Raw genomic sequence first — 86,963 nt, forward strand, 5'->3', positions numbered from 1 at the left:
CTGCCCAGAGGCGAGCGATACAGGCTGTCTGCGCCTGCAAAGTCCGGCCCCGCCGCGATCAGCACCGCACCGCCATCGCGGATATAGCGCGCCACATTGTCGAGGTAGAGCGCAGGCAGGATGCCGCGCCGTTTGTAGCGGTCAAAGATGATCAGGTCGAAATCGTCGATCTTTTCCAGAAACAGCTCGCGGGTGGGAAAGGCGATGAGGGACAGCTCGCCCACGGGGACGCCGTCCTGCTTTTCCGGCGGGCGCAGGATGGTAAAGTGCACGAGGTCCACAGAACTGTCTGATTTCAACAGGTTGCGCCATGTGCGCCCGCCTGCATGCGGCTCGCCCGACACCAGCAGCACGCGCAAGCGGTCGCGCACGCCGTTGATCTGGATCAGCGCGGTATTGTTGCGGTCGGTTAGCTCTCCGTCCGCTTCCGGCACGGTGAACTGGATCACATTGCGCCCGCCATGGGGCAGGGTCACGGGCAGGTCGATGTCCTCTCCGATGCGCACGTTGAACCGCTGCGCGGGCGCGCCGTCGACCGAGATGTCGATGGGTGCCAGCCCGGTATCCGTGGGCGCGGCGCCGCTGTCCTCGATCCGCAGGGTCAGGGTCACGGGTTCGCCGATAATGGCAAAGGCGGGCGCGTTCTTGACCAGCAACCGGCGGTCCCAATCCGTCTCGCGCCCCGTCAGCAACAGGTGCAGCGGCGCGGGCAAGTCCAGCGCCAGATCGGGGTCGTGTACCTGTCCGTCGCTGATGGCGATCAGGCCCGCGACGCGCGCGCGCGGTTCTTCGGACAGGGCGTCGGATAGGGCCGTCATCAGGCGTGTGCCTGCGTCTTCTTCGCCGTCGGGGACGGTCACGCGGCGCACTTCGGTGCCCTCGCGGGCCTCAAGCGCTGCGGCCAGCGCCATGGCGGTGTCATCGGTCTGGCCGGGGCGGTCGGTCAACTGTTGGCTGGCGCTCTGGTCTTCGGCAAGGATCACGATATCCGCCAGCGGCGCGCGGTCTTCTTGCTGCAACGCGGGGCCCGACAGCGCGGCAAGCACAATCAAGCCCGCCACACCCCGCAACGCCCAACCACTCAGCCCACGCAGCACGGCCAACACCGTCGCCACAACAACCAGCGCGGCCAGCACAGCCAGCACGGGCCACGGCACCAAAGGTGCAAAAAGTACGGTTCCGGTCATTATTGTCCCAACCGATCCAGCAAGGCAGGCACGTGGACCTGATCGCTTTTGTAATTGCCCGTCAGCACATGCATGATCAGGTTCACGCCGAACCTATAGGCCAGCTCGCGTTGCCGTTCGCCGCCAAACCCGCGCCCGACGGGCAACAGGGCCTGACCCGTCGGTGTCACCGCCCAGGCCGCCGCCCAGTCGTTGCCGCCGATCACCACGGGCGTTACCCCGTCGTTGAGGTTGCGGAACGGCATCCCTTCGATCTGTTCGGCACCGGGGGGTGCCGCCTCGACCCAGACATCGCCGCCGATGTGGCGGCCCGGGAAATCCTGCAACAGGTAGAACGTCCGCGTCAGCACGTGATCGCGCGGGATCTGTTCCAGCGCGGGGATGTCCAGCGGTGCGGCAAGGTCCTGCAACTTGCGCCCATTCGGGCTTGAGGCACCAAAGCCGGTGATGTCGCCATCGCGCGTGTCGAACAGGATCAGACCACCGGACCGAAGGTAGTCGTTCAGCTTGGCATAGGCATCGCTGGACGGGCGCGGCTGGTCGGGCGTGATGGGCCAATAAAGGATCGGAAAAAACGCCAATTCGTCGGTTTCGAGGTTCACCCCGATGGGCGTGGCCGGTTCGACAGACGTGCGGAAAAACAGCGTGTCCGACAACCCACGCAGCCCGGCCTCTGCCACCTCGTCGATCTGGCGATTGCCGGTCAGAACATGGGCCAGAACAACCTCTGCTGCGGCGGCGATCTCGGCATCGGCGGCCTGCTGCGCCTGAACCTGCGGCGCGGGCAGGGCCAGCAATCCGGCCAACAGGATGGCGGCGGTCCTGGTGCCGTGCACAGAGCCGAACAGGCGGCCAGACAGCGCCAGTGATGCGATGACATCCGCCAGCAAAAGGCCAATCGCCAGCGCCAGCAGCATGCCACCCAGCGGTTGTTCGGGCGCTGTGATCAGCCCGGTCACAGGGATCCGCGCGGGCCATTCGGTCGGCGTCAACGTGGCGTCTGGCGTCAGGACATTGCGGGCCAGACTGCGATCACCGGACACGTACACGCCGGGCAACAGGTTCGGCCCCGCGGGGTCAGACACCAGCGTAGGCCCCGCCACACCGGGCCGCGTGCCCGCATCCGACAGGGTGCCAAAGCCGTCCATGACCACCTGCGGCGTCCAGATGGTGCCGTCCAGATCCTCGGCCGAGGGGGTGGCGCTGGCCGAGGACACGGCCAGTCGTTCCAGCATCTCGACAAAGAGGCCGGACAGCGGCAGCGACGACCATTCGGCATTAGCGGTCACGTGGAACAGGACAATCTGGCCCTGCCCGCTGCGCTTGCGCGTGACCAGTGGGGTGCCGTCGCTCAGTTCGGCAATCACGCGTTCGGCCAGTGTCGGATCGGGTTGCGCCATGACCTGCGCGGAAATGGCGACATCCTGCGGCAGGTCCAGTCCAAAGAAGGGTGAGCCTTCGCGGAACGGTGCGAGCGTTTTGGGTGACCCCCAACTCATCGCGCCGCCGACACTGCGCCCGCCGGACCGCAGCCGCACGGGCATCAACGGGTCCTCCTCGACGCGGCTGATGTCGCTGGCGGCGATGCGTGGTCCGGCAAAGCGCAAGAGCAGCCCGCCTTGTTCGACCCAATCGGAAATGGCCTCGGCCTCGCCTTCGGACAGGGTGGCCACATCGGCCAGCACAATGACATCCGGGTTCGCGGGCAGCACATCCATCAACGCCCCGCGCAGCAGGTCGGCGGTGGGGGCCAGCGCCCGTTCGAGATAGTGCAGTGGCGACAACAGCTCGAGCCCTTCGCGGCCTTCCCGGCTGGCGATCAGCGCAACCTCGCGGCGGCGCAGGCTGTCATCAACCAGCGTAACGGCTCCGGCGGATTTGGCCGCTTGCACCTCGAACCGGGTGACACGCGCACGCAGCTCGGCGGGCAGGGCCAGCGCCGTCTGCGCGGTGGTGCCACCGGTGGCAAAGACCGCGTTTGCGCTCGCCAGCGTTGTGGCATTCCCCGCAGGGTCACGCCCCTGCGCCAGCACGGTCACCCCGCGTTCATCGCCGGGCGTGGCGCGGATGGCGGTCAGTTCGATCTGCCCGTCCACGTAAGCCGCGGGCGTCAGGGCCACCACGTCGGTCACCGCCTGCGTCACCCGCACGTCGCCACGCGCCTCAAGTACGTCCAGCAGATCACTGCGCGCGGGATAATCCAGACCATCGCTGAACCACACCGTCTCAAAGGTACCTTCGGGCAGGGCGGCGGTGATGTCAGTCACGTCACCCGGTTGCCACGCCCGTGGCGTGATGCCGGGCAGGCGCGTGGTGATCGCGTTGGCCGCCTGAAACACAGCCGGTTCGGGATCGGACAGGTGCAACAGAGCAACCTCGCGGCCCGAGGCCCCTGCACGGCGCAGCCCGGACCCCAGCGCGTCCATCTGGCGCGACCAGCGCGCGGCACCCGCCCAACTGCCATCCAGCACCACAAGCAACGGGCCATCGCCCGCCTGCGCGTCGTCTTCGGGGTTGAGAACGGGACCCGCCAGCCCGATGATCATCGCCGCCACCGCCAACATGCGCAGCAACAGCAGCCACCACGGCGTGCGGTCCGACACCGCCTCGTCGTCCTGCAATCCCAACAGCAGTGCGACACCGGGGAAATGCCTGCGAATTGGTGCCGGGGGAATGGCGCGCAGGATCAGCCACAGGATCGGCAGGGCCAACAGGGCGGCCAGCAACCAGGGCGCGGCAAAACCGATGGGTCCAAAGATGGTCATGCGCGTCCCGCCCCGCCATCCAACGCACGCCACAGCCACAACAGCCCCGCCTGCGCTGGTGTTTCCGTGTGATGCAGCCCGTATTGCCACCCGGCAACCGAGCACAGGTGTTGCAGCTCTGCCTTGCGCGCGGCCAACCGCTCCAGATAGCGGTCCTTCAGCTCGGACGCCTTGAGTGTCTCATGTTCGATCGTGCCGCCCATGCTCTGAAACACGGTGCGCCCGCGAAAGGGAAACGCCTCTTCGGCGGGGTCCAGCACGTGCAGCAACACGCCGCGTACGCCACGATCTGCCGCCTTGGTCAGCGCGGTGCGCACATCGGCGATATCCCCCATGAAATCCGAGATGAACACCGCGCGGGCATGGGGGATCATGGCCCGGTGTTCGGGCGGGGCATAGTCGTCCTCAGCATCCTCGGAAAACATCTCGGCCAGACGCAGGATCTGCGGGTTGCCCCGCCGGGGCGGCAGCCGTGTGCCTGTCAGCCCAACCCGTTCGCCGCCACGGATCAACAGGATCGCGACGGCCAGTCCCAGAACGCGCGCGCGCTCGGCCTTGGTCGGCAGGGCATCGCCAGAGGCAAAGCGCATCGCAGCCCCCTGATCGACCCAGAGCATCACGGATTGCGCAATCTGCCACTCGCGTTCGCGCACAAACTGGACGTCGCCCATCGCGCTGCGGCGGTGGTCGATCATGCGGCGGCTGTCACCCAGTTGCGCCGGGCGGTACTGCCAGAAATCGTCCCCCATGCCCGCGCGGCGGCGGCCATGATCGCCCAACAGGACAGCCCCCGCCAACTGCTCTGCCCGCGCGAGCAGCGCAGGCAGGCGCGCGGCCTGGGTTTCGGCCTTTTCCCGCAGGGCAAGGGGGGATGTCACGCCGCAGCCTCTTGGCGGCTGATCTGGGCGGCGGTGGTGTCAATCAGGTCGGCAAGGCTGTCACCCCGCGCCCGTGCGGCAAAGTTCAACGCCATCCGGTGGCTCAGAACCGGACGGGCCATGTCGACCACATCCTCGGCAGAGGGGGCCAGACGCCCCTGCAACAGCGCGCGCGCGCGCACGGCCAGCATCAACGCCTGTGCCGCACGTGGACCGGGGCCCCAGGCCACCGTCTCGCGGACCTGTTCGGACGCATCGGGTTCATCCGGGCGGAAGGCGCGCACCAGATCGAGGATCATCTCGACCACGCCATCGCCTACGGGCATCCGCCGCAACAGGGTCTGTGCGGCGAGCAATTCCTCGCCCGTGAACACAGCGGTGGATTGTGCGTCGTCGGTGCCGGTGGTGGCCAGCAGGATGTCCCGCTCGGTCGCGCGGTCAGGATAGAGCACGTCGATCTGCACGAGGAAGCGGTCGAGCTGCGCTTCGGGCAGCGGATACGTGCCTTCTTGTTCAATCGGGTTCTGCGTGGCGAGCACGTGGAACGGCACGCCCAGCGGGCGGTCCTGGCCGGCGACGGTCACCGTCTTTTCCTGCATCGCCTGCAAAAGAGCGGATTGGGTCCGGGGCGAGGCGCGGTTGATCTCGTCCGCCATCAGCAACTGGCAAAACACCGGGCCGGGCAGGAACCGGAACGACCGTGTGCCGTCTTCGGCGGTGTCCAGCACCTCGGAGCCCAGAATATCGGCGGGCATCAGGTCGGGCGTGAACTGGATGCGGCTGCCATCGAGGCCCATCACCGTACTGAGGGTTTCGACAAGCCGTGTCTTGCCCAGACCGGGCAGACCGATCAGCAAGCCGTGGCCGCCACACAAGAGCGCCGTCAGCGTCAGGTCCACGACGCGTTCCTGGCCGATGAAACGCTTGGTGATCGACGCCTTGGCCTCGGCCAGCTTGCCCCCCAGTGCTTCGATTTCGGTTACCAGGTCCTCGGGAGTGGTCATGACATCTCTTTCATTAGGGATATATGCTAGTTCACAACCTATTGCCTCAGGATGGAATGGCAAAACATATGAGTGGACAAAAAACCGTGACACCAGACGCAGAAGGCCTTGTTGCGTCGATCACCGCTGCAAAAACACGCGGTTTACCGCCGGTACATCTGTGGAATCCGCCGTTCTGCGGTGATCTGGATATGCGGATCGCGCGGGACGGGACGTGGTTTTATCAAGGCACACCAATTGGGCGGCCAGGTCTGGTCAAGCTGTTCTCATCGATTCTCAAGCGGGAGGACGGGAAATATTTCCTCGTCACCCCGGTGGAAAAGGTCGGGATCACCGTGGATGACGCGCCGTTTGTGGCGCAGGATTTCGAGGCGGCAGGACAAGGCGATGCGCAGGTGCTGACGTTCAGCACCCACGTGGATGACGTGGCCGTCGCGGGACCGGAGCATCCGATCCGCGTGGTGCGTGATCCCGACACGGGCGAGCCGTCGCCCTATATCCTGATCCGTTCCGATCTGGAGGCGCTGATCGACCGCAAGAGCTTTTACCGGCTGGTGGATCTGGGTGTGCATCACGACGGGTGGTTCGGTGTATGGTCGTCAGGCGCGTTCTTTGGGATCATCCCGTCGGATGAGCTGCCCTGAGCGGTTCGGCGGATCGCTGCCCGAATATGTGGCACTGCGCCGGATCGGCCCGAGCTTTTGATGGCGCCGACGAACGGCACCAGCTAGGTTTCAAACATGCCGCGATTTGCTGCCAATCTCACGCATCTATGGGCCGAACTGCCCTATCTTGACCGGTTCGATGCTGCGGCAGAGGCCGGGTTTGAGGCGGTCGAGGTTCTGTTTCCCTATGACGTGCCCGCGCCCGAGACCCAGAAGGCGCTGCGCCGCAACGGGTTGCAGATGGTGCTGCTGAATGCGCCGGGGCCTAACTATACCGGCGGTGCGCGCGGGTTTGCGGCCCAACCGGGTGGAGAGCGGCGGTTTGACTACGACATGCGGCGCGCCACCCGCTATGCGCAGGCGCTGGGCGCCGGGATCATCCACGTGATGAGCGGGGATGGCAGCGGCCCGGAGGCGCGGGCCACCATGATCGACAACCTCAGACGTGCGACGGATAATTTGCCCGAGGGCCTGTGCCTGACCCTGGAGCCGCTGAACGTAGGCATCAATCCAGGGTATTTCATGTCGGATTTCAACCTGGCCGCAGACATCATCGACGCGGTGGATGCGCCCAATCTGGGCCTGCAATACGACAGCTATCATGCACAGGTGATCACCGGCGACGCGCTGGGCACGTTTCAAGCGATGCGCCCGTTGATCCGCCACATCCAGATCGGCGATGCGCCGGATCGTTGTCCGCCCGGCAAGGGTGAGATCGATTTTCCAGCCCTTTTCGACGCCATCGACGCCAGCGGCTATGACGGCTGGGTAAGTGCCGAGTACACACCCGCAGCCCGCACCGAGAGTGGTCTGGCCTGGATGCGCTGACCCTGTGCGTGGGCGCACTTTGCCCGACGACCGGATGGGCGTAGGACAAGGCAACCAACGCGACAGGAGCCCCGTGATGATCCCCGCACGATACGCGCATATTGTTTTTGGATTTCTGCTAAGCGGGATGATGTCGTTCATCGTTTCCGGCATTTCGACTTTGGTGACCATTGGCATCGTGCCGGGGTTCTTTGGTCAGTGGATGGGCGGCTGGTTGCCCAGTTGGGTGGTGGCGTTTCCCGTGGTGCTGTTCGTGGCCCCGCTGGCGCGTCGCATGGTCGGGGCATTGACCCGCGCGGACTAGCTCTGTCCCCGCGGGGAAACTCTGGTGCTGTCCCCGCGGGGACAAGGTGCGCGCCGGGGTCACGCAATATACAGGTTTTCCAGATTGTGCTGCATTTCCAAAGGCATGGGGCGGCGCACGGTCTGGTAGCGGATGTTAACTGTGCGGGCCGCACCATGGCGCCTGATGGCAGGCGGTCGCTGAAATGGGCAAGCGCGCACTGCGTTTCGTGGTGGTGGCGTCGCTACAAATCCTCAACCAGTTGCAACGCGGCCGGGCCAAGGTCGGGGCCTGAGATCACCGCCCCATGGCACGGGACAATGGTGGTCAGGCGGTCGAGGCTGGGTTGGGACGCGATCCATGCCTGATATACGGCCTGATCCTTGATCCCGAACCTTGGAAATGTTCCCGGCATTTCGGGCGTGTCCACAACTGTTCCGGGCGCGCGTTTTGGACCGCAAAAGGCGTCGGTCACAATCCAGAGCGCGCCGTCGGCGGTTGTCATCTGAACCCAGATCTCTCCCGTTTTCAGCCCGTCCGGTTCGAGAAAGCTGGCCTGCGCCGGCAGCGCGATGTCTGCCGTGTCGAGTGGTTCGAACGACAGGCCCGTTTGCTGCTCAAGCCGTGGCATGGCCGCCAGTGTGCAGCACAGTTTTGCATCGGGAAACGTCGCGCTGCACGCGGCAAGCCCTTTGTTGTGGTAGTGGTTGGGTGCCAGCAGGTGTGTCACCTGTCCGAAGGCGCGCAGGCTTTGCCATGCGGCGGCATCCAGACCCAGAACGGGGCTATAGAGGCACAGCCCGCCAGACGCCAACCGGATGGCCGTGCAGCGCAGCGTACCCTTTTGGGCGGTGAAAACGTCATCAGACGTGCCGAGGGGCAGGAAGGTGGCGGGGGCTTTGGTCATGGCGTGATGGCGGTTGGACGGTTGCAGAACCACCAGACCACAAGTGCGGCCACGGTCATTTCCAGCCACGCCAGCGGCAGTGCGGTCAGAACAATGGTGGGGGTTGCGAGGTTCATGTTGAACAGGCCCAGCCAGAGAATCCCGAAGACACCGACCCAGACACCCGTTCCGGCCAGAACTGCCGTTTTGACCGTCCCGCCAAAGGTGGCGAGCGCAAGCCAGGGAATGATCGTGGCGGTGGCCACCAGGATCGTGTCCCACAGCCCCCAGATCAGAAAGACCGGGAGGTTCATGGGCGCCACATCGGGGATCATGGGAAACGCATCGCGCATCATTGGCATGATCAACGCAAAATAGCGGAAGACCTCGGACAGGTTGATCCAGATGAAATTGACAATCAGGGCGCTGACCAGAGGCGCGCGCAACGTGGATGGGGGTTGGAGTACGGCGTTCATGTGAGGTCGGCCTTTAGCGTGTCGAGAAAGGTTTTTACGGCGGCACGCAGGGCATCGGCGTCCGTGGTTGTGCGTGACATCGACCAAAGGCCGTTTGTGAAGACCACACAGACCTGTGCCAAAGCATCGGTGCGGTCCGACGGGGGTGCCATGCCGGTGTTGCTGAGCGCGTTTTGAAACCCGTTGCGCAGGCGGGCATTGTGCTGTGCCACCTTTGTTTGTGTGATGGCGTCGTGTGGCGCGGTTTCGGTGCTGGCGTTGGCGACGAAACAGCCGGGTCCGGGCAGGCCGGATTCTGCGCCACGCGCGATCTGGGTTTCAAAGTACCGCGCAATGGCGGACAGGTCGGCACCGGGTTCTTCGACGCAGGCAAAGGCGGGCGTTACGACGATGTCCTGATACCTTTCGAAACAGGCGTGAAAGAGCTGTTTCTTGCCACCGAAGGCGGTGTAAATTCCGTGCCTGCTGACATTTGTGGTCTTTACCAGCGTATCCATGGAGGTCGCGTGAAAGCCGTGGTGCCAAAACTGGAGCAGGGCGCGTTCGGTGAGTTCGTCGTTGGTGTGAGCGGTGGTTCTAGGCATAGCGTTGGATTTAACAGAACGATCATTCTGAATCAAGCAGAATGATCGTTCTGCGTGCTATGTGGTGGTAGTGGTTGGTTTCAACCTGGTGTGTGGAGGGTCAGTGCGCCTCGGCCCAGTTCTGGCCCTGGCCTGCGTCTACGGTCAGTTTCACGTCCAGATGCACTACCGGGTCGTTGGCGTTTTCCATGACTTCGCGGGCGACGCCGATCAGGTCGTCCACTGCGCCGTCCTCTACTTCGAACAGGAGTTCGTCGTGGACCTGGAGCAGCATGGCGGCGGGGATGTCCTTGATCGCGGCGGGCATGCGGATCATGGCGCGGCGGATGACGTCGGCGGCGGTGCCCTGAATGGGCGCGTTGATCGCGGCGCGGGCGGCAAAGCCTGCACGGGGGCCTTTGGACGCAATCTCGGGCGTGTGGATCTTGCGGCCGAACAGGGTCTGGACGTAGCCGTGTTCCTTTGCGAACGCCTTGGTGTCGTCCATGTAGGTGCGGATGCCGGGGAAGCGTTCGAAGTAGCGGTCGATAAAGCCCTGCGCCTCGGCCCGCGGGATGCGCAGGTTGCGGGCGAGGCCAAAGCCCGAGATGCCATAGATGACGCCAAAGTTGATCGCCTTGGCCTGGCGGCGGACCTCGGGCGTCATTTCGTCCAGCGGGACGTCGAACATTTCGGACGCCGTCAGCGCGTGGATGTCGATGCCGTCGTCAAAGGCCTGTTTCAGTTCCGGGATTTGCGCGATGTGGGCGAGGATGCGCAATTCGATCTGGGAATAGTCGAGGGCCACGAGGGTTTTGCCCGGCTCGGCCACAAAGGCCTCGCGGATGCGGCGGCCTTCTTCAGTGCGGATCGGGATATTTTGCAGGTTCGGATCGGTGGAGGCGAGCCGCCCGGTGGACGCGCCCGCGATGGAGTAGGACGTGTGCACGCGGCCCGTGTCGGGGTTGATGTGGTCCTGTAGCGCGTCGGTGTAGGTGGATTTGAGTTTCGACAGTTGCCGCCAGTCGAGCACGCGACCGGGCAGTTCGTGTTCGGTGGCGAGGTCTTCGAGCACGTCGGCGCCGGTGGCATAGGCGCCTGTCTTGCCCTTTTTGCCGCCTTCGATGCCCATTTCGTCGAAAAGGATTTCGCCGAGTTGCTTCGGCGAGCCCACGTTGAATTTGCGGCCTGCCAATTCGTAAATCTCATCCTCCAGCCCCGCCATTTTCTGGGCGAAGGCGTTGGACATGCGCGACAGGGTATCGCGGTCGACCTTGATGCCGGATCGTTCCATGGCGGCCAGTGTGTGGACCATGGGCCGTTCGAGGGTTTCGTAGACCTTTGTCACCTGCACGCGGTGCAATTGCGGTTTGAACAGTTGCCAGAGGCGCAGGGTGATGTCGGCGTCCTCGGCGGCGTAGGTCACCGCGTCCTCTATGGGCACCTGATCGAAGGTTTTCGCCGATTTGCCTGACCCCAGCAGCGGTTTGATCGGGATTGGCGTGTGGCCCAGATAGCGGTCGGACAGGGTGTCCATGCCGTGATTGTGCAGCCCGCCGTGCATCGCGTAGCTCATCAGCATGGTGTCGTCGATCGGGGCCACGGTGATGCCGATCTGGGCAAAGATCTTGGCGTCGTATTTCATGTTCTGGCCGATCTTGAGGATGCTGTCATCCTCGAGCACGGGTTTGAGCATCTCGAGCGCCTGTTCGAGCGGCATCTGCCCCGGTGCCAGGTCGTCGGAGCCAAAGAGGTCATCGCCGCCCTGTTTGTGGGTCAGCGGGATGTAGCAGGCGTGGCCCGCATTCACCGCCAGCGAGATGCCAACCAGACTGGCCGTCATGTCATTGAGGCCAGTGGTTTCGGTGTCGACGGCGACGTAGCCGCGTTCATAGATCAGGTCGATCCAGGTTTGCAGCGCATCGGCGGTCTGGACGTGTTCGTAGGTGCTGTTCTCGAAACTTGGCGCTTCGGGGGCGTCGGCGGGCGCGGGGGCCGCGTCCTTGATTTCGGGCGTGTCGACGCCGAGCTTGTCGGCGATGCGTTTGGTGAGGGTGCGGAACTCCATCTCGGCCAGGAACGGCATGAGCTGTTCTGGGATCGGGTCGCGCACCTCGAGGTCATCGAGGGTGAAGTCGAGCGGCGTGTTTTCGTCGAGGCGGACGAGGTCGCGGCTGAGGCGGATCTGGTCGGCGTGGTCGATCAGTGTCTGGCGGCGCTTGGGCTGCTTGATCTCGCCCGCGCGTTCGAGCAGTGCGTCGAGGTCGCCGTATTCGTTAATCAGCAGGGCCGCCGTCTTGATCCCGATACCCGGCGCGCCGGGCACGTTGTCGACGCTGTCGCCGGCCAGCGCCTGCACGTCCACCACGCGATCAGGATAGACGCCGAATTTCTCGAACACGCCGTCGCGGTCGATGGTCTTGTTCTTCATCGCGTCGAGCATTTCGACGCCGTCGCCCACCAGCTGCATCAGGTCCTTGTCGGAGCTGATGATGGTGCAGCGCCCACCGGCGGCGCGGGCCTGTACGGCGAGGGTGGCGATGATGTCGTCGGCCTCGTATCCCTCTTTTTCCTTGCAGGCGATGTTGAACGCCTCGGTCGCCGCCCGTGTCAGGGGGATCTGCGGGCGCAGGTCCTCGGGCATGGCATCGCGGTTGGCCTTGTATTGGTCGTACATGTCGTTGCGGAACGTGTGGCTGCCCTTGTCAAAGATCACCGCCACATGGGTCGGCGCGTCGGGGCCGTGGTTCCCTTCGACATAGCGCTGGAGCATGTTGCAAAAGCCGGACACAGCGCCGATGGGCAAGCCGTCGGACTTGCGCGTCAGCGGCGGCAGGGCGTGGTATGCGCGAAAGATAAATGCCGACCCGTCGATCAGATGCAGGTGATGCCCCTTGCCAAACGCCATGTGAAAAACCCCCTGTACCCGCTGTGTCGGGATGATGTGCCACGAATCCCCAAGGGGGGAAAGCACAAGCATTTGTTAAACTGATTTTGGCACAACAGCGCCATGAACATGCAATCGCGATTGAGTGACGTCACCGACGTTTTGGGCCAGCAAGCCGGTGCCACTGGCATTACCGCCTGTATTGAATTGCTGCGCGCGGTAGAGATGATCCGATCGCATTGCGCGCGCGTGGGCCTGTATTGCGCCGCTGGTATGCTGTTCGAAGGCGAAGAGGATCACGACGCCTGCGTCGCCGGTGTCGATCGTGCGCTGCCGGGGGCGTGGTCCGGCGTGCGGCTGTTGCAGGGTGCCGGCAACGACCTGGGGATCGATCCGCAGGCATTGGCGTGGTTGCACAGTGTTGTGGCCGACATGCCCGACAGCGTGGCCCAGATGGAGCGGTTCGTGACCGTGATCGATGGGCTGGCGCGCAAAAACGCCGAAGGGACCTGTACCCCCGCGGATCTACGGGCAATGACACAGATTGCGGCGGGGGATTTCAATCTGCACTTTGCCCGCCTCGTCAATCGTCTGAGCGCGGACCTGCAAGACGCCCGTGCGACCCGGCGCAGCGCGGTCCAGAAAACTGGCGATGACACCCGGCAGGCCCTGCGCGAGATCAGCGAGATTTCCCAAAACGTCGGGCTGATTGCGATCAATGCATCGATCGAGGCGGCGCATGTTGGGGAACAGGGCCGTGGATTTGCCATCATCGCCGCAGAGATCCGTGAGCTGTCTGAAAAAATCGAGCTGGCGAATGCACAGGTTCAGACGCAGGTCGATGCCATGATCCGCAAGATGATCGACGACTAGGCCGCGCGCCAGAGCGCAGGTTATTTCATGTGTCGGTGATGGCCCTGGTCAACCGGTTGGGTTGTCAGTCTGCCGGGCCGCCCTTGAGCACGTATTTGCAATCGCAATAGGGGCATTCGACCCAGCCGGAGTCCTCGGGGATCTGGAGCCAGACACGCGGATGACCCAGCGCGCCTTCGCCGCCGTCACAGGCCACGCGGGTGCTGTCGACTGTTTTGGTTTCCGGCGCATCTATGGTCATGGCGGCGATCCTTGGCTGTGGCGCAATGCAGGCGCGTTTATGGGCCAAGGGCTGCGGTCAGACAAGGGCCTAGTCGTCCCGATCCACGCGCAATTGATAGCAATTGTTGCGTGCCGACCGCACGTGGATATAGGCGACATCGGGTCGGGCGAATATCTGTTCAAGTTGCGCTGTGATGTGCGGCGTCGGTGTGACGGCGCCGGTGCCATAAACGATCCTGTCGTCTGAGGAGTAGCCCTTGATCAGGTAATCCGGCGAGGTGCCGAGGATCTCGGGCAGGTCGGTGCCGCCACCGCGTGTGCAGTCGCTGGCGCACAGGAATATCGGCCCGACTTCGGCATAGGGGTGTGTGCCGTCAAAGGGTTTGTGCGCGAGGATCAGCATCCCGGCGCCTTTGGGGATGTCGCGCAGGCAGTGACGGCAGGGATTGCCGCCGCCGTCGGACACGGCCTGTTCCGGCGGGTTGCCAAATGCGTCGGGTCCACCCGCGCGCAAGGCGTGAACGGTATCGGTGGGCAGGGCGGTAAATGTGGGCATGGGTTTCTCCTTTGAGGGGACTTTGCCCTGTGGCGGGCATGTCCGGCGACCCGGATGATGCGCAACCGTGCCCAAAGGGTCTGGGGTTGTGCAAAATCTGGCCGTTCAAATGAGAACAAAAAGTGAATATAATGGGTGCCTGCCATCACCGAATCTGCGTGTCCCATGTTCACCGAACTGTCGATCACATCGAATTTTACCTTTCTGACGGGGGCGTCGCACCCTGAGGACTATGTGAACAGGGCCGCGCTTTTGGGCATGGAGGCGCTGGCGATTGCGGATGACAATTCTGTTGCGGGGATTGTGCGGGCGCACACGCAGGCCCGCGTCATCGCCCGCGCGGTCAAGGAACGGGCCGCGTTCGACGCGCTTCATGGTCTGATTGGGCCGCCACGCCCTGATCATATTTCTGCCCCGCCGCGTGCATCGGTGACTGTGACACCGCGGCTGATCCCCGCTGCGCGTCTGGTGTTTACGGATGCGCCGCCGATCACGGTGCTGCCGGAAAACCGCGCGGGCTGGCGCAGCCTGTGCCGCATCCTCTCGGCGGGGCGGTTGCGGGCGGACAAGGGCCACTGCGATATCCAGCTGCGCGACCTTGAGGCGTTTTCCGACGGGCTTCACCTGCTCCTCTGGCCACATGCGCAAACGGTGCAGGGCGGCGCGGGCGATTGGGTGCAAACGGCGGGACGGCTGACGCGCCGCTTTGCGGGAAACATCCATGTGCTGATGGTGCCGCACTATGATGGCCGTGACACCGCGCGCTTTGACCGGATCACCGACCAGGCGCAGCGCCTTGGCTTGCCCACGCTGGCCTCGGCCGGGCCGCGGATGCACCACGGTTCGCGCCGCAAGCTGGCCGATGTGGTCACCGCCATCCGCATGAAATGCCGGGTCGACGCGCTGGGCCGTGCCGCGCTGAGCAATGGCGAGGGGCGGCTGCGCGGAGAGGCCGAGATGCTGCGCCTGTTTGCCGGGCACGAGGCGGCGGTGCACCGGGCGGGCGCGCTGGCTCAACGTCTGACGTTCTCTCTGGACCAGCTGCGCTATGAATACCCATCCGAGATCACCGACAACGAGACCCCCGGCCAACGGCTTGAGCGGTTGGCCTATGCCGGGCTCAAATGGCGCTATCCCTCCGGCGCGCCCGAAAAGGCGCAGACGCTGCTACGCCACGAACTCACCCTGATCGCCAAGCTGAAATACGAGCCCTATTTCCTGACCGTCCGCGACATCGTCCATTTCGCGCGCAGCCGGGGCATCCTGTGTCAGGGGCGCGGGTCGGCGGCCAATTCGGTGGTGTGCTACTGCCTCGGCGTCACGTCCGTTTCGCCCGAGATGGGCACCATGGTGTTCGAGCGTTTCGTGTCCGAGGCGCGGGACGAACCGCCCGACATCGACGTGGATTTCGAACATGAACGCCGTGAGGAAGTGATCCAGCACATCTATCAGACCTATGGCCGCCACCGCGCGGGCCTGTGTGCGACCGTGGTGCATTACCGGGGCAAGCGTGCGATCCGCGAGGTGGGCCGCGCCATGGGCCTGACCGAAGACACGATTTCGGCCCTCAGTTCGCAACTCTGGGGTTTCTTTTCCACCAAGGGGCTGGAGGCCGAGCGCATGGCTGAGATCGGCCTCGATTTCCGCGACCGCCGCCTGCGCCAAACCATCGAACTGGTGCATGAGATCAACGGCTTTCCCCGACACCTCAGCCAACATGTGGGCGGGTTCATCATCACCGAGGGGCGTCTGGACGAGTTGGTGCCCATCGAAAACGCCACGATGGAGGACCGCACCGTCATCTGCTGGGACAAGGACGACATCGACAGTCTGGGCATCCTCAAGGTCGATGTGCTGTCCCTTGGGATGCTGACTTGTATCCGCAAGGCGTTTGACCTGCTGCGGATGCACCACCAGCAGGACTATACCCTCGCCACCCTGCCGCCCGAGGACCCGCGCGTGTACGATATGCTGTGCGCCGCCGACAGTATCGGGGTGTTTCAGGTGGAAAGCCGGGCGCAGATGAATTTCCTGCCCCGGATGCGGCCGCGCAACTTTTATGATCTGGTGATCGAGGTCGCCATCATCCGCCCCGGCCCCATTCAGGGCGATATGGTCCACCCCTATATCCGCCGCCGGAACGGAGAGGAGGAGGTGAGCTTTCCCTCGGACGAGTTGGGTCAGGTGCTGGGCAAGACGCTGGGCGTGCCGCTGTTTCAGGAACAGGCGATGCAGATCGCCATTGTGGGCGCTGGGTTCACGCCGGACCAAGCGGACCGGCTGCGCAGGTCGCTGGCCACGTTCAAAAAGCATGGCAGCGTCAGCGAATTTCGCGCGCTGTTCCTCAGGGGGATGCGCAGGAACGGGTATGCGGATGATTTTGCCGAGCGGTGTTTCAGCCAGATCGAGGGCTTTGGCAGCTATGGATTTCCCGAAAGCCACGCGGCGAGCTTTGCGCTGCTGGTCTATGCGTCAAGCTGGATCAAGTGTCACTATCCGGGCATCTTTGCCTGTGCGCTGCTCAATTCGCAGCCCATGGGGTTTTACGCCCCCGCCCAGATCGTGCGGGATGCGCGTGAACATGGGGTCGAGGTGCGGCCCATCTGTGTGAACGCGAGCTTTTGGGACAATGCGATGGAACCCGATGGGCGGGGCGGTCTGGCCCTGCGGCTGGGGTTCCGGCAGATCAAGGGGTTGAGCGAGGAGGACGCCAGTTGGCTGACCGCCGCGCGGGGCAACGGGTATCAATCCGTGCAGGACATCTGGCGACGCGCGGGTCTGGCCCCTGGCATCATCGTGCGGCTGGCAGAGGCGGATGCCTTTGCCAGCGCGGGCATCACCCGCCGCGAAGCGCTCTGGGAGGCCAAGGCGATTGCGCCCGGTCCCGTGCTGCCCCTGTTTGCGACCGATCTGGATGGTGAGGTCGTGGATGAGCCCACCGCGTTGTTGCCCGAGATGACCCTGGGCGAGCAGGTGGTGGAGGATTACGTGTCGACCCGCCTGACGTTGCGGGCGCATCCCGTGGGCCTGTTGCGTCACATCCTGACCCCCGGCGCCGCCCCGGTCGAGGTCATGCCCACATCGGAACAGGCCCCCGACCTGTCCAAGATCAGTTTCACCCGCGGCAACCCCGATTGAGAGGCGCAGACCATGACCACACTTGCCAATTACAAGGCCAGATCGGGGCGGTTCGTCCCGGTCTGGACGCTGGAGATCCAGACCCTGCCCGAGGACACCGATCGCATTCTGGATGCGGTGATGGCGGTGCATCCGCTGGGCTACGGCCGCTATCAGCGCAATGCCAGCATTTCCGCCGTGGGGTGCGAAACGACACAGCCAGAGGCCGGGTCGACCACCACCACCCATGTGCCGGGGTTCGCGGCGGGCAGCACCGAGACCTATCCCATGGTGGAGCTGAAGATTTCGGTCGAGCGGGACGTGGATGTGCTGGGCCGGGTGATGGACGCCATTCTGGCGGTGCACCACTATGAGGAACCGGTGATTTTCCTGCGCGAGGATTGGGCGAGCCGCGCGGCCTATGATCCGAACCGCGACAACCCGCATCGGTGGTGGAACAATGGGCGCGGTCTGCCGGACCGGATCGCGTGATCAGCCCGGTGGGTCGAACCGCTGTTGCAGGGTAAAGGCGTCAGGCCCCGGCCCGTCCCTGCGCAGCATCTGCATTTTGTCCCACGCCGCCTCGAGCGACACGCGGGTGCCGCGCGGGGCCCACCACATCACCATGGTCGGCCCCTCGGACCTGTCGACCCAGTCGCGCAGCGTCTTCATCCCGTCGCGGTGCAGCGGTTCGCGGTAGGTAAAGCGGTGCATCGCCGCCAGATCGCGCCAGCCCGCCATGGTGAGAATGTGGATGTTGTCCTCGGTCCGGTCGGATCTGTGGCCGATGATCCCGTTTGTGTCGGTATAGCTGCCATCGGGCATCCGCGCGCCGTGGTTGTGCCACAGCAGGTCGTCATCGGCGCGGGCCTGCGCAAAGACCAGCGGCAGCTGGGCAAAGAAGTACTGTGCATTCGGGTGGTCGATGCTGAACGCACCCACGGGGCGGACGACGTTCAGGTGCACCAGCATGTGTTCGCTCATTCCGTGACCCCTTTTGCTGCGGATCAGAGTAAACCGTTGCGCGCATGGGGCAAGGCTGCTTCCCATGGTGGCGGCTGCGGGTTAGAACGCAGGACCACTGCGCATTCCAAAGGTATTCGTTCCATGTCACCTCCGCCCAAACCCGTTGTTCTGTGTATCCTTGACGGCTGGGGTTTGCGCGAAGAGAGCGAAGGCAACGCGCCTGCACTGGCGCGGACGCCCAATGTGGACCGGATCATGGAGACGTGCCCGAACGCCACCCTGATCACCCATGGGCCGGATGTGGGTCTGCCGCGCGGGCAGATGGGCAATTCCGAGGTGGGGCATACGAATATTGGCGCGGGCCGCGTGGTGGCGATGGATCTGGGACAGATTGATCTGGCCATCGAGGACGGCAGTTTCTTTCACAACGCGCAGTTGGTTGCATGGATTGCAGCGATCAAAGAGGCTGGGGGCCGCGCGCATCTGATGGGTGTGGTGTCGGATGGTGGGGTGCATGGCCACATCAGCCACATGATCGCAGCGGCCAAGGCCTGTGTGGATGCGGGCCTGGAGGTGTTGATCCATGCCGTGACGGACGGGCGGGACGTGGCGCCGAAATCGGCGCTGGGATATCTTGAGACGCTGAATGCCGCGCTGCCTGTGGGCGCGCGGATCGTGACGCTGACGGGGCGGTATTTCGCGCTGGACCGGGACAACCGGTGGGACCGGGTGGAAACGGCGTTTCGCGCCATGGTGCAGGCGGACGGGCCGGTGGCGGAAACGGCCAAGGCCGCCGTCGACGCCGCCTATGCCGCGGACAAGACGGACGAGTTCATCCCGGCCACGGTCATGGACGGCTATAAGGGGGCCAAGGATGGCGACGGGGTGTTCTGTCTGAACTTCCGGGCCGACCGCGCGCGCGAGATCATGGCGGCGCTGGGCGATCCGGGCTTTGACGGGTTTGAAGCTGGCAAGCGGCCCGATTGGGCGGGGGTCATGGGCATGGCCGACTATTCGGAGGCGCACAAAGCCTACATGACCACCGTGTACCCCAAACCCGAGATCGTGAACACGTTGGGGGCCTGGGTGGCACAGGCCGGGTTGCGGCAGTTCCGGCTGGCCGAGACTGAGAAGTACCCGCATGTGACATTCTTTCTGAACGGTGGCGAGGAAACGCCCGAGGCGGGCGAGGACCGCGCCATGCCCAAATCGCCGAGCGTGGCCACCTATGACCTGCAACCCGAGATGTCGTCGGTCGAGGTCACGGACCGGTTTATCGCGGCGATCGAGGATGGCTATGACCTGATCGTGGTGAATTATGCGAACCCGGATATGGTGGGCCATACCGGCGATCTGGACGCCGCGATTGCCGCCTGCGAGGCGGTGGATACGGGCCTTGGCCGGGTGCTGCCCGCGCTGGAGGCGGCGGGGGGTGCCATGATCCTGACGGCGGATCACGGCAATTGCGAAGTGATGATCGACCCCGACACCGGCGCGCCCCACACCGCGCATACGACGAACCTTGTCCCCGTCGCGCTGATCGGCGCGGGGGGTGAGATCAACAGCGGGCGCTTGGCTGATCTGGCGCCCACAGTGTTGCAGTTGATGGGTTTGGACCAACCCGAAGAGATGACAGGGCAGAGCCTGATTGCATGAGGTATCTCGCGGCCCTTGCCCTTTTCTGCCTGTGGACGCTGCAAGCCACAGCCCAAGAGGATGCAGGCGCGCTGGCACGTGATGCGGGCGCTCAGTTGGGTGCGGCGGCGATCCAGTTGCAAGAGGCCGACAGCGCGCGGGACAGGGTGCGCGCACTGACCAGAACGGTGCAGGCCTATGAGGCCGGGCTGTCCGCGATGCGCGCCGGGTTGCGCCGTGCGGCGATCCGCGAGGCGCAGTTGCGGGGGCAATTGTCGGCGCGCGATGCCGAGATTGCGCAACTGCTGGCCGTGCTTCAGACCATTGCGCCGGGTCAGACGCCCACGGCGTTCCTGCACCCTGATGGGCCAAACGGGACGGCACGTGCGGGCATGTTGCTGGCCGAATTGACCCCGGCCCTGAACCAGCGGGCGGACCGGTTGCGCCGTGATCTGGCCGACGTCGAGACACTGCGCCAGCTTCAGGAACAGGCCGCACAGCAGTTGCAGACCGGACTGGCCGAGGTGCAGACCGCACGGTCAGCCCTGAACCAGGCCATGGCGGAACGCACGGACCTGCCCCGGCGGTTCACCGAGGACCCGGTGCGCACCGCGATCCTGATTGCATCGTCCGAAACGCTGGATGCCTTTTCCAGCGGTCTGTCCAGCATCACATCTGACGACGTCGGGTGGGCACCGCCAAGCCTGGATGAACAGATTGGTGCCCTGCCCATGCCCGCCCGTGGTCTGATCCTGCGTCAGGCGGGTGAGCCGGACGCAGCGGGCATCACCCGTCCCGGCATCCTGCTGGCGACGCGCCCCGGTGCGCTTGTCACCGCGCCCACGGCGGCGACGTTGCGTTATGTGGGGCCGCTGCTCGATTTCGGCACCGTCACGATTCTGGAGCCGCGACCCGGGACGCTGTTTGTGCTGGCGGGCATGGGCGTGACCTATGGACAGGCGGGTCAGATCATCGCTGCGGGCACGCCTTTGGGCCTGATGGGTGGGCTGCCGGGTCAAAGTAACGAGAGCGCCCTTTCAACAGGTGGTGAAGGGGGTGGCGCTGGGGCTTCGGAAACGCTCTATATAGAAGTAAGACAGGATAACGTGCCATTGGACCCGCTTACGTGGTTCAGCACCGAACAGGATGGATAGACAGAAATGAAAAAATTCGTCATGGCCGCGGTTGGCGGTACCGTTGCGGGTGTCATTGCGACCACCCAGATTGCGGGGCCGCTGCTGGCACAGGAAAGCGCCAACAACGCGAGCGTCTACGAGCAGCTTGATCTGTTTGGCGATATCTTTGAGCGGATCCGCAACCAGTACGTCGAAGAAGTCGAGGCCGGAGAGCTGATTGAGGCAGCCATCGACGGGATGCTGACATCGCTTGACCCGCATTCCAGCTATTTGTCGCCTGACGACGCGGCAGCGATGCAGGTGCAGACGCGCGGCGAATTTGGCGGTCTGGGTATCGAGGTCACGCAGGAAGAAGGCTTTATCAAAGTGGTGTCGCCGATCGACAGCACACCTGCCGCAGAGGCGGGGATCGAGGCGGGCGACTTCATCACCCATGTGGATGGCGAGTCGATGCTGGGATACACGCTGGATGCGGCGGTTGAGCGGATGCGCGGGCCGGTTGGGTCCGAGATCATCATCACCGTGGTGCGCGAAGGCGAGACGGAGCCCTTCGATGTGTCGATCATCCGTGACACCATTGAATTGCAGGCCGTGCGCAGCCGCAGCGAAGGTGAGACGGTTGTGTTGCGGGTGACGACATTCAACGACAAGACCACGCCCAACCTTGTGTCCAAGCTGGAAGAAGAGGTGGAGAAGCTGGGCGGCATGGACAATGTCGACGGCTTTGTTCTTGATCTGCGCAACAACCCCGGCGGTTTGCTGACACAGGCGATCCGGGTGTCGGATGCGTTCCTGGAAGAGGGCGAGATCGTGTCCACCCGTGGCCGCAATCCCGAAGACGGCGACCGGTTCAACGCGAAGCCCGGCGATCTGGCGCAGGGCAAACCGATTGTCGTTTTGATCAACGGTGGGTCTGCCTCGGCCTCAGAGATTGTGGCGGGTGCGTTGCAGGACCATCGCCGCGCCATCGTTGTGGGCACCAAGAGTTTCGGCAAGGGGTCGGTCCAGACGGTCATGCCGCTGCGCGGTGAGGGGGCTATGCGCCTGACCACTGCGCGGTATTACACGCCGTCGGGTCGGTCGATCCAGGCGCTGGGCGTGAGCCCGGACATCGTGGTGGAACAGCCGCGTCGCCGTCCTGATGCCGAAGAGGACGAGCCTGCAAGCGCCGTGGGCCAGCGGTCCGAAGCGGATCTGCGCGGCAGCCTGAACAACGACTCGCTGAGCGAAGACGAAATCCGTCAGATCGAGGAAGACCGTGCCAAGGCCGAAGCCGCAGCCGAGCTGCGCGAAGAGGATTACCAGTTGGCCTATGCCATCGACATCCTCAAGGGTCTGAACGCGCTGGGTCCAACCGAGTAAGCATCTAAGGTAGCGGTGCGCCGTGAAGGCGCACCCTAAGAGTTTCAAGGCCAGCCGTCGCGAGACGCGCTGGCCTTGATGTTTGTGGGGCTTTAGCTGCCGTTCAGGTGCGCGGTTTCCGGCACGGGTGTCAGCGTTTTGCCGGTGTCGAGGTGGCTCAGCACATTGTCCACCACCAGCGCGCCCATGGCGGCACGGGTTTCGACCGTCGCACTGCCCACATGGGGCAGAAGGACCACGTTAGACATGGTTTTCAGCGCGTCGGGGATCTTGGGCTCTTCCTCGAACACGTCTAGGGCGGCATAGCCCAGCTTGCCCGATTGCAGCGCCGCGACCATGGCCGCCTCGTCGATCACCGACCCGCGCGAGACGTTGATCAGCGTGCCTTGTGGCCCGAGCGCTTCCATCACCTCGGCGTTGACGATCTTGTTCGTCGAGGGACCGCCGGGGGTGATGCAGATGATCACCTCGACCGCCTTGGCCATCCCCACGAGCGTGTCGTGATAGGTGTACGGCACGTCCTTTTGGCTGCGGGTGTGATAGTGGATGTCGGCGTCGAACGCCTTGAGCTTGTCCGCGATGGCCTGACCGATGCGGCCCAGCCCGAGGATGCCCACGCGGCGGTTGTCGGCACTGCGCGACAGCGGCGCGTTGCCGTCCGTTTCCCACGCGCCGGAGCGGGCGTGCGCCTCGTCCGCCAGCAGATTGCGGAAGCTGGCGAGCATCAGCATGATCGTGGTGCTCGCGACCTCGGCGTTCAGGACGTCGGGCGTGTGGGTGACGATGATGCCGCGTTCCACACAGGCGTCAGTGTCGATGGCGTCGTATCCCACGCCATAGCTCGCGGCCATTTTGGCGTTGGTACACTTGGCCAGCACGTCCGCCGGCACCCCGTCATGGCCGTTGGTCACGATGTGGGTGATCGCCTCGGCCGGATAGTCGCCCGTGGCCTGGTGGATGGTGAACCGTTCGGACAGGCGGTCGCGCATGGCGTCGGTGATGCCACCGATTTGCAGCAGATCAGGCATCCTGTTTGACCTCCTGGCGCTGGGTGCCCAGGCCTTCGATGGTCAGTTCCATGACGTCGCCCACCTTGAGGAAGGTCTGCGGTTTCATGCCCATGCCCACGCCGGGGGGTGTGCCTGTGGTGATCACGTCACCGGGGTGCAGCGTCATCAACTGGCTGAGGTGTTCGATGATTTCGGCCACTGTAAAGATCATGGTGGACGTGTTGCCCGTCTGCATCCGCTTGCCGTTCACATCGAGCGACATGGCAAGGTTCTGCGGGTCCGGCACGTCATCGCGCGTCACGAGGTAGGGGCCGGTCGGCCCGAACGTGTCGCAGGATTTGCCCTTGGTCCACTGACCGGTCAGCTGGGTCTGGAAATGCCGTTCGGACACGTCGTTGACCACGCAATAGCCCGCCACGTGATCCAGCGCGTTCTCCTTGCTGACGTATTTGGCGGTGGTGCCGATGACGACGCCCAGCTCGACCTCCCAATCGGTTTTCTCGGACCCGCGCGGCATGACCACGTCGTCATTGGGGCCAACGATTGCCGAGTTCGCCTTGAAGAACAGGATGGGGTGTTCGGGGATGTCCGCGCCGGTTTCGGCGGCGTGGTCCGAATAGTTCAGGCCGATGCACAGGAACTTGCCGATGTTGCCGACACAAGCGCCGATGCGGGGGTTGCCACCCACGGCAGGCAGGCTGGCGGGGTCGATGCCGCGCAGTTTGGCGAGGCTGTCATCGCCCAGCGTCGTGCCGTCGATGTCGTCGATCACACCCGACAGATCACGCAGCGTATCGCCATCCATCAGGCCGGGTTTTTCGGCGCCCATATCGCCGAAGCGTACAAGTTTCATTGCAAAAGTCCTTTGTTCGTCTCGAAATTCAGTGGTTGTCGCGTGGCATGTGACGACGCGAAATATCCTGGTAGGCGTCCGCCCCGCGCAGGGTCATGCCCTCGTCAAAGCGGCCGACGCGGTCGCGGAAGATCTCTTGCCACGGGCTTTGGCTGTCTGGCGTGCCAAAGCCACCGGCATCGGCCAGCGCGACAGAGCGTGCCGCCAGTTCCGATGCGTCGATCAGCATGTCGGCCGTGCATTTCTTGAGGTCGATCCGCACGCGGTCGCCGTTTTGCAACAGGGCCAGACCGCCGCCATCCGCCGCCTCGGGCGAGGCGTTGAGGATGGAGGGCGAGCCGGAGGTGCCCGATTGCCGCCCGTCACCGACGCAGGGCAGCGCGTCGATGCCCTTTTTCAGCAGGTAGGAGGGCGCGCGCATGTTCACGACCTCTGCCCCGCCGGGATAGCCCTTGGGGCCTGCGCCGCGCATGAACAGGATACAGTTTTCGTCGATGTTCTCCGCCGGATCGTCGATGCGGTGGTGGAAATCCTCTGGCCCGTCGAACACCACGGCGCGACCCTCGAACGCTTCGGGGTCGTCGGGGTTCGACAGATAACGCGCGCGGAAATCGGGCGAGATCACGGATGTCTTCATGATCGCGCTGTCAAAGAGGTTGCCCTTGAGGTTGATGAACCCGGCATGTTCCTTGAGCGGATCAGAGGCGGAGCGGATCACGCGGGTGTCCTCGGACCGGACGTGGCCGCAGTTCTCGCGCATGGTCTTGCCGTTTGCGGTGACGATATCGGGGTGCGGCAGCAGGTCGGCGGCGATCAATTCGCCAATGACTGCAGGCACACCGCCCGCATGTTGGTAATCCTCGCCCAGATATTCGCCCGCAGGCTGCATGTTCACGATCAGCGGGACCTCGTGACCGACGCTTTGCCAGTCGTCATTGTTCAGCGGCACGTCGAGATGCTTGGCGATGCCGTTCAGGTGGATCGGCGCGTTGGTTGACCCGCCGATGGCGGAGTTGATGACAATCGTGTTCTCGAACGCCTCGCGCGTCATGATGTCGGAGGGGCGCAGGTCTTCCCACACCATGTCGACGATGCGGCGGCCGGTCTCGTAACTGATCTGGCCACGCTCGCGGTAAGGGGCGGGGATGGCGGCAGCGCCGGGCAGTTGCATGCCCAGGGCTTCGGCAAGCGAGTTCATCGTCGTGGCCGTGCCCATCGTGTTGCAATAGCCGACGGAGGGCGCGGAGGACGCGACGAGTTCCATGAACCCATCGTCGTCAATCTCGCCCGCGGCCAGCATTTCGCGGGCCTTCCAGACGATTGTGCCGGACCCGGTACGCTCACCCCGGAACCAGCCGTTCAGCATGGGACCAACCGACAGGGCGATGGCGGGGATGTTCACGGTGGCGGCGGCCATCAGCAGGGCGGGTGTGGTCTTGTCACAGCCGATGTTCAGCACAACGCCGTCGAGCGGATAGCCAAAGAGCGTTTCGACAAGGCTGAGGTAGGCGAGGTTGCGGTCCAGCATGGCCGTGGGGCGTTTGCCGGTCTCCTGAATGGGGTGCACGGGCACCTCAATGCAGGTGCCGCCCGCCGCGATGATGCCGTCGCGCACCCGCTTGGTCAGCTCAAGGTGGTGGCGGTTGCAGGGCGACAGGTCGCTGCCGGTCTGTGCGATCCCGATGATCGGCTTGCCGGATTGCAGTTCCTCACGTGTGAGGCCGTAGTTCAGGTAGCGTTCCAGGTAGAGCGCGGTCATCTCCGGGTTGTCCGGGTTCATGAACCATTTGCGCGAGCGTAGATCTTCTATTCCGATGCGTTTGGTCATTGTCCTGACCAGCCTCCGTCGATGATGTGGGGATGTCCTGTGGTGAAACCGCTGTCGTCGCTGGCGAGATAGACAACGAGGTTGGCGATTTCCTGTGCGGTGGCCACGCGGCCCATGGGCTGGCGTGACACGAATTGTTTGAGGGCTTCTTCGTAGCTGCCGACCTGTTCGCCAAGTGCTTTGACGCGGTCATGCCAGCTTGGGCTTTCGACTGTGCCGGGGCAGATGCAGTTGCAGCGGATGCCCTTGGTCACATAGTCGACGGCCACGGATTTGGTCATGCCGATCACGGCGGCCTTGGTGGTGCCGTAGATGAAGCGGTTGGGCGCGCCGATCACGGACGAGCAGGCGGACGACATGTTGATGATCGATCCGGTGCCGCGCTCGACCATGCCGGGCAGGGCCGCGCGCATTGTGCGGAACATGGACCGCACGTTGAGGTCAAAGGCGAAATCCCATTCGTCATCCGTCGCCGTCATCACATCACCGTGGTGCACAAACCCGGCGCAGTTGAACAGCACGTCAGGTGCCGCGCGTTCGACGCCTGCGATGATGCTGTCCGGGTCCATCGCATTGAGTGCAAAGGTTTCGATGCCGTCGGACATGCCCGCCAGCAAGTCAGCGTTGACGTCGGTGGCAAAGACCTGTGCGCCCTCTGCGGCCATTGCTTCGGCGCTGGCGCGGCCAATCCCTTGGCCTGCCGCGGTCACAAGCGCGCGCTTTCCGTCTAAACGGCCCATGTGGTCCCCCCATCCTGATCAGGTGTTGCGCTGGCCCGTGACCTGCGTTCGGTGTTAGCGTAGGACATGGCGGAACTGTTGACCAGACGTCACGGCAAATTGGAGGACACGCGATGGCGTTTGAGAAGGTGGCCCTGCTGGGCACGGGTTTGATGGGGTTCCCTATGGCGCGCAATCTGGCGCAGGCCGGGGTCGTTGTGACCGCCTGGAACCGGACGCAGGCCAAGGCCGATCCCCTGACGGCCAATGGGGCAAAGGTTGTCGCCAAGGCGTCAGATGCCGTGACCGACGCCGACATCATCATCACCATGATGAGCGACGGCCCCACCGTTCTTGCGATGATCAAAGAGGTGTCCTGGGCCTTGGGCGCCGGGGCGCTTTGGATCGATATGTCATCCACCAAACCCGCTGAGGCGCGCGATGCCCGCGCCTTGCTCGAGGCCGAGGGCGTCGCCTTTCTTGATGCGCCTGTGTCCGGTGGCACAAAGGGCGCAGAGGCCGCGTCGCTGGCGATCATGGCGGGCGGTGAGGCGGCGGACTTCGACCGTGCCGCACCCGTGCTGGGGGTGATGGGCCGCCCCGTGCATGTGGGTCCAACCGGCACCGGGCAGCTGTCGAAATTGTGCAACCAGACCATCGTGGCCGTGACCATCGGCGCGGTGGCCGAGGCGATGTTGCTGGCCGAAGAAGGCGGTGCAGATCCCGCTGCCCTGCGCGCAGCACTCAAGGGAGGATTCGCCGATTCGGTGATCCTGCAACAGCACGGCGAACGCATGACGACCGGAAATTTCGAACCTGGCGGACTCTCGAAATTCCAGCTCAAGGATTTGGACAACGTGCTGGGCGAAGCCGAATCAGTGGGCCTGAGCCTGCCGATGACCCAGGGCGTCCGGGACCGATTTGCGCATTTCGTGGATCACATGGACGGGGCGGACCGGGATCACTCGGGCCTCTACCTTGAACTCAAGGCCCAGCAGGAGGGCGGCGCATGACCCGTGTTCTGATCCTGGGTGGCGGCGGCATGGTCGGCCAGAAACTGGCGCAGAAGCTGGAGGCCGAAGGGCTGGACGGCACGCCCGTCACGCTGACCCTGCACGACATCGCATTCCCCGACGGCGGCGTCGGCACGGACCGGCGTGTGGGCAACCTGTCGGTGCAGGCCGAGGGGGCCGCGCTGGCCGCCGAACGGTTCGACGTGATCTATTTCCTCGCGTCTATCGTGTCGGGCGAGGCCGAGACCAATTTCGATCTGGGTTGGCAGGTGAACATGCTGCCCATGTGGCATTTCCTCGAGGCCCTGCGCGCTCAGCACCGCGCCACCGGCGGGGCCTATGTGCCGCGCGTGGTGTTCACCTCTTCCATCGCCGTGTTTGGCGGGCCTTACCCGGACAAGATCGGGGACGAATTCCTGACCTCGCCGCAGACCAGCTATGGCGCGCAAAAGGCCGCGTGCGAGCTGATGGTGCAGGATTTCAGCCGCAAGGGGTTCATCGACGGACTGTCGTTGCGCCTGCCGACGATCTGCGTGCGACCGGGTAAGGCGAACCTCGCCGCGTCGTCGTTCTTTTCCGGCATCATCCGCGAGCCGCTGAACGGGCAAGAGGCGATTTTGCCGGTGGCCGACACCGTTCGACACTGGCATGCCTCGCCCCGGTCGGCGGCGGGGTTCCTGACCCATGCGGGCACGCTGGATACCGAACGCCTTGAGGGACGGCGGGCGCTGAACCTGCCGGGGCTGTCCTGCACGGTTGCCGAACAGATCGAAGCGCTGCGCGACGTTGCGGGAAACAATGTGGTGGCGTTGATCAAGCCCGAACCGAACCCTGCCATTGCCAAGATCGTAGATGGATGGCCGCGTAATTTCGCACCGGACCGCGCGACGGCGTTGGGGTTCAAGGCGGAAGCGTCGTTCCGCGATATTATCGATGTCTACATCGAAGAGGACCTGAACGACCGGTAGTCAGGTGCGCTATGTTGGTGCGCCTTAATCTAGACGCTTTCGAGGTCCGCGGGCATGATCAAATGGCGCGCCAGGTGGTCGTGGATTTTCCGGCGCGTCAACGCTTCATCACCTGACATGGCGGCATCCAGGATCTGCTGGTGGTGTTTGATGTTGTTCGAGATAAAGTCGAATTGCCGGTCCTCGACCATCAATTGCTGCCGGAAACGACAGTAGATTTGGTGGTGCGCCGCACGCAGCGCATCCGAACCACAGGCGGAAATCAGTGTTTCGTGAAAATGCCGTTCCGCGTCGAACCATAGATCGACAAACGGGTCGGTATCCGGTGCGGATTGCAGACGCATCTCGAGGTGGCTGAGTTGGTGATGTGCGGCGGTCAGGCGGGCCTCCCAGGCGACGCCGCCCAGCCGGATGGACATCGCCGTACCTTCCGCTTCCAGCAGGACGCGCATGTGGGTCAGTTCATGCACAACCTTGCGCGACCGCTCCGGCACACGGAACCCGCGCTGTTCGCGAAACTCGACCAGACCCAGGGTCGAAAGGCGGAACAACACTTCGCGAATCGTGCTGGCGGAACAGCCGAATTCCAGCCGCAAATGCTCTGCCCGCACCTTTTGCCCATGCTCGAATCCATTCGTCATCAGCCTGTGGCGCAAGGTCTCGAAAATGTCGGCATCATAGGACATGGCAGTGCAACTTGGTCAGCGTGATGCAGAAACGGTAAGTTACAAAATTTCGAAATTCCATCAAAATCTCGAAATTACCTCGAATTTCATTTTTTTGTTGTCGAACGGGGGCCTCTGCGCATAGCCTTTCTTTACCGAGCGTCAAACGGGGCAACCAAGACCTCTGTTCGTGCGCACACAAGTTTGTCTGGGAGGAAAACATGACATTCATGAAGAAGGCGGCCAGTGTCGCCGCCGCCGCTACGCTTGCGGCAACAGGAGCGATGGCCGACGGCCACGCCGAAACCAAGCTGCGGATCCAAACGCACTATGCCCCTGAAACTGTGTCGGGCAAGCTGGCCGCACAGTATGTCGAAGACATCCAGACGATGTCCGGTGGCGGTATCCAGGTCGAGATGTTCTACAGCTCGTCCGTTGTGAAATCGGTCGAGACGTTTGACGCGGCTGCGACAGGTATCCTGGACTGCGACATGACCGGTGGCGGTTATCAGACCGGCAAGAACTCCGCGTTCCAATTCGTGGGCGACATCATGGGTGGCTATGAAACACCCTACCAACAGCTGAGCTGGCTGTATTTCGGTGGCGGTCGTGAAGCGGCGGCACCTCTGTACAACAAGTACGGCATGGAGCTGATCGGCTGGTGGGTCTACGGCCAGGAATCCTTCGCCTCGTCCAAGCCAATCGAAAAGGTTGCCGACTTCAAAGACTGGAAATTCCGGTCGCCCCCCGGCATGGAAACCAAGATCTTTGAAAAGCTGGGCGCCTCGCCCATCGTGATGGACTTCACCGAGATCTTTACCGCTCTGGAAACAGGCATCATCGACGGTGCGGACGCATCGGGCCTCGCCAACAACGTTGGCCTGGGTCTCTATGACATCGTCAAGTACGCCAACTTCCCCGGCTTCCACTCGATGCCTTCGGATCACCTCGCGTGCAACAAGGCCGTGTTCGACGCGATGCCCGAAGCGCACCAGACCATCATGAAGGTCGCCATGGAAGCACTCGCACTGCGCACCGCCCTGACGTTCGAGAAGAAGAACGCCGAAGCGGCTGCTCAACTGCGCGCCGATGGTGTGACGCTGTCCCAGTGGGCACCTGATGAGCTGCAGAAGTTCCGCAACGCGGCACAGGCCACATGGCCCGAGTTCGCCGACACACCAGAAGCCAAGGCTCTGGTTGAAGCGCACCTGAGCTATCTGACTCAGCTGGGCCTCGTGTCCGAGTAAGCGATCTTGGGGTCCTGCCTTGCGCGGGGCCCCAACCATCCCGAAGGCGACGGCAAGACCGGCTCGGGATTTTCAAGAAACAGGGGGATATGACGATGCAGGTGCGCTCCGGCACTCCGGTCGAATGGCTTGTGCCACTGGCTTTCATTCTATGTGCGGGCTGGGTGATCTGGCATATGCCTGCCTTTACCCTCACATTCTATCCACCCACAGATGCGTCCCAGTTCGACAAGCTGTTGGCCCTGTTCAACCGCGTGGACGTCAGTGGCGGCCTCGGCGGTCTGTTTGGTGGCTACGCTGACATTGTTGACTGGCTTGCCCTGATCGGTATCCCCATCACCGCCTATTTCGGCGTCCGCACCGTGCAACGCGCGGGCATGGAGTTCGAAAGCTGGAAGCCCGCCGACCGTCTGGCCGTGTTCATCGGCCGCGTCACCATGATGCTGATCGTGTTGTTGACCGGTGTGATGCTGTTCGAGGTGCTGCTGCGCTACGTGTTCGAGGCGCCGACGCTCTGGGCCAACGAGATGTCGCTGTGGCTCGCCGGGTTCGTGTTCCTGTGTGCGGGCCTCTATGCCATGCAACAGCGCAGCCACATCCGCATTGTCCTGCTGTACGATGTCGTGCCGCGTTGGGTGCAGCGGATCTTTGACGTGATCTCGACCACATGCATCCTGACCTTTGCCTTTTTCCTCTGCTACGGCGGCTATGGCGAGGCGTTCGACAAATTCTACCGCTGGGAAACCTTCGGCACCGCCTTTGACCCGCCGATCCCTGCCACGATGAAACCGATGGTTCTGCTGATCGTGTCGCTGGTCGCGGTGCAGGCCGTGGTCAACCTGATCTCGGACTGGAACAAGGACGAGGTGCATTACGGCGGCGAAGACCTCGACGAAGAAGAAATTGAGCGCATCAAAGCGCAAGTGGCAGGGGACTAAGTCATGGACGTCGGTACAATTTCACTGGTCCTGATGCTGGGCCTGATCCTGCTGCTCGCCATCGGTATGCCGCTTGGCTTTGCCTCGGCCTTTATGGCTGTCGCGGTTCTGTTCATGAAGTTCGAGCCCGCCCTGCTGATGAACCCCAGCCTCTGGGGTGAGGGACTGCTGACCGGGCGACCCGGTTCGGGGCCGCTCAACATCTTACCCCAGCGCATATACGGGGACGTCTTAACCAGTTACGTCCTCATATCCATTCCGCTCTTCATCTTCATGGCGGCCCTGCTGGAACGGTCCGGCATCGCCAAAGAGATGTATTCATCCCTGAACGTCTGGCTGAACCGCACCCGTGGTGGCATCGCCATCGTGACGTCGATCATGGCTGTGATCATGGCCGCGATGTCGGGCATCATCGGGGGCGAGGTTGTCCTCTTGGGCCTGATCGCGCTGCCGCAGATGTTGCGGCTGGGCTATAATCAGAACCTCGCCATCGGGGTGATCTGTGCCTCTGGTAGCTTGGGGACAATGATCCCGCCGTCCATCGTTCTCATCATTTACGGTTTGATCACAGAAACTTCGATCAAGGCGCTGTTCACCGCCGCCTTTATCCCCGGTTTCATGCTGGCGTCGTTCATCATCATCTACATCATCATCCGCACAACCCTGAAACCCGAGGACGCGCCTCTGCCCGAGGAAACCATCGCCCGGAAACTCGCCGTCTTTGATGCGCGCAGTGGCCTGAGCCCTTCGGAAATCCAGGAGCGGGACGAGCTGCTGGCCGAACAGGCGGACCTCGAATCGCAACCGCGCGGGGGCGAAAAGTGGGCGCTGTTCGGGGCCTTTATGAACGTGGTTTTTGCCGGGTTCACAGCGGCCTTGTTCCTGCGCGCGTCGTTCTTTGAATTCTCAGGCTCGAATGCGGCCAACACAGGCGACGCGGCCTTTTGGGGTACGGCGGAGTATATCGGCTATTTCGCAGTGATGTTTGGCATCTCGATGGCGCTGATGTTCTTTGTCTTTGGCCGGGCGCGCACTGCGCTGGGCTGGTCGATGGGCAAGGGGCTTGTGCCGCCCATCGTCGTGATCGGCGTTGTCATGGGGTCGATCTATGGTGGCATCACCGGCATCACCGAGGCGGCTGGCATGGGTGCCATGGCTGTGTTCGTGATCGCGGTGCTGCGCGGCGAAGCGTCGCCCGAATTGGTCTGGGATTCGCTGATGCGGACGCTGAAATCCACCGGCACAATTGTGTGGGTGACCATCGGTGCCACCGCCTTGGCCGGGGCCTACACCATTGCGGGCGGTCCGACCTATGTGGCGGATTTCATCGTGGGGTCTGAACTGCCCACCATGGTTGTGATCCTGTTCATGATGCTGATCCTGCTGTTCATGGGTGCGTTCATGGATTGGGTTGGCATCGTGTTGCTGATCATTCCGGTCTTCCTGCCCATCGTGCTGAAACTGCCGCTGGACGAGATTGGCCTCTTTGGAGAGTTGAACCCGCGCCACGTGGCGATCTGGTTCGGGGTGGTGTTCTGTATGAACATGCAGGTGTCATTCCTCAGCCCGCCTTTTGGTCCTGCGGCGTTCTATCTGAAATCGGTGGCACCGCCGCACATCACGCTGACGGACATCTTTAAAGGGTTCCTGCCGTTCATTGCGATCCAGTTGATTGCGCTGTCCGTGTTGCTGATCTGGCCGCCGATCATTTCGATCCTGCTCTAGGATGGGATCATGCTGAGCGAGGTCCAAGTCACGCAGTTCAACACCCAAGGGTATCTGGTGATCGAAGACGTCATTCCGTCTTTGGTCATCGATGCTGTGAGGGGGGAATATTCGGAGCTACTGGATGGTCTTTATGCCGATTGGCACGCGCAGGGGCGTGTCCCCGCGGGGACAGGTCTGGATTTCTGGGGCAAGCTGAGCGCGTCCTATGCCACCGGGTGCGATTGGTTTCAGCCAATGGACATCAGCCTGCCGGGGGACGAGATTGCGCCCGATTGCCCGATGCACTTTGGTCCTGCGATTTTTGATCTGGTGGTGCAGGACCGGCTGCTTGACGCGGTCCAGAGCCTGATCGGACCCGAGATCACGTCGAACCCGATCCAGCATGTGCGGATCAAACCGCCTGCGCCTCAACTGGCCGAGGACGAGGTGCGCGCGCATATCACGCGCACCGACTGGCATCAGGATCGGGGCGTGGGTCACGAGACGGCGGACACGACGGACATGGTCACCGCCTGGGTCGCGATCACCGATGCCACGGTCGAAAATGGTTGTTTGCAAGTTGTACCGGGCATCGATGACGGGCTGCTGCCGCATTGTCCGCAGGTGCAGACGGCGATTGCGCCCCAGCATCTGGATACGGGCCGCGCGGTGCCGCTGCCGGTGCGGTCGGGCGGCGTGGTTCTGTTTCACCCGCTGGTGCCACATGCGTCCCTGCCCAACCTGTCGGATGGGTTCCGATGGTCGTTTGACCTGCGGTTCAACGTGACGGGGCAACCCACGGGCCGTGACCATTTCCCCAGCTTTGTCGCCCGCAGCCGTGCCGCGCCCGAGACCGAATTGCGCGACTGGCGCGTCTGGCGCGATGCGTGGTTTGCCGCGCGCGACCGGCTGGCCATGACCCCTCACATTCCTATTCACCGTTGGGACGCAGACAGCCCTGTCTGCGCGTAAGCCATGGATTTCATTCGACTAGACCCCAGTGACACCGTGGTGACCGCCACCCGCGCCCTTGAGGTGGGCGTGATGGTGGACGGCGTGGCGACGCGCGCGCTGATCCCGTCGGGCCACAAGATCGCGACGCGCGCCATGGCAACGGGTGAGGCGATCCGCAAATACGCGCAGGTGATCGGATATGCGGCGACTGACATCGCGGCGGGTGACCATGTGCACACGCACAATGTGGCGTTCCGTGGGACCGACGTGGCCTATGAATTTGCCACCAACCTGCGCCCTGTCCCCGCGGGGACACCCGACACGTTCATGGGCTACCGGCGCGAAAACGGGTCCGTGGGCACGCGGAACTACATCGCGATTGTCACCTCGGTGAACTGTTCGGCGACGGCGGCGCGCATGATTGCCGCACATTTCACGCCCGAGTTGTTGGCCGACTATCCGAACGTCGACGGGGTTGTGGCGTTCGTCCACGGCACCGGCTGCGGCATGGCTGACAGCGGTGACGGCTTCGAGGCGTTGCAGCGCGTCATGTGGGGCTATGCCGCGCATCCCAACCACGCGGCGGTGCTGATGGTTGGGCTGGGCTGCGAGATGAACCAAATCGACTGGCTGCTCGAGGCGTGGGGCCTGAAACAAGGGCCAACGTTCCAAACAATGAACATCCAGTCGGTCGCGGGGCTGCGCCGCACGGTCGAGAAGGGGATCGAGAAGGTTGCCGCGATGCTGCCCATCGCAAACCAGGCGCAGCGCACGCCGTGTCCGGCGTCGGAGTTGAAGGTCGCGCTGCAATGCGGCGGGTCGGATGCGTGGTCGGGGATCACGGCGAACCCCGCCTTGGGATATGCGACGGACCTGTTGGTCGCGCAGGGCGGCACCGGTGTGCTGGCCGAAACGCCCGAGATCTACGGGGCCGAGCACCTGCTGACCGCCCGCGCGGTGGATCAGGCAACGGGTGAGCGGCTGATCGGTCTGATCAAATGGTGGGAGGATTACACAGCGCGCAACAAGGGCAGCATGGACAACAACCCAAGCCCCGGCAACAAGGCCGGCGGGCTGACCACGATCCTTGAAAAGTCGTTGGGCGCTGCGGCCAAGGGGGGGACCACCCCGCTGACCGGTGTCTACAAATACGCCGAGATCGTGCGGGCGCGCGGTTTCACCTTTATGGACTCGCCCGGATATGACCCGGCGTCCGTCACCGGGCAGATCGCGGGGGGCTGCAACCTTGTGTGCTTTACCACCGGGCGGGGGTCGGCCTTTGGCTCAAAACCCGCCCCCACGATCAAGGTCGCGACCAATACGGAGATGTATGGCCGCATGATCGAGGATATGGACGTCAACGCGGGCGCGATGCTGTCGGACGGTGTCAGCCTCGAGGAAAAGGGTCGCGAGATTTACGAGCTGTTCCTGCGCGTGGCCTCGGGCGAGATGTCGAAATCCGAGGCGCAGGGGCTGGGCGACTACGAGTTCGTGCCCTGGCAGATCGGGGCGGTGATGTGATGGAGTGTCTGACTCCCGCACAAAAGGCGCAGTTCGAGGAACACGGCTTTCTTCTGGTCGAAAACCAGATCCCGCCCGACTGGTTGCAAAAGATAAGGGACGAGATCACCCGGTTCGAGGCCGAAGCGGCGACGATGACCACAAGCAATGAGCGTCTGGATCTGGAGGACAGCCATACCGCCGACGACCCGCGCCTGCGGCGGATCAAGCTGCCGCATATGATTTCTGATGTGGTGCGGGAGCTGATGTATTCGGATCATGTGTTGGACCCTGCGCGTGACCTGATCGGGCCGGACCTGCGGCTGCACACCACAAAGCTGAACATGAAATCAGCGGGTTACGGCGCGGCGGTGGAATGGCATCAGGACTATGCGTTCTATCCTCACACCAATGACGACATTCTGGCCATTGGCATTTGCATCGACGACATGGCCGAGGAAAACGGGCCGCTGATGGTGTATCCGGGATCGCACAAAGGGCCGGTGTTCGATCACCATGTGGACGGCGTGTTTGCCGGTGCGATGCTGCCCGAGGAGAACGGGCTGAACCCGGCGGATGCGGTGGCCCTGACGGGGCCTGCGGGGTCGGTCAGCATCCATCACGGGCGGATCGTGCATGGGTCCGCTCTGAACACCAGCGACCGAGCGCGGCGCATTCTGTTTTATGAGATGATGGCGGCGGATGCGTTTCCGATCATGGGCAGCATGACGAAATGGGACGGTATCGAAGACTACAACACCCGCATGCTGTGCGGTGAGCCGACGCTGACGCCGCGCCTCAAGGACATTCCGATCCGCATTCCGCAACCACAGCCGGATGTGCCGATCTCGATCTATGAAATCCAGAAGGGGCTGAAAACACGCGCCTTTGATACCATTCCCGGAAAAGGAAACGACAGATGAGCAAGCCAACAATCGGATTTATCGGCCTGGGCCTGATGGGCGGCGCCATGGTGGGGCGGTTGCAGGATCAGGGCTATGGCCTGACGGTGGTCGCGAACCGGACGCGCACCTATGTGGACCGCGCTGTGGAACGCGGGGCGGCAGAGGTCACGACTGCCAAGGCCTTGGCCGAGGCGAGCGATATCGTGATGCTGTGCATGGACACCTCTGCCAATGTCGAGGCGCGGATGCGGGGCGATGATGGTGTGATCGCGGGCCTGAAACCCGGTGCGGTGGTGATTGATTTCGGCACGTCCCTGCCGGGGTCCACACGGACGCTGGGTGAAGAGGTCGCTGCAGCGGGCGGGCATTACCTGGATGCGCCCTTGGGGCGGACCCCGTCCCATGCGGTCGATGGGCTGCTGAATATCATGTGTTCGGGAGACGAGGGTGCCTTTGCCACTGTGCGCCCGGTGCTGGATGATCTGGGCGAGAACGTGTTCCATCTGGGCGCGCTGGGGTCCGGGCATACGATCAAGCTGATCAACAACTTTTTCGGCATGACTGTCGCCAATGCCATGGCCGAAGCCTTTGCCATGGCGGATGTCATGGGCGTCGACCGGCAGCAGGCCTATGACGTGATGGCGGCGGGGCCGCTCAAGTCCGGGATGATGGATTTCGTCAAAGGCTACGGTGTGGACGGTGACCCGAACCAACTGGCCTTTGCCATCAAGAACGCAGCCAAGGATGTCGGATACTACGCACAAATGGCGTCGGATGCGGGCGCAGAGTCTGTCATGTCGAAATGTGCGCTGGGCGCGCTGAGCGATGCGCGCGACAACGGGCGCGCCGACGACATGGTGTCGCAAATGGTCGACTACTACGCCGACCGCTTCAAAAAATAGCTGGGGTCAAATTGATGGCCATCGCGGCACATCCACAACAGGACCGCGCCGCGCTGGGCATCGTTATGACGCTGGCGGCCTATGCCTTTTTCAGCGTCATCGACACGTCGGTGAAGTGGCTGGTGCTGGCCGGGCTGCCTGCGTTTCAGTTGGCGTTCATGCGCTATGCGCCGCATTTCGTCATCTCAACCCTTTTGGTGCTGCGGCAGGGGGTCAGTTGGTCGAGTTTTCAGACCGATCACCTGGGCCTCGTTTTGGCGCGGGGGTTCCTGCTGGCTTCGGCCACATTGTTCAACTTTATCACGTTGAACTACCTGTCGCTGACGGTGACCGGGTCGATCATGTTCTCGGCCCCGATCATCGTTTGCGCGCTGAGCTGGCCGCTTTTGGGCGAACGGGTGGGGCCGTGGCGGTGGTTTGCGATCATTCTGGGGTTCATGGGCGTGCTGGTGGTGATCCGGCCCTTTGATGCGGCGTTTCACTGGATTGCGCTGCTCAACGTCTACAATGCGTTTTCGCTGGCGCTGTACTCGATCATCACGCGCAAGATTGCGGGCGTGGTCGCCGCCGAGACGATGCAGTTCTACATGGGCGCCTTTGGTGCGCTGACGCTGGCGCCGTTTGCGGTTTGGGTCTGGGTGCCTCCGGCCAGCGGGCTGGAATGGGGGCTGTTGATTGGGTTGGGGATTGCCGGGTGGGCCGGGCACGAGATTTTCTCGCGGGCGCATACCTACGCGCCGGCCAACACGCTGATGCCTTACACCTATAGTTTCCTGTTGTATCTCGCGGTTGCGAGTTATGTGGTTTTCAATGATGTACCGGACCAGTGGACGCTGCTTGGGGCGTCGATCATTGTGGTGTCCGGACTGATCATCTGGCGGCGCACGGCGCGAAAGGAATTGCCATGAAAGTTGGAGCGATCGGCGAGGCGATGGTCGAGCTGTCGATGGACGGTGCGACCGCGGCCAAGGTGGGCGTGGCGGGGGATACTCTGAACACGGCGATCTATCTGAAACGGTCCGCGCCGGAGATCGAGGTGGATTACATCACGCGGTTGGGCACGGACCAGTTTTCCGATCAGATCGAAAAGTTCATTCGGTCGGAGTGGATTGGGACAGGCAATATCGAGCGCGATCCGGAGCGGATGCCGGGCCTTTATGCCATCACCACCGACGACGCGGGGGAGCGGTCGTTCAGCTATTGGCGCGACAGTTCCGCCGCGCGGCGCATGTTCGCGACGGATCAGGGCGCGGATTTCAGCGGGCTTGAAGGCTATGACGTTCTGTACTTGTCGGGGATCACGCTGGCCATCATGTCGGCGGGGATCCGAACGGCGCTGATGCGGTTCCTGCAGGGGTTCCGCAAAAAGGGTGGGCGGGTCTGCTATGATAGCAACTATCGTCCGCAGTTGTGGATTGATCAGGACACGGCGATTGCCGCCAATGCTGCGATCTGGTCGCTGACTGACATCGCCTTGCCGTCGATTGACGATGAACAGGCATTGACCGGCGAAGATGACAAAACCATCGCCATGCGGTTTCGCATGATGGAGCGCACTGGCGCTCTGAAACGAGGCGCGTCGGGGCCGCTGTGTCTCAAGACCGGGTCAGAACATCCATATGCCGCTGCCGAGACGGTTGTCGACACCACCGCCGCCGGGGACAGTTTCAACGGTGGCTATCTGGGTGCGCTGTTGACCGGAGGGTCACAGGCCGAGGCGTTGAAGGCGGGGCATAACCTCGCCTCCAAGGTCATTGGTCACAAGGGGGCGATCCTGCCACGCTAGGGTGCGCCGATCACTGCCTTGAGCGCGGCACCGGGATCAGCGGTGCCGCATGCGGATTGCAGGTCGGACGCCATGGGATCATCCAGCGTGCGCCCGTCTGCGACCTCTGTTCTGACAAAGTCGCACCAGGCGTCGATGGCCGCGGCCAGGGCTGGGCTGTTTTGTCCTTTGCGCTGGCGCAGGGTGTCGACGATCCGTATGGGCATCTTTTGGCTGCCATCCATCGCGATCTGGCGCAGCCGGTGATGCAGCGCGGGGTTCTCGAACCGGTCCAGCAGCGCGTCGGCGTAACTCTCCGCCTGCGCACGCACGGCATCGGGCAGTGTCGCCGCCGCCTCTTGCATCAGTGTGCGGGCCGTATTGCGCAGGGTCGGATCCGCGATTGCCTCGTGGACATAGGTATGGCCACGCAGAGTGCCAGCATAGGCGAGGAATGAATGCGCGCCGTTCAGCATCCGCAGCTTGCGCATTTCATGGGGTTCAACGTCTTGCACCCATTGCGCGCCGGGCCAGTCGGGTCGTGCGGCGGCAAAGTCGTCTTGGATCACCCATTCGCTGAACGCTTCGGTGGGGACGGCCATCGGGTCTGACGCTTCGGCGCGGATGGTGTCGGTGGTGGCGGGTGTGATCCGGTCAACCATGGACGCGGGGAATGTCACCGGTGCGGTGATGGTCAGCCCGACAAGGCGCGCAAAGTCGATGACGGCGGATTGCAGCTTGGGGCCATTGTTCGGCAGGTTGTCACAGGACAGAACCGTCACCGGTGTTGTGCGTCGGGCGAGCCCACGGGCCAACGCGCCCACGGGCGTCAAAGCGCCCCCGTTCAGGTCGCTGCGCACGGCGTCGGCTTGCGTGTCCAGCTTGCCGTCCGGGCCGAGGTGATACCCTTTCTCGGTCACGGTTACTGTGATCACTGCGACGTCGGGGTCGGCAATGGCGCCAATCAGGCTATCAGGGTTTTCGGGCACCACGAGCATCCGGTCCAGCACGTCGATCTTGCGCAATGTGCTGCCGCTGCGATCCTTGATCAACAGAGTGTAGCCATAGTCCTGCGCCGCCAGACCGTCGCGTATGGTCGGGCTGCGAAAACTGACGCCGGTGATGCGCCAGCCGGGGCTGGATTGCGTATAGTCCGCCTGATGCGCGCGAAAGAAGTTGCCGACGCCAAGGTGTAGAATGCGTGGCATGGTCTAGTCCAACCTGTATGTGCTGCGCGCCAGATCGGTGGCCAGAAGCCCGGCAATCTCGGCGGCGGTTGAGGTGTCGAAATACCCGCGCGCGACCTGCGCATCGAGGTGAACAGCAACGGCGCGTCGCCACAGATCGTGACGCGCGGGGATCGACAGAAAGGCCCGCGTGTCGTCGTTGAACCCGGCAAGGTTCCAATAGCCCGCCGTTTCGACAACCTGGTCCAGATAGCGAGCGATGCCTGCCGCGCTGTCGTGGAACCACCAGGGCGGGCCAATTCGCAGGCAGGGCCAGTGCCCGGCCATCGGGGCCAATTCGCGCGCATAGGTCGTTTCGTCCAAGGTAAAGAGGATCAGCGTCAGGCGCGGGTCATTGCCCACACGGTTCAGCAACGGCTCTAGCCCGCGGACCCAGTCCACAGCGACGGGGATGTCCGCGCCTTTGTCGCGTCCAAACTGGTCAAGCACCGCGCGATTGGTGTTGCGGCGGCTGCCGGCGTGCAGTTGCATGACCAGCCCGTCTTCCAGCGACATTTGTGCCATTTCGATCAGCATATGGCCGTGGAACGCCGCAGCCTCGGTCAGGTCACCCGCGCGTAGGCGGTTAAACACGGCAGCCGGATCATCGAGCCATATGGTTTGCGGGTCTTCGATGGCGTGATCCGTGGCGGTTGCGCCCATTGTCCTAAACGCGGCGCGGCGTGCGCGCAAGGCTGTCAGGAATCCGTCGAACGTCCCCGTATCCGTGTTCGTCATCGCACCCAGTGCCGTGATTGATGCCGTCCATCCCGGAGCGTGGGGGTCCAGCACTGCGTCCGGTCGAAAGGTCGGCACCACGCGCCCGGTCCAGCCGCTGTCGCGGATTGCTGCGTGATGGTGCAGATCGTCGAGTGCGGCATCGGTTGTGGCAAGCAATTCGATCCCGAACCGTTCAAAGAGGCTGCGCGGCTTGTTTTCGAGCGCTGCCAGCCAGGTCGCTACATGGTCATAAACCGCGTCGGCCGTGTCCTGGCCAAGGTCATGCGGGCAGCCCAGTGTTTCTTGCAAAACATAGGTGATCCAGGTGCGGCTCGGTGTGCCGAGAAAGAGGTGCCAATGGGATGCAAATAGCCGAAAGATCGCGCGCGGGTCGCGGTCCTCGGCGGGAACACCTATGCCTAGATCGGCCAGCGGAACCCCTTGCGAATAGAGCATGCGAAACACGTAGTGGTCAGGGATCACCAACAGCTCTGCCGGGTCTGCAAAGGCTGTGTCATCTGCGAACCAGGACGGGTCGCAATGCCCATGCGGAGACACGATTGGCGCGTCCTTTATCCCGGCATAAAGCGTTTCTGCGACACCCGATAATTTCAGAACCATTCCGCCCTCTCCCTTTTTGCGCAGACTAGCACGAATGCCCCTTGGCGCATGTGATAAATGCCGCCACTCTGCAAATCGGGAGGACAAGAATGAACGTGTTGCTGATCGGGATGGGCATGGTTGCCCAGACCCATGTTTGTGCATTGCGGGATGCCGGAAACGGTGTGCGGTTAAGTGGTGTTCTGGGTCGCGACCCTGACCGAACGTCGGCGTTTTGCGCCGCTGCGTCCGAGACGGTTGGGCATCCGGTTTCTGCGTTCACAGATAGTGCGGCGGCGTTGGCATCAGAGCCGGATATGGCGATCCTGATCACGCCACCCGATGCGCGTGCCCCGTTTGCGGATGCGCTGGCCCACGCGGGCATTCCCACTCTCATGGAGAAACCGATTGAGCGCACGTTGGAGGCCGCACGCGGGATTGTTGCGACCTATGTGCAGGCCAATGTGCCGCTCGCTCTCTGTTTCCAGCATCGCACCCGTGCGGCGGCGCAGGATTTGCGGACGCGTTTGGCCACTGGCGCGCTGGGCGAGATTGTCCATGTGGACATTCGGGTGCCGTGGTGGCGGGATCAAGCGTATTACGATGCGCCCGGTCGCGGCAGCTATGCCCGTGATGGCGGTGGTGTGATGATCAACCAGGCCATCCACACGCTCGATCTCGCGCTTTGGATTGCCGGGCCTGTTGCGCGCGTTCAGGCGCAGATGCAGACCAGCCCGCTGCACCACATGGAGGCCGAAGACATTGCATCTGCGCTGTTGCGTTTTGCATCGGGTGCGACAGGTGTCCTGAGTGCGACGACGTGCGCCTATCCCGGCACCACAGAGAGCATTGCGCTGACCACGACACGCGCGCAGGTGCATCTGTCTGGCGACACGCTGCGCATCGACTGGCATGATGGCGCGACAGAGACGCGCGCACCTGCCGCGGATGCGGGAACGGGTGGGGGTGCTGATCCGATGGCGTTCACCCATGCGTGGCATCAGGCGGTGATCGAGGATTTTGCGGCGGCGCTGCGCGATGATCGCCCACCTCTTGCGCCGCCTTCTGACGCGCTGCACGTGCACGCCGTCATTCACGCCATGGAGCAAGCCGCCCGGCGCGGCACAACCGAAGAGGTACCCACATGTCCCTGAGTTTCATTGCGCTGGGGTTGGACCACCGCCACATCTACGGCATGACCGAAAACATGCAGCGCGTCGGCGCGCGGTGTCTGGGGTACTGGACAGAGGGTGATCCGCAGCCATTGGAAGGCTATGTGAAACGGTTCCCCGATATGCCGCGTTTTGACACGCTCGAGGCGACCTTGGGGGCCGGGGCGGATTTGGCGCTGGTGTCGGCGGTGCCTGCGGACCGTGCCACGCTTGCGGTGCGTGCCATGCAGGCGGGCCACGACGTGATGACGGACAAGCCGGGGTGTACAACCCACGCGCAACTGGATCAAATCAAGGCCTGTGTGGCCGAAACTGGCCGCATCTGGTCCATCAACTTTTCCGAACGGTTCGAGGTGCCAAGCGTCACGCTGGCGGACCAATTGGTGCAGGACGGTGCCATTGGTCGTGTTGTGCATACGACGGGTCTGGGGCCGCATCGGTTGAACCGTGCGACACGGCCCGACTGGTTTTTTGAGCGTCAAAGATACGGCGGCGTCTTGACCGACATCGCGTCGCATCAGATTGACCAGTTCCTGCATTTTACCGGGTCTGACGCTGCCGAGGTGACAATGGCGCACGTGGCCAACCATGCGAACCTAGCCGATGCGGGATTGCAGGACTTTGGCGAACTTAGCCTGCGGTCTGACCGCGCCTCCGGGTATATCCGGGTTGACTGGTATACGCCCGATGCCCTGCCCAATTGGGGGGACGGGCGGCTGACCCTGCTCGGGACAGAGGGCTATATCGAGCTGCGCAAATACATCGATGTTGGCGGGCGCGACGGCACCGACAGCGTTGTCCTTGTGAATAGAGACCGATGCGAGGTGCTGGATGGGCGCGACGCGGGCCTGCCCTATTTCGGACGGTTGGCAGATGATATCGCGCACCGAACTGAGACGGCGATGACGCAGGCGCATTGCTTTCGCGTGATGGAACTGGCGCTGGACGCACAGGCTCTGGCCGAACGGAGTGACGCATGATCCGGGTTGCCATTCTGGGCGGCGGCATCGGTGCGCAGCATCTGGACGGTTACCGCGCGCTGGATGATTTCCAAGTCACGCATCTGGTGGATCAGGATGCAGACCGGCTGGCGGCCCTGTGTGATGGCGACATCGTTGGGCTGACAGAGATTGACGATGCACTGGCTTCGGATGTCGACGTGATCGACATTTGTCTGCCTCCGCATTTGCACGTCCCGATCACCCTTGCAGCACTTGCAGCCGGTAAACACGTGATCTGTGAAAAGCCGCTGGCAACGTCCATGGCCCAGATTGCCGAGATGCGTGCAGCAGCGCAAGACGCAGGTCGGCACGTCTTTCCAGTGTTCCAGTACAGGTTTGGACCCGCCTTTTCCGCTTTGGCGCAATTGCGCGCGGCGGGCCTGTTGGGCGTGCCTCGGGCGGCGGCGATTGAAACCCATTGGAACCGTGGCGTGGATTATTATGCGATACCGTGGCGCGGCACCTGGCCCGGAGAGCAGGGGGGTGCCGTGTTGGGTCACGCGATCCATGCGCACGATCTGTTGTCACATGTGATGGCGCCGGTGTCTGGCGTGACCGCGCGGCTGGGGACGTTGATCAACCCGATCGAGACCGAGGATACCGCCGCCATACTGTTTGATCTGGAAGGGGGTGGCCTGGCCACCAGTTCGATCACCCTGGGTGCTGCGACGGATGAAACGCGGTTGCGTCTGGTCTATGAGCACCTGACAGCAACGTCAGATACGCACCCGTACAGCCCGTCCGAAGGTACATGGCGTTTTGACGCCCGCGACTCCGCACAACAGGCGCAGGTGGATAAGATCGTAGCGGGTTGCGCTGATGCGCCCATAGGTTTCGTGGGTGGTCTGGCGGAAATCGCCAAGGCATTGCGCGGTGAGGCCAATCAGGCTGTTACATTTGAGGACGGGGCGAGGTCGATTGCGCTGGTCACCGCGATTTATGCATCGCATCGCACAGGCGCACGCATTGAACTGCCTCTGCCAGATACGCACCCGATGACAAAAGGATGGCAACCATGATCGAATGCTGGCGCTGGTTCGGCCCTGATGACCCGACACAATTGTCAGACCTGCCGCAGGTGGGCGCGACTGGTGTGGTCACCGCCTTGCATCAATTTGCGCCCGGAGAGATCTGGCCACGCAAGGCTGTGGCGGAACGCAAGACATTGATCGAGGCAGCTGGTTTGCGCTGGGAAGTGGTCGAAAGCCTGCCCGTGTCGGAGGCGATCAAGACCCAAGGGCCAGACATGGCAGCGCATCTTGATGCGTACAAGGAAAGCCTTGCCGCGCTGGCCGCCGAAGGCATCGAAACGGTGTGCTACAATTTCATGCCGATCCTCGACTGGACCCGCACCGAGATGCGCGCGCCACAAGCCCACGGTGGTACCGCGATGCTGTTCGATTTGCCCACCTTTGCGGCGTTCGACATGCACATCCTGGGCCGTGCTAATGCGCGGGACGACTATCCAGAGGATGTGCACGAAGCAGCGACAGAGGTTTTAGCGTCACTGGATGAAAACGCACGGGCGCGTTTGACACGCACGATCATTGCGGGCCTTCCGGGGGCCAATGACGGTTGGACGCTAGACGATGTGCGCGCCCGGTTGTCGACCTATGATGGTATCACTGCGGATCGGTTACGGCAGAACCTGATCGACTTTTTGTCCGAGGTGGCACCGGTGGCTGATCGCCTTGGCATGCGTCTGTGTTGCCATCCGGACGACCCGCCGTTTTCGTTGTTGGGGTTACCGAGGGTCATGTCCACGACGGATGATTACGCGCGCATTATCGAAGCAGTGGATACGCCTGCGAATGGTGCGACGCTGTGCACAGGGTCCATGGGGGTTGATCCCGGATTTGATGCGTCTGACTTTGTCCGTCGGCTGGGGCCGCGCATTCACTTTGCCCATCTGCGCAACACCAAGCGGTTGCCGTCCCCGGACCCATCGCGGGCCAGCTTTTTCGAAGCGCCGCATTTGCAGGGCGACACCGATATGGTGGCGACGTTGCGCGCGCTGATGGCTGAAGAGGCGCGCCGCCGGGCGGAGGGTCGTGATGACCATGCCATCCCAATGCGGCCTGATCATGGGCAGGAATTGTTGATGGACCGTACACGCGACAGCCTGCCGGGCTATCCGCTGATCGGCCGTATGCGCGGGTTGGCTGAGCTGCGCGGCATCATGGCGGCACTTGCATGATACGGGTTGGGGTGGCCGGTGCCGGGTTGATCGGCAAGCAACATATCGCCGCCATTGAACGCGCGCCAGGGGTGCAACTGTCGGCGGTGTTCGACCCGGTGGTCGAGGATGGGCCGTGGCCACGTGCGGGCAGTTTGGCGGAACTGGCAGGGATGTCGGACGGGGTGATCCTTGCCGTGCCCAATGCGCTGCATGCGCCCATGGCGATGGAGTTGATCGGGCTGGGTACACCTATGCTGATCGAAAAGCCGCTGACCGGGACCGCCGCCGAAGGGGCGGAGATCGTGGCGGCGTCTGCGCAGTCAGGTGTCCCTGTACTGGTCGGGCATCACCGGCGGCACAATCCGATCGTTGCCAAGGCGCGTGAGATCATCACCTCGGGGGCTTTGGGACAGATCACGACGGTGCATGGGCAGTGCTGGTTGCCCAAGCCGGACCACTATTATGACGCGGCGTGGCGGCAGGGGGCGGGGGCCGGGCCGCTGTTCATCAACCTGATCCATGACGTCGATGTGTTGATGCACCTGTGTGGCCCTGTTTCGCAGGTGCAGGCCTTTGAAAGCAACGCAGTGCGCGAGGCCGAAGCCGAGGAGGTGAGCGTGGCGATCCTGCGCTTTGCCAGCGGCGCGCTGGGGACGCTGAACCTGTCGGACGTGGCGCTTGGGCCGTGGAGCTGGGAGCTGACGGCGGGGGAAAACCCGGCCTATCCCAAGACGGATCAATCCGCCTATCTGATCGGGGGGCGGCAGGGGTCACTGGCGCTGCCAAACCTGACCGTATGGTCACAGGCCGAGGGGCCGGATTGGTGGGCGCCGATTGATCAGACGCGCGTGCCCCTGCCGTTGGCGGATTCGCTTGCTGCGCAGATCGGCCATTTCGCGCACGTGATCGAAGGCAAGGCCGCGCCGCTGGTGTCTGCGGCGGACGGATTGCGCGCGGTGCAGGTGATCGAGGCGATCAAGGCCGCCGCCCGCACCGGCACGCCGGTGGACATCGAATAAACGCTCGTTTTGCAGCAATCCTGTGCTAGCGTGGACCCGCGCGCACTGCGCGCCGCGATAGGGCAGGGGGTGTCTTTTGGACCTGCTCGGCGTCCGCGCATGACGTGAAACCCCACCCTGAAAACGAACCACAAAGAGGAGCAGCTGATGCCGTCAGTTGGTGTGATCGGATTGGGTGACATGGGCAGCGGGCTTGCCAAGAACCTGATCGCAAATGGATTTGAGACATGGGGCCGTGACTTGCTGGACCACCGGCAGCGCGCGTTCGAAGAGATGGGCGGCCATACGGCTACGTCTACGGCGGAGGTGGGCCGCAATGCGCAGGCCGTTTTCGTGATGGTGATGAAGGGCGCGGAGGCACATGAGGTGATCCTTGGCCCCGACGGGCTGGCCGAGACGATGGCGCCGGGCGGCGTCATCCTGCTGACCGCGACGGTGAAACCGGCCGAGGCGCGGGCGATTGCCCATGGCCTTGGGGGCCGAGACCTGCACCTGATCGACAGCCCGGTATCGGGCGGATTTCCGGGCGCGCAGGCGGGAACGCTTACCATGATGGCGGCGGGTACAAATGTGGCGATGGACATCGCTCGCCCTGTGATGGAGGCGGTGTCCGCCAATATCCACCGCGTGGGCACGGATGCGGGCGATGGTCAGACCGTCAAGGCGTGCCTGCAATCGCTGATCGGCGCGCAGTTTTCGGCGACGTTTGAAGCGGCGGCATTGGCGGCCAAGGCGGGCGTGCCGGGGCAGGTGATCCTCGATGTCTTCTCCACCTCGTCCGCGGGGTGCGGGGTCGTGAACAACGCGTTGGAAAAGATCATCGATCGGCAGTTTGAGGGCACGGGCAGCCACATAAACACGATGCACAAGGATCTGACGATCTCGATGGCTTTGGGCGAGGAGTTGGGCGTGCCGCTCCATACGGCGGCGTCGGCGATGCAGGTGTTTCATGCCGGGCGCACGCGCTATCCCGACGGTGACAATTGGACCTGTACGCAGGTGATCGAAGAGATCGTGGGCGCGGAGCTGCACCGCGACGCGGCCAAGGTGACGCGATGAAGCTGGGGGTCATTACCGACGGGATCAGCCGCGATCTGACCCATGCCGTCGATGTGATGGATGAGTTTGGTCTGGACTATGCAGAGCTGCAATTCGTCGGCGATACCGAGGTAGGCGATCACAGCGCAGGCGAGATCCGCGAGATCGACGCGCTGTTGCGTGATCGGGGCAAGCCGGTGTCCTGCCTCAGCCGCCATATCTTTGCCGGGACCACCAGCGCCAATCGCGCGGGCGACGCGCTGCACACACAGCACATGGATGCGCTGAAACGGGTGATCGACATGGCGCATGTGGTGGGCAGTCCGCTGGTGCGGATCATGACCCAGAAAAAGGAACAGATCCTGTGGGGGTCGCATGGCGCGGAAAAGTGGAACGTGGCGCATGGCGCGTGGGACACGATGGCGCCGATGATCGCCCCCGCGGTCGAGCTGGCCCGCGCCGAGGGTATCACGCTGGTGGTCGAGACGGGCAATGGCACGATGGTCAACTCGAACTACACCGCGCGGCGTTTGATTGATGAGCTGGACGCCCGCGACGCGCTGAAGGTGCTGTGGGATCCGGCCAACAATTGCTGGTGTCACGAGCTGGCCTATCCCGACGGGTACGAAGAGGTGCGCGGCGGTTATCTGGGGCACGTCCATGTCAAGGATGTGCAGGTGGACACACCCCGCGCCATGCTTGAGGTGCGCGAGTTGGGGCAGGGCCAATTGGGGCCGCTGTTTGCGCCCATGGCCGATGCGCTGCGTGCGGATGGCTACGATGGTGTGATCAGTTTCGAGAGCGTCTATCACCCCGGCAATGGCGACTTTGAGGCGGGGTTTCGGGCCTGTGTGGATCGGTTCAAGGCAATTTTTGGCGATTGAGCCTCACGCTGTTGTGCGCCTTGCCCCCTTCAATATGCGCGGGGTGCCCTCATATTGCGCCTGCCTGCCCGCGCGGTTAGGCAGGACTAACGCAATAAACAGGTGCCCGCGATGACTGCTGCCCCCCTTCCTGCCCTGGATGATATGCGCGTGGCCGTGATCGGGCTGGGCTATGTCGGGCTGCCGCTGGCTGTGGCCTTTGGTCACCAAAGACACACCGTGGGCTATGATCTGAACGCTGCGCGTGTGGCCGAGTTGGCCGGGGGGAATGACAGCACCGGAGAGGTCGACGACCTGAGCGGCGCGGCCCATCTGACATTCACCAGTGCGCTGGACGATATCGCGGACTGCAATGTCTACATCGTCGCCGTGCCCACGCCGATCGACAACCAGCGCCAGCCGAACCTTGGGCCGTTGCTGTCCGCATCGCGGGCGATTGGGCAGGTGATCAAGCGGGGTGACATCGTCATCTACGAGAGCACCGTTTATCCGGGTGCTACCGAAGACGATTGTTTGCCGCTGGTCGAGGCGGGATCGGGTCTGGTGCTGAACACCGATTTTTACGCGGGCTACAGCCCGGAGCGGATCAATCCGGGCGATAAGGAACGGCCACTGACCAAGATCTGCAAAGTCACGTCGGGATCGACCCCGGAGGCAGGCGCGGTCATTGACGCGCTATATCGCACGATCATCACGGCGGGCACGCATCTGGCCCCATCCATCCGCGTGGCCGAGGCGTCGAAGGTGATCGAGAACACGCAACGGGACGTGTCCATTGCGCTGATCAACGAGTTGTCGATCATCTTTTCGCATCTGGGGCTGGATACTGCCGCGGTGCTCGACGCGGCGGCGACCAAGTGGAATTTCAACCGCCTTTCGCCGGGATTGGTCGGCGGGCACTGCATCGGCGTTGACCCGTATTACCTCGTGCACAAGTCGATCAGTGCGGGGCATATCCCCGACATCATACGCATGGCGCGCGAGATCAACGACGGGATGGCGCGGCACGCGGTGTCGCTGTTGATCAAGGCGATGATCCGACGTGAGGCGCGCGTGCATGGAGGGCGGATTCTGTTGCTGGGGATCACGTTCAAACAGAATTGCGCCGACATTCGCAACACCAAGGTCGTCGACATGCTGGGCGAACTGGACAGCTATGGCCTGACCGTGGACCTGCACGATCCGTGGGCGGATGCGGACGAAGTGCGCGCGGTGCATGGCATTGACCTGTTGCCGGACATGCCCGTGGCGCAGGGGGCATATGATGCCGTTATCCTCGCGGTGTCGCATGACAATCTGGTCGCGCTTGGGGCAGATGGTTTGCGGGCGCAATTGACAGAGAACGGTGTCTTTTTCGACATGAAGGCCGTTTTTGATCAGGACCAAAGTGATTTGCGTCTGTGACAGGGTCAAAGGGCTGAAATTGTGATGTGATTTCTGATGCCGCATGTGTCAGTTTCGGCGGACACATCAATTCAGGACGCCTTCATGACACCACACGTCGTTGCCCAACTTTCTGCCCTTCCGGACCGAAGCCCGGCCTATGCCATTGTTGGCGAAGTCGATCTGGTGGTTGTCCGGTTTGATGACGACATATCGGTGTTCTACGGACGGTGTCTGCACCGCGGGGCGCTGATGTCGGACGGGTTTGTGCGCGGCGATAACCTGATCTGTGGGGTGCATGACTGGGACTACCGCCTCGACAGCGGGGTCAGCGAATACGCCAATGACGAGGCGCTGCCCAAGTTCAAAAGCTGGTTGGATGGCGGTGACATCTGTGTCGATGCGGACGAAATCAATGCGTGGGGCCACGCCAACCCTCAACCGTTCAACCGCGATGATTACCTGGGTCTTTATGCCGACACGGCGCATGGCACCGAGGAGGAACCCTATGCCGGGTTGATCCGGCAATACGCCCGCGACGGGTTGTCCAAGACGGGCCACCACGGTGCGGTCGATGCGATGGGCGTGCCGCGCGTGCAACTGCCCGATTGGGATGACATTCAGCTGCTGACCGCGCAGCTGCACAAGCCGCCGCTCTTGGACGACGATCCGGTCGGGACAGAAGTGGTGATTGGCCCCAACGCGCAGAAACCGCTAAAGCTGGATATCCCGTTGTTCGTGTCCGACATGTCCTATGGCGCGCTGTCGGAGCCGGCCAAGATCGCGCTGGCGCGGGGCGCCGAACTGGCCGGGACGGGCATCTGTTCGGGCGAGGGCGGGATGCTGCCCGAAGAGCAGGAGGCGAACTCGCGCTACTTCTACGAACTGGCGTCGGCGCGGTTCGGGTTTTCTTGGGACAAGGTACAGAAGTGCCAGGCGTTCCATTTCAAAGGCGGACAAGGGGCCAAGACGGGCACGGGCGGGCACCTGCCCGGCAACAAGGTGCATGGCAAGATTGCCGACGTCCGAGGGCTGGACGAGGGCGAAGATGCGATTTCACCGTCGCGGTTCCCGGACTGGACGGACACCGCACAGATCAAGGATTTCGCGGACGAGGTGCGGGATCGGACAGGGGGTATTCCTGTCGGGTACAAGCTGTCGGCCCAGCATATTGAGAAAGACATCGACGCGGCCCTTGAGGTCGGCGTCGACTACATCATTCTGGACGGACGTGGCGGGGGAACCGGCGCGGCCCCGATCATCTTCCGCGACAATATCTCGGTGCCGACGATCCCCGCGCTGGCCCGCGCCCGCGCGCATCTGGACCGGTTGGAGCGGCACGACGTGTCGCTGGTGATCACCGGCGGGTTGCGCAAACCGGCGGATTTCATCAAGGCGCTGGCGCTGGGTGCGGATGCGGTGGCATTGTCGAACTCGGCCATGCAGGCCATTGGCTGCATCGCGATGCGGGCGTGTCATACCAACAATTGCCCCGTGGGCATCGCCAGCCAGAAACCGCATCTGGTCAATCGGCTGGTGGTCGAGAAATCTGCGCGGCAACTGGCCAACTTCTTTGAGGCGTCGACCGAGCTGATGCAGGTGATGGCGCGGGCCTGTGGCCACGATCACCTGTCGAAATTCAATATCGATGACCTGACCACGTGGAAAAAGGACATGTCCGAAATCTCGGGTGTCCCGTTTGGAGGTGTAGCATGACCGATCAACTCGACTGGATCCGCGTGGGTCAAACCGGCGACCTGCCCGAAGGCCGCGTGAAAACCGTGACGGCGCGTACTGTGTCCATCTGTCTGTCGCATTTCGACGGGCAATGGGCTGCGATGGACAACCACTGCCCGCACCAGCGTGGACCCTTGGGCGAGGGGTCGATCGAAGTTGGCGAAGAAGGCAAATGCTGGATCCGTTGCCCGTGGCACGGCTGGGATTTTGATCCGCTGACAGGGGCGCCTCCGGGCGGGCATGAGGATACGGGTCAGAAGATCTATCCGCTCAAGATCGAGGGCGACGAGATTTTTGTGGGCCTTGAGCCCGAGCCGCCGCATGAGCGCACCGTGTCCGACCAGATGGCCGAGAGCATGGTGAACTGGGGCATCAAGCACGTGTTCGGCATGGTCGGCCACTCGAACCTCGGCCTGGCGGATGCGATCCGTATGCGGGTCGAGGCGGGCGAGATGAAGTATGTGGGCATCCGGCACGAAGGGGCCGCCGCCTTTGCCGCATCGGCCTATGGCAAGCTGACGGGGCATCCCGCGGGCTGTCTGACCATTGCGGGGCCGGGGGCGACCAACCTGCTCACCGGACTCTGGGATGCCAAGGTGGACCGCGCGCCGGTGCTGGCGCTGACCGGGCAGGTACAAACGCAGGTCTTTGGCCCCGGTGCGTTCCAGGACATCGATCTGGCGTCGGCCTTTGATGCGGTCAGCCGATTCAGCCAGACGGTGCTGAGCACGTCGAAACATTCTGAACTGGTGTCGCTGGCGATGAAGAACGCGCTGGTCGAGCGAGACGTGTCGCACCTGATCTTTCCTGATGACATGCAGACCAACGCGTCGGACGCGCCCGCATCGGCGCCGGATGGGCGTATGGGCCGCGCGGTGGTCAAGCCGTCGGACGATGATGTTGCCGATGCGCTCAAGATGCTGAACGGGGCCAAGCGGCCTATTCTGGTGATCGGCCACGGCGCTTGGGATCATATGGAGGCCATCGAGAAACTGGCCGTGGATCTGGGCGCGCCCGTGCTGACCACGTTCAAGGGCAAGGGGCTGATCGCGGATGATCACCCCAACGCCGCCGGTGTGCTGGGCCGTTCCGGTACGCCGATTGCGTCGTGGTTCATGAACGAGGCGGACCTGATCCTGACCCTTGGCACGTCGTTCTCAAACCACACAGGGATCGAGCCATCCAAGCCGATCATCCAGGTGGATTTTGAACGGATGCAACTGGGCAAGTTCCACCCCGTCGACCTGCCCATCTGGGCCGAGATCGGCGCGTTCTGCGATGCGATCAAGGGCGGGTTGTCCCGACCCGCCGATGCGCCAGACCAAATCGCCGAACTGGCGGGCCGCTGGGACATCTGGCGGCGCGAGAAACGCTCCCGCATGGAGGAGGAAACGGCCAAGGGCATCCACGCCTTTGCCATCTTTGACGCGCTCAGCCGCGTGGCTCCGGCGGATGCGATCATCGCTGTGGACGTGGGCAATAACACCTACTCCTTTGGCCGCTATTTCGAAACCAAGGGCCAGCGCGTGCTGATGTCAGGATATCTCGGATCCATTGGTTTCGGCCTGCCTGCGGCCATGGGTGCGTGGGCGGCGACACAGGATTTCGACTGGCTCAAGGGCCGCAAGATCATCTCGATCTCGGGTGACGGTGGCTTTGGTCAATACGCGATGGAACTGACCACGGCTGTCAAATACGGCATGGATATCACCCATGTCCTCTTGCACAACGGCGAGCTGGGCAAGATCACCAAAGAGCAGAAATCCGGCGAATGGCCGGTGTGGGAAACGTCCCTGCACAACCCGTCCTTTGCCGCCTTTGCCAAGATTTGCGGCGCGCATGGGGAAAAGGTCGTGTCGTCGGATGCGATCCAAGCCGCGTTGCAAAAAGCGTTGGACGTCGATGGCCCGGCGCTTGTCGAAATCATGACAGATGCAGAGCTGGTGTAGGGTGCGCATTCACTGCGCACCTCTGTGATCTCAACCGGTGCGCCCGTCAAAGGTGCGCACCGCGATCCCTTCGGCCTCGAGCGTGCGGCGGACGCTTGCGGCGATGTCCACGGCCTCAGGGGTGTCGCCGTGACAGCAGATGCTGTCGATGGGCGTGTCGATCCGGGTGCCGTCTTCGGTGATGATCGCCTGTGCCTTGACCATTTCGACCATCCGTTTGCCTGCAAGTTCCGCGTCGTGGATGACCGCGCCCGGCAACCGACGATCCACAAGGGTTGCATCAGAGTTATAGGCCCGGTCGGCAAAAATCTCGCAGGCAAATGCCGCGCCAAGGCTGCGTGCCGCACGTTCCTGTGCCGTGGCGGCCAACACCATCAGGATCGCGCCGGGATGTGCAGATAGCGCGGCTTCGTAGCAGGCGCGCGCCATCTCTTCGTTTTCCGAGGTCATGTTGCCAAGAGCACCGTGCAGCTTGATATGCCGGACCTCGGCACCCAGCGCACGGGCCATCCCCAGTGTGGCGCCAACCTGGCATCGGATCGAGTTTTGCAGTGACGCAATCGGCATGTCGATCCGGCGACGGCCAAAGCCCTGGATGTCCGCAAAACCGGGATGCGACCCGACGCCGACACCGTTTTCGATTGCCATCGACATGGTGCTCGCCATCACGTCGGGGTCCCCGGCATGCGCACCACAAGCAATATTCGCGGACGTCACCGTTTTGAGCAACGCCGCGTCATCCCCCATCTTCCAGGGGCCAAAGCTTTCGCCCATATCCGCGTTCAGATCGACCTGCATATGTTCATCCTTCGTCAAGTGGCGCGTCAGCGGCGGATACAACACCGCCAATCAATTGATAGGACAGCAAATCCTGCATCGTGGCAGGATCCCGGACCAAAGGTGCAACCTGTTGCGACAGCTTGCGTTCCTCGGCGGTGGCGCGGGCCTGTTGTGCGGCCCCTTCCTCAAGCGTCAGGAAGGTAAATCGAATTTCAGCACCCGCGGGTGCCTGCGCGATGCGGGGCAAATCACAGGGCAATACCGTTCCGATGCGTGGATAACCCCCGGTGGTCTGGCTTTCGGCCATCAAGACAAACGGGGTGCCGTCGCCAGTGACCTGAATGTCGCCCGGCACAATCACTTCGCTGACGATGCTGAGCGCCTTGGGGTTAGAGAACCCTTCGCCGTCGCTGTCCATGCGCACGCCCTGGCGATTGGCGCGCGGGTCTCTGCGGAACGTAGTGTCTTCGAACCGCGCGCGGATGGCGGGGTCAAAGTCCTCGGTTTGCATGCTGGGTACAATGCGCACCGTCCCGCCGGTGAACCGTGCATCGGGCGTCAAAGTCATGCCGGTGTCCCGGCCCTTGTCTGCGCCAATGGCGAGCGTGTTACCTGTGCTGACAAGAGCGCCCAGGCCGACCGATTGATGCGTTGCACGTGACCCCAGCGCGGCATCCGTCGCGAACCCGCCGCCGACATGCAGGTATCCATAGGTCCCCGACCGCGTTGGCCCGATCACCAGTTTCGCACCTTTTGGCACCAAGTGGCTTGCGTTCCAGGCTGCCGTCTCGCCGTCAATTTGCGCGGTCATCACAGCCCCGGTCAGGGCGATGCGGATGTCCTCGGTGGCTTCGAACGTGCCGCCGGTCCCGACCATTTCCAGAACGGCACACTCGACGCTCTGGCGCAACAGGGCCGCCCCCTCGTGAACGGCGCGCAGATCGGCGGCCCCTCCTTGGGTCAGGCCCATAGCGAGGTAACCGGGACGACCAAGATCCTGTACCGCGACGCCCGGACCCGCGTGATGTACGATCAGCGCCCTCATGCCAGCACCTCTTGCACAGCACCGCCCGCACCGTCGCTATTGTGCGCCTCGATCCGGGCCAGTTCAGCTTCGGACACATCGGTGAACTGGATTTCGTCACCGGGGGAGAGCGGAAAAGGGGTCGCGCCGTTAGGCCGGAAACAGGCGAATGCGGTCTGGCCAACATGGCGCCACCCGGTTGGCGTATCTTTGGCAAAGAGGCAAACCTGGCGCACAGCGGCAACGAGCGCACCAGCCGGTACGTTGGGGGTTAGCCCGACTTGGCGCGGAATGTTCCACGCCTCGCCCAATGTTCCAAGGTACGGTTGACCCGGCGCAAAACCAAGCGTCAGAACCCGCAGTCGCGCCGCTGTCAAATCGGCCAGCGCCTGCGCTTCGTCCAGTCCGGCGGCCTCTGCGGCTTCGGCCAGTTGCGGCGCGCGGCTGCCACCAAAGGCGGCGGGAATGGTCCACAGCGAGCGACCGGCGGGCAAGGGCGCATTGCTCCAGTCCTGACCGGCCAACATGTCCGCCAGTTGATCACGTATGCCGTCAAACCGATGCTCTGCCAGATCGACGCGAAAGAACGCGGATACCAACGTGCTGCTGCTTTCCGTCACCTCGGTCCAACCCTGATCATCAACAGCGCCGCGGAATGCGATGGCGGCACGATTGGCCGCGTCCGTTGCCCGTTCACCAAAGGTGACAAGCACGCCATTCAGCCCAACGGACTGGATCTTGGGGGTGTAGGTTGGGTTAGTCATGCGCGCAGCCTAGCGTTTCTTTTGCCGGGTGCAATCGGACTAAACCGGTGTGCGCAACCAATTGTCGTCAAAGGCTGTTTGCGTGACCCCGGCCAATCGCTTCACCCGCTCCAACTCGACTTCCAACGCGGCTTGCCGTCTTTTGCCCCATCGCACTTTGTGTTCCGGCCAGAGCGCGCGGACCCGCAGAGTGTCTTCGTTGCGGAACGCTTTCATGTCGATCCGTCCAACCAGTCGGTCGCCTTCCATCAGTGGAAAGACATAGTACCCATAGGTGCGTTTCGGCTCGGGGACAAAAATCTCGATACGGTATGCGAACCCAAAGAGCCGTTCCGCCCGTTTCCGGTCGCGCAGTGCAGGATCAAAGGGGCTGAGAACACGCAGACGGCTGGTTGGTGCAATGTGCAGCGCGGGATCATCCGGCAAGTTCGGCCACGCAAAGGCAGGGCGCACTGACCCATCCACCCCAGTGATGCCCACCTGAATGATACGCCCTTGATCAAGGGCCGCAGTGCACCACGCCTTCGCCTCTGCTGGTGAAATATGGTCCCAGAATGCGGCAAGCTCTCCGTGGGTGGCAGAACCCAAACGGTCAAGCGCCTCGCGGCAGCACCAGTCGATGCTTTCTTCGGTGTCGGGTGCATTGCCTTGGGTCGTGCGGTCCAGCACCCGCTCTGTCAGGTCATAGTATTTCTGAAACCCTTCGCGGCGGACCACCTGCAACGCGCCGCTGCGCCACAGATACTCCAGTGCGGTTTTCGAGGGATGCCAGTCCCACCATCCGCCCGAGCCGCGCTTTTCGCCTTCGCCCACATCGCCGGAACAACAGGGGCCATGATCGCGAATTTGGTCCAGAACGGGTTGGAATTTGGCCTCGAACCCTTCCCGCCGCCATTCTGACCATTTCTCGCGCAGACGTGCGGCATCCCGTTCGCGGCGCAAATGCCAATAGGGGTAGAATTTGAGCGGAACTATCGCGGCATCATGGGTCCAGTGTTCGAACAGGCCCCGGTCATGTTCATAGAGCCGTTTGAGCGCCTTGGGTCGGTAACGCGGCCTGCGCGAGAACAGGATCATGTCATGCGCGCGCGCCACTGTGTTGATGCTGTCCAGTTGGACAAAACCCAACCGCTCAATCAGGTCCAGCAGTGCGCCACCGTTTGCGGGTCCCTGTGGCGTTTCCGACAAGGCGTGCCGATCCAGAAACACGCGCCGCGCGGCTTGGTTCGACAGGATGAACATCGGCCTAGGTGCGCAATGCGCGGCGCAGCGTGTCACCAAACGAGATTTTGGGCGTCAGCGTGATGTGGCTGGGCGTTGCATCCGCATCGGGCCCTGACTTGTCCCTGATGATCTCTGCGGCAGCGCGCCCGATCTCGAGACGGCAGGCATCTGTTGTGGCGAGTTGGCGTGGCAGCCCTTGCAGCAATTCAACACCGTTGAACCCGGCAAGCCCGATTTGCCCAGGGACATCAATGCCTTCGTCCAGCAGGTACAACAAGCCACCCGCGCCAATCATGTCGTTCGAGTAGTACAGGAAATCCAGATCGGGGTTGCTGTCCAGCATCGTTTTGGTCATCTCGCGACCCTTGGCCAGCGCCGATCCGCCGTCATAGAAATCCCGGGCTTCGATCTCGACACCTGCTTTGGCCAAACCTTCGGTCAGACCTTCGAACCGTTTGCGCGCCCGGTGATCGCGCGGCATGGAGGTCCCCATAAACCCGATGCGGGAATACCCTTGTTTGAGAATGGCCTTTGCCATGTCCAATCCGGCCTGACGGTGCGAGATACCAACCATGTTGTCGACGGGGTTACCGTCTGTGTCCATGATCTCAACCACAGGGATGCCCGCGTTCTTGAGCATTGCTTGCGCGGCATCCGAATGCTCGAGCCCTGCGATGATGACACCGGAGGGGCGCCAGGACAGCATTTCGTAAAGCACGCGCTCTTCCTTGTCGCGCATATAGTCTGTGACACCAAACACCGGTTGCAGCGGCGTGTCCTCTAACACCTGATTGATGCCGGTCAGCACTTCTGGAAACACCATGTTGCTCAGTGATGGCACGATAACAGCCACCAGATTGACGTGCTGTGATGCCAGTGAACCGGCAATCTGGTTGGGCACATAGCCCAGCTCTTGCGCGGCCTTGAGCACCTTTTGCCGGGTCGTTTCAGACACATCGCCCCGGTTGCGTAGCACACGGCTGACGGTCATTTCTGATACGCCGGATGCGGCGGATACATCGCGCAGTGTCAGCGGGCGTTGGGCGCGATCAGTCAATGGCTGTCCTCGAAATTACCTATGCACTGAGTTACCGCCAATTTCGCCCGGAGTTCAAGCGCGACCGCACAAGACGCCTTGCCGAAAAAGGTGACAATTGCGTGCAGGAGCGGTAGATCAGTTTTCGCGCGGCCCCGTGGCTCAACTGGATAGAGCAGCCCCCTCCTAAGGGGCAGGTTGCAGGTTCGAATCCTGCCGGGGTCGCCAAAAACCTCATGAAATCAAATGCTAGAAGCTCCTCTTGACTGGCGAAATTGCGGCGGATACCCTTTCACATAACTTACACACTTTCACAGTTTTGGGCGTTTGATCTGTGGGAACAGAAAAACACACGATTCTGGGCGGGAAAGTCCACGTTTACAGGCGGGAAAACAGCCCTTTTTGGCAATGCTCGTCATACATGAACAGCAAGAACCGTCGCACTTCCACAAAGGAAGAAAGCCTTCGACTTGCCAAAGAATTTGCCGAAGACTGGTACCTGACACTTCGCGGAAAACAGGCGCGGGGCGAGCTCCCGAATGACCGAACTTTTGCGTTTGCTGCCGAAAAATTCTTAGTCGAGTTTGAAGCAGATACGTTGGGAGAGCGAAATCCCAAGTGTCTAAAGAACCATCAAAATCATGTGCGGCTACATCTCTCACCATTTTTCGGGCGGATGAGATTGGCGGAAATCTCGACCACAACCATCCAAGAGTACCGACTTGCCAGAATGCAATCGAGTTATCGTGGCAAGCCGCCCGCAGCTGCTACGATCCAAAAAGAAATTGTCACGCTTCGAATGACACTCAAGGCAGCGGTTCGGCACGGATGGTTGTCGCACATGCCAGACATGTCTGCTCCCTACCGAAGCACATCGAAAGTGTCGCACCGCGCATGGTTTTCGCCAGATGAGTACAAGCAACTGTACACCGCGACGCGGGCAAACATTAGGGCGATGGTCAATAGCAAACATCGCCACCTTGCCGAGCAGCTGCACGACAAAGTTTTGTTCATGGCCAATACCGGTATTCGTCCTGATGAAGCCAACTGGCTTGAATACCGGGATGTCGAGATCGTTGAAGACGACGCCACCGGCGAAACGATCCTCGAAATCGAAGTGCGCGGTAAGCGCGGGGTAGGATATTGCAAAAGCACCACCGGTGCTGTTCGACCTTATGAAAGGATGGTTGAACGTAATCAGCCGGAGCCGACCGACCGTCTCTTCCCTGCTGATCACAAAAAGCAGTTCAACCGGATACTAGAAGAGCAAGGCTTGAAGTTCGACCGCCAAGGCAACAGGCGTACGCTCTATTCCTTGAGGCACAGTTACATCTCGTTCCGCTTGCTTGAAGGGGCGGACATCTATCAGATTGCCAAAAACTGCCGGACGAGCGTTGAGATGATTGAAAAGCACTATGCAGTTCATCTCAAGAACAGCTTGGATGCGGCGGCGATCAACGTGCGCAAACCAAGACCAGCCAAGTGACCAACGGGTTAGGAAGGAAAATTCACCCTCCTCATTTTTGAAAAATTATTAGATATTAATATCTTAGTATTTTTCCCTGGGTGTTCTTAGTGTCACAATTTGAGACAACTAGCGGCCCTATTTTGTTACATCTAGATGTCATGATTTGTGACATCTGCATGTCATCGCCTTTTGCCCAATACACGTGCTTTTAGGTTCAGCTCGTAGACATTGGCTCGGCCCTGACCTTTTCGTGTAATCTTGATGAACCCCTTTTCTGCAAGCTCTTGCACATGCCGGTTCACTGTTCCACGCGCGATCCCAATGTCTCTTGCCAAAGTCTCCTGACCAGGAAAACAAAAGTCATTGTGCCAAGCGTAAGACAACAACAATGCGTACACTAGCTTCGCTCCGGATGAAATTTCCTCGCTCTTGAGGACTGCGTTAGGCACTTGTGTAAAGCCGCGCAGAGACAGCGCGTCACCGCCCTTGATGATGATGTTCCTTTCGCGGATCGACTGGCCGATTTGCTTCATAATTCCTTGTCGGAATTATACACTAGCGCGCGTCCTCCTGCTGAGTGTTGCGCACAATGTCGTGGTGGGACGAATGCTGCCAAGAGCCGTTTTCGCGCCCGCCCCCTTCTTTCAACGCTTGCGACTGATTTGCCTCAGAGTTTAGACGAAACGCTTCAATCACACTGCCCAACGCTTCGTCCGTCTTTCGGCGATGCCTGAGTTCATCACGCAAGAATTCAACCTCTTGCTGCGTCTGCTCAAGCCGTGCACGTAGCTCCTCCTCGATACGTGAGTTACCTTCGGAAATGTCAGTACCTGTTTGAACTGGTTCCGGCTGGTTCGCACGTGGTTCGTCTAGATTTTGCAGCATATCAATCTCAGGAACTGGTGCGGAAGCCTTGGCACCGGTGTCCACCCGTTTGCCGGATTTGCGCGCTTCGAACTCTAACTCCTCATTTATTTTTCGATCCAATGACGCTTGTTCAACTGACCAGCGAAAACCATTGTCTGTATCTTCTCGCCGAACCGAGATGTCGGCGTTTTCGGGCGACGAAAATGATCGCGCGGCCCATTTTCGAACTGTCTTTGGAGTGCGGGGAAGACCACGATCTGTACAACGTAAAACGGCTTCGGAAACAGTAAGCCAAACACTTTGATCGTCGTTTGTTTCGGCCACCGGTTGCAAACGGTGCGCACCTGTACTGTGTGGTTCTATCATTCCAATAATTGTAGCACGGCCACTTTGCCATATGGTGTGGCGGCAAGCTAAATTGCACGTCTTCACAGAAAACGGGCACATTTGAATGTGCCCGTCATAAGGTCAAAAGAGCGAAAGTTGCCTGGGCTTTCCATCGTCCGCGACCCGCAACCATGCCAAAACGTAAGCAACGGGCCCACCAGCTTCCTCTACCTGTTGAAGCTGTACAAAGTGCGATTTGTATCCAGTGTCAGAAATGGGGTGGGGCGTTCGATCCTCGGTTAGTATTTCGAGATGAGCAGTCTCTTCTCCAAGCCAAGCTGGGCAAAATCGAATGGTTAGATTTTGCCCGTGCCAATCGATGATGTGCTCAGAAAAATCGGCACTTTCATTGGTCGGCGGTTCAGCTAGTTTGATCTGTGCGTCGACACGTTGTCTTAGCTTGCTGCTCCAGCCCCCAAGAAGGTGAGCTGGAGTGTGCCAGACTTCCCGCATCTCTAGGGTAAGTGTGTTGCCGACAATCACCTCTGCAGGAACGTTCCAAAGTGCGAGCTGCACATAGCACATCAACGCGGCCAAGCGATCTACATCGATGCACTGAACCCACAGCTTTTCGGCTGGGTTGTGACCGGCATCAATCAGGACTTTGACCAATGCTAAGACCATACCGCCAGCTCCACATGCAGGCTCTTGCACAGTTATGAAGCGCCGAGCTTTAAGCGCGTCGAGGTGCTCACCGAAAGTCAGCCGAGCCATAACTTCAGAAAGCTCCGGCGGAGTGAAGAATTGACCAATGTCTTTGTTGGCGGTTTCCAACTCCATGTAGATCGACCCCAGCACGTCGCGAGGGTCGTCGTCCAGCATTGTAACCAAGCAAGCCATTAGCTCTGGAAAAACCAATTGTTCTTGGGGTTGGTAGCGCCCGATGATCTCTAGGTATTCGTGCTCTCGCCTCTGATCTTTTTGTATTCCGTTGTGCAGCGAACATGCCGCCATGCATACAAAGTCCCGCCATACTTCGTAGCGATGTCTGCCGGGCGCGATTTGTTTGAAAGAACGAAGGAAGACCTCACGGGCCTCCCGTGGGTCGGCAAAGGCCATAGCCTCGTCTCCTAGAATGAGTTGGGATCGAGACTGGCCGCACCAGTCTCAAGAACTGGTGCGCAACACCTTGTTGCTCGGTCTATGGTGCCAGAGATGCGAAGTGTGTCAATTCACCAATGATACGAGGCTGCATTCGAATAACTCCCGTTCGAATGGTGTAGGCTTCGTGCCCTAGTTCCCAAACCCGCTCGGACTGATCCCAGCATCCTCTAATCAGGCATTGATCGTGGTGACGTAGGCGGCCCTTTCCAGACCTTCGACGTGCCTCCAAGATGCCACGAGCACGCTCGCTTACCGGACATTCTTTGCAAATGCACGGTTCAACGCTGGTCTAACTTGCGGATCGCGGACAAACCGGACTTGAGAACCGCGACATTTACTGGCGCAGCATTCGTTCGGACCCGTTGCGAAAAAAATTCTGTTACCCAGTGGACGCCACAAGACCGGACATTCACGATTTAGATTGTGGTTAGAACCATAGCCCAATTTCCGCAGCTACACCTCTAGAAAGGTTGATGTTGTTGGCATGTTACGCGCGCACTAGCAGACAGGCATCTGGACTAGATCCGGGTCCATGCCTAAGCCCAAGTTTCGACTAGCGAATTTGAACCGATAGGTTACTCTGTCCGCATCACCTAAACTGAAGCTCCGCAGGGTCGCTGTCATGGATGAAAGCGAAAAGAAGAAATTGAGCGAAAGCGATATCTGCGATCTCTTCATTTCGCCATCAATTCGTAATGCCGGGTGGGACCCTTTCACACAAATTCGGCGCGAAGTGACTCTTACACCGGGCCCTGTTGTTGTGCGCGGAAATATGTCTTCTCGAAACAAGAAGAAGAAAAAATTCGCAGACTATGTTTTGTCGTGGGAACCATCGGTGCCCGTCGCTGTGGTTGAAGCGAAAGACAACAAAGTAGGCGTGAGTCACGGCATTCAGCAAGCGCTTGGTTATGCAGAGTTGCTGGAAGTACCGAGTGCATTCAGTTCGAATGGTGACGCCTTTGCAGGCCACAATAAGGTTCCGAATGCTGGAGAAGACATAGAGACAGAGTTTCCTCTTGATCAGTTTCCCGCGCCCACCGAGCTCTGGCGCAGATACAAGGAATTTCGCGGGATTGCAGACGAAGACCAAAGCCTTGTTCTTGAGCCCTATCACGAAGACTCCTCAGGCAAAGAGCCTCGTTATTATCAGGTGGAGGCAATTAATCGCACGATTGAAGCGATTGTCAAAGACCAGCGCCGGGTGCTGCTCGTTATGGCAACTGGCACCGGAAAAACATACACGACCTTCCAGATTATTTGGCGCTTGTGGAAGGCGGGTGAAGCCAAGCGCATACTGTTTTTGGCGGACCGAAATGTCCTAGTCGACCAAACTCTGGTCAATGACTTCAAGCCCTTTGGTTCCGTCATGACCAAGGTCAGAAACCGCAAGATCGATCCTTCCTACGAGATACATCTTGGCCTCTACCAAGCGCTCACTGGCCCCGATCAGAGTGACAAAATATTCAAAAGTGTAACGCCTGATTTCTTCGACCTGGTAGTCATCGATGAGTGCCACCGGGGCAGCGCCGCAGCTGATGCTGCTTGGCGAGAAATCCTCGAATACTTCTCGGGTGCCATCCAGATCGGTTTAACCGCTACACCTAAGGAGACGAAGTATGTCTCTAGCACTGAATACTTCGGAGAGCCAGTTTACACGTACAGCCTAAAACAGGGCATCGATGATGGCTTTCTAGCGCCATACAAGGTCGTCAAGATTGACATCGATCGGGACGTCGAAGGTTGGAGACCGCCACCCGGTATGACCGATGACCTGGGCGCAGAAATCGATGATCGCGAGTACAATCGGCAGGATATGGACAGAATTCTCGTCCTAAACCAGCGGACGAAACTCGTTGCCAATCGCGTAATGCAGCTTCTAAGGGCTACCGATCCGTTCTCCAAAACGATCATATTTTGCGAGGACATTGACCACGCAGAACGAATGCGAAAAGCAATTGTTAACGCAGCCGGTGAGCTAGCTCTCGACAATCCAAAATATGTGATGCGCATCACTGGAGACAGTGTGGAGGGCAAGGCAGAGCTGGACAATTTCATCGATCCAGAAAGCAAGTTCCCAGTTATCGCAACAACCTCAGAACTCCTAACCACAGGCGTGGACGCCAAGACCTGCAAGGTCATCGTGCTGGACAAAACCATCACTTCGATGACCACCTTTAAACAGATTATCGGACGGGGGACGCGGATCGATGAGGAGCACAACAAGTATTTCTTCACGATTATGGATTTCAAAGGGGCGACCGATCTATTTCGAGACCCTGATTTTGATGGTGACCCTGTAGTTATTTACACACCAGGCGACGATGACGATCCTGTTCCGCCTGATCCACCAAATGGTCCCGACGACGATGACGACGGTCCTGGCGGCGACGACCCAGTTGGCACAACCAAGATTCGCGTCAGTGGCGTCGACGCAAATATCATTGCCGAACGGATTGAGTATTTAGGGCCAGATGGAAACCTGATCACAGAATCCTACAAGGACTTCGCGCGGAAACAGGTACTTTCGGAATACGCGTCTCTCCACGACTTCATCCGGACTTGGAATGATGCTGACAAGAAAAAGGCCATCATCGAAGAACTCGAAGAACATGGCGTGCTTCTCGAGAACCTTGCAGCTGAGGTTGGTAAGGATTTTGGTGACTTCGATCTATTGTGCCACATCGCGTATGAACAGCCGCCGCTGACGCGGAAGGAGCGTGCCACAAACGTGAAGAAGCGGGACTATTTCACGAAGTATGGTGAACAAGCTCGGGCTGTCTTGTCGGCGTTGTTGGACAAGTATGCAGACGAAGGCATCACCACCATCGAAAGTGCGAAAGTGCTACGCCTTCAGCCCTTCGATTCAATCGGAACACCCGTTGAAATCATCAATGATGTGTTCGGAGGTAAAGACGAGTACGAACAAGCCCTGAGAGAGCTTGAACAAGAAATCTACAAACAGGCAGACGTATAAATGAGTGACGTATCCGGCATCATAAAATCTATTCAAGACATCATGCGCAAAGACGTGGGTGTTGATGGCGATGCACAGCGCATCGGGCAAATGGTTTGGATGTTTTTCCTCAAGATTTTTGATGATCGCGAAGCCGAGATGGAGTTGTTGGAGGATGATTTCCAATCACCTCTTCCCGAACATATCCGCTGGCGCTCGTGGGCAAAGGACCCGGAGGGTATCACTGGCGACGCAATGTCAGATTTCGTTAACCTTCAGCTGTTTCCCACGCTGAAAGAAAAATTACCTGCACATGGGCCGCAAGCCGCGCGAGCCCAGGTGATACGCGGGGTGTTTGAGGATGCCTACAACTATATGAAGTCCGGTACATTGATGCGTCAGGTCGTTAACAAGATCTGTGAAATCAACTTCAACAACACTGCAGACCGGCACACCTTCGGCAGCATCTACGAACAGATTTTGAAGGACCTGCAAAGCGCCGGTAACGCAGGCGAGTTCTATACTCCCAGAGCCGTCACCCGGTTTATTGTGAACCGAGTAGACCCTCAACTTGATGAAACCGTACTTGATCCCGCATGTGGGACGGGTGGCTTCTTGGCCTGCGTCGTGGATCACAAGCGTGAGAACTACGTCAAATCCGGAGCCGATGAAGAAGTTTTGCAAGGTTCAATAAGGGGCGTCGAAAAGAAGGCCCTTCCTCACATGCTCTGCGTGACAAACATGATCCTACACGGGATCGACACGCCCTCTAGCATCGTTCACGGGAACACCCTGGAACGCCCGTATAAGGACTACAGCGAAAAGGACCGCGTGAACGTCATCGTCACCAACCCACCGTTCGGTGGGATGGAAGAAGATGGAATCGAAAACAACTTCCCCTCCCACTACCGTACGCGCGAAACGGCCGATTTGTTCATGGCGTTGATCCTGCGACTGCTGAAAACACATGGGCGGGCTGCCGTCGTCTTGCCAGACGGGTTCTTCTTTGGCGAGGGGATGAAATCACGGCTCAAACAGGCCCTTCTGGAAGAGGCGAACCTGCACACCATCGTTCGCCTGCCAAACGGTGTCTTTGCTCCCTATACCGGCATCAAGACCAACATCTTGTTCTTCACCAAAGGCACGCCGACCAAAGATGTCTGGTTCTACGAGCACCCATATCCAGAGGGTGTGAGCAGCTACAACAAAACCAAGCCGATGAAGTTTGAGGAATTCCAGACAGAGATCGACTGGTGGGGCGATGAGGCTGACGGTTTTAAGTCGCGGATCGAAACAGAACAGGCTTGGAAAATCAGCGCCGAAGATCTCGCGGCCCGGGGCTACAACTTCGACCTAAAGAACCCGCACGTTGGCGATGCGATCAATCACGACCCGGACGAACTGCTGGAAAACTTCGCCACCACGCAAAATGAAATCCAAGCGCTACGCGACCAACTGAAGACGATCTTGTCCGACGCACTGAACGGGGCGCGCGCATGACGGACGTAAGTCAGCTGATCACCGATCATTTGGACATCTGGACCTCAGCCATCGAGAAGAAGTCCGGGGCCGGGCGCGGGAATGGTGGAGGGATCAGCCTATACGGCATCAAGAAGTTGCGGGACCTGGTCTTGGAACTTGCGGTGCAAGGCAAACTGGTGCCCCAAGATCCTGAAGAGGGTAATTCGACCGATCTGCTCGAGGCCATCGAGCAAGCCCGCCTAGACCTTGTGAAGCAAAAGAAAGTAAAAAATCAAAAGGGGGCCTCGCCAGTCGCAGAGGAAGAATTTCGGTTCTTGCTGCCAAATGGGTGGGCATGGACACGCCTCAGCTCATTGGCTGAAATCAGCCCGCGCAACGATGTCGAAGACAGTACTCTCGCCTCATTTGTCCCGATGCCAGATATCCATACAAGCCATACCGGCGAACATCATCATGCCGAAAGGCGCTGGGGCGAGATCAAGAAGTCATACACGCACTTTGCTGATGGTGATATCGCCTTGGCAAAGATCACGCCCTGTTTCGAGAACAGCAAAGCCGCGGTATTCTCGAATTTGCATAATGGCGTTGGAGCCGGCACAACTGAACTTCATGTCGCCAGACCTTATTACCAAGAAATCGTTCCGCGGTTTATCCTGCTTCATCTGAAGGCCCCGTCCTTTTTAGAGAACGGGAAGGCCGTGATGACCGGCTCAGCCGGTCAAAAGCGCGTTCCGCGATGGTATTTCGCTGACACTCCAATTGCTCTTCCTCCAACCGCTGAACAGCACCGCATCGTGGCCAAGGTTGATGAGCTGATGGGGCTTTGCGATACGTTGGAGGCGCAAGCCGCAGACAGTCTCAAGGCGCATCAGACCCTCGTGGAAACCTGCCTTGCGGCTCTCACAAACAGCCAAACTCCCGAGGACCTCACCCAGAACTGGGCCCGCCTAGAAGCCAATTTCGATTCTCTGTTCACGACTGAAGAGAGCATCAGAAAGCTGAAACTAACAGTGCTCAAGCTCGCCACGACCGGACAGCTTGTCGCACAATCATCTGAAGATCAACCTGCCTCCAATTTCATAAGCGCAACCCGAACGGCGAAAGAGGAGTTTGAAAACTCGAGTCGTCGCAGGTCTAGAAAGGGCATCGACAAAAGGGCATCACTAGGCGACTTGACCAATCTTCCAGCAGGTTGGGGAGCTGATTTTTTTGGGAACTTGGTCTTTTCCCGAGACTCGGAGCGTGTCCCGCTTTCGGTGAGTGAACGGCAGAAGCGGCAAGGGTGTTATGATTACTATGGCGCGTCAGGAGTCATTGATAGCATTGACGACTATCTTTTCGACGAACCCCTTCTCTTAATTGGAGAGGATGGCGCAAATTTGATCAATCGCTCCACACCAATTGCATTTATTGCCAGAGGTAAATTCTGGGTAAACAATCATGCACATGTTTTAGGCGCAAAAACTGAGATCTTTCTTCAGTATTTGGAGATCTACATCAATTCTATTTCACTGGAGCCATACGTCACAGGCACAGCCCAACCAAAGATGAACCAGGCCAAAATGAACACGATTCCAGTTTGGGTTCCACCGGAGGCAGAACAAGGGAGAATTGTAATTCGAGTGCATCAGTTGCTAGCAATCTGCGATCAATTGCTAGCCAAATTGCCAGTCGCTCACAGAACACAGCGACAGTTGGCGAACAGTCTAGCCGATCAAGTACATTAAAGAATGCGGAACCTCAGACTTCAACATGTTGAATTGAAAGATTCATTCCAGCGGCTTGTTTGGAGCTAGTTGTGATCGCGAATGAGAAAATTTGGTGTGATGAAGATCACCATAGTCATTTCGAAAAGTTTGTAGACTTCAATGAATGGCTGAACGGCGACGACGGCGAGAAAATCCGAGATGAATTTGGGCTTGCCAAACTAACCGACCCCAGCAAGGCGTTCTTTGCCGGAGACCGCGAAGCCTATGACCAAGCGTTCCGGGAATACAGAAAGGAAAGGCGGCACGAAGTCCTGTGCGAGCAGTTCTTCGCAGACGCCTTTCCTGCCGAGGGTGACGACAACCACTGGTTCGAACTGAACCAGCGGCGCTTTGATCAACTCCTGGGCCGTTTGGCGACAATGGACACACTTCCTTTCGTTGGCGCAGGGCTTTCCGTGCCCGGTGGTTTTTCGTCCTGGGAGGGGCATTTGTGGCACCAGGCGGAAACGGCCGGTCTGGAACGCGAAGCCGTTAAGGAACTTCTCAAAGAGGGCCAGTACGAGAGCGTCATCGAGCAAATCGTAGGCCTGCGCGGCCGAGACGTGTTCGTGCAGGACATTCGCGACGAGTTTGACCGCAACGGCACAATACCGGACGTTGTCTTTCGGCTGGCGGAACTTTTCTCGGACACTGTCGTCACAACAAATTACGACCGATTAATCGAGCAGGCCTTCGAAACCGGCAATCCAGAACCTGTTCAGATCATCACAGGGGAGAACGCAACAGACTTCCCTGACGCGGAAAAGACAACCTTGGTCAAGCTACACGGCGACATTCGTCGGCCGGGCCACTGCGTCCTGAGCAAAGATCAGTACGACGCTGCCTATGGTGCAGAAGACATTGATCTTTCTCTGCCGATTCCGAAATTACTCGACTACTATTTTCGCAACAACAGCCTGCTGTTCCTCGGCTGCAGTCTGCATAACGACCGGACAATTCAGGTCTTCAGAGCGATCAAGGCGAGCCACCACGGCGACGACCTCCCGCAACATTTCGTTGTCGAGTCTTGTCCAGAAACCTTGGAGGAACTGAGGGACCGAAACGCCTTCCTGGCGAGCCTCGGCCTGACGGGGATTTGGTTTGAAACTAAACGCTATGAATGCGTCGAAGGTATTTTGAGACTTGCTCGGAACGAACTGGCTTACCGGGATACTCAATAGGTGAAGCCTTTCTTGGCTTAGTATGCGTTGGGTATAGTCGCTCCAGGATCGCTCCTGAAAAAAACGAAAAATTCTGCGGGGGCCGGATCAGGAGAACACTTGCACGGGAGTAGATGGCAGTGAGGACGGGTGTCGAACGTCCGGTTACTGGGAGAGCCCTTTGTAAACTCGCATCCGTAGCGAATGATGGCTTCCCGCCCATGCTGCTTGCTTTAGTATCCAATCTTCAAGCTCGCACTTTGTCGGTGTTTTTGAGCTGTGTGGTTGTAGCCTTCGGTCGTCGTGATCGATGCGTGTCCGACTGTACGCTGAATGTCCTCACCGGCACAGCCTGCTTCAAATGCAGAGGTGATCATCGTTGCTCGTGCCATATGAGGGAAGACATTATGGTCAATCCCAGCCTTTACCGCGTATCGTTTGAACAAGTTGTATAGTTGCGACCGATGCAATGAAGCGCCTTTGTTGCCATTTTTTACGGGTTGAAACAGGAGTGCTTCGGGATTTTGTCCGTGCGGTGCAATGTCCAAGTATTCTCGAAGAGCTCTGGCACACTCGAGATTTATCGCGACGCTATTGGTCTTGTTACCCTTGATCGTCAGCGTCAAGACGGGGAACTCGGCATCATACCCAAAATCCTTGACCCGCAGTTTTGCCGGTTCCGAACACCGAGCGCCAACGTAGAAAAAGACATGCAACAAAGCTCGGTCGCGTAACCCTTGAATTGTTTGCGTGTCCGGTGCGTCTAGAAATGCGCGGACTTGCCGTCTCGATAGGGTAGGGGATTTGCCTGCGCCAATACCCAAGTTGCCTGTTTTCGGTCGTCTGACACCAGCGCAAGGATTGGCCGGAACCAACTGCGTGTCTGTTAGATGCCGGTAGAGTGACGAAAGCGATGACAAACGGTTGGCGATGCTTCCTTGCGATAAGCCAGCGGCCTCCATCGAACTGCGCCATGCAATCACATGTGCTTGCTTGACCTTGTACAAATCGTCAGGCGACGAAATATCCAGCGTGGCGACAAACGACGCTATGGCTCGTCGATACGTTTGTCGAGTGTTGTGAGACGAGAAATTTGCCAACCACGCATTTTCTTCGCGAGCATTGGACAGCACGTCAAAGGCAGCATGAGCATCAAGCTCACCATTGCCGAACTCCACAAGTGTTGGAACACGCTTCGGACTGGGCAACTCCATACCCTAAATTATGCCACAAAATTATCGACATAAAATAGGTTATGTCGATAATAATCGCCGACAGAAAAGACGCTGAATCCGAGGCCAGTGAAACTTCAACAATGCAGCTTGTAAAGCCACTTCGGATCACCGACCTCAACGATGTCTGCGGCGGTCACAGTCCGCCCATCGTACAGTGTCCAGATGTAACCGTTGATCGCAGTCACATCAGCCATGGTGTCGTCGCGCAGCAGCACCGCGCCTATGCCCTCGCGATGAGCGTTCTTGCTTTCGATTGAACGTACCAGCCAATTGTGCCGTATCTTCTGCCACCAAGAAAGGTCTGTCGTCATCATGATGCTCCAAAGCAGTGATCACTCAATCTCTACACGTTCTGGGCACCCTACGCCAAGCAACCCAACGCGCAAAAATGATCCTTTGCTAAAACCGAGAACTCGATAAGCTGCGGTGGTAATGATCGTTTGGCGGCGACGCTGGAGCACCGGTAAGAAACATGGCGTCAAGAACAGTCTTTATAGTATGCCTTAGCGGCTGTATCGGTTTGGCAATCTGCCTTACCCTTCTGTACCGTGCGGCCAAAGTCGTACCAATCGGAAAGCCCCAACACTCTCACTGGTTCGAGTACACCCGGGTTGCACTACCGCCCAACTCGTACTTTGAAATCGACAGCTCAACTGATGCTATTTTGATGTCCGGGCAGTTTTTAGCGACCTGCCCGCAATGGTACACTTGGCCAGGTGTATTGGCAGAGATTTCCATTAGCGGCAGCAACCGAATTTGGCAGCCAGCACAAGATATACGACCATTGGTGCAGTCTCCGCGACAAACCAAACCGCATATAGACACCCATGTCTTACGGTTTTCGAACCAGTCCGAACGAACAGCTTTCGTTCACTATAGATTGACACGTACTCCTATGCAGAAAGCTGACAGCTTCCCAAGAGACACTAGATGTGGTGAACAACTTACGTCTCAAGAAACCCTACTCATCGACCACAATTCAGCAACTGCCTATGATGCATTGATCGGCCTGGTTGGCTTCGCTCCAAGGCCATACAGATTTTCATCCGGTTCCCATGCTAGAAATGTTAAACCAATCCGATGACGTGGCTGCGTGGCATACTCGTGTACTATGTGCTCTTCTTGGTATTTCTACTGTACCTAATTGCTGTGCTTGACCAAGATTACTGGTCGATACTGGGAGTGGTTGCGTTTCCTTTTTTGCCAATCATTGCAGTGGGTACGCTGATCATTGGTACAGACACCAGCTATGTATTGAGCTCGCATACAACCAACCCAGTCACAGCTCTATCCAGCATCGGCATACTGTTTGTCACACTCGCAATCCCCTACTTTTCAGTCGCTATTTTCTACATCAAAAATCCACGTGACGATGTACCGGTGGGCTATCGCATATTTCAGTTCATAATTGCGCGCAGTGCAGTATCCCAGCTACGAGCCTACAAATTTGATCCTTTACGAAAGAGGCCAGTCAACCACGCCGTGATCGTCACCAGTCGAAGCTGGAGAAAGAAGAGCTGAATGCTTTCATACAGTCAGTCGACAATGATCTTAAAGACATTGAACGCGACATGAAAAAAATGGCCAATGAAGACGCTAAACGCATACGGGCCGCTGAGCAGGCTGCCGATGCAGCGGAGAGGAAGTACCGCGCTGAAAAACGCCGCTATTACAAAAAAAGGCACACCTCCAATCAAGATGATTAATGATGTGCCCGTTAGTTATGGTGCCCAATCTGCATCTCGCAGATGATGAAAACCTAATTCTTCCAGCGCCAGCTCCACCTCGTCGTTGCCCCACCGAGCCTTGGCTTGCGTCACCAAAGCCCGATGAGCGCGCTTCAGTGCTTTCTTCGCTTTCTTGGCGTCGGCTCCTGCCGCTCCGCTGAGAAAATCGATTTGCCCGATAGCTGCCGCGTGAGCGTCAGCGCAGCGCGCCAAGCTTTGCTGCAACGCAGTCATTATTGCCACGTTGGCGGCGCGATTGGCGTACGCTTCCGCGGCCAAAATTTCTTCAGTCAGTAGCGAACGCGGCGCGGCTTGGAAGAATTCACTTACAATTCTGGATATGTTAAACACAGGTACGATCTCCTTTGCCCTACCAATGCTCGACAGAGTTGATTTCTGAAAAAGCATTGGATCAGGCAAAGGAGTGTGTATTAAGCATATGATAATTAACGGAAAAGTCAAGAAAAGCGATGTCTGATGGCAAAAAGAAGAAGCGTTTCCTGCCAGCATTGAGGCGCTCGTCATCGGTGCATATTCCAGGTGATCCGAACGAAGCGGAGGGGCTTTGGGGTAAGATCAGAAGTTATTCCCGCCGCCAATCGGCTAAGATGGTGACGGCTGAAACTAAGGCTGCAACGGAATCTGTAGATGCCCGAACAGAATTTCTCAAATCGTATGAGGCACTAAAAGTTCAAAGTGCCCGACTGTCTGGCGATGGCCTTCAAAAAATTGAGAAAGCTGCTCGAGATGAAGCGGCGATTGAAGCCGGTGAAATCAATCTTAGACTGGCGGACGTTAACGCCCGGACAAAGCGCTTTAAGGCCGAAGCAAAAACCCTAAAAATTCTCACCGAAGTTGATCAAGCAAACGCTACTGCGGATTTGCTAGAAGCCAAACTACGAATAAAAAACGCTCAAGCGAAATTGACTAGTTCTCCTGCTGATGAGGCTGCGCTTAGACGCAAAAAACTAAAGAAAAAAATTAGACAAACGTCAGAAAAGATCGCCGAAATCGACAAAGAATTTAACGAAAAGAATGAGCGCGATGAGATGACGCACGAGTTAAGTCAGCAACTTGCCCGGCGTGCCAATGGCCTAGTGCAAGAAAGAGAAGAGCTCGAAGCTGAGCTGGCTAAACTATGACCTTCGTACTTGGAGCCCCCACGAACACTTCCCCGCAATTTTTGGTACAGCCAAAACATTTTGCAACACACATGCAAGTGCTTGGCGCGTCTGGGGTCGGTAAGAGCTTTTTTCTCGAACACTTACTCCGCCACAAAATCGCAAAAGGCTACGGCGTCTGCCTGATCGACCCCCACGGTGAAGTGTATGACAACCTAGTCGCGTGGCTGGCGGCCAGTGGCTACCGCGCCCCCCAGGTTCACCTAATTGATCCCTCTCGTTCTGACTTCTCAGTAGGCTTCAACCCTCTCGCCTTAGATCGTGAACCGACGCGCTGCGTGTCTGATATGATCAACGCCATTGTTAGGGTCTGGGGTGGCGACGTTGATGAAACCCCACGTCTAAAAAAATGTTTGCGTCTCACCCTCTACGCCCTCGCGTACCACCGGCTGTCACTTCTAGAAGCCAACATTTTTACCAGCACTCGTCACAAACAGCTGCGGCAACGCTTAACCGCACAGCTCCCTCTGCAAGCGTATCGTGATGAATGGGCCGAGTTTGACACGTACAGCGACAAAGAGTTTCGGGAATACTTCGAAAGCACGCGCAGCCGCCTGTTCGAGTTCGTAACGGCTCCAGCTATCCGCCCGATCATCGGACAAACCAGCAAGGTGTTGAACTTCGCTGAAGTGATGGAGAAGCAACACGTCGTCCTGGTCAATCTTTCAGAGGGCGGCAATTTCTCAAAGCAAGACGCCCAACTGCTCGGAGCCATGATCACGGCTGAACTTTATAGTGCAGCCAAACAACGCGATGTTGTCTGGGCCAAAAACAAGCCAATGTACGCTGTGATCGATGAATGCGGGTCGTTCATAAACGAGGACATCTCGAACTCACTTGATGAGACGCGAAAATATGGACTTCATTTTGTTCTAAGCCATCAGCGCTTGCAGCAGCTCAAAAATGTCTCTGATGACTGCTACGACGCGGTGATGGCAAACGCTCAAGCCAAAGTAATCTTTCGTGTGAACGAAGATGACAACGCCGAGGTTCTAGCTCGGCAACTCTTCCGTCATCAGTTTGATTTGGAGCAACCCAAGGAGATCATGAACAAACCCGTGGCCACCGGCCAGGAAGTCATAGAATTGTTTGGCCACGCGAGTGCCAAGACCTGGAGCGCGAGTCATACTGACAGTGAATCCTCTGCGGAAGGAACATCCTCAGGCGAAATCAGCTCTTCTGGTGTTTCCACCTTCATCCCGGAAACAGGCGACAGCTCAGGAAATACTTTCATTAGCGGCGATGGGATCAGCTCCGGTTCCTCTTCAATGAGCGGTAGCAGTTCCAGCTTCTCACAAGGATATAGTGAGTCAGAAATTGAGAGTAGCTCTCAAAGTCTACGCACCGTCTACGAAGTTATGCCTACGGCGACGTATTCCCTCGAGGAACTGGTGCACTTGGGAAATGTCAGTATCCGCGACCTCCCATCCCGCACTGCTTACGCCGTTCTGCCTGGCGAAAAGCCAGTGCGGTTTACCACAGCAGACGTAAAGCCCGCCCTTCCGCTGTCCGGCCAAACTGATTGGACAATCAAGCAGCTCTGCGCGGACAGCCGCTACACGAAATCGCAAACAGCGATTGAGGCGGAATTAGCGGCAAACGCACAGCGAATGTTTGGTGACGATGGTGACGGTTGGTACGAAGACGATGAAGAGCCAAAGTACGACTAGTTGAAACGGTCGCAATCCGACTCCGCAGCGCGGAAAAAATTCGCTCTGAAACAATTTTCAGTATGCTGTACTTCCAACTAGTGGAAGTTTTCCGTTAAGAGAAGGCCAAGGACTGATCATCGAAAAGCAAGCTTGTCCGGAAACGCGGTCAGGCTTCTCAAAATGGACAAATGGACAGTTCTGTTGATGTATATAGTTGACCTTTCGTACAACCCAATGGAGTGTGATAGGTGAACCTACTATCCTGATAGCTGGCAGACGTACAGGCGAAGAATAATGAATTTGGACGCAAAAAGAGTATTGAGTTTACCGATACACTACCGAAGAACGTTCTTAGCGCTATTAGTCCTCATCGCGATTTTATTGGCCGCAGCCGATCTGTATTTTTTGGGCCAAAATGCTACGCCGGGATCACTACAGAGTTCAGCGTCTCAGTACATTCAAAGCATTGTAGCTGCTATTATTGTGGCGCTGTTCACGTTCGCACTTGTAGCGTTTTTTTTGCCATCAGATAATACAAGTCACGGGCTTGCACACTTATCTCCAACAGAGATCACCCCAGCTTTTGAAAAGCAACTGGAGCAAGCAAGAGCTTGGCAGTATCGGGGGAACTTCGGCCGATACTTGAGAGGGAAAGTCTTGCCCACACTGTCGAGCAAGACAAACATGAGGATTTCAGCCTGCATCATTGATCCGCGGGATAAAAAACTCTGTGAGGAACACAGCCGTTATAGGGCACAGATCAATGGTATCGACAAAGGGCGAACATACACATTGCAAGTCGTTCAATATGAAGTTCTCACAACGATTCTCATTTGTGCGTGGTATGTTTCCGCAAAGGGTGCCTCAATTGATCTGTATCTAACCTCCGTTTTTGACCCGGTTCGGACGGATGCAAGCGATAAGTCTATGATAGTCACAGTTGAAGATCGGCGAAGGCCAGCTCTGCTCATTGATGTCGAACACTTTATGTATGAGCATTTCAGCCTCCAAATGTCTTTTGCGCAACGGCAAGGCGAACGAGTGAATTTAGAAATCCTTGCGTATAGGGCGAACATATCTGAGTTAACAGAGCCCGATGTATCAGCCTTTTTCTCCACCATCGGCATGGGAGAGATTTGCAGATCGGTTGGTGAAAAAGAGCTGCTTGCGGCAATCAATGATGTGAAGAACCCCTATGAGAGCTAGAGCCATATCAGCACTTAACAGAATTCAGGAAGATTTCGCTTCAATATCGGCTGGTGTTGAACCTCTTTGGCATCCGTTGGGGTTTGTTTCGTGTATTGTTTTTGACGACGATGGTGTGGTTACAAGGTTACACTACTGGCCAAGTACTGAGCGTCGTCCGAAGGCCCCGAACTGGCCTATCCACACGCATCTTTTCAAGCTATCAAGTTTGGTCGTCTCAGGGTCGTTACGAGACAAGCAATATCACTGTTTCCCCGGCTCTGACTACACAGGTCTCAGGGTTGTATATTCTGACGAAGATTCGGTATTGATTGAGACCGGATCCACATATCGGATTCAAAACGTTAGAGAAACGATCATTCATAAGTATGGGTTTTACTCAATTGAGGAAGGATTGTTTCATCAGAGTGAAGTAGATATTGGGCGGGAGACACTCACTTTGGCGCAGTGTTCAAATCATTCAAAAAACACACCTATTGTTCTTGCTCCTCTCGGAGAATTTCATAAAAATAAGGAGCGGAAGTTTGAGTATATCCGGCGTCCGTTTGGCAAGGAAAGGTTCTGGAAGAGAGTTGGCCAATTAATAGATGAGTTTCTTGATTTTGAGAGTTCTCAGGCTGTATAGATGGCAGTATACTTCCCAAACACAAATTCTCTTTTGTTACTTCCGCCGAAGGCTGGTTCGGTCTGGCTCAGGGCAGTTTTGGTAGAGTCTAAGGTGTTTCATGTTATTTTGGGCCCGGAAGAACTAAGAGGCCATGGCAGGCTCGCTCTTTATGGCCGCGAGTTTAGCGCAATCGGCGCTTTCGTGAGGCATCCGATATCTTGGTATCATTCTTACTGGAGATACCGGAGCAAAAATTCAACCTGGGATGAGAGGTGGATAATAGACGCAGATTGTGCGAGCTCTAGTTTCGAAGAATTTTTGCAGTTGGTTTGTTCTGAACATCCAGGATATCTCACCAATCTTTTTTCTGAATTCACCGGAGCACCCGAAAATCCTATCGATTACATTGGAAAAACAGAGTTTCTGGTTGATGGGTTGCTTTCGTATTTAAATCTGATAGGCGAGCGATATCAGAGAGGTGTGATCGAGGATTTCGCACCTAGGAATGTGTCGGGACCCCGCTTTTCGCCTACTAGAGAGCATTGCGATCTTGTTTATAGGGCCGAGATCGGGTGCTATGAAACATACAACTATGACAAGCTCCCGATGTGACCGTACTGTGTCTGTGAGAAAACTGCCAAAGCAATCATTGGCGCAGCCGTAGCGAAACGTTGCTTTGTCCCGCAAATTTGACTTTACCCACGTCGATCATTCTTTGATCAAGAGAACTGATGACCCCTTGCCATTTAGCCAAATCGGCGCCAATGGCCCGTGCCTCTTCAACTCCTCGAAGGTGGTGTGCAAAAACACACTGGCGGGAAGCAGATGTTTGGCATTCTTTTGAAAAACGCCGAGCATACTGTGCACCCGATCCCACCCTGCATTGACCACTATCGGCACCCGGAAATTCTTAAAACCCAGCCGCTCGGTATGCAGCTGTCGTTGGTACATGTCGGCGTAACGAAGGTATAGCCCAGCAATACTCGATTGGTCTGGGTCACTACGGACAAACGGAGTGGTGTCGTTGTCAAACTCCAAAAACTGCAGCATTCGTCTTTCGACACCCCCAGTCCGGCTGTCACCAATGGCAAATTGAGCATCGGATCGAGTGCCACGCCGCTTCGTTATGCCAGTGCCGGGATGCACAAAACGAGTCGCAAACCACCATGGGTCGGATAGTTGCTTGGCAGCAACCGATGCTCGGTCAAGCAACTCGTCTCTCGTAATTTGCCGAAGGCCAGCACCGCTCAGCACGTCACGAAAAATCAGATAGCTTTCGACTGTACCCCATTGATGAGTCATCCAAGTTTTGCTGCTAATCTCTCTATTTGCAAAACCCCACCCCTTCTTTTCGGGAAAACTGACGCCCTCAGCCACCAACTCAGCCGCACCTCGCTGGCCCAAGGCATTGAACACCGGGCGTTCGGCGTCACGCTCAAAAAGTCGATTTCCTTGATCTGGACGATCCAGATAGTCGGCTTGGTTGAGCAATAGAATTCGTTTATTCAGGGTGGTTTTTTGAGTACCCGTGATCCGGGCTAGCTGGTCGTTTGTTACCAGCCGAAACTCCATTACGGCCCGCAGCATTACCCTGTCTCGTTCCGTCAATTTGACAGTCAGCTTTGGGTCTTTGAGAGTTTTGGTGCGCCGCATGCTGCAATCATAACACCATCCTTAGCCAAAGAGACTACCCAATGTATGGTGTTGAGGACGGCAAACCGTTTGCGTTGGCAGTCGCTAAGAATAGATGCTGAACATAACGGCCATAATTGCTGTCATGATTGCGATTTGCCCGACAAGTAATCCAGCGACCCACATGATAACCGACCGAAGCTGATCTTTGAGCGCAGACATGTCGTCCTTAGTTGCCAGCGTGTGTCGGGCTTCTTCTCGAGTGACGAACTCATTGACGGCGGCTTCGGCTCGACGCTTTTCAATCCCCTGCTCAAGCAGGATATTATAGAGTTCGAACTTTGCCGTTGAGGATGACATAAATATGTGAATTGTATTGCTAATATACTACGCAAATGGCTTTTTGTTAAGCCTCTCGGCCTCGGGGATGCTCCACAAGCTGACCATCCATCAATCGAACGGAAACCGTTGTTTCTGTGACCGTATCAATCCGAACAGGCGCATCGTGAAATGTTGAGAAGACCGTCCTCCCCACGTCCCGTTGGGACGCTATTAGTTCGGTGGGTCGAACCGTCTTCCTGGCAGTGCGCCGGTTTGGTTTCTTCGCCAGTTTGCTTTGAGGCTGTTGCGATGACAGCGCACGTCTGAGCTTCGCCGCGACTAGGCCCCTCCTCGAACAGAATGCCTTGCGACTTCTCTGCAGGATCGCTTTGCGCTGCCTGAAGCGCGGCATGATGTAATCAATCGACCGCAGCTCATGGGGCATATGTGAGGCCGCTAAACTGTCTGGTGCCAATGTCTGCAACGCCTCCTCGGTTTGTGCCAAGTCAAACCGATTGGCCAACAAGCGGGCGTCATCGCTGCCCAGTCGGAAGGCCAGCAAGGTGTCCGCCTCCAGAAAACTGGAGCGGATGGCGGGGCCGTAATCGAACAATCCCCCCAGCGACAATGTGGCATAGCTGCGCCCGGCTGGTGTCTGAAACAGCTGGCTGGTGATCGACGGCGGCAAGTGGTGGCAGTCAGGCACATAGATCGCAACGGCTGCTGCTGGTGATACGGTTTCCACCGCCAAACGCAGACGCGTTGCAAACAGGCTGCCCAAGAGCAAGGCGCTCTCTGCCCCCATGTCCCGGCGTGGCACATCGAGCAACAACACCTGCTGTTGTTGTAGCACATCTGCAAAATCCAGCGCCGCTTTTGGTTGCCCCAACACACCACACAGGAGTGGGTCAGCCACAAACGCCTGCAAGCGTGTCAGCACTGACTGTGGCTTATCCCGGCGATCTTGTTTTGGCCAGGTCGCGAAGTCTTCCCAGTACGTCTTGGCTACGCCCGGTCGCGCCCCGGCCACGATCCGTTCGCGAAACGCTTCATCCTGAAAAAATCGGTACAACGCCACCATCGTAGCGTTCGGTGCGTCCATCAGCACCAACAAGGCCATATGCAAGAATGTCAGCAACAGCGGGTGGTGATCCAAGCTCAACCCCCAAATCTGACGGAACAGTTCCAACATCTCCTGTGCGGCCCTTGGGCGTTGTACGACCGGCACCGCCCTAAGCGGATTAAATCCCATCGCTTGTGTAGGATGGGTCGGATTGAGGTAGATCGTGTCGTGCGCCCGGCTGGGCGGCACCGTGTGCAAAAGATCAGCCGCAAAACGCCCTGTACCGTCAAGCACCACCACCCCACGCCCATGGAAAATATCCTGCGCTATCAAACCGCGCAGCACCTGATCTTTGGCGTGTCCTCCGGCACCGCACATGAGCACGTGTCGTGCTCGCCGCTGCCCCGTTAGATACAGGGGCTTAGGGTTGTGATCGGTGTCCTCGGACGCAAAAATAACTGGTCGTGAATCCATAGCTTGAAACTGATTTTCGCCCAAATACGAGCCCTCGTGCGAAGGAAGTCAGGTATCCACGCGGTATGCGTGCGGGAGCGGTACCAGTCCCAAATGGGTGTCAGACCGCTTAAAACCTTTCTGGTCGGGTACGAAAATCAGTCGCAAATGATCGAATCGGAAGTACGTCTGGGTCATCGTGTGCCAGTCCCAAAGCCGTCGCACCCTCGCTGTCGCTCGGCGGCTTTTCCATCCGTGGTCACGCGCACCCGACCTCCCCGCCATGCCATTACTTGCAAGCATGTCAATCGGTTAGATCAATCTCAGCAATTATAATGAATCGCGGATAAAATCGACATGACGAAGGAGGGATAACCCGTGGCCCGCAAAACATGGATAGATTTCGCAGCGGTGCGGGATGCACTGTCATTTCATGACGTGCTCACGCACTATGAGATCGATCACCCCACTGGCACAGCTCAGGTGAAAATCCACTGCCCCTTTCACGATGACCGTACACCGTCCTGCTCCATCAACCTGACCGGCAAGAAGTTCAATTGCTTCGGTTGTGACGCCCAGGGCAACTTGCTGGATTTCATCATTCTGATGGAAGGCGGTGATACGGACGATCATACAGCCCGGTATGCGGCGGCAGAAACTGCCGTCGGCATCATGGGCCGTGATCTGAAAGAGTTTGGCCGCGCCAGCGCGCCTAAGAGCAAAACCAAGGCAAAGGTGAAAGCCGCCCCGAAATCTGCTCCACCGGCAGACGACACTCCTGCTCCACCAATCGCCAATCCGCTGTTTGAAAAGGAACTCAAACTTCAATTTGATCATCCGTTTCTGGCCGCGCGGGATGTCACGCCCGAACAGGCAGAACGGTTCGAGCTAGGTTACTGCAAGGCAGGGCTGATGCGGGGACGTATCGCCATCCGGCTGCACAATCGGGACGGTGAAGCACTCGGCTACGTCGGACGCTATGCGTCTGAAGACATCCCGGACGGCACCGAGCGCTATCTCTTTCCCAAGGACTTCCACAAGTCCTTGGAACTGTGGAACCTGCACCGTGCGCTCACGCTGGAGAAACGCTTCCTTGTCGTCGTCGAGGGCTACTGGTCCACCATCCGCCTGCATGATCTGGGCATTCCCACTGCAGCATTGATGGGGTCGTCAGTGTCGCCGGAGCAGGCCGAACTCATCCGCACGGTTGGCATCCGTCATGCCCTCCTGTTGCTCGACGGTGACGACCCTGGTCGCAAGGCCGCTCCAGCGGCAGCGCATGTTCTTTCGCAACACGTCTACGTTCGTACCCTCGTCCTCCCGGAGGGAGAAAAGCCGGACTCCGTTCCGGCGAAATTTCTGGAGCCATTCTTATGACGGCTCCAGCACCACTTTTGAACCCTGTGCCGTTAGGCGCAGGGTTTCTTCGTGGCAACGCCACGCACTCATTCCCCCCGAATTGTTGCCCGCCGATCTGGCTCAAAAAATTCGAGGAGGTACGACGAGAAATTTTTTGAATGCCAGAACGAGCGAGGCGACGAACCACCACCGGGCGGTGCGCGTCATTGCGCAAGCTGATTTCGATCTCTGCGAGTCGAAAGTTCAGCTAGTCAGGTGGTGGTTCGTCGCCTCGCAAGAGGCGGCAACAATTCGGGGGAAATCGTTTGTTTGCAACATGTTTTGCAAACAACTAGGTGCCGTTATTAGTAACGGTACCTTGAGGGGAGGCATTTTTGACCTTCAACTCGTCCAATCCACGCTTGTTTTTGGTACGTGAATAGCCGCAGTCATTGGATGTCGATTACGGGCAATGCTGGTGTTTGTCTCTCGACCACGCCATTGGGTGTGATCTCCAGAAACCAACCGGTTTCTGCGTCTTCTTGCAAGAGGCTCTTTTCCATTTGCACAATGCTATCATGCAAGTGGAAACCTCCCAAGTGAGCCGAAGATCGAGCTGGTTTCGGTACTGAGGTTGTAGGCAATGGCCGAATGCTGAGGTCTCATGCGTCCAAGAGGCAGGGTAGGAGCAGTTATTTGGTTATAGGTGCGGAAGATGGTGCTTCGGGCCGCTAAAGTTCCTCAGAGGTCGTATTTGAGCCTCTGAGGGGTGCATCTTAGCCCATGCTGTTTCGAGTTTTGTGCGGTTCAGCGACTGTTTTACCGCTCACTTGCTTCGAAACCTCGATTTACTTACACATTTGCTTACACAAAAAGCGAAAAATCGAATTTTTAATGTTTAACTACAGAATGTTGTTCTCATACGGTTCCCCCTCCTAAGGGGCAGGTTGCAGGTTCGAATCCTGCCGGGGTCGCCAAAAACAACTGAAAAATATGGCTTATTTGCAAAGGGTTCTGCAGAAGCGTGGAGAAACGCCCGTTTCGTTTTCCGCCGAATTCTCCGAAAACGACCGAATTCTCGTACAAACCTGTACAAAATTCGCACGTCCGTGCGGCTTTTGGGGCAATCCGATGAGCTGGCGGGTGGCGAATGCTTGTGCAGAACGGAAGTTCGGGAGTGCTACGCGCAAGCAGATCATCATGTTTCTGGTGGATAAGTTACCTTGAGCATTGCTACCACTAACGCGTTGTTTGATACTGGCAGCCGAAGCAATTTGGAGTTCACTGTGAAATCAATTTCTTTCTTTAACAATAAAGGTGGAGTTGGGAAAACTACACTGACTGGCAATATTGCGGCTTACTTTGCCCTTGAAATGAAGAAAAGAGTATTGGTTGTCGATTGTGACCCGCAATGCAACTTGACTCAATTCATCTTGGGGGACACTAAAACTATTGACCTGTACTGGCCTTCTGGAAGCGACAAGGAAAAAACCCGTGCAAAAACTATCTTGGACATTGTTCAACCAATTCTCGATGGCGATGCGGATATTGACAAATCAGTAAAGCCGCTCAAGGCACGGGCTAATAGATTTGGTGTTGACCTTGTTCCCGGTCACCCAAAGTTCTCCCTTTTTGAAGACCAGCTTTCTTCTGCATGGGCAGAACTTCCCACGGGTAAGGCAGGCGGTTTTCGGGTCTCAAATTGGCTCAGATCCTATCTAGCAAGAGTTACGCCTGATTATGATTTTGTGTTTATCGATGTGAGCCCGTCGCTCGGTGCTCTTAACAGATCAGTGCTGCTGAGCGTAGACCATTTTATCACGCCGCTTGGCGCTGATGCCTTCAGCGTACTCGGGATCAGAAATATCTCAAGGTGGATGTCTGGTTGGGTCGATTACTACAAGGTAGGTTTGGAGCAGTCCGAACGCCTCAACCCTAATGGGCTGGAAAAATTTTCTATTCCTACGACAATACCTGTCTCGGAGGGTTTCATCGGATTTACATTACAGCAATATATTGCGAAGGCAAAAGCTGGTGTGCGCCGCCCAACGAAAGCATATGAAAGGATTCTTGAGGATATTCCGTCGGAAATCGACACATATCTGACTACCTTCTTGACGCATCCCGATGAAGGCACGCATTTGGGTGATGTGCCTAACCTATACAGTCTTATTCCTCTTGCCCAGAGCGCTAACGCTCCTATTATTTCGCTCAAGTCCAAGGATGGACTCGTTGGTAGTCAGTTCAGCCAAGCACTACGGTACAAAGAAATAATCGGAGAACTTGCCGAGCAGGTCGCGGCGAGGGTATAGGACATGGTGGACTGGCCAGATGCGCTGGTAAGGGAGGCTGCGGAGCGAAGGGTAGTTGTTTTCCTTGGTTCGGGATTTTCCAAGGCTGCTGTTCCGTCGCTCCCTACCTGGAGCGCACTTCTCAAAGAATTATCCGAAAAGTTGCCAACTGCTAACAGCAAAAGGCTGGTAACCAAACTCATACGCCAAGGTCGCTTACTAGACGCTGCTGAACTGATCACATCAGGCGTAAATGCTCCTGACATGCACAATTTGCTGCGCAATAAGTTTCAACTTCGCCCTTCGCCAAAGAGTAACATCTATAACGACCTCTTACAAATCGACCCCAAAACAATTATTACGACTAACTACGATGAGTTGATTGAGAAAAACTTCGACCACTATAGCGGTGGAGAATCAAGTCATTCTATTCGTACACAGACTTCCAAGAGCCTTCTCGCCGATCTTCGTTCGCCAGTTCGCAGTATCGTCAAACTACATGGATGCATAACAGAGACAGACCATATTGTGCTGGATAGGCGGTCATTTTTCAAAGCTCAAGCGGAGAATATTGGTTTTTTTGATATCGTGAAATCCCTGATGACCGTAAATACGGTGCTATTTCTAGGTTATTCTTTGAGCGACCCTGATATTCAGCTAATTTTGGAGAATACTAATATGTCGTCGCCTTCTACAAATCCACACTATGCATTAGTTCCGAAATTCGAGCATCCTTCGTTAAAAAACGCTAATTCGGAAACATATAATACTTCTTTTTTGGAGTACCCTGCTGGTGACTATGCAAAGTTTCCAGTGGCCTTAAGTCAGCTAAGAGAACAAGTTCGGCAGATGAGGCTTGATCGCGGAATACCCTAGACAAGCTTCACTAAATTTGACCATCGCCTTCGCGACTAATTGCGTAGTCAGAGTAAATTTAGTCACATCATCTGCCTCGCCACCATGACCGGCCCAGTTACGGACGTTGGCTTCGACCTGCCGCGCACCGGCAAGGCCTACATCACCGCCCGCGATCCCGACACCGGCGAGCGCTGGCGGCTGAAAGGAGAGTTTTTCCATGAAAACTGGCAAGCCGACCCGGTTGAGCGAGAAGCTGAACGCGGAGCTCGACACGATCAGAGCCGAGAACGTCGCCTCGATCTCATCCCACCTCAAGAGCTTCGGGATCGATTTGAAGAACATTGTGGGCGCCGCGCAGCATACCATCGCGAGCGATACGCGCCGCTTTCAGACCGAGACCGCGAGCCTGTTCGAGACGCGACTGAGGTCGATCCGCCACTGGCTGACGATCTCACCCTGGCTGATCGTGGCGAAGGTACTGACCGGGATCGCCTCGATGATGGCCGCGAGCTTTTTCTGGACGGTGCATCTGACACGCTCGGAGCTGACGGAGATGGGCCTGACGCGGATCGAGCGGCCCGAGGGGACCTAGCTGATCCTGGATCCGTCGAAGACGCGGCTGAGAACCTGCACGATGGGCGGCCAACACGTGACCTGCATTCGGATCGAGGAGGACTAGATGACCCAACTGACAGCCTTGGAACGCGACTTGCTCGCCTGCGTCGAGCGGTTGGTGACGGCCTCAGAGGCCTCCGCGAAGGACTTGACCGCCTTGGAGACACGCTCGACCGGCAGGATCGAGAAGGAGCTGGCTGGCTTGAAAGACTGCGTGACCTTGCTCATTCGTTCGCAGGCCGAATCCATGAAGGCCTTGAGCGGATTGCTGAACGACGAGGCGAGCTACAAGACGCTGGACGAGAGCTTACAGCAGAGCTTGACCTTAGCGAGGGCCGTCGCAGAGAGATTGAGGGACAGCTAGACAGCCAGGACGCACATGCGGAGCGGGGGTTGAGGCATTAAGGGTGGCCCCTTACCCGTGTGATTCAAGAATGGCACTTCTGTCGACATACGAATCTCTGTACGTTGCGAAAAGCGAATTTTTTGGACATACGGTGATTGGTATGATGACGTGAACGCCAAGACAACTACCATAGCTAGGGCCAGGACTCATTGAGTGTCAAAGCCAGTAGATAACGATTGCCGCGAGGGCGATTGCTGAAAGGAAGACCTT

Annotated in this window: 76 protein-coding genes and 1 tRNA gene (1 of these 77 only partly in view); 46 read left to right on the forward strand and 31 right to left on the reverse strand. The window is 59.3% G+C overall.

Annotated elements, in window-relative coordinates; translation table 11 throughout:
• The 4 genes in view from Q0936_RS16940 to Q0936_RS16955 are tightly spaced (each overlapping or abutting the next) and all read right to left on the reverse strand, a layout consistent with a single transcriptional unit that may run on beyond the window.
• On the reverse strand, window positions 1–1,187 hold the 5' portion of the coding sequence (locus Q0936_RS16940; protein ID WP_299295737.1) for a hypothetical protein. The gene continues 856 nt to the left of window position 1, outside the view; only the first 1,187 of its 2,043 coding nucleotides appear in the window; it begins with the start codon at window positions 1,185–1,187; its stop codon lies off the left edge, out of view.
• Window positions 1,187–3,952: a DUF4159 domain-containing protein gene (locus tag Q0936_RS16945; RefSeq protein ID WP_299295739.1), complete on the reverse strand. Its 2,766-nt coding sequence runs from the start codon at window positions 3,950–3,952 to the stop codon at window positions 1,187–1,189. The genes Q0936_RS16940 and Q0936_RS16945 overlap by 1 nt, the downstream gene beginning before the upstream one ends.
• Window positions 3,949–4,830 carry a DUF58 domain-containing protein gene (locus Q0936_RS16950; RefSeq protein WP_299295741.1) on the reverse strand — a complete coding sequence of 294 codons (882 nt, stop codon included), beginning with the start codon at window positions 4,828–4,830 and terminating at the stop codon, window positions 3,949–3,951. The genes Q0936_RS16945 and Q0936_RS16950 overlap by 4 nt, the downstream gene beginning before the upstream one ends.
• Window positions 4,827–5,834 carry a MoxR family ATPase gene (locus Q0936_RS16955; RefSeq protein ID WP_299295743.1) on the reverse strand — a complete coding sequence of 336 codons (1,008 nt, stop codon included), beginning with the start codon at window positions 5,832–5,834 and terminating at the stop codon, window positions 4,827–4,829. Before Q0936_RS16955 ends, Q0936_RS16950 begins: the two co-directional genes overlap by 4 nt.
• 68 nt (window positions 5,835–5,902) lie before the next feature.
• On the opposite strand from Q0936_RS16955, the gene Q0936_RS16960 reads away from it, so the two are divergent.
• The 3 genes from Q0936_RS16960 to Q0936_RS16970 all read left to right on the forward strand — a co-directional run bounded on the left by Q0936_RS16960 (window position 5,903) and on the right by Q0936_RS16970 (window position 7,631).
• Entirely contained in the window at window positions 5,903–6,478 is a 576-nt protein-coding gene (locus Q0936_RS16960) for a DUF1285 domain-containing protein (RefSeq protein ID WP_299295745.1), read from the forward strand.
• Between the two features lie 96 nt (window positions 6,479–6,574).
• Complete coding sequence (locus Q0936_RS16965) at window positions 6,575–7,327, forward strand: TIM barrel protein (protein ID WP_299295747.1); 753 nt, start codon at window positions 6,575–6,577, stop codon at window positions 7,325–7,327.
• 76 nt (window positions 7,328–7,403) lie between these two features.
• A complete protein-coding gene (locus Q0936_RS16970; RefSeq protein WP_299295749.1) occupies window positions 7,404–7,631 on the forward strand; it encodes a DUF2798 domain-containing protein in 228 nt (75 codons plus the stop codon).
• A gap of 223 nt (window positions 7,632–7,854) precedes the next feature.
• On the opposite strand, the gene Q0936_RS16975 is transcribed toward Q0936_RS16970, so the two are convergent.
• The 4 genes from Q0936_RS16975 to polA form a co-directional block, all read right to left on the reverse strand.
• A complete protein-coding gene (locus Q0936_RS16975) occupies window positions 7,855–8,517 on the reverse strand; it encodes a hypothetical protein (RefSeq protein WP_299295751.1) in 663 nt (220 codons plus the stop codon).
• The gene (locus Q0936_RS16980; protein ID WP_299295753.1) at window positions 8,514–8,972 is read right to left on the reverse strand and encodes a hypothetical protein; all 459 of its coding nucleotides are present in this window, start codon (window positions 8,970–8,972) and stop codon (window positions 8,514–8,516) included. Before Q0936_RS16980 ends, Q0936_RS16975 begins: the two co-directional genes overlap by 4 nt.
• Window positions 8,969–9,556: a TetR/AcrR family transcriptional regulator gene (locus Q0936_RS16985; protein ID WP_299295756.1), complete on the reverse strand. Its 588-nt coding sequence runs from the start codon at window positions 9,554–9,556 to the stop codon at window positions 8,969–8,971. The genes Q0936_RS16980 and Q0936_RS16985 overlap by 4 nt, the downstream gene beginning before the upstream one ends.
• Window positions 9,557–9,656: 100 nt before the next feature.
• Window positions 9,657–12,443, reverse strand: coding sequence for a DNA polymerase I (polA, locus tag Q0936_RS16990; protein WP_299378286.1), 2,787 nt, complete (start codon window positions 12,441–12,443; stop codon window positions 9,657–9,659).
• Window positions 12,444–12,551: 108 nt separating this feature from the next.
• On the opposite strand from polA, the gene Q0936_RS16995 reads away from it, so the two are divergent.
• Window positions 12,552–13,295, forward strand: a complete 744-nt coding sequence (locus Q0936_RS16995; RefSeq protein ID WP_299293824.1) for a methyl-accepting chemotaxis protein — start codon at window positions 12,552–12,554, stop codon at window positions 13,293–13,295.
• A gap of 64 nt (window positions 13,296–13,359) precedes the next feature.
• On the opposite strand, the gene Q0936_RS17000 is transcribed toward Q0936_RS16995, so the two are convergent.
• Both Q0936_RS17000 and Q0936_RS17005 read right to left on the reverse strand, forming a co-directional pair.
• Window positions 13,360–13,536 carry a zinc-finger domain-containing protein gene (locus tag Q0936_RS17000; RefSeq protein WP_299146089.1) on the reverse strand — a complete coding sequence of 59 codons (177 nt, stop codon included), beginning with the start codon at window positions 13,534–13,536 and terminating at the stop codon, window positions 13,360–13,362.
• Window positions 13,537–13,605: 69 nt separating this feature from the next.
• Complete coding sequence (locus Q0936_RS17005; protein WP_299293827.1) at window positions 13,606–14,073, reverse strand: DUF1203 domain-containing protein; 468 nt, start codon at window positions 14,071–14,073, stop codon at window positions 13,606–13,608.
• 165 nt (window positions 14,074–14,238) lie between these two features.
• Here Q0936_RS17005 and Q0936_RS17010 point away from each other — a divergent pair, with 165 nt between their 5' ends.
• Together Q0936_RS17010 and Q0936_RS17015 are read left to right on the forward strand one after the other, a co-directional pair.
• Window positions 14,239–17,211, forward strand: coding sequence for an error-prone DNA polymerase (locus Q0936_RS17010; protein WP_299293830.1), 2,973 nt, complete (start codon window positions 14,239–14,241; stop codon window positions 17,209–17,211).
• A 12-nt stretch (window positions 17,212–17,223) separates the two neighbouring features.
• Window positions 17,224–17,682, forward strand: coding sequence for a hypothetical protein (locus tag Q0936_RS17015; RefSeq protein WP_299293832.1), 459 nt, complete (start codon window positions 17,224–17,226; stop codon window positions 17,680–17,682).
• On the opposite strand, the gene Q0936_RS17020 is transcribed toward Q0936_RS17015, so the two are convergent.
• Window positions 17,683–18,174 carry a DUF3291 domain-containing protein gene (locus Q0936_RS17020; RefSeq protein ID WP_299293835.1) on the reverse strand — a complete coding sequence of 164 codons (492 nt, stop codon included), beginning with the start codon at window positions 18,172–18,174 and terminating at the stop codon, window positions 17,683–17,685.
• Window positions 18,175–18,297: 123 nt separating this feature from the next.
• Between Q0936_RS17020 and gpmI the strand changes: the two genes are divergently transcribed.
• The 3 genes from gpmI to Q0936_RS17035 are packed head-to-tail and all read left to right on the forward strand — an operon-like array spanning window position 18,298 to window position 22,289.
• Window positions 18,298–19,812 (forward strand): 2,3-bisphosphoglycerate-independent phosphoglycerate mutase, encoded by a 1,515-nt coding sequence (gene gpmI / locus Q0936_RS17025; RefSeq protein WP_299293838.1) that lies wholly within the window; start codon window positions 18,298–18,300, stop codon window positions 19,810–19,812.
• Window positions 19,809–20,945, forward strand: a complete 1,137-nt coding sequence (locus tag Q0936_RS17030) for a peptidase M23 (protein WP_299293841.1) — start codon at window positions 19,809–19,811, stop codon at window positions 20,943–20,945. Before gpmI ends, Q0936_RS17030 begins: the two co-directional genes overlap by 4 nt.
• Window positions 20,946–20,951: 6 nt before the next feature.
• Window positions 20,952–22,289, forward strand: coding sequence for a S41 family peptidase (locus Q0936_RS17035; RefSeq protein WP_299146082.1), 1,338 nt, complete (start codon window positions 20,952–20,954; stop codon window positions 22,287–22,289).
• A 92-nt stretch (window positions 22,290–22,381) separates the two neighbouring features.
• Here the strand turns inward: Q0936_RS17035 and Q0936_RS17040 are convergent, their stop codons facing one another.
• The 4 genes from Q0936_RS17040 to Q0936_RS17055 are packed head-to-tail and all read right to left on the reverse strand — an operon-like array spanning window position 22,382 to window position 26,720.
• Window positions 22,382–23,317: a 2-hydroxyacid dehydrogenase gene (locus tag Q0936_RS17040; RefSeq protein WP_299293844.1), complete on the reverse strand. Its 936-nt coding sequence runs from the start codon at window positions 23,315–23,317 to the stop codon at window positions 22,382–22,384.
• Window positions 23,310–24,152, reverse strand: a complete 843-nt coding sequence (locus tag Q0936_RS17045; protein WP_299293847.1) for a fumarylacetoacetate hydrolase family protein — start codon at window positions 24,150–24,152, stop codon at window positions 23,310–23,312. Before Q0936_RS17045 ends, Q0936_RS17040 begins: the two co-directional genes overlap by 8 nt.
• Before the next feature lie 28 nt (window positions 24,153–24,180).
• Window positions 24,181–25,980 (reverse strand): IlvD/Edd family dehydratase, encoded by a 1,800-nt coding sequence (locus Q0936_RS17050; RefSeq protein WP_299293850.1) that lies wholly within the window; start codon window positions 25,978–25,980, stop codon window positions 24,181–24,183.
• Window positions 25,977–26,720: an SDR family oxidoreductase gene (locus Q0936_RS17055; protein ID WP_299146078.1), complete on the reverse strand. Its 744-nt coding sequence runs from the start codon at window positions 26,718–26,720 to the stop codon at window positions 25,977–25,979. The genes Q0936_RS17050 and Q0936_RS17055 overlap by 4 nt, the downstream gene beginning before the upstream one ends.
• 98 nt (window positions 26,721–26,818) lie before the next feature.
• Here Q0936_RS17055 and Q0936_RS17060 point away from each other — a divergent pair, with 98 nt between their 5' ends.
• Window positions 26,819–27,712 carry an NAD(P)-dependent oxidoreductase gene (locus Q0936_RS17060; RefSeq protein WP_299293999.1) on the forward strand — a complete coding sequence of 298 codons (894 nt, stop codon included), beginning with the start codon at window positions 26,819–26,821 and terminating at the stop codon, window positions 27,710–27,712.
• Entirely contained in the window at window positions 27,709–28,680 is a 972-nt protein-coding gene (gene denD / locus Q0936_RS17065; protein ID WP_299293853.1) for a D-erythronate dehydrogenase, read from the forward strand. Before Q0936_RS17060 ends, denD begins: the two co-directional genes overlap by 4 nt.
• Window positions 28,681–28,709: 29 nt before the next feature.
• On the opposite strand, the gene Q0936_RS17070 is transcribed toward denD, so the two are convergent.
• A complete protein-coding gene (locus tag Q0936_RS17070; protein WP_299146075.1) occupies window positions 28,710–29,366 on the reverse strand; it encodes a GntR family transcriptional regulator in 657 nt (218 codons plus the stop codon).
• Window positions 29,367–29,566: 200 nt separating this feature from the next.
• On the opposite strand from Q0936_RS17070, the gene Q0936_RS17075 reads away from it, so the two are divergent.
• From Q0936_RS17075 to Q0936_RS17115, 9 genes are all read left to right on the forward strand, one after another.
• Complete coding sequence (locus Q0936_RS17075) at window positions 29,567–30,592, forward strand: TRAP transporter substrate-binding protein (protein ID WP_299146074.1); 1,026 nt, start codon at window positions 29,567–29,569, stop codon at window positions 30,590–30,592.
• 89 nt (window positions 30,593–30,681) lie between these two features.
• The gene (locus Q0936_RS17080; protein ID WP_299146073.1) at window positions 30,682–31,530 is read left to right on the forward strand and encodes a TRAP transporter small permease; all 849 of its coding nucleotides are present in this window, start codon (window positions 30,682–30,684) and stop codon (window positions 31,528–31,530) included.
• Between the two features lie 3 nt (window positions 31,531–31,533).
• The gene (locus tag Q0936_RS17085; RefSeq protein ID WP_299293858.1) at window positions 31,534–33,255 is read left to right on the forward strand and encodes a TRAP transporter large permease subunit; all 1,722 of its coding nucleotides are present in this window, start codon (window positions 31,534–31,536) and stop codon (window positions 33,253–33,255) included.
• Window positions 33,256–33,264: 9 nt separating this feature from the next.
• Complete coding sequence (locus tag Q0936_RS17090) at window positions 33,265–34,209, forward strand: phytanoyl-CoA dioxygenase family protein (RefSeq protein WP_299293861.1); 945 nt, start codon at window positions 33,265–33,267, stop codon at window positions 34,207–34,209.
• 3 nt (window positions 34,210–34,212) lie between these two features.
• Entirely contained in the window at window positions 34,213–35,712 is a 1,500-nt protein-coding gene (locus Q0936_RS17095) for a UxaA family hydrolase (RefSeq protein WP_299293864.1), read from the forward strand.
• Window positions 35,712–36,614: a phytanoyl-CoA dioxygenase family protein gene (locus tag Q0936_RS17100; protein ID WP_299293867.1), complete on the forward strand. Its 903-nt coding sequence runs from the start codon at window positions 35,712–35,714 to the stop codon at window positions 36,612–36,614. The genes Q0936_RS17095 and Q0936_RS17100 overlap by 1 nt, the downstream gene beginning before the upstream one ends.
• A complete protein-coding gene (locus tag Q0936_RS17105; protein ID WP_299293870.1) occupies window positions 36,611–37,498 on the forward strand; it encodes an NAD(P)-dependent oxidoreductase in 888 nt (295 codons plus the stop codon). Before Q0936_RS17100 ends, Q0936_RS17105 begins: the two co-directional genes overlap by 4 nt.
• 14 nt (window positions 37,499–37,512) lie before the next feature.
• Complete coding sequence (locus Q0936_RS17110) at window positions 37,513–38,406, forward strand: DMT family transporter (RefSeq protein WP_299293873.1); 894 nt, start codon at window positions 37,513–37,515, stop codon at window positions 38,404–38,406.
• A complete protein-coding gene (locus Q0936_RS17115) occupies window positions 38,403–39,284 on the forward strand; it encodes a sugar kinase (protein WP_299293875.1) in 882 nt (293 codons plus the stop codon). The genes Q0936_RS17110 and Q0936_RS17115 overlap by 4 nt, the downstream gene beginning before the upstream one ends.
• Here the strand turns inward: Q0936_RS17115 and Q0936_RS17120 are convergent.
• Window positions 39,281–40,471 (reverse strand): mannitol dehydrogenase family protein, encoded by a 1,191-nt coding sequence (locus Q0936_RS17120; RefSeq protein WP_299293877.1) that lies wholly within the window; start codon window positions 40,469–40,471, stop codon window positions 39,281–39,283. The two genes, Q0936_RS17115 and Q0936_RS17120, sit on opposite strands and share 4 nt — an antisense overlap.
• A 3-nt stretch (window positions 40,472–40,474) precedes the next feature.
• On the reverse strand, window positions 40,475–41,830 hold the full coding sequence (gene uxaC / locus Q0936_RS17125) for a glucuronate isomerase (protein ID WP_299293881.1): 1,356 nt from the start codon (window positions 41,828–41,830) through the stop codon (window positions 40,475–40,477).
• 89 nt (window positions 41,831–41,919) lie between these two features.
• Here uxaC and Q0936_RS17130 point away from each other — a divergent pair, with 89 nt between their 5' ends.
• From Q0936_RS17130 to Q0936_RS17175, 10 genes are all read left to right on the forward strand, one after another.
• Window positions 41,920–42,963: a Gfo/Idh/MocA family oxidoreductase gene (locus tag Q0936_RS17130; protein ID WP_299293884.1), complete on the forward strand. Its 1,044-nt coding sequence runs from the start codon at window positions 41,920–41,922 to the stop codon at window positions 42,961–42,963.
• Window positions 42,954–43,961, forward strand: a complete 1,008-nt coding sequence (locus tag Q0936_RS17135; RefSeq protein ID WP_299293887.1) for a Gfo/Idh/MocA family oxidoreductase — start codon at window positions 42,954–42,956, stop codon at window positions 43,959–43,961. Before Q0936_RS17130 ends, Q0936_RS17135 begins: the two co-directional genes overlap by 10 nt.
• On the forward strand, window positions 43,958–45,001 hold the full coding sequence (locus tag Q0936_RS17140) for a Gfo/Idh/MocA family oxidoreductase (RefSeq protein ID WP_299293890.1): 1,044 nt from the start codon (window positions 43,958–43,960) through the stop codon (window positions 44,999–45,001). Before Q0936_RS17135 ends, Q0936_RS17140 begins: the two co-directional genes overlap by 4 nt.
• Entirely contained in the window at window positions 44,998–46,179 is a 1,182-nt protein-coding gene (gene uxuA / locus Q0936_RS17145; protein WP_299293893.1) for a mannonate dehydratase, read from the forward strand. The genes Q0936_RS17140 and uxuA overlap by 4 nt, the downstream gene beginning before the upstream one ends.
• The gene (locus tag Q0936_RS17150; RefSeq protein WP_299293896.1) at window positions 46,176–47,180 is read left to right on the forward strand and encodes a Gfo/Idh/MocA family oxidoreductase; all 1,005 of its coding nucleotides are present in this window, start codon (window positions 46,176–46,178) and stop codon (window positions 47,178–47,180) included. Before uxuA ends, Q0936_RS17150 begins: the two co-directional genes overlap by 4 nt.
• A gap of 147 nt (window positions 47,181–47,327) precedes the next feature.
• On the forward strand, window positions 47,328–48,239 hold the full coding sequence (locus Q0936_RS17155; RefSeq protein WP_299293899.1) for an NAD(P)-dependent oxidoreductase: 912 nt from the start codon (window positions 47,328–47,330) through the stop codon (window positions 48,237–48,239).
• Window positions 48,236–49,102 (forward strand): sugar phosphate isomerase/epimerase family protein, encoded by an 867-nt coding sequence (locus Q0936_RS17160; protein WP_299293902.1) that lies wholly within the window; start codon window positions 48,236–48,238, stop codon window positions 49,100–49,102. Before Q0936_RS17155 ends, Q0936_RS17160 begins: the two co-directional genes overlap by 4 nt.
• A gap of 111 nt (window positions 49,103–49,213) precedes the next feature.
• Entirely contained in the window at window positions 49,214–50,506 is a 1,293-nt protein-coding gene (locus tag Q0936_RS17165; protein ID WP_299293905.1) for a nucleotide sugar dehydrogenase, read from the forward strand.
• An 84-nt stretch (window positions 50,507–50,590) separates the two neighbouring features.
• A complete protein-coding gene (locus Q0936_RS17170; protein ID WP_299293909.1) occupies window positions 50,591–52,201 on the forward strand; it encodes a glutamate synthase-related protein in 1,611 nt (536 codons plus the stop codon).
• The gene (locus Q0936_RS17175) at window positions 52,198–54,171 is read left to right on the forward strand and encodes a thiamine pyrophosphate-binding protein (protein ID WP_299293912.1); all 1,974 of its coding nucleotides are present in this window, start codon (window positions 52,198–52,200) and stop codon (window positions 54,169–54,171) included. Before Q0936_RS17170 ends, Q0936_RS17175 begins: the two co-directional genes overlap by 4 nt.
• A gap of 30 nt (window positions 54,172–54,201) precedes the next feature.
• Here Q0936_RS17175 and Q0936_RS17180 read toward each other — a convergent pair whose 3' ends face one another.
• Genes Q0936_RS17180 through Q0936_RS17200 form a run of 5 tightly spaced genes read right to left on the reverse strand, consistent with a single transcriptional unit; the run spans window position 54,202 to window position 59,020 of the window.
• A complete protein-coding gene (locus Q0936_RS17180) occupies window positions 54,202–54,969 on the reverse strand; it encodes a 5-oxoprolinase subunit PxpA (RefSeq protein ID WP_299293915.1) in 768 nt (255 codons plus the stop codon).
• Between the two features lie 4 nt (window positions 54,970–54,973).
• Window positions 54,974–55,996, reverse strand: coding sequence for an urea amidolyase (locus Q0936_RS17185; RefSeq protein ID WP_299293918.1), 1,023 nt, complete (start codon window positions 55,994–55,996; stop codon window positions 54,974–54,976).
• Window positions 55,993–56,739, reverse strand: a complete 747-nt coding sequence (locus Q0936_RS17190) for a carboxyltransferase domain-containing protein (protein ID WP_299293921.1) — start codon at window positions 56,737–56,739, stop codon at window positions 55,993–55,995. Before Q0936_RS17190 ends, Q0936_RS17185 begins: the two co-directional genes overlap by 4 nt.
• A gap of 39 nt (window positions 56,740–56,778) precedes the next feature.
• Window positions 56,779–57,981, reverse strand: coding sequence for a crosslink repair DNA glycosylase YcaQ family protein (locus Q0936_RS17195; protein WP_299293924.1), 1,203 nt, complete (start codon window positions 57,979–57,981; stop codon window positions 56,779–56,781).
• Window positions 57,982–57,985: 4 nt separating this feature from the next.
• On the reverse strand, window positions 57,986–59,020 hold the full coding sequence (locus tag Q0936_RS17200) for a LacI family DNA-binding transcriptional regulator (protein WP_299146050.1): 1,035 nt from the start codon (window positions 59,018–59,020) through the stop codon (window positions 57,986–57,988).
• Window positions 59,021–59,150: 130 nt separating this feature from the next.
• Between Q0936_RS17200 and Q0936_RS17205 the strand changes: the two genes are divergently transcribed.
• Both Q0936_RS17205 and Q0936_RS17210 read left to right on the forward strand, forming a co-directional pair.
• A tRNA-Arg gene (locus Q0936_RS17205) sits at window positions 59,151–59,227 on the forward strand.
• A 193-nt stretch (window positions 59,228–59,420) separates the two neighbouring features.
• Window positions 59,421–60,485, forward strand: a complete 1,065-nt coding sequence (locus Q0936_RS17210) for a hypothetical protein (RefSeq protein ID WP_299293927.1) — start codon at window positions 59,421–59,423, stop codon at window positions 60,483–60,485.
• 161 nt (window positions 60,486–60,646) lie between these two features.
• Here the strand turns inward: Q0936_RS17210 and Q0936_RS17215 are convergent, their stop codons facing one another.
• The 3 genes from Q0936_RS17215 to Q0936_RS17225 form a co-directional block, all read right to left on the reverse strand.
• Window positions 60,647–61,000, reverse strand: coding sequence for a helix-turn-helix domain-containing protein (locus Q0936_RS17215; RefSeq protein ID WP_299293930.1), 354 nt, complete (start codon window positions 60,998–61,000; stop codon window positions 60,647–60,649).
• 22 nt (window positions 61,001–61,022) lie between these two features.
• Window positions 61,023–61,667 (reverse strand): hypothetical protein, encoded by a 645-nt coding sequence (locus tag Q0936_RS17220; protein ID WP_299378290.1) that lies wholly within the window; start codon window positions 61,665–61,667, stop codon window positions 61,023–61,025.
• A gap of 135 nt (window positions 61,668–61,802) precedes the next feature.
• Window positions 61,803–62,780 (reverse strand): N-6 DNA methylase, encoded by a 978-nt coding sequence (locus Q0936_RS17225; RefSeq protein WP_299293937.1) that lies wholly within the window; start codon window positions 62,778–62,780, stop codon window positions 61,803–61,805.
• 667 nt (window positions 62,781–63,447) lie between these two features.
• On the opposite strand from Q0936_RS17225, the gene hsdR reads away from it, so the two are divergent.
• The 4 genes from hsdR (at window position 63,448) to Q0936_RS17245 (ending at window position 70,189) form a co-directional block, all read left to right on the forward strand.
• Window positions 63,448–65,799 (forward strand): EcoAI/FtnUII family type I restriction enzme subunit R, encoded by a 2,352-nt coding sequence (gene hsdR, locus Q0936_RS17230; RefSeq protein WP_299293940.1) that lies wholly within the window; start codon window positions 63,448–63,450, stop codon window positions 65,797–65,799.
• On the forward strand, window positions 65,800–67,278 hold the full coding sequence (locus Q0936_RS17235) for a class I SAM-dependent DNA methyltransferase (protein WP_299293943.1): 1,479 nt from the start codon (window positions 65,800–65,802) through the stop codon (window positions 67,276–67,278).
• Window positions 67,275–68,987, forward strand: a complete 1,713-nt coding sequence (locus Q0936_RS17240) for a restriction endonuclease subunit S (protein ID WP_299293946.1) — start codon at window positions 67,275–67,277, stop codon at window positions 68,985–68,987. The genes Q0936_RS17235 and Q0936_RS17240 overlap by 4 nt, the downstream gene beginning before the upstream one ends.
• A gap of 71 nt (window positions 68,988–69,058) precedes the next feature.
• Window positions 69,059–70,189 carry an SIR2 family protein gene (locus tag Q0936_RS17245; protein ID WP_299293950.1) on the forward strand — a complete coding sequence of 377 codons (1,131 nt, stop codon included), beginning with the start codon at window positions 69,059–69,061 and terminating at the stop codon, window positions 70,187–70,189.
• Window positions 70,190–70,401: 212 nt separating this feature from the next.
• Here Q0936_RS17245 and Q0936_RS17250 read toward each other — a convergent pair whose 3' ends face one another.
• The gene (locus tag Q0936_RS17250) at window positions 70,402–71,376 is read right to left on the reverse strand and encodes a tyrosine-type recombinase/integrase (RefSeq protein ID WP_299378293.1); all 975 of its coding nucleotides are present in this window, start codon (window positions 71,374–71,376) and stop codon (window positions 70,402–70,404) included.
• Window positions 71,377–71,477: 101 nt separating this feature from the next.
• Window positions 71,478–71,717, reverse strand: a complete 240-nt coding sequence (locus Q0936_RS17255) for a hypothetical protein (RefSeq protein ID WP_299293956.1) — start codon at window positions 71,715–71,717, stop codon at window positions 71,478–71,480.
• Between the two features lie 1,257 nt (window positions 71,718–72,974).
• Here Q0936_RS17255 and Q0936_RS17260 point away from each other — a divergent pair.
• Complete coding sequence (locus Q0936_RS17260) at window positions 72,975–73,109, forward strand: hypothetical protein (protein WP_299293959.1); 135 nt, start codon at window positions 72,975–72,977, stop codon at window positions 73,107–73,109.
• A 15-nt stretch (window positions 73,110–73,124) separates the two neighbouring features.
• Here the strand turns inward: Q0936_RS17260 and Q0936_RS17265 are convergent, their stop codons facing one another.
• Window positions 73,125–73,538: a hypothetical protein gene (locus tag Q0936_RS17265; protein ID WP_299293962.1), complete on the reverse strand. Its 414-nt coding sequence runs from the start codon at window positions 73,536–73,538 to the stop codon at window positions 73,125–73,127.
• A gap of 62 nt (window positions 73,539–73,600) precedes the next feature.
• Between Q0936_RS17265 and Q0936_RS17270 the strand changes: the two genes are divergently transcribed.
• The 4 genes from Q0936_RS17270 to Q0936_RS17285 all read left to right on the forward strand — a co-directional run bounded on the left by Q0936_RS17270 (window position 73,601) and on the right by Q0936_RS17285 (window position 78,388).
• Window positions 73,601–74,272: a hypothetical protein gene (locus tag Q0936_RS17270; RefSeq protein WP_299293965.1), complete on the forward strand. Its 672-nt coding sequence runs from the start codon at window positions 73,601–73,603 to the stop codon at window positions 74,270–74,272.
• The gene (locus tag Q0936_RS17275; RefSeq protein WP_299293968.1) at window positions 74,269–75,981 is read left to right on the forward strand and encodes a type IV secretion system DNA-binding domain-containing protein; all 1,713 of its coding nucleotides are present in this window, start codon (window positions 74,269–74,271) and stop codon (window positions 75,979–75,981) included. Before Q0936_RS17270 ends, Q0936_RS17275 begins: the two co-directional genes overlap by 4 nt.
• Window positions 75,982–76,257: 276 nt before the next feature.
• On the forward strand, window positions 76,258–77,169 hold the full coding sequence (locus tag Q0936_RS17280; RefSeq protein ID WP_299293971.1) for a hypothetical protein: 912 nt from the start codon (window positions 76,258–76,260) through the stop codon (window positions 77,167–77,169).
• 625 nt (window positions 77,170–77,794) lie between these two features.
• Window positions 77,795–78,388, forward strand: coding sequence for a hypothetical protein (locus tag Q0936_RS17285; protein ID WP_299293974.1), 594 nt, complete (start codon window positions 77,795–77,797; stop codon window positions 78,386–78,388).
• Between the two features lie 96 nt (window positions 78,389–78,484).
• Here Q0936_RS17285 and Q0936_RS17290 read toward each other — a convergent pair whose 3' ends face one another.
• Both Q0936_RS17290 and Q0936_RS17295 read right to left on the reverse strand, forming a co-directional pair.
• Entirely contained in the window at window positions 78,485–79,429 is a 945-nt protein-coding gene (locus tag Q0936_RS17290) for a replication-relaxation family protein (RefSeq protein WP_299378296.1), read from the reverse strand.
• A 385-nt stretch (window positions 79,430–79,814) separates the two neighbouring features.
• The gene (locus tag Q0936_RS17295) at window positions 79,815–81,266 is read right to left on the reverse strand and encodes a hypothetical protein (RefSeq protein ID WP_299378299.1); all 1,452 of its coding nucleotides are present in this window, start codon (window positions 81,264–81,266) and stop codon (window positions 79,815–79,817) included.
• A gap of 357 nt (window positions 81,267–81,623) precedes the next feature.
• Between Q0936_RS17295 and Q0936_RS17300 the strand changes: the two genes are divergently transcribed.
• The 5 genes from Q0936_RS17300 (at window position 81,624) to Q0936_RS17320 (ending at window position 86,711) form a co-directional block, all read left to right on the forward strand.
• Window positions 81,624–82,622, forward strand: coding sequence for a CHC2 zinc finger domain-containing protein (locus Q0936_RS17300; RefSeq protein WP_299293985.1), 999 nt, complete (start codon window positions 81,624–81,626; stop codon window positions 82,620–82,622).
• Between the two features lie 1,184 nt (window positions 82,623–83,806).
• Complete coding sequence (locus Q0936_RS17305; RefSeq protein WP_299293988.1) at window positions 83,807–84,895, forward strand: AAA family ATPase; 1,089 nt, start codon at window positions 83,807–83,809, stop codon at window positions 84,893–84,895.
• Window positions 84,896–84,898: 3 nt separating this feature from the next.
• Window positions 84,899–85,750 carry an SIR2 family protein gene (locus Q0936_RS17310; RefSeq protein ID WP_299293990.1) on the forward strand — a complete coding sequence of 284 codons (852 nt, stop codon included), beginning with the start codon at window positions 84,899–84,901 and terminating at the stop codon, window positions 85,748–85,750.
• A gap of 199 nt (window positions 85,751–85,949) precedes the next feature.
• Entirely contained in the window at window positions 85,950–86,324 is a 375-nt protein-coding gene (locus Q0936_RS17315) for a hypothetical protein (protein ID WP_299293994.1), read from the forward strand.
• 87 nt (window positions 86,325–86,411) lie between these two features.
• A complete protein-coding gene (locus Q0936_RS17320) occupies window positions 86,412–86,711 on the forward strand; it encodes a hypothetical protein (RefSeq protein ID WP_299293996.1) in 300 nt (99 codons plus the stop codon).
• Window positions 86,712–86,963 lie beyond the last annotated feature (252 nt).

It is taken from the genome of uncultured Tateyamaria sp. (assembly GCF_947488715.1).
In the GTDB taxonomy this organism is placed as follows: Bacteria; Pseudomonadota; Alphaproteobacteria; order Rhodobacterales; family Rhodobacteraceae; genus Tateyamaria.

Coding starts and splice junctions, on each gene's coding strand:
- Q0936_RS16945 (WP_299295739.1), bottom strand. CDS start 3,952: ATGACCATCTTTGGACCCATCGGTTTTGCCGCGCCCTGGTTGCTGGCC.
- Q0936_RS16955 (WP_299295743.1), bottom strand. CDS start 5,834: ATGACCACTCCCGAGGACCTGGTAACCGAAATCGAAGCACTGGGGGGC.
- Q0936_RS16960 (WP_299295745.1), top strand. CDS start 5,903: ATGAGTGGACAAAAAACCGTGACACCAGACGCAGAAGGCCTTGTTGCG.
- Q0936_RS16965 (WP_299295747.1), top strand. CDS start 6,575: ATGCCGCGATTTGCTGCCAATCTCACGCATCTATGGGCCGAACTGCCC.
- Q0936_RS16970 (WP_299295749.1), top strand. CDS start 7,404: ATGATCCCCGCACGATACGCGCATATTGTTTTTGGATTTCTGCTAAGC.
- Q0936_RS16975 (WP_299295751.1), bottom strand. CDS start 8,517: ATGACCAAAGCCCCCGCCACCTTCCTGCCCCTCGGCACGTCTGATGAC.
- Q0936_RS16980 (WP_299295753.1), bottom strand. CDS start 8,972: ATGAACGCCGTACTCCAACCCCCATCCACGTTGCGCGCGCCTCTGGTC.
- Q0936_RS16985 (WP_299295756.1), bottom strand. CDS start 9,556: ATGCCTAGAACCACCGCTCACACCAACGACGAACTCACCGAACGCGCC.
- polA (WP_299378286.1), bottom strand. CDS start 12,443: ATGGCGTTTGGCAAGGGGCATCACCTGCATCTGATCGACGGGTCGGCA.
- Q0936_RS16995 (WP_299293824.1), top strand. CDS start 12,552: ATGCAATCGCGATTGAGTGACGTCACCGACGTTTTGGGCCAGCAAGCC.
- Q0936_RS17000 (WP_299146089.1), bottom strand. CDS start 13,536: ATGACCATAGATGCGCCGGAAACCAAAACAGTCGACAGCACCCGCGTG.
- Q0936_RS17005 (WP_299293827.1), bottom strand. CDS start 14,073: ATGCCCACATTTACCGCCCTGCCCACCGATACCGTTCACGCCTTGCGC.
- Q0936_RS17010 (WP_299293830.1), top strand. CDS start 14,239: ATGTTCACCGAACTGTCGATCACATCGAATTTTACCTTTCTGACGGGG.
- Q0936_RS17015 (WP_299293832.1), top strand. CDS start 17,224: ATGACCACACTTGCCAATTACAAGGCCAGATCGGGGCGGTTCGTCCCG.
- Q0936_RS17020 (WP_299293835.1), bottom strand. CDS start 18,174: ATGAGCGAACACATGCTGGTGCACCTGAACGTCGTCCGCCCCGTGGGT.
- gpmI (WP_299293838.1), top strand. CDS start 18,298: ATGTCACCTCCGCCCAAACCCGTTGTTCTGTGTATCCTTGACGGCTGG.
- Q0936_RS17030 (WP_299293841.1), top strand. CDS start 19,809: ATGAGGTATCTCGCGGCCCTTGCCCTTTTCTGCCTGTGGACGCTGCAA.
- Q0936_RS17035 (WP_299146082.1), top strand. CDS start 20,952: ATGAAAAAATTCGTCATGGCCGCGGTTGGCGGTACCGTTGCGGGTGTC.
- Q0936_RS17040 (WP_299293844.1), bottom strand. CDS start 23,317: ATGCCTGATCTGCTGCAAATCGGTGGCATCACCGACGCCATGCGCGAC.
- Q0936_RS17045 (WP_299293847.1), bottom strand. CDS start 24,152: ATGAAACTTGTACGCTTCGGCGATATGGGCGCCGAAAAACCCGGCCTG.
- Q0936_RS17050 (WP_299293850.1), bottom strand. CDS start 25,980: ATGACCAAACGCATCGGAATAGAAGATCTACGCTCGCGCAAATGGTTC.
- Q0936_RS17055 (WP_299146078.1), bottom strand. CDS start 26,720: ATGGGCCGTTTAGACGGAAAGCGCGCGCTTGTGACCGCGGCAGGCCAA.
- denD (WP_299293853.1), top strand. CDS start 27,709: ATGACCCGTGTTCTGATCCTGGGTGGCGGCGGCATGGTCGGCCAGAAA.
- Q0936_RS17070 (WP_299146075.1), bottom strand. CDS start 29,366: ATGTCCTATGATGCCGACATTTTCGAGACCTTGCGCCACAGGCTGATG.
- Q0936_RS17075 (WP_299146074.1), top strand. CDS start 29,567: ATGACATTCATGAAGAAGGCGGCCAGTGTCGCCGCCGCCGCTACGCTT.
- Q0936_RS17080 (WP_299146073.1), top strand. CDS start 30,682: ATGACGATGCAGGTGCGCTCCGGCACTCCGGTCGAATGGCTTGTGCCA.
- Q0936_RS17085 (WP_299293858.1), top strand. CDS start 31,534: ATGGACGTCGGTACAATTTCACTGGTCCTGATGCTGGGCCTGATCCTG.
- Q0936_RS17090 (WP_299293861.1), top strand. CDS start 33,265: ATGCTGAGCGAGGTCCAAGTCACGCAGTTCAACACCCAAGGGTATCTG.
- Q0936_RS17095 (WP_299293864.1), top strand. CDS start 34,213: ATGGATTTCATTCGACTAGACCCCAGTGACACCGTGGTGACCGCCACC.
- Q0936_RS17100 (WP_299293867.1), top strand. CDS start 35,712: ATGGAGTGTCTGACTCCCGCACAAAAGGCGCAGTTCGAGGAACACGGC.
- Q0936_RS17105 (WP_299293870.1), top strand. CDS start 36,611: ATGAGCAAGCCAACAATCGGATTTATCGGCCTGGGCCTGATGGGCGGC.
- Q0936_RS17110 (WP_299293873.1), top strand. CDS start 37,513: ATGGCCATCGCGGCACATCCACAACAGGACCGCGCCGCGCTGGGCATC.
- Q0936_RS17115 (WP_299293875.1), top strand. CDS start 38,403: ATGAAAGTTGGAGCGATCGGCGAGGCGATGGTCGAGCTGTCGATGGAC.
- Q0936_RS17120 (WP_299293877.1), bottom strand. CDS start 40,471: ATGCCACGCATTCTACACCTTGGCGTCGGCAACTTCTTTCGCGCGCAT.
- uxaC (WP_299293881.1), bottom strand. CDS start 41,830: ATGGTTCTGAAATTATCGGGTGTCGCAGAAACGCTTTATGCCGGGATA.
- Q0936_RS17130 (WP_299293884.1), top strand. CDS start 41,920: ATGAACGTGTTGCTGATCGGGATGGGCATGGTTGCCCAGACCCATGTT.
- Q0936_RS17135 (WP_299293887.1), top strand. CDS start 42,954: ATGTCCCTGAGTTTCATTGCGCTGGGGTTGGACCACCGCCACATCTAC.
- Q0936_RS17140 (WP_299293890.1), top strand. CDS start 43,958: ATGATCCGGGTTGCCATTCTGGGCGGCGGCATCGGTGCGCAGCATCTG.
- uxuA (WP_299293893.1), top strand. CDS start 44,998: ATGATCGAATGCTGGCGCTGGTTCGGCCCTGATGACCCGACACAATTG.
- Q0936_RS17150 (WP_299293896.1), top strand. CDS start 46,176: ATGATACGGGTTGGGGTGGCCGGTGCCGGGTTGATCGGCAAGCAACAT.
- Q0936_RS17155 (WP_299293899.1), top strand. CDS start 47,328: ATGCCGTCAGTTGGTGTGATCGGATTGGGTGACATGGGCAGCGGGCTT.
- Q0936_RS17160 (WP_299293902.1), top strand. CDS start 48,236: ATGAAGCTGGGGGTCATTACCGACGGGATCAGCCGCGATCTGACCCAT.
- Q0936_RS17165 (WP_299293905.1), top strand. CDS start 49,214: ATGACTGCTGCCCCCCTTCCTGCCCTGGATGATATGCGCGTGGCCGTG.
- Q0936_RS17170 (WP_299293909.1), top strand. CDS start 50,591: ATGACACCACACGTCGTTGCCCAACTTTCTGCCCTTCCGGACCGAAGC.
- Q0936_RS17175 (WP_299293912.1), top strand. CDS start 52,198: ATGACCGATCAACTCGACTGGATCCGCGTGGGTCAAACCGGCGACCTG.
- Q0936_RS17180 (WP_299293915.1), bottom strand. CDS start 54,969: ATGCAGGTCGATCTGAACGCGGATATGGGCGAAAGCTTTGGCCCCTGG.
- Q0936_RS17185 (WP_299293918.1), bottom strand. CDS start 55,996: ATGAGGGCGCTGATCGTACATCACGCGGGTCCGGGCGTCGCGGTACAG.
- Q0936_RS17190 (WP_299293921.1), bottom strand. CDS start 56,739: ATGACTAACCCAACCTACACCCCCAAGATCCAGTCCGTTGGGCTGAAT.
- Q0936_RS17195 (WP_299293924.1), bottom strand. CDS start 57,981: ATGTTCATCCTGTCGAACCAAGCCGCGCGGCGCGTGTTTCTGGATCGG.
- Q0936_RS17210 (WP_299293927.1), top strand. CDS start 59,421: ATGAACAGCAAGAACCGTCGCACTTCCACAAAGGAAGAAAGCCTTCGA.
- Q0936_RS17215 (WP_299293930.1), bottom strand. CDS start 61,000: ATGAAGCAAATCGGCCAGTCGATCCGCGAAAGGAACATCATCATCAAG.
- Q0936_RS17225 (WP_299293937.1), bottom strand. CDS start 62,780: ATGGCCTTTGCCGACCCACGGGAGGCCCGTGAGGTCTTCCTTCGTTCT.
- hsdR (WP_299293940.1), top strand. CDS start 63,448: ATGGATGAAAGCGAAAAGAAGAAATTGAGCGAAAGCGATATCTGCGAT.
- Q0936_RS17235 (WP_299293943.1), top strand. CDS start 65,800: ATGAGTGACGTATCCGGCATCATAAAATCTATTCAAGACATCATGCGC.
- Q0936_RS17240 (WP_299293946.1), top strand. CDS start 67,275: ATGACGGACGTAAGTCAGCTGATCACCGATCATTTGGACATCTGGACC.
- Q0936_RS17255 (WP_299293956.1), bottom strand. CDS start 71,717: ATGATGACGACAGACCTTTCTTGGTGGCAGAAGATACGGCACAATTGG.
- Q0936_RS17260 (WP_299293959.1), top strand. CDS start 72,975: ATGAAAAAAATGGCCAATGAAGACGCTAAACGCATACGGGCCGCTGAG.
- Q0936_RS17265 (WP_299293962.1), bottom strand. CDS start 73,538: ATGCTTTTTCAGAAATCAACTCTGTCGAGCATTGGTAGGGCAAAGGAG.
- Q0936_RS17270 (WP_299293965.1), top strand. CDS start 73,601: ATGTCTGATGGCAAAAAGAAGAAGCGTTTCCTGCCAGCATTGAGGCGC.
- Q0936_RS17275 (WP_299293968.1), top strand. CDS start 74,269: ATGACCTTCGTACTTGGAGCCCCCACGAACACTTCCCCGCAATTTTTG.
- Q0936_RS17280 (WP_299293971.1), top strand. CDS start 76,258: ATGAATTTGGACGCAAAAAGAGTATTGAGTTTACCGATACACTACCGA.
- Q0936_RS17285 (WP_299293974.1), top strand. CDS start 77,795: ATGGCAGTATACTTCCCAAACACAAATTCTCTTTTGTTACTTCCGCCG.
- Q0936_RS17290 (WP_299378296.1), bottom strand. CDS start 79,429: ATGCGGCGCACCAAAACTCTCAAAGACCCAAAGCTGACTGTCAAATTG.
- Q0936_RS17295 (WP_299378299.1), bottom strand. CDS start 81,266: ATGGATTCACGACCAGTTATTTTTGCGTCCGAGGACACCGATCACAAC.
- Q0936_RS17310 (WP_299293990.1), top strand. CDS start 84,899: ATGGTGGACTGGCCAGATGCGCTGGTAAGGGAGGCTGCGGAGCGAAGG.
- Q0936_RS17315 (WP_299293994.1), top strand. CDS start 85,950: ATGAAAACTGGCAAGCCGACCCGGTTGAGCGAGAAGCTGAACGCGGAG.
- Q0936_RS17320 (WP_299293996.1), top strand. CDS start 86,412: ATGACCCAACTGACAGCCTTGGAACGCGACTTGCTCGCCTGCGTCGAG.